This is a genomic window from Streptococcus parasanguinis, from assembly GCF_901875555.1.
Lineage (GTDB): Bacteria > Bacillota > Bacilli > Lactobacillales > Streptococcaceae > Streptococcus > Streptococcus parasanguinis_H.
In genome coordinates this window covers 1-115343 of record NZ_CABFMD010000032.1, presented here as the reverse complement: position 1 = coordinate 115343, position 115343 = coordinate 1, and the positions used below count along the sequence as shown (strand labels likewise).

Sequence of the window (115343 nt, the reverse complement as noted above, 5' to 3'; positions counted from 1 at the left end):
TCGGTATCGATATTATCGTTCATCAAGGGAACCGTTGTCCCCGTATAAATGGTAAATTTCTCCATGATTCCTCCTTTTACTCGACTTCTGGCAATTGGCGCACATCGACAAAGCGACCAGCAATTGCTGCTGCAGCGGCCATAGCGGGGCTACAGAGATGGGTTTTGGCCCCAAACCCTTGGCGATCTTCAAAGTTTCGATTGCTAGTAGAGGCACAGTGGACGCCATCCGGCACCTTGTCTGGGTTCATCCCGAGACACATCGAGCACCCTGGATCACGCCATTCAAAGCCTGCATCCATAAAGATTTGATCCAAGCCCAACTTTTCAGCGGCATGCTTGACCGGACGAGAGCCCGGTACGGCAATGGCTGTTAAGTTGGGTGCGATTTTTTTGCCTTTCACAAACTTGGCTGCCAGCTCTAAATCACTGAGACGCGCATTGGTACAGGAACCGATAAAGATATAGCCCAATTCAATGTCTGCTGGTTTTTGACCAGGTTCTAAATCCATATAATGATAAGCCCGTTCATCATTCATGTCCCGAATCTCTGGGAAGGGTGTCTCAAAATCCACTCCCATAGAAGGATTGGTCCCCCAAGTCACCATCGGAGCTAGTTCAGATACATCCATACGGATGACCTTGTCGTAGACCGCATCGTCATCACTGACCAGAGTTTTCCAGTCAGCTACTGCGGCCTCAAAATCATCTGGCACACATTCGCGTCCCCGAAGGTAGTCAAAGGTCGTCTCATCTGGATTCATGATCCCCATTTTGGATCCAAACTCGATTGACATGTTACAGATGGTCATGCGTTCTTCCATGGTCAAGCGATCAATCGCTTCTCCCCGATACTCTACGACATAGCCAACTCCGCAAGCAACACCGTAGCGCGCTATCAAAGCTAGGATGTAATCTTTTGAATAGATTCCTTTTTGTGGGGTTCCGGTGAATTCGACCAACATCTTCTTTGGTTTGACTTGCCAGATGGTTTGGGTGGCAAAGACATGCTCCACTTCACTGGTTCCAATCCCAAAGGCAATGGCACCAAAGGCTCCGTGGGTTGCGGTATGGCTGTCTCCACAGACAATAAATTTTCCTGGCTGGGTCCGACCGGTTTCAGGGCCTATCATATGAACAATCCCTTGTTTTTCTGAACCGTGAGCTGCATGATCGATCCCGAATTCTACTACATTCTCAGCTAATTTGTCAATCTGGGCCTTTGAAATGACATCTCGGATATCATAAATATTAACCGTTGGAACATTGTGATCAAAGGTTCCAAAGGTTAAATCGGGTCGGCGAACCTTGCGTCCTGCATCCCGTAATCCTTGAAAGGCTTGGGGACTCGTCACTTCATGGATATAGTGTTGGTCCACATACATGAGTTGGGGTTGCCCTTCCACTCCTGTAATCACGTGGCGGTCCCAAAGTTTATCAAAGATAGATTTTCCACTCATCGTCTTTCTCCATTTATGTTTTTGCTAGGGAATCCATCGAAGGATTAGAAAAAGAACACCTGCTAAGAGAAGGCTACTGATCCACCAGGTGGCTTGGAAATACCATTTCCGTACCTTGTGGTGAAAGAGATATCCACCTAGAAGAGCTCCAAATCCACCAAGTAGCCAGCTCTCGAGTAAGAGGACCTTTTCAGGAATCCGCCACCTGTTTTGGATGGCTTTTCGCTTATCTAAGCCATAGGTTAGAAAAACCATACCGTTCCAAATGGCCAGCACTAGTAAATAACGTTCTCTCCAAGTCATCTTAGAGATTCCTTATGATAGCTGCTGTCATCTCTGCAGTCGAAGCCTGACCACCTAGATCTCGGGTTAAAATCCCCTGATTCAAGGTTTGGTTGACCGCTTTTTCGATCATTTCTGCACCTGCTGTTTCTCCAAAACTGTCTCGGAGCATCATGGCAACGGAGAGGATCATGGAAATCGGATTCGCAATACCTTGACCAGCAATATCTGGTGCTGAACCATGAATCGGTTCGTACATACTTGGCCCTTGGTCAGAATGACTGGCAGACGGCATCACGCCTAGTGTTCCTGGAAGGACGCTCGATTCGTCCGATAAAATATCTCCAAATAGATTCTCTGTTACGACGACATCAAAGCGAGCTGGATTGGTGATCATGATCATGGCTGCACTGTCTACAAGCTGATGCTCTAAAGTCACATCTGGAAATTCTATGGCAACTTCTTCTGCCACTTTGCGCCATAATTTAGACGTTGCAAGGACATTTTGCTTATCGATACTGGTCACTTTCTTGCCACGTCCTTGTGCGATCTTGAAGGCTTGGCGCATAATCCGACGGATTTCTTCTGCGCTATAATCATTGATATCGCGCGCTGTATTTTCTTTCAAGATATGCTCTCCAAAGTAAATTCCACCTGTCAATTCACGCACAATCACGAAGTCAACACCCTCGATACGCTCTGGTTTCAAAGGAGACAGGTGTTTCAAGGCGTCAAAAATCCGTACAGGGCGAATATTTACAAAAAGATTTAATTCCTTGCGAATAGCGAGCAAACCTTGTTCAGGACGAACAGGAGCATGGTCATACTCCGGACTTCCGATGGCTGCAAGAAGAATAGCATCCGCTCCTTTCGCTGCTTCTAGAGTATCTTGGGGAAGTGGATGACCAGCGACATCAATCCCAGCACCCCCAAAAGGTTTGTCTTCTAGGCTATAATCAAAGCCAATTTTCGGAGCAACAGCTGCGAGAACCTCTAGTCCAGCTGCCATGATCTCAGGGCCAATCCCATCTCCTGCAAGTGTTACAATTTTCTTTGTCATGTTCATTTCCTCTTAGGCTTGTGGAAGATCACGGTAGGAGACAGCTCGTCCCATCTCACCCGCATTCTCTTTTTGCACTAGGGTATTGGCATTGATATAGGCAATCGCTGACGCCTTCAATACGTCAAAGTCCAAACCAGAGGCATTGAAAATCGTATCTGTATCGACATTTTCCACGGATACCAAGACACGGGCTTGGGCGTCAATCCCATCGGTCACCGCATCGATATTGTAAGATGTCAAGCGAACAGTTTGGTTGAAGAATTTATCAATGGCATTAAAGATGGCTTCGACAGATCCTTGACCAGTGGCAAGGAATTCAAGCACTTCTCCCTCTTCATTGCTGAGGCTAACTGCTGCAGAAATACTTTCATCGGCATTGGTCGACAAGCGGAGATCGTTAAATTGGAAGCCATCTGGATTTTCTACTGCTGTACCGGCAACAAGGGCGCGGATATCGGCATCGGTGATCTCGTGTTTTTTGTCTGCCAGAGATTTGAACTTGGCAAATAATGGTTGGATATCTTCCTCTGAGAAATCAAGTCCTAACTCATGGAGTTTCTCAATAAAGGCATGGCGACCAGACAATTTTCCAAGAGGAAGACTGTTGCTCTTGACGCCTACCAACTCAGGGGTGATGATTTCATAAGTAAGCGGGTTTTTAAGGACCCCATCTTGGTGAATCCCTGACTCATGTGAAAAGGCGTTGCCACCAACAACCGCTTTGTTTTTAGGAATTGGAATCCCAGAGTAACGAGAAACCAACTCAGAAGTATTGATGGTTTCATTGAGCACAATCGGACTCTCCACCTGGTAATAGTCTTCGCGAATATTAAGAGCGACCGCTACTTCTTCAAGCGCTGCATTTCCAGCCCGTTCACCGATCCCATTGATGGTCCCTTCCACACGGCGGGCCCCATTTTTGACAGCAGCAAGGCTATTCGCCACTGCCATTCCTAGATCATCATGGCAATGAGGGGAATAGATAATCTCGCGGTCCGTCTTGACATGGTCAATCAAGTATTTGAAGATCGCGCCATACTCTGCTGGTGTCGTGAAACCGACTGTATCAGGAATATTGATGTAGCTAGCCCCTGCGTCGACCGCAGTCTGGACAACTTGCAAGAGGAAATCCAATTCCGTCCGTGTCGCATCTTCTGGTGAGAACTCCACAACCTCAAACTTTGAACGCGCATATGAAACGTGCTCTTTAATGGCTTCAAGTATTTCTTCCTTGCTCTTGTTGAGTTTAAACTCCCGGTGAATGGGACTGGTTGCGATAAAGACGTGAACTTGCGGATACTTGGCATCCTTTAAGGCTTCGTAGCAGGCATCGATATCGGATTTAACAGAACGAGCTAGGCCAGTGACTGCTGTCTTGGTCAAGACTTTTGCAATTTCCTGTACAGCGGTGAAAGAGTCTGGACTGGCCGCTGGAAAGCCAGCCTCAATAGCAGAAATACCCCATTTTTCCAATTGTTTGGCAATGGAAATTTTTTCCTTGATCGAAAAATTTACACCCGGTGTTTGTTCACCATCCCGAAGACTAGTATCTAAAAATTCAACTTTACGCATAGGGTCTCCTCATTTCTATGTAGTGGATATAAAGAAAAACATCTCACTCGGTCAACCAAGCGAGATGTTTTTGCCCGCTTGGTAAGCCAAACAGGACTAATGCTTCTGCACTAGCCCTTATACCTCAACAACAAAGCAAATTGAATAAACTTAGCTGTTTTCATGTTTGACTTTCTCCTTTGTTCAATGTCTTGTTTAGTATTTTAGCATAGGGAAAAAGCAATGTCAAGAATTTTCTGTAATATTCTGAATTTTTTGAATAGAAACAAAATATCCCCTTTTGCCCTACTTCTTCTGATACAAATCAAAAACGATCTTGTCGTTATAGAGATCGACAGTATTGGCCTTGGCGAAGATTCCAAAGTCGTTATCCATCTCCGACAAGAGAATGGTGATGGTGGACTGCTTGGGTGAGATCTGAATGAATTTTGGGATGTTTTTATTTTTACTCAAGAGCTGCAAGACCATCCTTTGGGGGATTTGGAAGCTTCCCACTGAAAAGTCCTTCACCGTTAAGAGAATATTCCCGTTTTCCAACTTGGATGGTTGAAAGTAAATGTACAAAGGGTATGACTTGCCCAAAAGGCCCAACTGCCCTTCTAGCAAGATTTGTTGGTTGTCCGCATAGACCTTGTAATCGGATAAATGGTATTTTTTTAGCAGATATTTAATGGTGTCATTGAGCTGATCTCTGGTTGTCGTCATGGTCCCAACTTGGACGTCACTAGTCTTTGCAGTCTGTTGGAGCTGACGGACATCTTCTCTAGGTGTTGCCAATCGGCTTTGTACCACAAGGCCCAGAGCTACAAGGAAACTCACCAAGCCTAAAAAGAGCCATTTCCAAATATTGATTTTTTTAATCTGAGCTAGTTGGTCTTTCTTGGGGATTCCGTTAATTCCAAGTTTTCTTAGTCGCATTGATTTTCTCCAATATTGCTTGTTTCATCTTTTCATAACCTGTGTTGTTGGGGTGAAAACGATCTTCTTCATACAAGGCATCGTTAGTAATCGTCGCCTTGCCATCACTGACTTCTGACACACCCATTTTCCCGTCGATTCCTTTATACAGGGCATCATTGATCGGAACGAAATAGACCTGATCAAATTGTGCGATGGTTTCTTCCGTCGTCTCATTCCAACGATCTACAGCCGTCTGAATACTGGTTAATTCAGGAAAATTCAGGTAAAGAGGATTGTAGATCCCCACTACATAAATGGGAAGATGGGGATTGTCCTTTCTGGCCTTGGTGATCATTTCTTTGAGGTTCGCTGTATAATTCTTGAGTGGTTTTTGAATATCCGATAGGGAAAAGTCACTCAGATGATCGACAACGACTTTGCGTAGATCATTTCCCCCAACTGTCAAGGTCATCACACGCGCCTTTTTGAGATCTTTTTGAAGGTCTGCTTGTTTCTTGAGCCGATCTAAAATCTGAGCACTTGTATTTCCAGCTACACCGTAGTTGACAGGCTGGTACTGGCCGTCGTTTTCATTGGATAGGCTTTGAGCGAGTAAGGGCACAAAGCCCCCTTGATTGGTGCTATCTCCGATGCCTTTGGTCAAAGAGTCTCCCAGCGCTACATAGGTATAGGTGACCTCTTTGGTAGACGGTTTGGGCTTGGTCATACGAGGAGACGCAGTCGGGAGCAAAGAACGAAATAGAAAGACAAAGACAAGAAGGCTGGTTAAAAAGAAAACCAAGCCTTGCATCATTTTTTTAGGATTCATATGAATACGATCTCTTATCCTTGAAAAATCACTTGTCCATCACAGATGGTGTAAGCCACTTTCCCTTTTAATGTTTCACCCACAAATGGCGAATTTCCAGCTTTTGAAGCAAAATGATCCGATACTAAACGATCTGCTTCTGGATTAAAAATGGTCAAATCTGCTGGTCCATCTACTGCGATATATCCGGCATCAAAATTATAGAGACGTGCTGGATTATAGGACATCTTTTCTAGCAATTGCATGAGACTCAAATGTCCTGCATGGACCAAGTAGGTCAAACCAAGAGAAAGTGATGTTTCAAGACCGGTCATTCCAGATGGTGCCTTGGTAATATCAGGAACATTCTTCTCATCCGCATGGTGAGGCGCGTGATCCGTCGCAATCACGGATATGACGCCTGACTTCAAGCCTTCAATCACTGCTAGACGGTCTGATTCCAAGCGAAGAGGTGGATTCATCTTAGCATTGCTTCCTTTAGTCAAGAGCAGACTTTCTGTTTTCGAAAAGTGTTGAGGTGCCACTTCTGCCGTCACATGAGCTCCTAATCCTTGGGCAAATTCTACAACCTTGACACTTTCTTCCTTGGAAAGGTGTTGGATATGGAGGTGGGCACCAGTCGCATGGGCAATCATTGCATCACGCGCAGCCATCGAGTATTCAGCCACACCCGTCGCCCCACAGACATGGAAGTGTTCCTTGGCAATGTTCTCATTCAACCCAAGAATACCATTCAACTCAGGGTCTTCTTCATGCAGACTAATAAAGGTTCCTAGACGCTTAGCTTCTTCCAAGGCTTGGCGGACGACCTTGGTGCTTTGAAGGGGAATTCCATCATCTGAAAAACCAGCCGCACCCGCCTTGAGCAGGCCTTCAAAATCTGTCAGGTGTTGACCGTCAAAATTCTTGGTCACCGTCGCAACCGTATGAATGTGGAGATTTTCCTTGGCTGCAGAAGCTAAGACTTCCTCTAAGGTAGCAATATCTGAAATAGTCGGATTGGTATTGGCCATCATGACTACTCGGGTAAAACCACCCGCAGCTGCTGCTAAAGCACCAGTATGGATATCTTCTTTATGGGTTTGGCCGGGTTCACGGAAATGCACGTGCACATCGATCAAACCAGGAGCTACCACTAAACCTGAGGCATCAAGGACCTCTTGTCCATCCGTTGGGAGATTTTCAGCAATCTCTACAATTTTCTTTCCCTCAATGCGAAGGTCACAGACTTGATCCAAACCGGTCTTTGGATCCATGACACGACCATTTTTAATGACAACCATTGCATTCTCCTTTATTCATAAAAATCAACATGCGACTCTAACAAACGGTCGCCATCGTAGCGAAACATTGCTGAAAAGAAGGGTTTATCCTCTAATAACCACTCAACAAAGGTGTGGTCCCCCTCCCAGGTTGGTTTTAAGAGGACTTGATCATAAGGTACCCACTCTAGTGTCCCTTCGTTACATTCGATCAGTTCACCCTCAAAGTCCGTCACCTTAAAGACATAAGTATACCAGTCCAAATCCGGAGTAAACTCTGGAAAGGTAATGATTCCTTTTAAGACTGGCTTAGCTTTAAGTCCCGTCTCCTCAAAAATCTCACGCGCCGCACACTCCTGAGGGGTTTCCCCGCGTTCTAATTTTCCACCAACCCCGATCCATTTGCCTTCATGGACATCATTGGGCTTCTTATTGCGATGCAACATGAGAAATTCTTTCCCATTGTCGATATAACAAATCGTTGCTAATTGTGGCATTTCTTTCTCCTATCTTAACCAATCAATCGGCTCGCGTCCCGCCTCTTTCAAAAATTGATTGGTTTTTGAAAAGGGTTGGGACCCAAAGAATCCTCGGTAGGCCGATAAGGGACTTGGGTGAGCTGATTCAAGGACCAAATGTCGGTCGTGGGTAATCAGAGGCTTTTTCTTACGGGCATAAGATCCCCAGAGGATGAAGACAACTGGCTCCTCCAACTCATTGACCACCTTGATCACAGCATCTGTGAACGGCTCCCAAATTTGACCCGCATGACCATTAGCCTGACCAGCAGGAACCGTCAAGCAGGCATTGAGCAAGAGCACTCCTTGCTCTGCCCAAGAGGTCAGATCATGCGACCGCTTCTCTCCAATATCTGAGCGCAATTCTTTGAGAATATTTTGCAAAGAAGGCGGCGCTGGCACATGATCCGGAACAGAAAAACTTAATCCTTGTGCTTGATCTGGTCCATGGTAGGGATCTTGGCCTAAAATCAAGACCTTGACCTGATCCATCTCAGTTGTCTGCAAGGCCTTAAAAACCTTATCACGCGGTGGATAGACCACTCCTTTGTTATAGACCTCATTCATAAAGTCATTGATCTGATGAAAATACCCTTCAGGAAGGTGGGATTTGATGGCTTCATGCCATGGTGAATGCTCCATGAAAACTCTCCCCTGTCCAATAAATTCTTACCTTCCATTATACCACATTTGACGCAGATCCACTGGATAAAAAAAGGCTGGACATATTATCCAACCTCTTTTTCTGCCTGTCAAACAAGCGAGAGTTTTTATGTATTTTCTTTCTTACTGAATCCTGCTAGACCGATCGAAGCGACTAGTATAATTTGCGGCAGAAATTGAATGAGGTAGCGGGTCTTCCCACCTTCAAAAATGGTCAAGAAGAGCAAGCCACCAAAGACCGCTAAGGAAAGGAAATTGAAGGCATCTGTATCTCGACGTTTGAGATAAGCCCCAACCAAGCCAGCTGACAGGACAATCCAGATCACCTGCTTCACAAATTCATAATACTTGTATTGCGGACGGTCAATGCTGAGGAAGTAAGTCCGTACCCATTTTGCCAGACCATTGTTTTTCGTCAGTGGCGCATAGAGAGGATTAATATAAGGTGTCTTCTCATACTCTACATCTCGGTATAGCCAACCAAGTGTCCCTTCTGCCACTGTCAAGGACTGCTTGTAATAAATATGCCCCAGCAAGCCCCAAGGACCATACTCTTTGAGACGGCGCTTGATTTCTTTGATGACATTTTCTTTCTTAAAGAGGCCATTGTTATAATCCGACCGCTTGTCCTCATCGATATAAGCCAGCAAGCCCTCTTTCATATCCTCCTGGTTATGTCCCATATCCGTCAAGCCTAAATTGATAAACAAGAGTGGGCCCTTTGCGAGACCTTCCTTTTTCAAAATCGGCACAACCGACTGATGCTCCACCGCGGTATTCAAGCCAGCAAAGACAAAGCCCGTCGCAAGGCCTGTTACCATAGCGATCTTGCCAAAGGACTTCCAATTACCACGGAAGAAAAGCACAGCCCAAAAGGCGATCATGACAATAATCGTCGTTGGACGGATCAACATGGCAACGCCTGATAAAACACCCAGTCCTAGCAGCTCTTTCCAAGAGATGACTGCATCATCAGCCTTCAGAAGGTCAAGTACCCACCATAGCTGTAGGGTGATCAAGGGGATGGGTAGAATATCCGTGTACATGGAATAAAAATAAGGCGAATAGCAAATCAAGCTCACATAAAAGACAAAAGCCAAATCAGCTGTTTTTTGACTGAAATGCTTCTGGGACAGCTTGTACAAGAGGACGGCACCCAAATTGACATAGAGGATGTTGAGAAGCTGCATGACCCACAAACCGCTAGAGCCAAAGACCACGTAGAAAAACTTTTCGTAAAGGAAAAGTGGGATGTTATTGGGATTGCGACTGAGGTAGTTGGTAATGGAAGACTGCTTAAGAAGATCAAAAGCTCCCTTAAAAACAACTGCAGCATCCCGACGGATCAAAAGCTCCGCACAAACCATCATCACAAACTGACAAATAACAGCTCCAATCAGGAAACCTTTTTTATGCTGGGTCAGCCAAACATAGGCTTTCTTTAGCCGATCACGTAGCAACCAAGCTAGAAGAAACAAGAAGACAGCAATGAAAATGGCAATCTTTGAAATTTCTTGTAGGTACACCACACTTGTATACAACCAGTGGACCATGAGGAGCAACATGATAAGATACAGTAACCCAAATAAGGTACGTTTACTTTTCGATAACATAGGTCCATTATACCAAAAAAACAGCATTTCTGCTGTTTTGGATTGATACGAAATCATTTAGGTTGAGGAATTATCTTTGTTATTTACGATCTTCCTTGAAATCAAATTCAATTTCCCTATGCTCTGTAAATTCAAGACCTCTGTAAAATAGGATTACAATTAAACATAAAATCAAGGATTAAATACATAATCTTCCTTTTAGTTGTCTGTCAATCGAGAAAAGTTGGGCAAAACTGAAAGTCCTATACTTACTCATTTAATTCACCACCTTTTCCATTGTAAAATTGCTTGAACTCATCATAAGAGTGAATTTCATGTTCCTGACCATCCTTGGAGTATTCAGCTTTTATTTTCACTCCCGAAAGGGTTTCTTGCCCCTTGGGAGCAAACCAATGCATCAGAGTATTAAAGACTTCTTTTTCTTGAACTTGATCAAAACGAATAGATAATATTTTCTTTCCTGAAATGACATCATTTTTGATTTCTGGAAACTCACTAAATAAATTGATATCAGTATCTGCCTTTTTATCTAAAGCTTTTGCGATACCTCTATAATCTACATCATAAAAATAGCCTAAATTAGTTATTTGATCATCTAAATTCGTTAAAGAAAGCGCAATACCATCTAATTTCAGAGCGCTTGGAATTTTATTAGTGGTAGATGGAGTATAATAACTATTTGTATCTAAGTTATAGTAAATTTTTTTGATAGTATAAGTGGTTTTGTTATCTTCTAACGCTTCTATATAAACTGTGTCCATATATGCAATACCACTTATTGTAGGTAGACCAAGCCGAGTGATTTTCTTTATTTTATTTTTTTGAGGAATTGTCTCTAATACATTGACAGTTCGACTTTTTTTAGTCTCCACATCATAGTAAGTGAAACTAATATATTCAACGGTCGATGTGGAATCCTTTTTAGCTTTCCACTCCTTATAATCTCTTCCAAAAAGATAACGTCCTCCGACTAAAACCGTGTCATGGTCAGACAAAACATATTGTTGACGATCTCCTAAAATTTTGACATTTTTAGGATGTAACTCTTTAACCGTGCGAATCAATCTTGGTTTTGCCCCTTCCTTTGCAACGTGTTGCTGGTAAAGATAGAAACCACCCCACACTATACCAACTCCTAGCAAAATGACTACAAGCCACTTTTTTAATGTCATCCTTCTACTCCTTACTTTGATAAAGTTTTTTTCTATTGTCTTAGCTGAATGGAAAAAATTTAATCATTCACATGATACAATTGCTTAGCTTTATCCATATCATAGTACTGATCAAATTCTTGTTTATTTTTAGTATCATGTTCCTGACCATCTACTGAAAGTTCTTTTGGAATATACAGATACTCCCCAGGGTTATAATCTTTAGGATAAAATAGTGAATACACCGAAACAAGACGCGTACCAAAATCTATCGTATTCTTATTGTTCAATACAATGATATTTGAATTTTCTTTTTCCAGAATTGACATTGCTTTTCTATCTTTGCTGATTGGTGTATTACTCAAGTTATTTTTGTTAATTGTAAATAAATTGATATCTCTTGTTGCTTTTTTAATACCAAGTTTTTTAAAATCTTTAACACTTATTTCTGCTGTTGGTAACTGATCAGTTATCGTTTCAAGTGCCTTTACTTCTTCAATCTTTCTGGTTTGAAGATTTAAAAATACTTTCTTTTCAGTTTTCCATTCTTCTAATGGTCTCGCATAAAGCGTTACATAATCTTCCCCTTTATACGAAAAGACAGGACCAAGATCATTTGAAATATATCCTTTTTTGTACTGATCAACCGTAGAAAGTAAATCAATCTCAGGTTCTTCTTTCAAACGATTTCCCTCAACCTTATACATGGACAAGGTCCAATAAGCATCTTTTCTGACACTTTTATGAATTTTAGAAGGGTGATTTGGTAATTTCATATTCTCTCTAAGAACATAGTGTTGAGATACGGGAGTAGCCCAGCCTGTAAATAATTGCTTATTATATTTGCGCAGCTCCTTCTCCTCAGACTTTACAGGTTCCCAATGGACAATAACACCTTGACCATCTGCAATAAATTCGTAAGAGTCAATTTTCGCTTTTCCAGTGTAATATAGGAAACCAGAATATTTCTTAGATAAATATCCTTGGTACGAGTAGAAGATAATACTTAAGAATATGCCTATCCCAATACATACAAAGCCAATACGAAATAATAATTTTCTACTGATGTTCATTATTCACCTATTTCTTTTTAAAATCTCAATAAAGGAATCAAATTAACATTTATTTATCTCTTTTCAACCAATTTTGTTGCTGTGCCTTTTCTGCAAGATCTTTTGCTTTGTTGATATCCAGTGATGGTGAATCTGATGGGGTGTTTGATTCGATATCCTCTTTCAATTCTTGTAAGGTTTGAACATCCTGTGGTGTTAAATTAGAGACCGTGCTAGACTCTTTATCTGTTGAACTTTCCGGAACAGACTGAATCTCGCTATTAGTTTTTATTACCTCAGTCCCTACATCCGTTTTTGGAGCTGGTCGGTATAACATGAAGAATCCAACAATTACAATGATGAAAGCTAGGATCGATATCCCATTTCGTTTTTGAATTTCTTCCTGAGGAATTTCTACTCCCTTTGTTGATAAATTCTTCCATTCTGGATGTTCCTCCTCAGCTGCTTTTTTCTTATAAAAAACAGGTGCAATCAATGACTGATTGGTTAAGATGAGAGTTCCAATACAAATTATAAAATATGGTACTTCACGAGAGTTGCTGAGTAATATCTTAATATAAAATACACTAGCGATTATAGCTAGGACGATAGTAATTGTAAATCTAATTTTAAATTCCTTTTTCAATTGCAAATAATGTTCTTTTGTCATTTTTTTCTCCCTTACATTAGTGTTTTCCATCCTCTATTGAAAACAATTACTACTATCATACCGGATTTTACTTTGGGTTTCAAGTTAACCACCAACTAGTGAAAAGAGTATAAAAAGAGGCTGGGACAAAAGTCCTAGCCTCTCAATTGTCTTTGGATTGTCGAGCAAGACGGAGTGGTTGAGTGGGCTCTACTACGCTGATTTCATCAGCTTTTATAGCCCTACTCAACTGTGCGGAGGTGGGACGACGTAATCGAATTCTAACGAATTACCGATTTCTGTCCCACTCTCAGTTATATTATTTGTCTTGCCATGTTTCTTGGTTTTCTTTGAAACGACGCAACAGTTCCAATCCTTCAGAGGTAATGTAGCCCTGTTCTTCTGCCAAGTGGATCAATTCTGTGTAGTTTGACAAGGTTTCGAGTTGAACGCCAGCTTCCGCAAATTTCTTATCAGCTTTCTCCAATTGGTAAGTAAAGATCGCTACCACACCAAGGACGTCTGCTCCTTCACGTTTTGCAGCTGCAACAGCATCCAAGACAGATCCACCAGTAGAAATCAAATCTTCAACCACCACCATCTTTTGACCTTGCGGTACACGGCCTTCGATTTGGTTTCCAGCACCATGATCTTTTGGTTTGCTACGGATGTAAGCAAAAGGAAGGTTCATCTTGTCGGCAATAATGGCTCCATGAGGAATCCCCGCAGTTGCTGTCCCCGCAATCACTTCGACTTCAGGGAAAGCTTCCTTGATTTTATCCACGAATCCATTCTCAATCAAGGTACGAGTTTCTGGATAAGCAAGGGTCACGCGGTTATCCGTATAAATAGGGGACTTGATTCCAGAAGCCCAAGTAAAAGGTTCTTCTGGTTTCAAATAAACGGCTTCAATTTTTAAAAGATGGCTGGCAATATCTTTAGCTAATGACATTATAACTCCTTTTTACGATTTTAATCATATACGAATTAAATCAACAGATGATTTAAACAACAACAATACAGGTCAGTAAGTAAGTTATGGAAGGTCCCATCGGACTCCTGATATTCCGACGATTTAGAGGATAAAACGATTATTTTTATCCTCTAAATCTAGTGAATGCGTTAGGGAAGGTCCCATCGGACTTTCCGTAGAACGTCTTGAAGCGCAGCTTCTTAGACGTTCTTAACTATTCCACTGTCTCTTAATTTCATGGTAAGCGTCCCATGGGTTTTCTGCTTGAATAATGGGGCGTCCAACAACAATATAGTCTGATCCAATTTTATGGGCTTCTTGTGGCGTCATAACCCGTTTTTGGTCGCCGATTTCAGCTCCAGCAGGACGAATCCCTGGTGTCACACAGACAAAATCTGATGAAGTGGCATCTTTGATCAAAGCGACTTCATGCGCGGAGCAGACAACACCGTCCAAGCCTGCTTCCTGTGCCTTGCGAGCATAATTAACTACTGATTCTTGGACCGTTGTTTGAATGTTTTGGCAATCACGCATGTCTTCTTCACTGGTCGAAGTCAACTGGGTTACGGCTACCAACTTAGCTCCTTCACCAAGAGCTGCTTTGGCTTCGCGCATCATCTCTACACCACCGGCTGCGTGGACCGTCACCATATCTACTCCGAAAGTCCCCAATACAGACATGGCTGATTTGACTGTATTTGGGATATCGTGCAATTTTAAATCAAGGAAGATACTGTGTCCAAGCCCTTTTAGGTAGTGTACAATTTCAGGACCAACTGCATAGAAAAATTCCATTCCGATTTTTACAAATAATTTTTCGTCTTCTGGAAAATGCTCTAAAAAGTTTTTGACATCCTCGAAAGCTGGGAAGTCAAGGGCAATAATAGGACGTTCTTCACGCATGGATTACTCCTTTTTTGATTGATCATTTTATCTACAAAAAAACCTTGCCCGAGGCAAGGTTACACGAAAATTAGGTAGGAAAAACTACCATGATTCACCGTCTAGACCTTAGAAGCCTCTCTGGACTGCTTTAAAGGTTTTTATTTATTGTAGTACGATATTTGGGAAAAGTCAAGGATTTACAGTAGATTTTCCCGCACATGTTTTCGAAAATTCTCAAGCGTGTCAATGCCATATCGGTCCATGACCTGTGGCAGGTCTTCGATAATGGTTGGACAAGCATAAGGATCGGTGAAATTGGCAGTACCGACTCCAATCGCTGAAGCACCAGCAATCATCATTTCAATGGCTGCTTCTGCTGAATCGACACCGCCCATTCCAATGATTGGCAGGTTAGTGGATTGAGCTACTTGGCGAATTAGTTTCAAAGCAACTGGGAAGACAGCTGGTCCTGACATCCCTCCTGTACCATTGGCAATGATGGGCTTACCAGACTTGAGGTCAAAGCGCATCCCGACCAAAGTATTGATCATGGTCAAGCCAGTCGCTCCCGCATCCTCTGCTGCTTTTGCGACCTGAGTGATGTCTGCCACACTTGGCGTTAATTTGACATAGACAGGAACGGAGGAGGCTTCTACCGCAGCTTTTACCGCATTATAGGCCAACTCTGGAACCTGACCGATTAAGAGGCCGTTGTTGCCATGGTCTACGTTTGGACAAGAGATATTGAGTTCAATCGCTTTGACATTAGGTGCATGCGAGATCTTGCCAGATACTGTCGCATACTCTTCATTGGAGAATCCAGCTACGTTGGCGATAATCGGTAGATCTGGATAATGCTGGGCCAACCAAGGGAGTTTCTCTGACAGGACCACGTCTACACCTGGATTTTGGAGACCAATGGCATTGAGCATGCCTGCGGGAGTCTCAGCAACACGGGGCGTCGGATTACCAAAACGAGCCTCAGCAGTCGTCGCCTTGATCATAATGGATCCAAGCAGATCCAAATCATAATATTTAGCGTATTCCTGACCAAAGCCAAAACAGCCAGATGCTGGAATAATAGGATTTTTTAAGTCTAAACCGGGTAAGGATACGGCTAGTCGATTTGCTGTCATACAGTCCTCCTACATCACAATCGTACCGGTTTCAAAGACCGGTCCGTCTTCACACACGCGCTTATTGGCTGCTTGGCTTGCATTTTCAAGATGAACCACACAGGCATAGCAAGCTCCCATCCCACAAGCCATGCGGGATTCCATGGAAATGTAGGCGCGGGGATGATCATAGAACTTGCTGTTGACGTATTTGAGCATGCCGGGAGCCCCACAAGAATAGATGGCGTCAAACTCCTGGTCCATCTGGTCAACGATGGTGGAGACATATCCCTTTGTGCCATAAGATCCATCGTCAGTTGTAATAGTGACTAGACCATACTGTTTCAATTCTTCCTCAAGGATAACTGCTTCTTTATTTGCAAATCCCAGGACAGAATGGATTTCTACTCCTTGATCATGTAGTTGTTTAGCCACTTGGACCAAGGGAGGCACTCCAATCCCGCCACCGATGATCAAAGCACGCGCCCCTTGACCAAGATCTTTTAGGTCAAAGCCATTTCCTTGCGGGCCCATGACACTGAGAAAGCTACCGACAGGCAAGTGAGAAAAGATAGCTGTCCCCCCACCTTCGATACGGTAGATCAAGCGACAAGTCTGTGTCTTACGGTCGATCTCACAAATTGAAATCGGACGGCGAAGGAGCTTAGATCCATCAGGAACCCGAATATGAAGGAATTGACCCGGAAGCATCTGCTCCACCATTTTCCCTTTTAAGATCATGGAATAGATGCGAGGAGCAATCTCTTCTTGAGCGATCAGCTCCATCTCCTCCATCATGATGTTGCCAAAGCGTTTTTTACAACTGTCACTGACCATTGATTTCCTCTTCTTTCTTTCAGCAAAAAAGACCTCGCAAAGGCAAGGTCCTACAATTGAGCAGCTAGACTCTGTCCGCTGATCTTTTTTCTGTCTTTCCTTGCAGGCCTCTCTGGACCTCTTAAAGGTTAATTTTTCTCATTATATCGTGCTCCTTCTCGCTTGTCAAGTAGAAATCGGTGATTTAAGAAGCTTTCTTGGGATCAAAATCGTCTGGGATCGGTTGGATGTATTGCATGGCGATTCGATTCTCGGGCTTACGGTCGACGAGATAAAGAACCAGTAAAAAAATCCATTCCAAGGGTTTCATTAGGTAGTAAATCAAATCCATGGCCCATTTCTTCTTGATATGTTTGGCAAAAGGATAGCCATAGCGGTCATAATTGCGACGCAAGAAGCGATGGAATCGCGGCGTCTTTTCTTCTAGCACCTGCTCAAAAGCATTGGCAATACAGAGCTGGCGATTGACAACGACTGGATGACCGTGACGGATCCCCATCCGCTGGGGCTTGACCACCTTTTCATGACCACCAGCCGCAACTGTACAGAGATAGTGCTCATCAATAATGAGATTCTGAGGAGGGATCTTTTGTGAGAAGGACCAGTCTGCTGTATTGGTCCAGGCCTTGATCATGGAATCTGGTTGTTGCCCAAAGAGCATGAGAATGAGGACGACGAAAGCCAGTGTCGGAAGGGCAAGCAGAACCGCTAGCCAAGGCCAGTTACGTGACTTGTTTAAGAGCTGATGGAAATACTGGAGCAGACGATTTTCATAGGTGATCTCTGTTCGATCTTCCTGCCACTCCTTGATACGAACCCACAAGAGATTTATGGAATAGATCAGTAAGAAAAAGGTGTGAAAACTTGCTACCTGCAGCTGATTATCAAAAACTAAGAGGAGAACCACTCCTCCCAGAATGCCACTAATACAGAAGATATTAGCCAATGGAGAGAGGGAATTAGCATCCCGATAGGAATAAATGATCAAGGCTAGCAAGGTAAGAGCAGCAAAGGTGAAGAAGGTTGGATAGGCGCCAGACCAGATCAGGGCGTGTTTCTGCGAATTAATCAGGCGCTCACTCCAATCGTAAAAGGTCATATCTTTCACGATGAAAATGAAAATCGCTTCGAGAAAGCAACCAAAGAGACCAAACCAAAGAACGACTGTTGGCTGTCGCTTTTTCTTTCTGACAGGCTTAGGACTCGGTGCTTCAATTGTGAAGTGGGCTTCTTCTATCAATTCTTCTCCCTTGACTGGTCCTCTCTCTTCAAACAGATCCGGGTCTTTGAGGGATTCTTCCTCTGCTTCCTTAAACTGGATGCTGGACCACCGCCCAATCCCATAGATGAGGACAAAAATATTGGGGACAAAGAGGGCTAAGGTTATACCGTAGGGCAGTACCTGCATCGTAAAGGAAAATATGGCAAAAAAACTAAATTGAACAAATCGATCCGACAGGGCATAAAGCGACTGACTAATGACAAAATAGATGTAAAAGGCCAATAGAATCAAAGCATTGGTCACAAAATTGATCTGCAAGAGTCCGGATGTGAAATGAGTTTCCAATTCCTTATCCTTTTTCTTATACCAGGACACTAGTTTTTTCATAAGATCTCCTCAATCAATTTTTTACCATTCTATCAATCGGATCTTACCTTAAGCAAGGCAAAACTGTATTTTTCCATCAAAATCAGTCCCCAGATGGAGATTTTGTTTCCAATCTGCTATTTTTTTAACTATTTGATTTAGCCTACTGCTGATTACCTCCCTCGGCCGGCGTTATTCTCTGATACAGTCCTTGAAAGACCACATTTTACGGGAAAAACGTGTCTTTTTATGTTAAAATAAAAGCATGAGAATACAACAATTACAATACATTATCAAAATCGTCGAAACTGGCTCTATGAATGAAGCCGCAAAACAACTCTTTATCACGCAACCCAGTCTTTCAAATGCTGTCAAGGACTTGGAAAGTGAGATGGGAATTGAAATCTTTATTCGAAATCCCAAAGGAATCACTCTAACTCGTGATGGAATGGAGTTTCTCTCTTATGCCCGCCAGGTGGTGGAGCAAATCGACCTCTTGTCCGAGCGCTATAAAAATCCTGTGGGCTCTCGTGAACTCTTCAGCGTCTCTTCACAGCACTACGCCTTCGTGGTCGAGGCCTTCGTTTCTCTCCTCAAGAAAAGCGATATGGAAAAATACGAGCTCTTCCTAAGGGAGACGCGGACTTGGGAGATCATTGATGACGTCAAGAATTTCCGAAGCGAGGTTGGCGTGCTCTTTTTAAATAGCTACAACCGGGATGTCCTCTCCAAGATGCTGGATGATAATCATTTGATTGCTACCCACCTCTTTACAGCGCAACCCCATATCTTTGTCAGCAAGACCAATCCCCTTGCTAAGAAGGACATTGTCCACCTGTCAGATCTGGAAGATTTCCCATACCTTAGCTATGACCAAGGGACCCACAACTCCTTCTACTTCTCAGAAGAGATCCTCTCTCAAGAGCATCATAAGAAATCCATCGTCGTCAGTGACCGAGCTACTCTCTTTAATCTCTTGATCGGTCTGGATGGCTACACCATTGCGACTGGGATCCTCAACAGCAATCTCAATGGGGATAACATCGTTTCTATTCCCCTTGATATCGAAGACCCGATCGAGCTGGTCTATATCAAACATGAAAAAACAGCCCTCTCAAAAATGGGAGAAAAATTCATCGAGTACTTGCTTGAGGAAGTGAAGTTTGATAAGTAAAAAAATATCTGAGTGCTCAGGTTCACTCAGATATTTTTTTGGTCATTTCAATATTTGGAAATAAAAATGGGTCAATAACTTGTATCCACGAAATCAGTTAAGCATCTGTGATATGTGAAATCAGTTAACATTTTTACTAAGTATTTCAGTTGTATATTCATTTTTATCTGTGTATGTTTTCGATTGAGATAAAACTCTAAGACCTTTAATGTTCTTGCTACGGTCTTTCACAATATATGTATCTGTTATAGTAGTTTTAAATGAATCTCCTGTCATACGAATTCCAACTGGTTGATTAGTAAATCGATCAGAATAAAATAAAAAAACAGCAAATTTTTCTTGACCAATATTTAAACTATTTCCACCATGATCAAACCGTCTATCCCAATAATTATATTGCTTTGATTGACCATAAGCATCAAAAAACCTTTGATTCCTTTCTGCTGTATTCATAACAGCTTGCCGAAAGAATACTGGGCGGAAAAAAGTAAATTCAGGTTCCGTACCATATTGGAAGTAAGTTTGTAGTTTCCCACTCTTAGGATTTCTAACTTGAAATCTAATCTCATATGGATATTCTGGTATTTGAACCAAGGTATCCCCTTGGTAGAGCATTAAAACTAAATCAGTTCTATAAATATAGCTGTGATCCACCTTTTTTAGATTTGGAAAACGGTTAGATAGTTTCGTAAGAAGTTCATTATTTAAAATTCTCTCGCTAAATGCAGGACCAATTGAACTTACATCAAAGGGAATGTCCGCTTTGCTTTTATCTGTGAAGGTTACATGTAATATTGTATGACTACCATATTCATCTATGTCTGTTCGGATAGATTCTTTCCATTGTCCATCAGATGGTTTCTTTTTTATGTCCTCATGAATAAATTCAAAATTGATATCTTTGATAATCTTTTCCTGTGGCTTAATCTTACTGGTTTTGTAATTGTATACATCATAATAAATAGCTCCTGGCTCAAATAACTCAGGTTTTAAATAATAACGAAGAGCAATATAACCAATGAATACACTAATTAACGTCAGATAGATATGTTTCTTCTTAATTTCCAACTTTTTCATCTCCTTAAGAAAATCTATTTCATTATATCATAATCAAATACATTCTTATAGCGCTATCAAAAGGAAGACATAAAAACACCTGAAACAAGCAGCCTTCTACTTCTCTCAGGTGTTCTTTTAGTGTCTTAATTGTGAAAATACTTCCCCAATCTTTCCTTCGATAACAAGGTCTGCCTGTTTGTCCTGAAGGATACTGGTCTTATTGATGACAACCAGCTTCTTCCCTTGGAAATACTGGATCAGGCTAGCTGCTGGGTAGACCACAAGGGAGGTCCCACCGATAATGAGAAGATCGGCTGCCTGTATGGCTTGGGCCGCTTGGCTAAAGACCTTCATATCTAGAGGCTCCTCGTAAAGAGTCACATCTGGTTTGACCACCTTACCACAGTCCAAACAGTGTGGAACCGGGCCTTCCAAAGCTAGAAATGCCTCTAAATCATAGAAACGATGGCAACCCGTACAGTAATTACGATCGGCACTACCATGGAGCTTCAAGACCTTTTTAGAGCCGGCCATTTCATGGAGACTATCGATATTTTGTGTCACAACTGCCTTGAGCTTACCAGTTTCTTCAAGACGAGCCAAATAGCGATGGGCTTCATTGGGCTTGGCATCGGGATAGAGCAGGTATTTCTTATAGAAGTCGAAAAAGTCCTCTGGGTAGCGCTCGAACATGGTATGAGAAACCAATTGCTCGGCTGTCAAATGACGCCCTACCTGAACGCTATAGACTCCGTCTGAGCTCCGAAAGTCCGGAATATTCGACTCCGTAGAGACGCCGGCACCCCCGAAAAAGACGATGCTTTGACTCTGATCAATCATCTCTTGTAGTTGAGCAATCTTATCCATCTACTTCTCCTTTAGTAGCTCTTCCATCACAGCATTGACCTGATCAAAATAAAAGTGAGCTTGATCATAATGGATGCCTGTGTAGCTTGCAAGGTCAATCAAATTCTTCAAAAAATCCTGAGAAGAGAAACCGGTTGAACGATGAAGCTCTTCCTCATCAAAGGGTTTGATCAAGTGGGCCAAGGGATTGCGAACGGATCTCTCTAGCTCCCGTAATTGCTGAGACGCAACTTTGACGCGATCTGGCAAGTCCAACTGGACGATCAATTCTGTCAAACTGGATGAATTGACCACACTTTCACTATGAAATTCCTGTAAGATAGGATTGTCAGACGCATGCAAGTCCTCAAACTTCCAACGGTCATAACTGGATTCTTTGGAGTTATGGATATAGTTGGAAATGTCAGGAATTTTCAACTGAATCAATCGCATAAAGATCCGGTAGATGGCCGGACTAACAGCACGAACAAAGTCGATAATCTGTTCATTTCTCAACTTCGCCTCTAAGTCATAAAGGTAATTGGCCAACTGTTCATCTTCTGGATCTTCATGCCAAAAAAGCTGAAAACCAGTCGCTTCTAGGACTTCTGTTTTCAACTGTTGATTCATGACAGGTTGGATATTGAGCTCACGACGTTCTGCCATCACCTGCAATAAACTCACCAGCAAATCCGGTATATTCCCTTTTTGCTGAAGGGAACGAAGAGCACGGCTATAGTGATAATGATGGAGATCGTAGAGCCATTCATCATGAAGGAATTCTGCCATTAGTCTGCAATCAAGGTTTCTAGACCAACCTTCATCATATCTGTAAAGGTTGTTTGACGTTCTTCAGCGGTTGTATCCTCATCAGGATTAACCAAGCTATCAGAAATCGTCATAATAGCTAAAGCATCGACGTGGTGTTGGGCAGCAAGATAGTAAAGAGCTGCCGCTTCCATTTCCACAGCTTTCACACCCCATTTACCAAGTTCAATGTTCTTTTCACCATAGTTTGAATAGAAGACATCTGATGATAAGACGTTGCCAACGTGGGTCGTCATGCTAAGGTCTTTGGCAATATGATAAGCCTTGTCCAAAAGATCAAAGCTGGCAATTTGAGGGAAATCAAATTGAGGCCAGTCGTTGCGGATGATGTTGGAGTTGGTTGCGGCTGCTTGCGCCAATACCAATTCACGGACGTGAACATCCTCATTCAAAGAACCAGCCGTTCCGACGCGGATCAATTTCTTCACACCGTAATCGACAATCAACTCACGCGCATAGATGGAGATGGATGGCATCCCCATCCCAGTTCCCATGACAGAAACACGGTGACCCTTATAGGTACCAGTGTAACCAAACATATTCCGAACTTCGTTGAAGCATACAGCATCTTCAAGGAAATTCTCAGCGATAAATTTCGCACGAAGAGGATCCCCAGGAAGAAGAATTTTATCAGCAATTTCACCCTGCTGGGCAGCAATATGGATAGACATAATATAAGATACCAAACCCGTCAAAAAGCGAAGGGAAAATAGGAGTTGGGCGCAGTGAGCGATGCTCGCTAGACCAACTATCTTTTTCCCACTGCTTTTAGGGTGGGTTCAATTCCTTTCTTTTTTAATTTTGATGATTTAGAGGAGAGTAAGCCGTATTCAGTTCAGCGAATACGGTAAACCCATCCTTTCTTTTTTATTGAGTAATTTGGAGAGCTTTCCGCTCGTGTTCAAATTAGAACACATGCTCTACCTTTCTATAAGATACCAAGCCCGTAATAAGCAAAGTGAAAATAGGGGATTGTCGCAGCAAGTACTGGACTTGCAAGACAATCGATCTTTTTCACACAGCTTTTAGGGCAGGTTCAATTAAATATCGTTTTGAAAGTCATGGATAGCCCGGGTTCAATTCAAACCCGAACTGCCCTCCCTTTCTTGTTTTTAGTTTGTTAATGAATCCAAAAATGCATAGAGTTTGGCATTCATTTCTTGGTAATCGTAAGCACGAATGGCTTCAGGTTTTTCGACAAATGGCAATGTTTGACTTTGTTCTTCCAAAACAGCTTCACCATCTGCAGCAATCAAGAGATTGACAGCATCTGGATCAAATTCCAAGTGAGCTTGGAAGGCATAGTGTTTAGGACTGAAGCGAATAATCTGACGTGGGCAACCTTGACTGGTCGCAAGGACAACAGCATCATTCGTCAATCCCGGCATATCACCATGCCAGTGTCCTGAATCAAAGCTTGAACCAAACAAGCCGACATGCGGATCTGCCAATCCTTCAGGCGTTAAATCCACAGGATACACCCCAATCTCCCGCTCTGGGCTATGCTCATACTCTGCGCCATAAGCAACAGACATGAGCTGAGCACCCAGACAGGCCCCAACGATGTAGCGATCCGCCTTCATGGCTTTTTGAATCAATTCAATCTCAGCTTGCGGATCATAGTAAGGAAAGGTTGCGCGATCCTCATCAGGCGATTGCGGTCCTCCCATAACAATCAAAAAATCAATCTCATCCACTGTCTCAGGTAGCGCTTCTCGCTCGTAGACCTTGGTCATGGTCACATGATGACCACGATCCTGCGCCCACTTGAGATAAGCACCAGGAACTTCAAAAGTTTCGTGCAAGACAAAATGTACTCTCATCGTTTATTCTCCCATCTATTTTGAATCACATAAGACACACCAGCAGCTAATGCCAGCGGTAGAATCAAAGCCCAGCTCTGGCCTGTAAAACCAAGGCTTAGGGCAACGCCTGTCAATGGAGCCTGTAAGGTCGTCCCTAAAAAGACCGTCGCTCCAAGTAGCATTCCTAGAGCAGGATCCATTTGAATGCCAACGGCTGTCAAAAGCAAGGTAACTAGATAGCCAGATCCAATCCCCAAGGCAAATGACGGTGTCAAGGTCCCTCCGTATGCCCCATTTCGCAAGAGAAGGTAGACTAGGAACCCCTTCACGGCCAAGGTCAAGACAAGGTTGGAAAATGGCTGATCTGATAAAAGGGCTTGAGCTAGAACCTGTCCATTTCCCATAAAAATCGGATAAAAGAGCACAATCCCAGCTACCACCATAAAGGCTACAGGCAGAGCCCAAAGAATGGTCCAATCCTTCCGCCGTTTGCGACTAGCCTGATTAGCTAGATAACGGAAGGCCAGTGCCAAGGGAGTAACCAATAGAGCCGCTATGACAGCCTGGAATAAACTACTGGCTGACCAATGAACTGGCGACATATGATAAATAGCACCATGTCCAACGATTGGCTGGGCCACCCAAGTCGCCAAATAAGTACTGGACAAGACCAGTACAAAATTTTTCCAGTGATAGGACAGTCCCAAGGTCTCAAAGACAAACAAGCTACTAGCAAAGGGAACTTGATAGACTGCGGCCAACCCAGCTCCCGCCCCACAGGCAATCAAAACTCGTCGTTCTTTGATTGCTAAGGAGAAGGCTTTGCCCAAACGACCAGCTAGAAGAGCCCCAACCTCACGTGGGGCTCCTTCTTTTCCGACCGAAGCGCCGGCCCCGACAATCGCAACCTGCATACTTGCGTGAAGGATATGGGCTAATGGTGCCGGATCTCTCTCTCCAACCAGGTCGATTTGCCTACGAATGGAGAGAATTTTATAGCGCTCTTGCAGAATATACCAGAAACCTGCTACCAAGACCCCTGTCACACCTAGGACAAGAAATCGACGAAGCCCTCCTGCTTCTTGAAATTGCTGGAGCAGATCAGACCGTTCTTGGCCAAAAGCTAACACTTGCACACCTTCTAATAGATAATGACAGGCCATTCCGACCAGACCCGTTCCTATTCCCAAAGCGACAGTCGCTAACAGCAGACGCCATCCGTAAGGCAAGCTTTGGAGTCGTGCTTTCATGGTCTTACAATTCAGCAAGAATTGCTTTTAGCAAGCCTTTGAAGTCGCCTTTGACGCGCTCAGTCACTTCTACCACTTCTTCGTGGTTAAGCTCTTCTTGGAAACCAGCCGCAAAGTTGGTGATACATGAAATTCCTAGAACCTTCAAGCCAGAGTGAGCGGCCACGATGACTTCTGGCACTGTAGACATCCCAACTGCATCCGCACCAAGTGTCTTATACGCACGGATTTCAGCTGGAGTTTCATAAGTAGGACCTGTCACACCAATATAAACCCCGTCATCCAATTTGATGCCCAATTTGTCAGCGACTTTATGAGCGGTCTCACGGTATTCTGGAGTATAGGATTTTGACATATCAGGGAAACGTGGACCAAAGTCATCCAAGTTTTCACCGATTAATGGATTTTGTCCAGTCATGTTGATGTGGTCAGTGATGGCCATCAAAGTACCAGGACCAAAGCCAATACCACCAGCAGCGTTGGTGACAAGAACCCCTTCACATCCCAACACTTTCATGACCCGAACTGGGAATGTCACCACTTCCAATGGGTTTCCTTCGTAGAAGTGGAAACGTCCTTGAAGGGCTAAAACCTTACGCCCAGCAAGCTTACCGTAGACTAATTTACCAGCGTGTCCTACAACCGTCGAACGACCCCAGTTTGGAATGTCAGCGTAGTCTACTACGACTGGATTTTCGATTTCTTCAGCCAGTTCTCCAAGACCTGATCCAAGGATCAAGCCAAACTCAGGTGCTTCCATTCCTTTGCCTTTCAAAAAAGCAGCTGTTTCATTGATTTTTGCTAACAATGTCATTGCGTATCTCCTTTATGATTTCCTTAAAAATTGGCCAATTTTGTCACATGTATTGGCAGTGCGAATGGTCAAAAGACGGTCAATCGGCATCTTAGTTCAACTTATCTAAGAAACTTTCACCAATCATGGCAGTTTCAACGCCAAAGTTTTCTGCAATGGTTGCTGAAATATCAGAAAAGTGGCCAACTGGAATCACGCCATTGCCCTTGAAGGATGGGCTATAAGCCAAGAATGGGATGTATTCACGCGTATGGTCTGTACCAGCGTAGGTTGGGTCGTTACCATGGTCAGCCGTAATCATCAAGAGGTCATCTTCACGCATGGCTGCAATGATTTCTGGCAAGCGTTCGTCAAACTCATGCAAGCAATCGCGGTAACCATGGGCATTGCGACGGTGTCCGTAAAGCGCATCAAAGTCTACCAAGTTGGTAAATGAGAAGCCTTCTTGGAACTCAGGAAGTCCCATGGCCTTAATCAAGGTATCCATACCGTGGCTGTTTGATTTGTTGTGGCCCATATCGTGGTTGATACCAGCTCCGTTAAAGATATCGTTGATCTTACCAACTGCATAGGTATCGATACCCGCTTCGTTCAACTTGTCCAAAACAGTTGGCGCAAAGGGTGAAACAGCCAAATCACGACGGTTGGCAGTACGTGTAAAGTTGCCTGGTTCTCCAACATAAGGACGAGCAATGATCCGACCAAGAAGAGCTGGACGTTCCAATGTAATGGAACGAGCGTATTCACAGATACGGTAGAGTTCATCCAAAGGAATGATATCTTCGTGAGCTGCGATTTGAAGCACAGGGTCAGCGGATGTATAGATGATCAACTCACCCGTTTCCATTTGACGTGGTCCAAAGTCATCGATAACAGCTGTACCAGAATAAGGTTTGTTAGCTTCACGGATAACCTTACGGCCTGAAAAGTCTTCAATCTTCGTAATAATTTCTTCAGGGAAACCATTCCAGAAAGTGTCAAAAGGCTCTGTAATGTTGAGGCCCATGATTTCCCAGTGACCAGTCATAGTATCTTTCCCGAGGGAAACTTCTTGCAATTTTGTTGCATAACCAGTTGGATTGCTTTCAGCTGGCACGGTCTTCAAAGGCGCTTCACGAGGAATGTTTCCAAGCCCAATCTTCGCCATATTTGGTACATTCAAACCAACTGTTTTTGAAATGTGTCCAAGAGTATCAGATGCTCCATCCGGAACTCCTGCATTGACAAAGTTATTGGCATCTGGTGCAGCACCGATCCCAACTGAATCCAGCACAACTAAGTGCATACGTTTAAATTTTGACATAAACTGCCTCTTTCCTTTATAAAATTTAGACTAATATCGAATCCCTATCCGTAAAAACCTCTAGGAGACTTGGCCTTCCTTTAAAAAATTATTTTTCAATAATGACAGGACCATCCGGTGTCCCTACAATCACTTTTGAAATCATGTTCAAGAATAAACCATGCTCGACAACTCCAACCGTGTGATCCAGTTCATTTGCCAGAGCTTCTGTATCCTTGATCATCTTGAGATCCAAGTCAATGATAAAGTTTCCTTGGTCAGTGACAAAACGGTGATCATCCGCAAGACGGAAAGAAGGGTGGTAACCTTTTTGCTCAAAGTGACGGAAAAGATTTTCAGCCCCGTACTGCACAACCTCCACTGGAAGTTTGAAGGCCCCAAGAGTTTTGACTTGCTTGGATTCATCCACGATCCAAATGCAATCTTTTGAATTGGTAGCGACGATTTTTTCCATGAGGAGAGCCCCGCCACCACCTTTGATCCCGTTTAATTGAGGATCCACTTCATCGGCGCCATCCACTGTCACATCGACCACTTCGACATCGTCGATGGCCTTGAGCGGAATACCTAAACTCTCAGCCTGTTCATAGGTCACACTTGACGTCGTGACAGCTGTGATCTTCAAGCCCTCTTCTTTGATGCGACGACCTAGTTCAGCTACAAAATAATAAGCAGTTGACCCTGTACCGAGACCGACAATCATGCCGTCTTTGACAAACTCAGCCGCCTTGATTCCTACCTGTTCTTTTAGGTTTACCATCATTGACCTCCTTTTTACACTCCTCTAGTATAGCATATTTTGGAAGAGATTTCACTAGTTAAATGAAAACCTTTCCAGCTTATCGTTCAAAATCAAAACCTTGCCCGACAGCTGACTTTACGATAGAATAGAGATGAATCTACAGGAAAAGAGAAATGACATGATTACCAAAGAATTTGATACCATCGCTGCCATCTCGACACCACTCGGTGAGGGAGCGATCGGGATCGTCCGCTTAAGCGGAACAGACAGCTTTGCCATTGCACAAAAGATCTTTAAAGGTAAGAACCTCCAAGAGGTGGCTAGCCACACCCTCAACTACGGTCATATCGTTGATCCAGATAAGGATGAGATCCTCGACGAAGTCATGGTTGGCGCTATGCGCTCACCTAAGACCTTCACCCGAGAAGACATCATCGAGATCAATACCCACGGCGGGATCGCGGTGACCAATGAAATTCTGCAGCTGGTCATCCGTGAAGGAGCCCGTTTGGCCGAACCTGGTGAATTTACCAAGCGGGCCTTCCTCAACGGTCGGGTCGATTTGACCCAGGCTGAGGCTGTCATGGACATTATCCGCGCCAAGACCGACAAGGCTATGAATATCGCCGTCAAACAGTTGGATGGCTCCCTGTCTGAACTGATCAACAACACCCGCCAAGAAATCCTCAATACTCTGGCTCAAGTCGAAGTCAACATCGACTATCCTGAGTACGATGATGTCGAGGAAGCTACCACTGAGATCATTCGTGAGAAAACTACTGAGTTCCAAGCTCTTCTGACCAATCTCCTTAAGACAGCTCGCCGTGGCAAGATCTTGCGTGAAGGGATCTCTACTGCTATCATCGGTCGACCAAACGTCGGCAAGTCTAGCCTTCTGAACAACCTTCTGCGAGAGGAAAAAGCCATTGTGACCGATATCGAAGGAACCACCCGGGACGTCATCGAAGAATACGTTAACATTAACGGGGTTCCCCTCAAGTTGGTCGATACGGCTGGGATCCGGGAAACCGAAGACATCGTCGAGCAAATCGGTGTCGAACGTTCGAAAAAAGCCCTCAAGGAAGCTGATCTGGTCCTCTTGGTCCTCAATGCTAGCGAGCCTCTGACCGATCAAGATCGCCAGTTACTTGAAATTTCTCGAGATAGCAACCGCATTATTCTTCTCAACAAGGTCGATCTCCCAGAGAAGATCGAAATCGATCAACTGCCAGAAGATCACATCAAGATTTCCGTTCTAAAGAACCAAAATATCGATCAAATCGAAGATCGGATCAACGCCCTCTTCTTTGAAAATGCTGGGCTGGTTGAGCAAGACGCTACTTATCTATCTAATGCCCGCCACATCTCTCTGATCGAGAAAGCTGTTGAAAGCCTGCAAGCTGTCAACGAAGGTTTGGCCCTTGGCATGCCAGTAGACCTGCTTCAAGTCGACCTCACCCGAACTTGGGAAATCCTCGGAGAAATCACAGGGGATGCCGCTCCAGATGAGCTCATTACCCAACTCTTCAGCCAGTTCTGTCTCGGTAAATAAATCTATTTTAAGATCATATACTCTTAGAGACTTTCCTTAGGTAAGTACGGACGTCAGCGAACTTCGAAGAAGTTCCATGACTTAGTTTTGAATCTAACGTTTCAAAACTCCCGAGTGCTTGAAACAATAATGTTTCAAGCACTTTTCTCACGGCAGAAAGTCTCAAATATTTCTTTCAAAATAGAATTTAGTTTACAGCTATCGTATCAACCAGTTTATACAAAAGTAGAAAAACAATGTGCCCAAAATAAGAAAAATGCGTATGTGTGCAAACATACGCATCTTTTTTTAGTTTATTTTCCTTGTTCTAATCGCTCGACAGTTTGATAAGCTAGGTAGATCAGGAAGAGACCAGTAGCATTCAAGACTGGAATCGCAATCGGCAACTCGGTCACGATTTGTGAGAAGGGTGAATTTCCAACAAAATGGAGTCCAAACCCAGCTACTAAATAGCCCCAGCCTGCTAGAGCTAGATCCTTGCGTCCTCTGCTAGCTTGGACAATCAAGTAGAAACCGAGCATGACAAGGCCGGTGTAGACCCAGTGAGACATAGGCGCATTGGCCACACGTCCGAGAATCCCTGACACCGTGTAGGAGAAACCTCCAGGCAGATCCTGACGAATATAAGCAAAATCCTCCACAATCTGGAATCCAAGACCAGACGCGATGGCTAAGAGAAAGATCGACTTGATCCGACGGACACTAAACAAATAGAGAACAAAGAAGATCGGAAGCAACTTAAAGGGTTCCTCAAAGAGGGGCGCCGCAATGGCACTCTCATACTGGTTCCAAAAGGCGCTATTCGGCGCTACTGCTTGGACCATGTCATGAAAATAAGTATTAGCAAAGCTAGACAGCCAACCAGCCACAAAGCCTCCACCTAAAAGCGAAAAGAGGACCGGTACCCAAGACAACTTCCACTTCTTGGCAAAATGAAACAATGCCCAGACAGCCGGAAGTGCGTAGACCAAGAGGATCAGGGTCGAAAGTCCCACAATCCCATACTGGCTACCCGACATCCAACCTTCCGTCAGCGACTGGGTCTCATAAGCCAACCCAATGGTCAGTAACAATAAATAAAAAAACAAAATCGTTTTGCGTTTCATAAAAGACCTTTCTATAAGGAAATGAAAAAGGCTGGAAGACCAGTCTTTTTTCTGTGATTCTATTGTATCAGGATCAGCTTAAAAAAACAATAAACTGAGTCCTCATTTCCTACTTCTACTGCAGAACGGCTAGGATCTGCCGAATCATATCAGGATCCCCATCAGGCAATGTTACCGTCTCCGCATGGTCCAAGATTCCTTGGGTGAACTGAGTCATGTATTCTTGGCTGTTCAACTCATCCGCAGACTGTTGCCAGTGGCTCGGTACAGGATAAATGGTCACTGTTCCATCACCGTTAGACGCATAGGTCACATTTCCTTCAGCCGAATAAGAGCCATATAAATGATGGACCGTCTTCGGATAGGTCACTCCCATCCCATCTTGGTAAATATAGCTACCAGCAGCACTTTCGTTGATGTTCAATTCCTTAGGAACAGACTGAATCACATAAGCCCATACACGCGCAGCTTCAATCTGCTCAGACGAATAGCCTGTGAAGCTATCCTTATCTGATTTTTTCGAAGACTTGGTATCGGATCCTTGACTGCTAGCCCATTTTTTGGCCTTGCTTGTCTTAGTCGTACTACTGCTATCGTTTTTATCTACCTGCTCCCGATCTTTTGGTTGCTCTTTCTTGCGATAGTAGAAATTGTCATCATCGCCATATGCCGGTGACTGACCCGCCCAGATCCGATCCTTGGACTTATCCGATGCATCGTCCTTACCAGCAGTCTCCCCCTTAGGAAGGAGCAAGATACCAAAGCCACCGACACCAGATTTGGCACTAACCGTCATCTCAGCGATCCGGTCCTTTTGCTTAAAGCTCGATGCATCAAGCTCAACATCCTCGCTGACCAAGCCCTTGTCATCAAAGACCAGCTCATTCCCATGGCCGTCAATCCAAGTCCCCTCGATACTCGAGTAATCCTTGTTCTTAATAGCTTTCAAGTCCATACCTGAGTGTTTTTTATCAGCATGGCTAGACTGCTTGGTAGACGGAGTCTTCGGCGTAACCGACCGATAGGGCCGACCACACGAAGCCAAGACCAATGCAGAAAGCATAATCACAATACCTTTTTTCATATTAATCTCCCTTCACACACCTACTATTTTAGAGAAATAAGAAAGGATCGTCAATGGAAAAGTGGAGGGGGAAAATAAATTAATGACATAAAAGTCTGTAAAATTATTATTTGAATTTCTAAAGAAAAAGAAGCTCAATGTATCGAGCTCCTAGACCATCATTTTTTGTTTTTCTCGTTGTGGGATCATTCGAAAGAATACAGCTCTAAAACCAGGAAGCATTGATACTATCAACTCCACACATCCTACATAGACAGTTTCCCTTATTTTTTTAATATTCTTTAAAACTATATCTTATACAAATGATTTAATCTTTCTAACTCTAATACATTCATACATACTTCTACTCCAGTAACTCCCCACTTACTATGAATAATTCCACAAGAAAACACAATCCTCTCCTTACTCAAAATATTTGACAATACTACAAATGATTCCAAAACATAATCCTCAATAGTAATAAAACAATTATTCTCATCTTTGAAAAACTTTATAAATCCGATATCCTTACACCTATCACCAAAATAAAACCTAAGTGATTTTAAATAATAATCCAAAAACACATCACTCTCCATAGAAAATCCCTTCATTTTTAAAATATTCCTTTATAACATACAAAAAATAAGTTTTGAGAGCATTCGAAACAACACGGCTCTATAACATAGGCTCTGTGTACTCTGGGTTATACCGTTACTTAAATCTTGAGAGTACAAAAACCATTAACAAATTTATCAAAAAGTCCCATAAGTTGTACAGTTACTTAAATCTTGAGAGTACAAAAACCCTATGAGTATTCACTCGTACAGGCTATCAGTTGTACAGTTACTTAAATCTTGAGAGTACAAAAACGAACCACAATTGGTTGTTAAACGAGTGCGCGTTGTACAGTTACTTAAATCTTGAGAGTACAAAAACGGTTGTAAACCTTATCCTCTGAGACACAAAGTTGTACAGTTACTTAAATCTTGAGAGTACAAAAACCAATTCGGCTGCCGTACCATAACGAGTGTTGTTGTACAGTTACTTAAATCTTGAGAGTACAAAAACCGTAGCGTGCAGCAGCAAGGTTGTTATTTGGTTGTACAGTTACTTAAATCTTGAGAGTACAAAAACGATCTGGAATGTCGATCACAAGCTCTGGTTGTTGTACAGTTACTTAAATCTTGAGAGTACAAAAACATGCAATGGTTCCAATTGTTCAAGCGTTTCGTTGTACAGTTACTTAAATCTTGAGAGTACAAAAACATAGGTCGTTGTCAAAGTAAGCGAGTGTCAGTTGTACAGTTACTTAAATCTTGAGAGTACAAAAACTTATTCAACAGATGATCTACTACGAATCAGTTGTACAGTTACTTAAATCTTGAGAGTACAAAAACTTGTAAAGCAAAATGTTGACTACGTGTTGAGTTGTACAGTTACTTAAATCTTGAGAGTACAAAAACACTCCTTGGATAGCGGTATCCAGTTGTTGTGTTGTACAGTTACTTAAATCTTGAGAGTACAAAAACATATGAAAAATAAGAAAAATACAGTTTTATGTTGTACAGTTACTTAAATCTTGAGAGTACAAAAACAGCTGATCTTGCTTATGCACGGAAGCACTCGTTGTACAGTTACTTAAATCTTGAGAGTACAAAAACTTTGCCAAAAAATTCCTTGACCAATAACTTGTTGTACAGTTACTTAAATCTTGAGAGTACAAAAACAGATAAACATTATTTTCCATCCTTTTCTAAGTTGTACAGTTACTTAAATCTTGAGAGTACAAAAACCCCAATGAGTAACAAACTTGTCAGCATCGGGTTGTACAGTTACTTAAATCTTGAGAGTACAAAAACAACATCTCTTTGATAGTCAATTTGGATTTGGTTGTACAGTTACTTAAATCTTGAGAGTACAAAAACACAACGGCTTTGCTGTACCAACCAAACAATGTTGTACAGTTACTTAAATCTTGAGAGTACAAAAACCACCTTTCTCATTCATCGGGATAAGATAAGTTGTACAGTTACTTAAATCTTGAGAGTACAAAAACATCATGGCCATGATGGCGGCTTACGGATCTGTTGTACAGTTACTTAAATCTTGAGAGTACAAAAACGCACTTTTAGCAAGTTCGCGCATATCATATGTTGTACAGTTACTTAAATCTTGAGAGTACAAAAACAGGATTCGTCGAGACAGATCTACTCTACGAGTTGTACAGTTACTTAAATCTTGAGAGTACAAAAACACAATACCTAATTCCGATTTAGTGGCGAAAGTTGTACAGTTACTTAAATCTTGAGAGTACAAAAACTAGTGGCAATGGGAGCTATACAAAAGGTGTGTTGTACAGTTACTTAAATCTTGAGAGTACAAAAACAGCAACCCTGTCTATACAGGTATGGACATGGTTGTACAGTTACTTAAATCTTGAGAGTACAAAAACCATTAGCTGTATTGTCATGTTTGAAACCAGGTTGTACAGTTACTTAAATCTTGAGAGTACAAAAACTAGCTACTGCTATCAGTCACTTGTGAAGAAGTTGTACAGTTACTTAAATCTTGAGAGTACAAAAACCTTTCCTGTTGACGGTCAGCCAGCACAAGGTTGTACAGTTACTTAAATCTTGAGAGTACAAAAACATTAGTCATGTTATTCTCCTCTAAATTTTAGTTGTACAGTTACTTAAATCTTGAGAGTACAAAAACCACTCTGGATAAGTTACCAAAACCAGATCTGTTGTACAGTTACTTAAATCTTGAGAGTACAAAAACGCGCTCAATGTACGTTCTTCTGCGGGGCTTGTTGTACAGTTACTTAAATCTTGAGAGTACAAAAACCTCAAATTCGTCAATTTTGGTTTTTGTAGCTCAAAACCATTATAAAGTCTTAAACCTAACTCGTCAATACTATTCTTCTAAATACTTCAATAACATTGAGTTAACTGGTTCAATACGGAATTTTATTTTCATTTCATACTGGTACAAATTATTTAATATTCTCAATGCTACTTGATCCTCAATAGATAAACTCATATGGAGAATGTCAGAACTAAATAAATAAGGTCCAATCTTTCTTAAAGATGATAAAAACTCTTGTTTACTAGGTATTTGATTTATTGGATATTGATTAGTAAAACGTTCATACATAAATTCTAAAGAATAAAAATGATCAATGTAATCAGAGACAATATTAATCTCCTCTAGTACTTCTTTCGTGACATGAAGATATCCTTCATTTGAAGGAAATGAAATAGTGTATAACATGTTACATTGATTGGTTAATTGCTCTAATTGTTCACAGCACTCAACGAATTCCTTATAAGATAAATAATCATCCATATTTCGGAGCACAAGCAATACCTTTTCAGATTGATCCGTAATCACTAATACCAACATCGAAAGAAATAATAAAAATTTTGTCTTATTGTCAACAAATTCAAAGGATATATTTTTATCGTTCTGTCCAAAATAGGGCAGAAAATTTTTTTGGATCAATTGGTCTGCATTAAAATATTTCGCTTCTGTATGATAGTTAATACCATCTAGTTGTAGATTCAAATTCTGATTCAACAGCAAAGAAATCCTATCTAGATGATCATTGATATTTTCAAGTTGCTCCATCATCTCCACCGTATCTATCTTTTTCTTTATATAATCATAAGCTATCGTTCCTTTTTTATACTCCATCTGCTCAATTAGATCATTTATATTCGATAGTTGAATCACCCTGAATTCCGAACGGGAAACCACCGTATCGTCTATTAAGATTTTGGGTTCATTTTGTTCGAATAGGACTAAGTCTTCCTCACTATATTTTTTTCCTCCAAAATACCATAACAGGATTTGCCAAATATAGTACTTTAATTGTTGATCTTGGCCAACAACTTGGGTAAATTGTCCAAAACTCAATGTAATATTATCCTTGTATGGATGACTGACGTTCATTTTCATATAACTACCAACTTATTATCACTGACTACTTCTTCTTGTTTTGTTTTTCCACCAATGATCAAAACCATTTCAGAAAACTGTTTCTCCGTAACTGCTAGTAAACGGACATTGCCACTAGGTAAATTACTCTGGCTTAATTTTTTATAGAATTTACTAGCAAAACTGCGATTTGGACACGTTCTATAATAAACTGAAAACTGTAACATTTCAAAACCATTAGCAATTAGATCTTTCCGAAAATTACGATAGATTCTTTTTTCTTGATTCGTATCCATAGGAAGATCAAAAAAACACAATAACCTCAATGCTTCATACCTCATTTCTTCAGCTCCATTCTACACTAGAAACGATCGGACAGTAGAATTTACTCGTATCCTTATCCGAAATACATTTTAGGAAACCTTTGACATATTTATCCATTGCTACCGTTACAGAACACGTTTCTTTTCCGTATCGAATTTTTGCATTCAGTGTGTCTGTTAAGGCTAAACGAAACTCATATTTCAAGTATTCTTCATCCCGTAGATTTTGGTAAACCCAAACATCAATAATCTGCCTAAAAGGTTCCATTAAATCGTCTACCAAATTAAATTGATTGTATTCGTTTTTATGAAAAATTCCGATCAAGGGATTTAGCCCATACCCAGCAATAATACGCGCCATCTGTGCTCTCATAATCGCATAGCCATAATTTAGGCCTGCATTAATAACATCAGTTTCCTGTTGGGTAAGACGAACGAATTTCTTTCCAAATAATTCATTAAAATAAACTTTGGCAGCATGACCCTCACGATTAGTTTTATCCCCAAATTCAATATGATCTTTATAATCCGCTAATAACTGGATGCAATCGATATTCTTCTCAAACATTGAAAGAACATCTTGCTGATTATTTATTTTGAAGTAGGTCACTATTTGCCATAATTTATCCTTTTGCTCCTGCGTCCACAACAATTGTTCCTGTAACTTTTTATAGGCTCTAAAATGGCCATTTTGTGAATGGTAAATACCTGTTGGCAAATGCTCATTATCACAGACAATTAAGGCAATATTATACTTACTTAATGCACTTAATAATCTTAGGGTTACAACCGTTTCTCCTCCTTCTGCGACAATGATAGAAATATCACTCAAGGGGATAACATAATCTTCACCCATCTTCTTAATCAAAAGATTATCCAATTTTAATTGCATCTTTTCACTCTGACAAACATGTACAATTCTCCAAGTCATTATTTTTATCCTCTTTACAAAACGAAAACACCCCGCCATAAATGACAGGGTGTTGAATTCGGCATGAAGCCTTATCTTTGTAGCTTCTGCAAGATTTAAGTAACTGTGTAAGGCGTCCCTTACAGTTAATATTATAATACATTGTAAAAGCGTTTGCAACTCTTTTTTAAAAATATTTTTTAAAATTTGAGTTTTGGTTCTTCACCCTCTTTTTTGATGAAATGTTTATTACCCAAAAGATCCGTCTTAACTTTATATATAGAAATATTTGGTTTATTTAACCCCTTTACACATTGTGTGGTACTGTTCGGAACGGTATCAAAAATATCAATCAATTTTTCTCCTTTTTCAAAATCTGATTTATCAATAGGTTTTAATTGAACTTGATGCTTTCCTTTATTGTTTCTTGATAAAAATCTGAACAACTGTTCTTGCCCTGTCTCAATATCCTTTATTAAAATCAAATCATTTTTACACAAAGTGAACTTAAACTCAGATTTTTCATCAACACCCTCTAATTTTTTAATAACATCATATTTATTTTTTGAAATCTTATATTTACCAGTACCTTTTTCAAAATATAAATCAGAGTATTTTAATCCAAGAAACTCATATTTTTTTGTCTTATTATTATAATATACATCTGTCCTCCAAGGATTAATAGACTGAAGTACAACTTGATTCATACTTTCATCAGGTGTTATATCAATGTGATTACCTAACTTATTATCGTAGTATTTCAGACTTTTAATTTCTGGACCATTACCTTTTCTGCTATATTTTCTGATTGGTCCATTTTCTTGTCTATATTTCTCAAAAGGATTGCAAGGAACTTCTTTATTCTTATCGTTAAATTCTTTAGAAGGATAGGTTCTTAAAATCTCTTCAATTACCTTCTCAAATGTTGGTGGATCTTTGTGATACATTAAGAATCTACTTTTATCTTTATTGTAAATTTTAATGAATGCATCATATCCCGCTTGACTATAAATATCTTTAATCTTACCTAGAACATAAGTTTCTTCAGATTTATCCTTATCTAATTTCGCCTTTCTTGTTGCGTAAATTGTTGCATCAGAAATCTTTCGGTTATATTTTGAATCCACTTGATAAGAAAATAGAATGCTGTCTTCAAATTCCTTAGACTTCAATGTATCAACAAAATGATCATATGGAGCTTTGAATACTAACTCTTTGTATTCATCGTCACTCAATGAAATAATTTCACCAGTTTCTGAATTCACGAATTGGTCTTCTTTATAAGAGATCAGAGGATTATTATGTTTTTTCCATAATCTTAATTGACTAGATGCAGCAATGATCAAAGCATCTACAGCATGATGGTGATAGGTCTCACGAGATTTTTCAAGTCCCCATTTTCTTCTCAACTGTGAAGTAAATTGTCCACGGACCACTGAAATAGTTGTATCGAATTGATGCTCCTTATAAAAATCTTGTAGAGCATTTAAAACAACTCGAGAAGAATAGCGAGTATCTACTAAATTTCGTTCGATAAACTTCTGTTTCACCTCAATTTTACTAATGTCTTCTTCCGTTAAAAGATACTCTTTCTTTTTATTGCCTAGTAATTTCGAATCTTTTACATATGATTTGAACTCACGGTAAGACCAAGCATCATCCATACTGTCTAAAGCCTGAAACGGTGTACGTTGTCCTTTCTCTTGGTTCGCTGTAGCAAGAACTAATACTTTATTAGATAAACTATCATCAAAAGAAAGAGATAAAGGTAAAATATGATCAATTTCGTACTTGTATTGATTTTGAATCAAATCTGAAATTGGAATGTTCTTCCCAGTGTAAAGACACTTTTCTCCTTGTTGATGCCACAAACGAATCTTAGTTGCTAATTCTTTATGTCCATGAAAAACGTTATCCGGTAATTCTTTTTTCCCATTGTATTGGAAAGCAGCTTTTTCCATGGCAGCATTTTTCTCGTCTAGATTTGCTTTTTGACGTTTAACATAGTCCTTCTTTGCCTCTTCCTCATTATTTTCACGCGCCATTTCGATAACGATATTATCAAAGATCCCATATCTTTTTGTTGCTTCATTGATAATCTTTATAGCTTGTCTGACAGATTTTGCCACGACAGGATTATAGATTTCTTCTGTTAATTCTTTTTCATCAATGTACTTGGTTCGTTTTGATGTTTCTTTAGATTTTTGTTTTCCCAATCGTGTGAGAATTGTCATTTGTTCTTCTGAAGTCTCATACAATTCTGGAATCAACTCCATCATAAGTTTTAGAGAAAAATTATGCCATCCCTTACTAAATAGACTGCTGTTATTTTTTCTAAATTGAACCAATTCAAGTACTTGATCCTGACTAAATGTATCATTTAGCGTCGCGTTAATCGCTTCTTCTATCCCCTCCCTCTCCGTATTTAAAGTTAGAATATGAGCAAGCTCATCTATGACTTTTCTCGGTAACTCTTCCACTCTGATTGTTTCTAATGATTGCATTTTTCGATAAACTTCAAAGGTGTGCATCTCAGGTTTTTTATTGGGATCAATGCGGTATCCATGTATCTGATCAACTGAAGCACCAATCAATTTAGCAATGTACTTCAATAGCGTTGAAGCTCCTAATGTTTTTGCTGTCTTCGCATACTCGACAATTATCTTCTTTTGTTCCTCACTCAATTTCTTGGTTTCTGTTGGAACAGTTAAATTATTTAAATCATTTAGTAAGTTAAATTCTTGTGCAGTATAGGAAGCTTTTGAAGCACGATATTCATCAGGATAAAATGTACATTTACCAATTAAAATACCAAAAATATTATCTAGGGTAGTTCCGTCAGTTCTAAAGCGTCCATAATCGGTCCGTGACTTTTCATTTCCTGGCCCATGATAGTATTTTCTTTTACCCGTTAGGATTGTTAAATAGTCTTCTATAAACTCATCTGTAATCTTATTATTGAATTCTTGCTGTTTCCTAAGAATTCGTTCAGCTTCTTTTCTATAAGCAGATGTTGAAAAAACATTGATCAATCGGCGTTTTTCACCATTTTCTACTACAGTGAAATCCCCTCTAAGCTGACCATATTTTTCGAAACGATCTAGTTGAATTTGACCAGGGGTTTGTTCAGCTAGTAATTTTCTATTTTCTTCAACCGCCTTACCGTAATCAGACGATACTGTACCGCCATCCTCAGAAGCATCATCCAAATAGCTAATGCCACGTCTCTTAACAATATTCTTTAAAGCGATAAACAACTCTTCATTAGTTAATTGATTATCCAACCCTTGTACACGAAGTTGATAAGGATTTAGATTAATGGACACCTTAGAAAAATCAGTTAACAAACCAAAATCTTCAAATAAATCATGGAGCCGAACACTACGATGTTTCTTCCGGCGATTTAAGCGTCTAGCCTGTCTACTAGTCCTTCTCTCAACATTATTGTCAGCTGTTGCAGCTGGAAATAGACGAGAGTTCGCATGGATAATCTCACCAGTATCTTTATTAAGAATACCTACTCCAACTGAAGCAATACCAATATCCAAACCCAAAACTAAACCATTCATAATAAAACTCCTAATTAGTCATTATATTAACTACATTTTACTCCTTCCCTCCTAAAAAATCAATTCATTCTATGTGATTATTAGGGAGACCAATTAATTTTTAATTAGTCAGAGTTCTTTCCTACTCCCATAAATTTCTTTTCACTACAATAATCTAAAAATTCTCCGTGTAGAAAGAAAAACAATTTAAAATATAAAAAACAATTTTAGGGGCAAGTCAGTAACGAAAATATTTAGAAAAACTTTAAGAAAGCTCTTGACTTTGTATGGCTTTATTTGTATCGTAGGTACATAAGGTTTAGGAGGAAACCTTAGAGAAGAGAACTAGTAGAACTGAATACTAAATGTTTACGTTCAAAAATAAATCAGTCAAAGTCAATACAAAAAGATAGTAGTTAGTATAAGCTTATTTATAATTAGCTTTGAATGTCACATCGAATTTTGATAGTGATTAATCACTATTGCCCCCTTCAAGAATGTTATTAAATTAAGAAGGAAAACTATGAAAATAAATCTAAAAATTAGAAAAACAACAAAGCGTGAAAAAGTTGATTTTATTGTTGGACTTCTTCTACTTCTATTCATGTTTTGGTATTTTATGAGGTAATATATGTCAGTAGATATTGAAGCAATCCGCTGGCTCTTAGACAATGCCACAGCCTATGCTATTAGCAAAAACTGTGGCGTATCTACTCAAGCCGTGGATAAATATAAAAATGGTGTATCGGATATAATGAATATGCGATTAAAGCATGCTATCAATATGACCAATTACGCCTATACATTAAAAGAAAAACAGTGATCATGCTCACTGTTTTTTGCTACGTTATAAGAAAATAGATAGATAGATCATATGTCCCCTGCCGGAATCGAACCAGCAACTACTCCTTAGGAGGGAGTTGTTATATCCATTGAACTAAGGGGACAGATAAAAAAGAAGCGAGATCACTCCCGCCTCCTTGTTCGTCTTAACGACGGATTTCTTTAATACGAGCTGCTTTACCTTGCAATGCACGAAGGTAGTACAATTTCGCACGACGTACTTTACCGTAACGTACAACTTCGATCTTTTCTACACGTGGAGTGTGTACTGGGAATGTACGTTCAACACCGACACCGTTAGAGATTTTACGAACAGTGTACATTTCAGTGTGTCCTTGACCTTTACGAGCGATCACAACGCCTTCAAAGATCTGGATACGTTCGCGAGTTCCTTCGACAACTTTCGCGTGAACACGAACAGTGTCACCAGGACGGAATGCAGGGATATCAGTACGAAGTTGACCTTCTGTCAAACTTTGGATTAATGGATTCATTATTTTCTCCTATCTTCGTCAATCTTGAGGGACCTCCCTCAGCGGATAAACTGTATTTTTGTGCTTCCATTACGCACAAAAACTATCATATCAGATATTTTCAGGTTTGTAAAGCTATTTCCCTACTTTTTTGCAACTTTTTGACCGGAATAAATGCTCCACTCTTTTGGTAGGCAATACGCAATGGCGCAGGCAATGACAAAGAATGGTAGATTAGCATAGCCAAAGACTTCCCCTCCGATCAAGATCGGTGCGAGCAAGGTCGTCGTCGCACTGCCAAAAACACAGGCATAGCCAATAGCAGCCACGACCAAGACGGGTAAGCCCAGCAGAGGAGCAAGAAAGACGCCAAGTGTAGCTCCGATCGCAAAGAGCGGTGTCACTTCTCCTCCTTGGTATCCAGCAGAGATGGTCACCACGGTAAAGAGGAGCTTGAGGATCCAGTCATAACTCTGCGCACTACCCTGATGAAAAGCCACATCAATCAGATTGGTTCCGAGTCCGCTATAAGAGCCAACCTTGGTCAGCTGGAGGGTCAAGAGGACCAAGCTGAGTCCAGCCCCAATGACCACGATTCGAATATACGGATTAGGCAGTACTTTCGCGACTGTTTTTTTCAACCAAGAAAGGCTAACTGCAAAGAGCTTCCCAGCGAGGCCAAAAGCCAAGCCAAGAAGGGCGACTTTGATCAAGGTCTCTGGTGTCCAGCTCAGCGTTTCTCTTAGTGGCACAGCAAATTTCTCCAAGCCCAGGGCATGAGAGGTAAAGCTCGCCACGATCGAGGCGATAAGGGCTGGATAGAGAGCAATCAGTTGCAACTCCCCAACGGTCAGGACTTCAAGGGCAAAGAATGTCGCTGCTAGCGGCGTCTGAAAGAGCCCGGCAAAACCGGCTGCCATCCCTGTCATGAGAAAGATACGCGAAGCATCGGCTATCTTGATATGACGAGCAAAACGGTGCGAAAGGGTTGCACCGATCTGGACCGCTACGCCTTCCCGACCGACCGAACCACCGAAGAGGTGGCTCATCCAGGTCGTCAGCATGATCAAAGGCACTAAGACCAAGGGGATTTCCTCCTCACGCGCATGCCCGACATCAAAGATCAATCCCATCCCTTTTGAAGCCTTGCCACCAAAACGTTTATAAAGATAAACGATGACAAGCCCTGCTAAAGCCAGGAAAAGAATCAAGGGCCAATGCTGGCTTCGAACATCTCCGATCAGGAGCAATCCTTGACCAAAAATCATGTCAATGGCACCGACCAAGAGACCGATGAAGAGGGCCATCCCTGTTAGGACCACATATTGTTGTGCTTTTTGCTTGATAGATAGACTAGTCACGCGCCCTCACCTCCTCTTGGTAGTCTCTGGAACGCTTCATCATATCTTGAAACTGGGATTGAATGGTCGCACGATACTGCTCATCATCCACGAGAGAAGCCACCTTCTCTAGCACCTCTCTTTCCCTTCCCTGGTCGAGCACAGGTAGACCCTGCTGCTCCTTATATTCTACAATCTGACCGACACAAACCATCCGTTTTTCCAGCAAGGCTACAAGCTCTTGATCAATCTGGTCAATGTCCTTACGAATCTGATCTAAATCCATGTGTCTCCTCTTTATTTTGGATATAAATCAAGGCTGTAATCCATCGATCCAGCCTCTTTATCATTAATTTGCTTTGGCTACGAGTTCTTCTGCAAAGGCTTCTAATTTTTCAATGTCTTCGTCTTCTGCAGACAAATCAACTTTGACACACTCAGAACCTTTTTCAGCCCCCGTCGCAGCGAAGCAACGGTCAAAATCATCAACAGCTTTACAAAATTCATCGTAGAAGGTATCCCCTGATCCTACAACACCGTAAAGTTTGCCTTTGAGATCAAGGCCAGCCAAATCTTCGTAGAAATCTTGGATCTCATCTGGAAGCTCTCCATCGCCGTAAGTATAGGTCGCAACCACTGCAATATCGGCTTCAAGGAAGTCTTCCGCATCCACAGTTGTGCACTCATCCACGTCTACTTCTACACCAAGATCACGGAATTTGTCCGCTACGATATCTGCAATTTCTTCAGTATTTCCAGTCATACTAGCAAAAACAATTTTCGCTACAGTCATAATTTCCTCCCAAAATCTATTTTCCGTATTATACCATTTTTTCAAGCATTTTGCACGAAACCTTTCCTGAGAAGATGAAAGAAGGGACTTGTTTCAAGAAATTGGACCGATTGACTCTAATCACCCTCGTTTTCTTCTTGAATTTCTTTAATAGTTTTGATTTCTTCATCCAACTTCTTATCAAAATCAGCCTTATTTTTTAATGGGTATGAGTATGTGCGCCAAGTGTACCATTTGAGGCCTTCTGGTCCCTTATAGTACCACTCGATTTTGGTTGGTAAGAATTCTTTGTTGTAGGTGATACGGACTTTGGAAAACTGACTATCCTTGATAGAATATCTTCCTTCAAATTCTGGGGGATGCTTTTCTTCTAATAGTTTTTTATCGATGAAAAAATTAGTTGAACGGGTGATTTGATAGTTGGAATCTTTTATATCTTTAATACTAATCTGCTGATCTAAAAGTGCTGAAGTGAGCTCAATATCCAATGCTCTTTTATAATACTCAGCAGCACTATAATCCTGACTACCACCATATAATTTATTATTTTTTATTGCAGCACCATGGTAATAAAAAAATTCTTGTTCTTTTAAATCAAAACCCGCACTGATTGATATTTTTTTATTATCATCTGAAATGCTTTGAGTTTCAATAAAACGCTTATTTATTAATATTGAATGAGTATTAGTTATGTTCTTTGATGTACTCTGCGCTACGAGTATACTTATTATACCTGCGATCGCTAGGCTTAATGCCACTAGCATAACTTTTATATTTATTATACTCTTCCACTTTTTCTTTTTCTGACATCCCTTTTGTATTTCGTTGCCATACTTCATAATCTTCAGTCCTTCTCCTTTTACAATATCTGCAAATTAACCTACATGACCAGTGCTTTCATCTACATCATAAATTCATTGTTGAATGATTTCATTCAAGCAAAATATCTATCTAAAGGAAGGACATATCCTATTCAAAAAGCCAAGCATTTAATAAGCTCAGCTTTATTTCAAAAGCATGTTAATCACCCTTGTTTTCCTCTCGAATTTCTTTAATAGTTTCAATTTCTTCATCTAGCTTTTTATTAAAATCGGTCTCGTTTTTGAATGGATATGAATAAAACTGCCAAGTATACCATTTAAGTCCTTCTTGCCCTTTGTAATACCACTCTATTTTTGTTGGTAAAAACTCTTTGTTGTAGGTAATTCGGACTTTGGAAAATTGATTCTTCTCCCGATATTTATACTGCAACTCAAATTCTGGTGGATACTTCTCCTTTAGAAATTTTTTATTAACTAAAGATTCTGGATCCCTTTCAATCTGAAAATGATGCTTTTCAATCTCCTCGGGCGTAACCTTTAAATTCAATAATATGGATGATATTCCACCATTTAGTGCACGTTTATAAAATCCTTTAGTCGTATAGACTCCACTTTTACCATATAATTTATTATTTTTAATTACAGTGCTATTAGACACAAATAGGTTCTCTGCTTGCAGATCAAATCCTGCTCCCGTATTGTTTCCTTGATCTAAATCATCTTGATTTTGGACAAAAACAAATCGCTGTTTCTGTAAAATATCATAAGTATCCGTTGGTTGCTGTTGAATATGATTGACTATTTGGAAACTTAAAACAGCCGCTATTATTATGACTACCACGATTAAGAGAAGATGGTTCTTCGATAGAGCTTTTAACTTTAATGAATTATTTAATACTTTCATATCGCTCTATAGACTAATCTTCTTTTTCGCTTTCAAACTCTTTGATCAGCTGGATTTGCTCATCTAATTTCTTATCGAAGTCAGATTTGTTTTTGAATGGGTATAAATAAGTGCGAATCGTATTCCAACTCATTTCACCATTTTTTTCATAATATCCTTCCAGTTTTATGGGAAGAAACTCTTTGTTATAGGTAACACGAACTTTACTCATCTTATCATAAACGTAATAATTTTCTATATAACCTTTTTTTATATCAGAAAGATTATTTTGATTGATAAATTTACTTGCTTTAAATTCCAACGTATACTGATGATCCAAAATATCCCTTTTTGTAATTGGAATATTCATAATTCCATATGTTACCATGTCCTCCAGTTTACTTTTATACAGAACAGTTGGCGTGTATACGCTATTCACATAAATCTTCCCATTTTTTATAGCATTAGTAGAACTATAAAGCTCATGAGTTTTTAAGTTAAAACTAACCTCATCTTCGGGATATCTACTATCCTGAACTGTAACAAATTGACGGGCTTGCATTCTTTCATAGCCGGTTTGACTAATATCCAAAGAGATGTTTTTCTTTAAAATAATCCAAGATACCGTTATAATCGTCACCAGCCCAATTAATATAATCGTTATAAACTTTTTGTTTATCTTCATCTGGAACTTTTTGCCATGCTTCATAATCCTCATGTCCTCCTCCTCTCACAATATCCGCAAATTGACCAACATTTCCTGTCTTTTCATCCTTTTTACCCAAATCTTTTTCATAACGGAAGAACTCTTTAGCTCTAACTCGAGTGGCTGGCTCTGGCGTACCATCCACATCGAGCGTTCCATGTTTTCCTATATAAAATTTTGTAACATCGGAATTTTGACCTGTTGAAGGGCCATAGTTAAAAGACTCCGTGTTGGCGATTTCCCTCAATTCATCTTCAGAATAATGATCTGGGTTGGAATCATAGTGACCATTTGGAAGTTTGTGCTTGTCATAAGCATCCCATTGACTTTCAAACTCGCCGGTATCCAAATTAACTATAAATTCCACCATTCGTGCATTGTTTAAATCTTTGTCTTTAGATGAATTCCCCTTAGGGACTTGAACCTTCATATTATAAGGACGTTGGAAACTATCTGATTTCTTAAAGCGGTTATGGAAGTTAGAGCCCGTTGTATAATCAAATTCAATATCGTTTTCTTTACCATATGCTAACAGTTTCTCATAATCATTTGCTCCTTCGTAATGACTGCGAATATAGTAAATTGCTTGGCGATCCAGATAATAGCGGAAGAAGAACATAGTTTAATAATTTTATTCTACCAAAATATCTAAACCATGTAAAACCGCTTCCACAGTCCCTAGATAGTGATAAATGCTTGCTGGATGGGCCTTTCTTATGTTAAAATTGACTAAGAAAACGAGGTATTGTATGAACGTAATGAATGACATTCTTGAAAAGATTCAAGCTTATGACACGATTATTATCCACCGTCACCAGAATCCGGATCCGGATGCGATTGGTAGCCAAGTGGGCTTGCGGGATCTCCTGCGTGCGCACTTCCCTCAAAAGCAGGTATTGGCAACTGGCTATGATGAGCCGACCTTGACTTGGCTTGCTGAAATGGATGAGGTTAAGGATGAAGATTATGATGGGGCTTTGGTGATTGTCTGTGACACGGCCAATACTCCCCGCATCGATGACAAGCGCTATACGACGGGTGATTTCCTGATCAAGATCGACCACCATCCAAATGATGATGCATATGGTGATCTGCTCTGGGTCGATACCGAGTCTAGCTCTACCAGCGAGTTGATTGCACTTTTTGCTAAGGAATTAGATCTCGAACTTCCAGTTAGTGCTGCGCGTCTCCTCTATGCTGGGATTGTCGGCGATACTGGGCGCTTCCTTTATCCTGCCACTTCGACTCGGACTTTTGAGCTTGCTGCCTTCCTTCGAAGCATTCCCTTTGATTTTACAGCACTTGCTCGTCAGATGGATACGATCAATCTCAAGACAGCTAAGCTTCAAGGCTATGTTTACGACCATCTCGAGATCGATAAACATGGCGCTGCGCGTGTGACCTTGACACAAGAGCTCTTAAAGAAATTTGATCTACGTGATTCTGAGACTGCTGCCATTGTCGGTGCTCCTGGACGCATCGATACCGTATCTGTTTGGGCTATCTTTGTCGAGCAGCCTGACGGTCACTTCCGTGTCCGGATGCGTAGCAAACGAAAAGTGATTAACGAAATTGCCAAACGACATAATGGTGGTGGTCATCCACTAGCTAGTGGAGCTAACTCCTACTCTTTTGAAGAAAATGACCAAATCTACCAAGAGCTACAAGAAGTGGCTCGACAAAACGAAGGCTGAGAACGGTTTCTCAGCCTTTTTATCTTGACATGGGGTTTTCATATACGTTCACTTGTGGTAAAATAAAGCTAATAAAATTTTAAGGAGACTTATTATGGAAAAAAATCGTTTGTTTATCATTATCTCTGCTGCGGTAGCGATTCTTAGCTCTTTCTTGCCATGGGCAAGCCTGAATGCTGGAAATTTTGGTTCATACAGCTGGAATGGCCTTCGCGGAGATGGATGGTTTGTTATTATCTTCGCAGTCGTTGCGATTGTCCTTGCTTGCTTGAACGATGTAAAATCTTCACTACCAAAAGGTCTTGCAATTGGTGTTATCGTAGCAGGAGCTCTCTCAACTATTGTAACATTGATCGATGTCTTCGGTGTGAACAAGTACGCTGTTGACTTCAATGGTTATGGCGTTTCAATTGGTTTTGGTTTGATCCTTGCTTTGATCGCATCTATCGCTATTGTTGTGACTGGTCTCTTGGCGATGTCAGGTGGTAAAATCACTAAAGGAACCTTCGAAGAACTTGCTGAATCAGGTAAAGGATTTGCCCAATCTGTTGGACGTGTGACAACTTCTACTGTAAAAACTGCTGTAGATGAAATCAAAAAAGAAACTCACGAACATACTGAGGGACAAGCTGATCAACCGGTTGAAGCACCAAAAGATCCAAATCAATCTGAACAATAATAATATCAGAATCACCTTGGCTTAGCCAAGGTGATTTTTTGACCATTATTTTAAATAAAATTAGTGAAAATACTTGTCAAGATCCTAGAAATTTGGTACACTAGCTAAGTAACAATCTATGGCTCGGAAAGAGACCATGGCAGAAAGGAAATATTGCAAAATGAAAAAAGATATCCATCCAGAATATCGCCCTGTTGTCTTCATGGACACTACTACTGGTTACAAGTTCGTCAGCGGTTCAACTAAGTACTCTAGCGAAACAGTTGAATTCGAAGGTGAAACTTACCCATTGATCCGTGTTGAAATTTCATCAGACTCACACCCATTCTACACTGGACGTCAAAAGTTCACTCAAGCAGATGGACGTGTGGATCGTTTCAACAAAAAATACGGTCTCAAATAAGAAACCGCATAACGAACTTAAAAACGTTGAAAATAAAGCCTTTTCCAAGAAATTGGAATTGGCTTTTTTCTTTTTAGTACCGTTTTTGGTACCGTCTTGGAAAATTAGTCTTTCCACCCGTTCATATAATTTGCAAACTTATTAATAGCTTTTACTTCACCTACTGCTGTTGTATGACTATATGTATCTAAAGTCATTTGGCTACTTGCATGCCCTAATCTTTTCGCTGTATTAACTGGATCAATACCGATTTCAATCATTAGTGTAGCATGAGTATGCCTGAAACCATGAGGTGTGATTTTCTTTAAACCATGTTTATCAATAATTCTTTTTAAAATACTATTGATATAATCCTGATAAAGCGGTTCTTCCTCACCGTTTCGATTAATAAAAGTAAACATATACGATTCACCAAGATTTAAAAGAGTGACAGTTAATTTCCCTTTTTCTCTTAATGATTGTCGTTTCCATTCAGAAAGTATATCTACTGTATCTTGATCTAACCTTATCTGACGCACCGAGAATTTGTTCTTGGTGCTTTTTTCTAGTGCTTTTCCATTAATTCTACCTAGGTTCTTACTCACTGATAGTATCTGATTATCAAAATCTAAATCAGACCACCTCAATGAATACAATTCCCCTTTTCGTAACCCACTATAAGCTAATAATCTGAATAAAGCATAATTTTTGTAAGTCTCTTCTTCTTTTACAATTTTTAAAAATTGATGTAGCTCTTGAACTGTAAAATAATTCTGTGATTCAATCTTCTCCCTTTTTGGAAGAACCACTCCTTTTACTGGATTATCACTAATTAATTTCATTTTAATAGCAAACTCAAATATCTGGCTAATGTATGACTTAATCTGCTTAATATTCCTAAAAGTCTTACCTTTTTCAGTAATTAGCTCTTGACATTGCCATGGTGTAATTTTAGAAATTTTAAATTCACCTAAACTAGGAAGAATATGAAGCCTAAATAAATCATCCGTACGAACACTTGTAGTCAATTCAACTGTATCTTGATATGTTTTAAACCATTCCTCAAAAACATCCATAAAGGACTTATTTGAAGCACTCAGGAGCTCCGTGAGCTCCCCAGAGTATTTCTTTTGCATCATCAACGTTTCGTACTGCTTCGCTTCTCTAAGCGTCTTAAACCCGCTTTTAAAGAAGTCATGACGCTTTCCATCTATCACTCTATAAATTCTAACTTTATAAAGGTAGCCTGTCTTTGATTTTTTAGCCTTATATTTAATAATTGACATCTAAATTTCTCCTTTATTTTATATGGTTTCGGAGCTTATAAAATAAAGAAATATCAGTCAATTATTTTTTCTTAATTGATTGCTTGTATTCGTCAGAATTGATCCATGCTTCCCAAACATAATGATATTTAGACTTTTTATCACTACTCTGATTAATGGTATAAGGAAATTCTTCAGCAACTTCTTTAATTCTTTGTTTAAGAGCTTGAATAATACAAGGTTCTATACCTTCAAAGATTTCATCGATTTTCTTCTCTAGTGTTGGAGTAGATAAAAGCATTGTCTTTACAAAACTAACATCGTCTTTAAAAGGTGTCCATTCTGTTACCTTATCTAAATTTGAACTTCCTTTAGCAATTCTTGAAAAAGATTTTATCAAGGATTCATCTCCTGGATTTATTAAATTTGGATCTTCTTCATCACCAAGTAAATACCCGACAGAAACGCCAAAATACTTTGCAAGAATAACCGCATTATTCTTTTTAGGATTTCTCACACCTTGATTATAGCTTGACAATGTTGGGTATGCTATACCAGTTTCTTCACTAATCTTTTTTAGTGTTTTACCACTTAAAGCTACTAAATATGGAATTTTTGTATTCATAATTTCTCCTTTTGTAACTAAAATAACACAAATAATACAAAATTTCAATCAGAAATACAAAAAACGTTTGACAAATATACAAAAGTGTTTTAAAATGTATTTTGTATTAAAGTTATACAAAAGTCAATACTTTCGGAGCTTATAAAATATAGAAAGGAGTCAGAAATGGCTTACGCAATAGAAGATCAAGAAACATTTATTAAATATGATGCACGAGATAAACAATGGAGCATTGAAACCAGTTATTATCCTCACATCCAAAAGGTAATGAAGCTTTCAAAGGCATATGAAGTATTAGAATCTGAGAAAGAAAACAACAGAATCATTTGGCTCAAAGCAAATATGAAGATTGGCAATGATTTTTCAATTAATGTATTTCCGAAGAAAAAACGTAGGATTACCATTGAACAACGTAATACAATCGCTGAACGTTTAAAACACTCAAGAGAGAAACCTAAAGAATAAAAATGTGCAAAGTCATAATAAACGATTTATAGAAAAGGAGAACTTAAAAATGTCAGAAGCTTTTACAATTCAACTCCCAAAAGTAACAGAAAAAAAATTACTTGCTCGATATGACAACATGCTACAAAGTGCAATAGAAAAAGCTCTAGAAGATAAAGAACTCTATAAACCTATGGTGCGTATGGCGGGTTTATGTCGCTGGTTAGATGTCTCTACCACCACTATTATTAAATGGCAACGTGAAGGAATGCCCCACATTGTTATTGACGGAGTTACTTTATATGATAAGCGTAAAGTGACTGAATGGCTACATAGATTTGAAAGATGAGGTTGCTGTATGTCTGATTCGAAAAAATATTATTACATGAGGTTGAAAGAAGATTTTTTTGATACTGAAGAACTACTTCTCTTGGAAAATCAACCTGATGGCGAAAAGTACTCAAATATCCTTCTGAAGTTATATTTAAAAAGTTTAAAGAATGAGGGTAAATTGATGTATAGAGATAGGATTCCTTACAATCCATGGTTAATAGCTTCTATGACAAGGCAACCCGTTGCTGTTGTCGAAAAAGCATTACATTTGTTCCAGGAGCTTGAGTTAATTGAGGTGTTGGACAATGGTGCAATCTATATGATGGATATTCAAAACTTTATAGGGAAAACAACAACAGAAGCCGATCGCAAAAGAGAATATAGAAATAGAATTGCTAACGAAAAACAAAATATTTTATTATCTGGACAAATGTCCGACAAAAGTCCGACAAATCTCCACCAGAGTCTAGAGATTAGAGATAAGAGATTAGAGAATAGATATTTAGTTCTAGAAGAGCCTAAAAATAATACTTCAAAAAAGAAAAATTTTATAGGTGAAAATTACTATAACTTAGTTCAAGTCATTGCTGATAAATATAACGATCGTTTTATGTATCCCCAAGGTTTTGTTTTAAAACACTCTCAAAAAATGAAGATTGGAAAGTACCTGGAATCAAATTATATACAAAGTAATGAGATCATGGATTTAATTGACAGGATTCCTTCAACCACAGAAAGTCCATTAGCTTATTTGTTTAAGATGATAGAAAATCTCATTCAAGAGAGACGACAAGAAGAAAAACTAAGAGCCCATAAGGTAGCTTCTGATCATTACAAAGAAAGATCATAACATCATGAATATAAAATGTAATGAACTAATAAAATTCTTAATTAATAAGTCTTTACAGGTTTCTCAAAATGATACCATTTGCATTGATTTACGAGAAATTAAAGATATATTATTTTGTTCAAATGAATCTATTTATGATTCAGTATCTCAAATTAGACAGGAGAAATTTTATTATCCCGTTCAATTTGGAAACAAATTAATTATCTCAGAAAGAAACATTTTCGATTATATCGACATCTATGATAAAGATTATTTAAGTTATAGGATATCTACTGATTTTGAATCTCTTAGTAAAGGAGTTACAAATATGCCCCGACAGTCCGATGCATGTTCAGCTAATGAAAACAACTATCATAAAACGGAAAAGAAAAAACAATACCAGTTTATTATAAAACCATCAAATAGAGATAAGTTAGAAAAATTGGTAAAAGAAAACAATTATAAATCTGCTTCATCTTTCCTGGATAGTCTAATAGAATCTATGTGATTCTCGACATGCTTGCATGTGTAACGCACTTTTACCATTTGGTAAAGTATAGTGCGTTATACTTCACTTGGAAGTATGCTTGATCTTAAATAGATTCCTGAACTTTAATAGCTGTTTATTTTAATTTATATAATCTATTTAAATACTTATAAGATATTTAAAAAGGAGCAAAAAATGAGCCAAATTGTAGCACGAATGCAAAAGCTAAAGAGTTCTAACTTAGGTGGGATCTACTATCACAATGAGCGTATATTTAAAAATCATAGCAATAAAAAGATTGATCCTTCAAAAACTCATCTAAATTATGAATTAACTGATCGTAACAAAGAACTAACGTATAAAAAGCAAATCACTGATTTCATTGATGAAAATAAAGTAGGCAGTCGATCTATTCGAAAGGATGCGGTATTGTGCAATGAATGGATCATAACATCTGACAGTTCTTTTTTCAAAAAATTAGATAATGAAGAAATTAAATGCTTTTTTGAAACTTCTAAAGATTTTTTTGAAAAGAGATATGGTAAAGAAAATATTGCATTTGCCAGTGTACATATGGATGAAAGTACTCCTCATATGCACTTAGGTATAGTTCCAATGGTAGAGGGTAAATTATCTTCAAAACAGATGTTTAACAGAGAAGAACTTCTCAAAATTCAAAATGATTTGCCAAAATATTTAAATGAAAATGGATATGATATTCATAGGGGGAAAGAAGGTAGCACTGCTAAACACCTTACAGTAAAAGAATATAAAGATTTACAAAATCAGTTAGAAGAAAAAACAGAAAAAGTGAATGATGCTAAACATGAATTAGCAAACATACAACATGAACTCATAAAAAATAAAAGAGAACTTGGTGAACTTACCAAAGTAATAGAATCAAATGATAAAATTCAGCAAAATTGGGATAATGAATTAGCTATAAAAAAGAAAAAACTCCCCTTTGGTAAAGAGCAGATTGTAATGGATCCTGAATCCTATAATAAGATTAAATCAAGTTATTTGGACAAGGAAATGAAAGTAGCCAAACTTGAACAAGATATATTTAAATTAAGGAATGAGATGATAATAGAGAAATCAAAGGGAGAAAAATATAGAAATATAGTAATCTCAAAGGATCGGCACATTTCTGAACTTACCAAAAAGCAACTAGCTTTACAGAATAAGTATAAAAAGCTTCTGGAAAGATTCAGAATAATGTGTGTCAAATCAAAACGGTGGCGGGAATTCGCAAAAAAACATACTTCTACTCCTCTTTTCAAAAGCCAGTTACTCATAGTTAATTCACTAAATCCAATTAAATTAATAGTTTCAGTTGTTCAACAAATAAATAAGGTTATGGATAAAAATATGTAAGGAGAAAAAAATGACAGAAAATAAAGGTTTTAAACTAACTTACTCCGGAGAACTCACTGGTAAATACATTTCCGCACTACTCATCTCAATTGCAAAACAACTAAGAGTTGAGAATGCTAATGAACTTCCACAAATTTTATTAAATAATTCAATTTATAGACAGTTCCTAACAAAACAAATCTATATAAAAAACCTAAAAGATCACCTTTTCAATCAACTAGGGGTAAAAATTGCAATCAAAAATATTGATAATAATACTAAGGTTCTATACTTAATTGTAACTGATGTTACTAGATTTCGTGAGAATATCTCATTCTATCTACTTGATACATTTACTACAAAAGAACTAGTTGATCATTTAGAATTAACTGAAAAAAGATTAAGCCTTAAAGAAAGAATAGAAAAACACAAAATAGCTATAAGGGCAGAAATCGAAGAACTAAGAACTAAAAACTAAGAGCAAATAGAAAATGATTATGAATTGAAAAACCTTTCTAATAAATTTTTACTTATTCTATGAGTTTTTTCTAATTTTTTCGATTTTTTGTGGCATACTAATAATATATAAAAAAAAGGAGGTTTATAGGATGACTAAAACTCATACATACGCAACTGTAAGACTCTGCAAAGATGGTAAAATCGCTGATTTTGAAGAATTCATACTTCCAGGGAAACTCACTCGACAAGAAGTTAAAGCGATCCTAAAAGATCAATACGGTTATGAAGTAGCCAGTTTTCCTCATTGTGTTAGTCAAACATCAAAATAGATGTTATTGCTTTTAAGGATGCAAATAGCATCCTTTTTCTTTATTTTATAAACTCCGAAACCACAATTTTAGTACCTTTTTGGTACCTAATTACTTATATATAACGTAATATAAATTACAATTATGATAAAACTTCCTTTTAAAATACGCTATATAATAGGCATTTAATCATATAATAAATGCTCCTTGTAAAATACGGTCTCAAATAAGAACCAACATAGAACCACTTCCCTTTCGGGAGTGGTTTTTTTGAGTTCTTCCTTTCTTATGTTACAATAGAAAAATGCACTCTATCACAGAAACTGTAGGGACCTTTCTTGCCTTAAAACCCTACCACCATTATTCTTCTATTCCCCTGGTTCGCTTTGAAAAGGAAGCAGCGGACACTTTTATTCTCAGCTTTAAAAGAGAGATACAACTAGTTGTCATTGATCTAGAACAAGATTCTGGTCAGAGCCTTTTATTTGCCCATGCTAGTCTTATCGAACGTCTGCAACTGTTAGAGGGCATCGCTACTGTTCCTTTAGAAGCTTTGAAGACTCTCTACGTTTTAGTTTTTCCTCGGGATCTTTACGAATTTTCTGAGGAAACACGGTTAAAGAATATCGTTACTCTCTATCAGGCCCACGAGGACGTCCTTCCTTTTCTAAAGAGGTCACGTAATATTGTGGATCAGGTCACGGCTTATGAACTCGAGTGGAAAGGTACAGCAAAAAGCCTGGCAGATTTTGATCCTTTTCGCCATACGAGCCGTTCTGAACTAGGACATCCTGATGAACTATCGGTTGTCTCCAGTAAAGATTATGACTTTATTCCTGATTTTCATCCCTTCTTATATAGTAAACGTGGGGTCCAGGTTTTCAGCATCCCTGCTGACTACCTGGACCCTAAAACTGGACAAAGGGCCAGCCTTGAGATCATGGGCTGGTACTTGCAAGATCAGCAACTAAAACTTCGATGGAAACCTAAGCATACGCGCAAGAGGCGCTGGCGTTCTTCGCAACTTTCTATCGATATTGTCAGCAAGCACTCCTTCTTTCAAGGACAAATTTTTAAAGGAGCCAGTGCTATTGTCTTTCTGGATCAGCTGGAATTCAAGGGCCCACAAGGCTACCAAGCTGACCTAGAAAAAGCCTACCACCATTTTCTAAGCATGGTAGACGAACGAAAACGCAAGGCCCTTCTTCGAATGGTAGCGCTTGGAAAGCAAAAAGGCTAAGGTTTTCCCTAGCCTTTTTCTTCTATTCTTCATTTTCTCTGATTTTCTTGATGATGCTTCCCATTTGAACGCCACCATCTTTATAGTTTCTATAATAACGGCCAGATCCATCTCCAATATAGCTGATCGGTGAGAAAGTATCGCTCTTGAAGGTACCATCTTGGTCAATCAAGTCTTCTTCCACTTCACGACGGGTTACACGAGCGATAATATTGGTCAATGCTCCGCATTCTACGAATTCAACAACTTGGCATTCAATGGAAACTGGACAAGCCGTTACCATTGGAGCGTCTACTGTTTCTCCAATTGTATAGTCTAGACCTGTAAGAGCAAACTTGTCCTTGCGGCTATTGAAACCAGCAATTTCAACCTCTGTTAAGAGCTCTTCTGTAGGGATATTCACGGTGAAGGATCCGTGTTTTTTAATTTCTGTGACGGCATTTCCTTTGGTTCTCATAGCGACCACCATCATACTACCGAGAGTATAGGCTGAACTAGAGGTCGAAATATTATAGCCATGCGCATCATCCTTGTATCCTAAGAAAAATACAGGAAATCCAAAATATAATTTACGTGTTTCAAATGTTTGTTTCAAACTTTTCTCCTTTTTATTGCTTCTTGTTTCTTTAGAAGATCAGGTCGCTTCCGCTAGATCCTGAATTTCACGGGTAAATTGGCCATTTTCTAAGATCAGAATGCGATCACAAATGGCCCGGCACAATTGCTCATCGTGGGCGATGAAGATAAAGGTATTCTGATATTTACCATGAATCTTATAAAGCAATTGTAAAATCTGAACCTGGGTTTTGGGATCCAAACCACTGAGAGATTCATCAAAAATAATGACATCTGGGTTTAGGAGCAAGGTTCTGGCAATGCAAACTCTTTGCAACTGGCCACCACTTAATTCTCTTGCTCTTTTTTCTAGTACTTCTGATGGTAAACCTACCTCTTTTAAAACAGTGTCGACCTGCTCCATCGGAAAATCTTTGGGAAGAGCTTCTAGCAAGATTTCTCTCACAGTAAATCGTGGATTGACTGCGTGAAAGGAATCTTGGAAAACGACTAAGATGCGAACGCCATCCTCTTTGATGGAATAGGGTTTGCCATCTAAGAGAACCTGTCCTTGAGTTGGCTTTTCAATTCCTAAGATGACTCTTGCCAGCGTGGACTTGCCACTCCCACTTTCTCCCATAATTCCGACAATTTCACCTTTTTTGATGGATAGATTGCAATGGTTTAATACAGTTTTTCCTTGATAGTTGACCGTAATATCTTTACATTCCAGCATTATTTCTGATCACCTGCTTCAAATCTTGTTCTAAAAATAATTCCTTAGTATAGCTTTCTTTTGGAGCTGTCAAAAGATCCTCGGTTTTTCCAAATTCAACGACTTTGCCCTTCTCCAAGACCAACATATTGCCACCGAGTTCCCTGGCTAAATAATAGTCATGGGTAACGGTAATAACCGTCTTGTGCTGAGCGAGTAAGTCTTTGATCAAGCTTAGGATCATCTCACGATTCACCCGATCGACTGCTGAGGTTGGTTCGTCTAGTATAATCGTTTCGGGATCTAGACACAAGATCATACCTAACATAATCCGTTGGAGCATGCCTCCGCTCAGTTCAAAGGAGTATTGCTGGAGAACTGATTCTGGATTTGCGATCCGAACCTTTTCTAAAACGTCAAGAACTTTCTTGCGGCATTCACTTTTGGAAAGAGTTGAATGACTTTTTATGGTTTCATAGAAGTGCGTCCAGATCGTTTGAAAGGGATTAAACATAGACATGGGATTTTGAACCAAGTAAGCGATCTTCTGCCCTCTAAAGGCGTTCCAATCTTTGTCTGAAAAAGAATCTAGATGGAGATCTCCATAATGAATCGATCCAGTCTGTTTCATGTTCCGAGGAATAATCCCTATTAAAGCCTTAGTTAAGAGCGTTTTTCCAGATCCACTTTCTCCCACCACTAGCAGGGATTCTCCCAAGGGATGGGTGAAAGAAACCCGATCCAGACGAGCCTCCTCCTGATCGACAAGAGAAAGATCTTTAATGATGAATGATGCCATTCTTCTCTCCTTTCTCTTCGATATATTCACCAAATAGGTTAAAGGAAATGACGGTTAAAAAGATAGCTAAGCCGGGTGCGATCATCATCCAAGGTGCCACTCGGAAGTAAGCCCGCGCATCATGCAGCATTAAGCCCCACTCCGAAACATTGGGTTGGACTCCAATTCCTAAAAAAGAAAAACCAGAAATCATCAGAATGATATTCCCGATATTCATGAGAAGGATCACCAGTACTGGCTTGTAGATAAAAGGCAAAATATGCTTTTTGAGAATATGAAATGATCCCATTCCCATGATCTGAGAACTAATCACATAGGGCTCTTGCTTGGTAGAAATAACAAGATTTGTCACAATCCTTGCATAGTAGATCCATTCGATAATGACTATGGCAATGATCATATTGCTCATCCCTTGTCCCAAGATTCCAACGGTAGCTAGGGAGAGAAGAAAACTTGGAAAAGCCATCAAGACATTGGTAAACCAAAGAAAGGCTCCTTCTATTTTTCCCTGATACCAGCCTACAACCAAGCCTACGATAAAGCCAGTCACGACTTCTAAGATACTTATCGCTACAGCTAAGAATAGGGAATAGCGTGCACCATATAAGAGTCTCGAAAAAACATCTCTTCCCAATTGGTCTGTCCCTAAAAGATGTTGGGGACTTGGACTTAAGAGCTTATTAGAAACATCTACATATTGCGGATCATAAGGCGCTATAAAGGAGGCAAACAAAGCAAGGAAAACCAAGAGACCTAATATGAAAATAGAAAACATCACACTTTTTTTCATGAACTCTTTCCTCTCTTCCTTACTCGTGGGTCAATCCAGTGGTTGACAGCTTGTGTCATGCCATTATTCAATAAGAATAGCAAGCCAAATAACATCATACATCCCTGAATTAGGGGAGTGTCAATCGATCGAATCGCCTCTACAAACAAACTGCCTAATCCATTCCAAGAAAATACTTCCTCAACAATCAAGGAACCCGTCATCAAATAGACAAAGGTTAGACTTAAACCAGTCGCAATGGATGGCAAAGCATTTCGAAGAATATGATTGGGTAAAAGATAGCGTAGTTTAACCCCTCTCATGCGCGCATTTTCAACATGTGGACTCTCCAACTGGGTCGATACAGCCTTTCTTACCAAGGCAATATATTGGCCAATCAGCGAAAAGCTTAAGGTGATACTTGGTAAGACGATGCTGAGAGGTTCATTTTTACCAGATACAGGCAATAAGCCTAATTTCACAGAAAAAATAAAAATCAACATGTAACCGAGCCAAAAGGCAGGCATGGATACCGAGCTAAAGCCAATGAAACGCATGCATTTGTCAAAGAAGGAATTGGTCTTCAAGCCACTGATAACCCCAATGGGAATAGAAACGACAATAATCAGAATAAAGGAAGTCAGTCCTAAATAAAAAGTGGATAGGAAACGACCAGCAATTAAACTGACAACGGATTCCTTCAGTAAATAAGAGGTTCCAAAGTCCAGGTGAAGAACTTTTACGAACCAAGATAGATATTGTTCAATCCAGGATTTATCCAAACCCAAATAGGTTCTCGCATTTTCAAGAGCTGCTGGAGTGATTGGCAAATGCCGAATTCGCAGATAATTCTCTGCTGGATCCTGCGATGTAAATTTGGTCAGGATAAAGGTAATAATAGAGATAACTAGTAAACCACTTATAAAACTAATAATTTTTTTAAAAACAGCTTTCATATCATATAAAACGTAGATCATAAAACAATGTAATCCGCTTTAAAAGATCAACATTGATCCTCTAAAGCGGAGTCCCATATCAAAATAAAAGGATTGTCACTTTGATGGAGGCCACATTGTCTACTTCATTCAAGACCTTGTCCTTATTTGTTCACTTTTTCAATGTAGCGAACTGGAAGGGCATTTTCTTCTGGAGCAAAACGAACATTTTTCAACTCACCTGTGCGATAAACAGAGATCACTGACTGATAAGTCAATGGGATATAAACTGCTTCTTCATGGAGCAAGGTCAAAGCTTTTTTATAGCCAGCATCTACTTTATCTTCATCTGGTTCTGTCAAAGTTTGTTTGATGGTCTCATCCAATTCTTTCTTAATTGGAAGGGCTTCAAGAGAAACATTTTCTGGGTGACCATTTGCAGACTCTGCTGTCAAAGCTGTCATCCATGCATGAGGGTCCCATGGAGCTCCCCAAGAGAAAGTGAGCATCATATCAAAGTTTCCTGTTTTTGCATTTTCCCAATAATCGTCTTCTTCCATGGCCGTCAATTTCACTTCGACACCAATTTTCTTCAATTCACCTTGGAAATATTCAGCTAGGTCTTTATCAGTTGCTTTTGTAGAAATGTAAGGGAAATTCAATTCCATCTTCTTGCCGTCTTTGGCACGGATTCCATCAGATCCCTTCTTCCAACCAGCAGCATCCAACATTTTTTCTGCTTCTTTGTTATCAAATTTATATGGTGTTAAGCCAGCATCTGAGTGAGGAGTTGATTTAGAGAAGATGGTATCCGCAGGAGTTTCTGCACCCATGAACAATTTCTCTGCGATTTCTTTTTTGTTAATGGCATGGTTAATAGCCTTACGAACATTCTTATCTTGGAATACTTCTTGTTTGGCGTTCAAGAGCAACAAACGAGTTGACATTGGTTGCGAAACATCTGTTGTATATTTCTTGTCTTTCTTGTATTGTGCGAATGTATTTAAACTAATGATACCATTTCCATACAGCAAATCTACTTTACCAGATTCAAATTCTAAAGCCCGTGTTTGAGGGTCAGGAATAATCTTGATGGTAACTTCTTTTAGTTTTGGTTTTTCCCCCCAGTAGTTTTCATTACGTTCAAAAGTGATATATTCGTTAGATTTCTTATCTTTCACCACCCATTGACCCGTACCGATAGAGGATTTAATTTTATTTTTAGTCGTATCGTCACCATCTGGGAAGCTTGCATCTGCTAAGAAACGAATTGGACGAATCATAGAAAGATCATAAAGGGTAGCACTGTATGGTTCTTTGAGGGTAATTTCAAAAGTGTGATCATCGATAACTTTGTAACTATCTAAAACATTGGTAAAGTTAAACCATTCATGGTTTCCTTTGTTTTCTTTTGAGAAGATCGTATCGAAATTCCGCTTCACATTGGCTGCATTGAAATCAGAGCCATCTGAGAATTTGGCTTTTCTCAAGTTAAATGTATAGGTTTTCCCATCTTCACTTACTTTCCAACTCTCAGCTAAGGCTGGCTCAATTTTTCCATTGTCTCCGTAACGAACAAGCCCTTCATAAACTAAATCTTGAATAATAAATTGATCTGGATTATATACGTGGGGATTGACATCTCCAAAGTCTTCTCCCCAGGCGAGAGTAATCTTGTCTTTCTCAGCATTGCTGTCTGAAGACTTACCATTCTGCTGGCAGGCAGCTAGACACAAAACTGCTAAACTCGTAACAGCTAATTTCCAAAATTTCTTCATTATAAAAACCTCATGATTGATTATTTTTATTAACACTAGTATGTAACGCATCTCCAAATTTTGTAATCAATAAAATGACTCCGATTAAAAAGATGCAAGGAAAAGCGACGATCCAGGGAGCCTCCTGGATATAGGTGCGACCATCATTCATCATAGCTCCCCATTCTGGAGACGGTGCTTGTGCGCCTAGTCCAACAAAACTGAGACCGGCAATCTCCATGATGATCGATGAAACATTAAAGATCATAGTGGTGACAATTTGTGGAAATAGACTGGGAACATAGTAATGTTTGATGGTCTTCCAAAAACTATTTCCATACATTTTTGCTGACTGAATATAGAATTCATTTTTTAAACGCAGGGTCAGCGACCGTGTGATATAGGCATACTTGGTCCAAGCCGTTAAGCCAATGGCAATGACCGTTTGTTGCAATCCCACTCCTAATAGGCTCACAATAGCAATCACTAAGACTATGGATGGTAAGGACTGAAAAGCAGTAATGAACAAGAAAATAGCTCGATCAAACTTCCCACCTATCAAGGCACTGGTTACTCCAATCAAGGAACCAACAAGGGTAACCAAGAGGAGGATCCCGACTGCAGGCACAATGGTTTGTACTCCACCACTCAGAGTTCGAGCAAATACAGACCGGCCCACAGCATCTGTACCAAACCATTCTTGACTATTGGGTGCTTGGAGGGCATTTTCTAAATGAACCTTGGTAGTGCTGTCTCCTAAAAAGAAGGGAGACAGACAAGAAACCACTAGAACCAAGAGAAGGCATCCAGCCAAGAGATAGAGGTTGCGGTGACTAACTTTTTTCATCACTTATCCCCTCCATTTCCTTTAGGACTGACCTCTTTCTTAAAAAGAAGGAAGGGGGTTGGTTTTGATAGACGGGTCTTCGGATTTAGCCATGTGATCAAGGCTTGGGTGGTAAAATTGACAAGTAATACTCCAAGTGTAATCATCAGAACAGCTCCTTGGACCAGAGGATAATCTCGATTGACCACAACTGCAATCAGCATTTTTCCAATTCCTGGCCAAGAGAATAAATACTCTATGATAGCAACACCTCCTAACAGAGAACCCAGTGACAAACTCACCAATGTCAACAAAAAGGGAAGGGTATTATACAAGACATCCTTAAATAGAATGCGGCCTTCCGGTATGCCACGTCCTCTAGCACCTTCTACTGCTGGTGACTGTAGTTCATCTATGATGGCCGTTCTTAATTGAGGAATATAGCGCGTAGACATGGTCAGGGCCATGGTAGAAATCGGTAAAATTAAGCCCCATTCATTTGCAGTTGACTGAATAGGAAACCAGCCAAGCTTGACCGAAAAGACAAGCATTAAGAGAATTCCAATGACAAAACTAGGAATGGCATTTAAAAATGCGCAAACTGTCATTATAAATCGATCCAGTCTACTACCGATATGATAGGCTGCATACATCGAAAGAGGAAGGGAAATGGCAAGCGTTGCCAGCAAGATATGGATCCCTAAATAGATCGTATTTGGAAAGTAAAAGACCATTTGATCCCAAACTGGGGCTCCTGTACGATAGCTGATCCCAAAATTCCCTTGGAGGATGTTTCCTAACCATCTCAGATATTGCAAAATGAAACTATCATTTAAGCCCATCTCAGCTCGTTTTACCTCTAGTAGCGATTTGGTATAAGGAATTCCTTGCGCATTTAAGATACTTTCTGCAGGGTCCCCTTTGGCTAGATACACTAACAAGAAAGAAAGAAAGCTAACACAGAGCAGAATCAAAACCATTTGAAACAGTAATTTGATGAAATATCTTATCATAGCTCCCTTCCTTCTTCTTGATATGGTTTCATCAACATTTTGGTGTAGTCCGATTGAGGATTTCGCAAAACGTCTGACATCACCCCTTTCTCTTGAATTTTTCCATCTTTTAGTACCATGATTTCATCACAAAATTGGCTGACCAGCGCAATATCGTGTGAAATAAAGAGAAAAGATGTTTGGGAGCTATTCTGAATCTCTTGTAGAAGGTCCATCACTCCATCTTGGACAGTCACGTCTAAGGCACTGGTGATCTCATCACAAATCAATAGGTCAGGCTGGACCAAGAGAGCTCTGGCTATAGCCATCCGTTGACATTCTCCACCACTTAATTGGTGGGGAAACTGCTGCGCCAGATCCGGATGCAAGCCAACCCTTTCCAAGAGTTGGTGAATCTGCTCTACCATCTCCTTCTTAGTCTTACAAATATTAAAATTCTTACAAACCTCTTCTAAACTTTCTTGTAAAGTCCTTTTGGGATGAAAGGCTTCTTGGGGCTGTTGATAAATATATTGCACCTTTTTGTAAAACTCAAGGTCTGTATAAGTCGTCAGTGATTGCCCCAAGAACTGAATACTTCCCTCTTGCACGTTCAGGAGTCGACTCAGAATTTTGGCAATGGTGCTTTTACCCGAACCGGATTCTCCAACCAAACCAAGCCGATGTCCTTTTTCTAGCGTAAAGGAGACATCAAAAACGCCAGCCTGATGATGAAGCGAATCATTATAATGATGAGTGAGATCTTTACATTCGAGTAAATAGGTCATTTGGTGACTCCTGCTACAATTTTAATTTTGGAATAGCCATTAGTAACTTCTGGGTGTAGGGATGTTGCGGATTTTGGAAAATTTGGTCGCGACTTCCTTCTTCCACAATCTTCCCCTCCTTCATAACCAAGATCCTATCTGCCAACTTTTTGGCGACACTCATATCATGAGTGACAAATAAGAGGCTAGATTCTTCGCTCCTTAGCATTTCAATCAAGGTTTGAAGAAATGATTCCTTGGAGAGAACATCAAGAGCACTGGTCGGCTCATCTGCCAAGAGCAATTTAGGATGAGTGGCAAGGGCCAAAGCAATCGCCACTCGTTGCATCATACCTCCACTAAGTTCAAAAGGGTACTTGGATGAGACCTGAGCCGGATCCAACCCAACCATCTGGAGGCATTCCTCTAACGATCTCATCTTTCTTACTTGAGAGGCATGACTCTTGACGAGATCCTCGTAATGGTGCTTGATTTTACGGTTATTGTTAAAACCTAGACTGGACTGTTGGGTAATCCAGGCTAGTTCTGTCCCCACAAATGGATAAGAAACCCGCTTCTTTTGTGGGCTGATGGCCTGATCCCTATAAGAAATACTTCCTTTGTTAAAGACTAAATCGTTCAAGGGAAGACCCAAAAGCAGTTTTAAAATCGTTGTTTTGCCACTTCCGCTTTCTCCGACGATTCCGACTGCTTCACCTGCCGAAACGGTTAGAGAAAGTTGATCTAAAATAACCTTTGACGGGGAAGAAACCGTGACATTCGTCAGTTGTAACATGGCATTATTCCTTCGAGAGTTTGTTGGTTACATGATAATAATCTGTTGGATGTGATTCCAAATGAGAGATGGATTTGTTCATGACGATGGCAACTTTATAAAATCCAATGATCGTATACCCATGATCCTTATCTATAAGGGCTTGAATGTCCTTGCTTAATTGTATCCGTTTTTTCTGATCGGTTTCAGTTGCTAACTCTTTGATTTTCTGATCAGCTTCCGCATTGCTATAATGACCGATATTTCCTACTCCATCTGTCTTAACAGCTGAGTTAAAGTAAGCATATGGATCGCCAATCGGAGCAGCTACGACGGCATAAGGCGTAAAGGCATAATTTTTCTCCGTAGCGACAGCACTTACTTCAACCTTACGAATCTTCGCTTCAATTCCAACTTCTTTTAATTGTTGTTGAGAAGCTTCAATGGCTAAAGGCATTTCTGGTAAACGAGTAAAGGAGAGCAATTCAATCGTGACTTTCTTTCCATCTTTTTCACGATAGCCATCCCCATCTGTATCCTTGTATCCAGCCTCATCTAACAGCTTCTTAGCTTTTTCTACATTAAACTCATGAATACTTTTATCTAAGGCAAAATCAGAGCTAGAAGGGAGCGGTCCAGTAGCTGGAACGGCCGCACCTTTAAAGAGAGATTTTGTATAAGTTTTCTTGTCGATCAAGGTATCCAAAGCTTGACGGAACTGATCATCAGCTACATAAGGATCTTCAAAGTTATAGACATAGCTTAAGTAACGGCCACCTTCTTTTTCAGAAATTTTATACTGACTGTCCTTCTTAAAGCTTGCTAAATTAGCATAGGGAAGCCCATAAACAGCATCGACTTCTTTGGATTGAAGGGCAACAGAAATGGCTGTCGGATCAGAGAAATATTTAATCTGAACCTGTGCCACCTTCGCTTTACCACCCCAATAGTTTTCATAGGCCTCTAAAGTAGCTCCTGTTTCTGGAGTATAGGTCTTGATAAGAAACGGGCCTGTCCCTACTGGAGATTTGTCAGAGGCAGCCTTCCCATCTACATCTACAATAACAGAATAAGGCTCTGCTAATAGATTCTTCATGATCGGCTGTTCTAATTTTGTTTCAATGGTGACGGTTTGACCATCTGAATGAATGCTCTCAATTCCAAGGTCATCCGCTGCACGTTTACTCTTTTCAATGAGTCGTTTTAAAGAGGTCTCTACCTTAGCACCTGTCATTTTTTCCCCATTTTGGAAAGTGACATCATTGCGAAGGGTAATTTTCCACTCCAACTGAGAGGATTGCTCTATTTTTTTAGCTAGCCAAGGTTGTGGTTCTAACTGATCATCCATTTTAAATAAGGTTTCTCCCACTCCATAACGGACAGTGAACCAGCCATTGTACTCGTCTGCAGGATCAATATTGGTTGGAAACTGAGTATACCCAATGGTTACCGTTTGAGCGTTTTTGGCATCTTCAGGTGAGGAAGGTTGATTCGTTTTTGCACAACCAAGAAGAGCGAGGCTCACTAAAGCTGTTCCTAAAAGTAATTTCCATTTTTTCATTTGTATTCTCATCCTGTTAATATAGTTTAATTGACAAGAAAGTAAAACGAAGAGATAACCAATCCCAAAAACTACCGTCTTACTTTCTATATCATTTTGTGTTTTGATCACTTGTCCTGTGAATGATTCAAGTCAGCTTCTTGTTTGATAAGTCTTTCTTCCCAAGGATCATTGTCCTCTAATAACAAGGCAATTCCTTGTGGGATATCGATCGACCAAAAATCAGCTTCTCTATCAACTAAAAACTGATAAATCAGGCGTAAGACTCCTAAATGCCCAACAATCACGATTTCGGGATCTTCTGTTTCTCGAATCTCCTTGACAATCGACCAGACCCGTTCTTTAAATTTTTCAAAAGGTTCAGCCTTAGACGGCGTCACCTCAAAGGGGCTTTCCAGCCACTCTTCCCAAACCAAGGGAAAGGCTGCTTGAATTTCATTGGCTGTCCTTCCCTCCCATAAGCCGAAATCTCTTTCGTTCAATGCTTTATAAGCCGTGGGGGTCTGATCTGGGAAAATGATGGCCGCTGTTTCTTGCGTTCTTTTGAGCTGACTGGTATAAACCCGAGAAATATTTCTTCCTTTCATCAATTGATGAAGGAGGGCTGCTTGTTCTTTTCCCGTCTCATTGATGGACACATCCGCTTTCCCATAGAAGAATCGTTTTTTATTAAAGTCTGTTTCTCCATGGCGAATCAGATACCACTTTTTTACTGTCATATGATCATTCCTATTAAAAATAATATCTGAGCTACTTCTACTGATGCTCCTAGGGTATCCCCTGTCTCCCCATCGATCTTTTGATAAACGAACCAGCGAAAGGCGAGAGTCCCAAGAATGACCAAGCTATATGCAAGAAGCCCTTTTAGCCAAAAACCAGCAATAAGAACGGCTAGTGGGACAATCTGAGCTAAGAGGATCGAACTGGTCTTGGTTCCGGAAAAGAAATTTCCAGAGCCACCAGATTCTCTTGCATAGCGCATCTTGTAGAGCTGAATGGTCAAACCAACCTTCCCAATCATCGATAAAGAAGCGACAATCAGCCACTTGGGCTGAGGAAGATAAGGTCCCATCGCGATCATCAATCCGTAATAGAAAATTAAGGCCAAGACACCGTTGCTACCGATACGGCTGTCTTTCATGATTTCCAACATCCGTTCTTTGGAACGAGAAGAGAATAAGCCATCTGCTGTATCAGCAAGGCCATCTAAATGGAAGCCACCCGTTAAAAGGACATCAAAGAACAAGGTCAAAATCCAAGCAATGGTATCAGGAAGTACCAAAGAGGTCAAAACAAAAAATAAGGAGGAAATGAGTCCTAATAAGAGACCAAAGAGAGTTAAAATCGGAACTCCCTTTCGAACATAGGAGAGATCAACTGCTTTTGGAATCACAATCCGACTAAAAAATTGTGTATAGATAATCAGTGCTGAAATCATTTTAACTGCTGTGCCAGTCCACAAATAACTAAGTAGACTTCACTTGCCTCCTTTGCAATCAATTGATTGACTCGCCCTTGAAGATCTCTAAAGTAACGTCCTAGACGAGTATCTGGAACGATACCGAGACCAACTTCATTGGTGACAATCCAAAAAGTAGCTTGGCGTTTCTTCATGGCCGAAAGTATCTGAGACCACTCTGCTTCCATGGCGTCCAAAATACGGGCTTGTTCGGCTTTACTTAAAAACTGTTCGTCCGATAAGAAGCCTTTTTCGGGATACCACTCATTGACCAAATCAAAGAGCTGATTGGTAGTTAACATGGTCGCACAGTCCAATAAATAATCGCCATGATGGTCTTGTTCAATCCAGGTAGCTAAGTCCCGGTACTGCTCAAGCGTATCCCAGCTTTGTGGTCGTCTTTCTTGATGGAGCTTGACCCGCTCCTGCCATTCTGGATCCTCTTTCATCACGAGACCAGTGGCTATGTAACAAACCCCTTCCTTCTGCAAGAGTTTGGATTCAGCGAAGGAGGATTTGCCACTACGAGCACCGCCCGTGACTAAAACAATCTTCCCCATAATCTTCCTTTCATGACAACTGACTAAAGGCTTTGTCAAAAGCAGCTAACGTACGGTCCAGATCTTCAAAGGAATGGGCACTGGATAAGAAGTTGCTCTCATACTGAGATGGTGCAATATAGACACCTTCTTCTAAAAGCAAGCCATGAACCTTGGCAAAAAGTTGGTGATCTGATTGTTTGGAATCCTCAAAATTCAAAACTGGTTTTTCTGAGAAGAAAAATCCGAACATGGTTCCAACAGAGACTACTTGGAGGGCTAGTCCATGTTTTTCTGCTAACTGTCGGATCCCCTGACAGAGATAGTCTGTTTTTTCGACAGTTTGATCAAAGATTTCCTTGGTCAATAGGCGTAAGTTTTCATAACCTGCTGCCATGGCGATTGGATTCCCTGATAGAGTTCCAGCTTGATAAATATCGCCCAGTGGAGCAATTTGATTCATGTATTGAGCGTTCCCACCAAAAGCAGCGACTGGGAAACCACCACCGATGACTTTTCCTAGACAGATTAAATCTGGATCGACTTGGTACAAGCCCACTGCCCCTTGGTAATGAGCACGAAAACCAGTCATGACTTCATCCATGATGAAGAGAGAACCGCTTTCTGTCGTGAGACGGCGGATCTCCTCAATAAATTCTTTGTGACCTGGAATCAAGCCCATATTACCGGCAACAGCTTCTACAATGACACAGGCAATTTCTGCACCATGTTCTTCAAAGCAGGTCCGTAAAGCTTCCAGATCATTATAAGGAAGGGCAATGGTTTCACGCGCCACCTCAGGTATCACACCTGCCGAATCTGCAATGCCAAAACTTGCTACACCAGATCCAGCTTGTACCAAGAAAGAATCACTATGTCCATGGTAGCAACCAATAAATTTCACTACCTTTGGTCGTTTGGTAATCCCACGCGCTAAACGAATGGCACTCATGGTTGCCTCTGTTCCTGAATTCACCATGCGGATTCTCTCTACGAAAGGCAAACGTTCTTTAATAAGTTTGCCTAATTTGATTTCACGTGGACTTGGAGCGCCGTAACTGGTCCCTTCCCATAGAGCTTCTTGCACTTCCTCAAGTACTTCTTTCCGAGCATGTCCTAAAATCATTGGTCCCCAAGAGAGCACGTAATCCACAAATTGATTGCCATCCACATCATAGAGGTAAGCTCCTTGCGAATGGTCAATGAAAAGAGGATTGCCACCTACTGCCTTAAACGCTCGTACAGGACTATTGACACCACCTGGGAAAATGGATTCTGCTTCTGTGAAGTACTCATTTGATTGTGTTCGTTTCATCTTTCATCCTAGCCTTTCAAATAACCTGCTACATCTTTAGCGAAATAGGTAATAATCAAATCCGCTCCTGCCCGCTTCATCCCGATGAGACTTTCCATCACAATGGCGCGCTCATCAATCCAACCTTGGGCAGCAGCAGCCTTCACCATACTGTATTCCCCACTGACATTGTATGCCACAAGTGGGAGATCGCTTTGATTTCGTAAATCTCTTAAGACATCTAAGAAGGCAAGAGCTGGTTTTACCATTAGGAAATCTGCTCCTTCTTCTTCATCACTTTGAGCCTCCCGCAGAGCTTCTAAACGGTTTGCTGGATCCATCTGATAGGTTTTTCTATCACCAAATGCCGGAGCACTCTCACCAGCATCACGAAATGGTCCATAAAAACTAGAAGCAAATTTAACCGAATAAGACATAATCGGTACCATGTCAAAGCCAGACTTGTCTAAGCCTTCTCGAATCGCTGCAACATATCCATCCATGGCATTGGACGGTGCAATGATATCTGCTCCCGCTTCAGCTTGACTAATCGCTACTTGGACTAAGCGTTCCAAAGAAAGATCGTTCACAACCGTTTCACCATCTAGAATGCCACAATGGCCATGATTCGTAAATTCACAGAGACAGGTATCTGCTACAAGAATGAGATCTGGATAGTGTTGCTTGATCAAGCGTAGGGCTTTTTGAACGATCCCGTCTGGGTTAGAGGCCTGTGAACCAACTTCGTCTTTTTCCGCAGGGATTCCAAAGATAATAAAGGCTTTGATCCCAAGTTGAACACAAGATTCAACTTCTTCTAACAGATCCGTTAATGCAAATTGAAAGACACCTGGCATGGAAGCCACTTCTTCTTTTTGCTCTATATTTTCTTTTACAAAAAGCGGTTGAATAAAGTCATTAACGCTTACAGTTGTTTCTCTAACCAAATCTCTCATGAGAGAATTTTTTCTAAGTCTACGATGTCTTTTAAAATTCATGATATTTTATCTCCTTTATAATCACCTCTACCAATTGTAGCATGGATGGACTAGAAGGCATATAGTTTACCGAGACACCACAATCTAAAACAGCTTTTGCTGTGGTCTCTCCAATCACCCCAATTTGGTGATACTCTGGTAAAGAAAGCCCCTCTTGATAATAAACATCCCAGGCTGACGGACTGGCAAAGGTCCAAACGCATGTTTCCTCTATGGACAAGATGTCTCTTATTTTAGCGATTCCCTCTTGATTGGCGACCGTTTGATAAAGAGGCCAAGCGTAAACGTCATGTCCCAATTCCTGTAACATCTTTGGATAGGTCGGATTGGCCAAATCACTATGAGGGAAAAGAATGTTTTGCGGTTCCCCATATTGACTAGCCCACTCCTTGATAAAATCCACTCCATACTGACTACTGGACTCAAAGGTGACATCTACTTGATGCTCTTTCAATAACTTACTGGTCTGACTTCCGATTGAGGCAATCTTTAAATCAGGTCTCAAATAGGGAAGAAATAACTGAACTGTATTGGCACTCGTAAAGAAGACCCAATCAGCTTTGGCCAGTTTTTCTTCAAAAATGAGTGGAAGGGGATTGCCTTGTGTGCAAATGAGGGGCGCATGCAACCATTTGACTTGGTTCCGGTCTAGTAAAGTCTGTAATTCGACAGAGGGTTTTTGTTCTCTTGTAAAAATAATTAAGCTTCCCACCATTTGTCTGTTAAGGCTCCTTTTTCCATTAGTTGCTCTAAAGCCAGTTTGGGAAGATCGCTTCCATCCTCAGAAGTGAGAGACACATACAAGCATCGATCCTTACCATCTGCCAACATGGTCTTCAACTGGTATTGCCCCTCAATATATTGAGCGTGAGCTCCTACCGGGAAGGTACAATCCGCATTCATCAAGCTTAGGAAGCTTCTTTCCAATTGGATGCAGTTTTCTACTTCCTGATCATGAATTGCTGCCAATAGATGCCGGACTTCCTCATCGTTCTCCCGGCATTCGACGGCTAAGGCCCCTTGTGAAACAGCAGGAATAAATGTATGAGGATCTAAAAATTCTAAGTTGAGAGAGGGCGACTGATCTAAATATCCAATCCGTTTTAAACCAGCAGCAGCTAGTACGATGGCATCACATTCTCCTTCTTGTAACTTGCGGATGCGCGAATCAATATTTCCCCGTATGGGTTTGAATTGGAGATCACTTCTCAGACTCTGAAGTTGGACCTGACGACGAATACTACTGGTCCCTACAACTGCCCCTTGCGGAAGGGTTTCAAGAGTCATGCCTTCTTCTCTATAGATCAGACAGTCTCTAACATCTTCTCGCTCTGGAATGGCCCCAATGGTACATCCGTCCACAAGGATAGAAGGAACATCTTTTAAACTATGGATGGCGATATCGATGTCTTGATTTAAGAGCGCCTGCTCTATTTCCTTGACAAAGACCCCTTTTCCACCAATGGTTTGCAGAGAAACATGAACCAACCGATCTCCTTGGGTTTTATAAGGGACCAATTCAAACTCCACATCAGGATGGCATTCTTTTAAGCGCTCTACCACCATTTTGGTCTGGGTCATGGCCAACTGACTTTTTCTGGTTCCGACTTTAATGCTTCTCATGGTTCACTCCCTTTCCGCTATGAAGATCGAAAATTTTAGCAATTAAGGCAATATCATATTCCGAATTTTCACCCACAGACATTTCTTTTAATTGTAACAAAGGCTCCTTTAAGATCTGATTGATGATGCTCTTCATATGCTTCGAAATTTGTTTCTTTTCTCGATCAGTAAGATCTGGAAGTTTGCGTAATAAGCTTTCCATAGCTGACTGCTGAGCCTGAATGGCTTTTTCTCGAATCTCTTGAATCAGGGGAATAATGCCTAACTGCTGCTTCCACTCTTCAAAACTCACCAGTTCACTTGAAATCTCTGCTTCGATACTCTTAGCAATCTCATTTCTTTCCTCAAAAAAGGCTTGCAATTCTCTGGTGATATTTTCGATATTGTGAATGGTAATGGACGAATTTGGATGACAGGTCCGTGGTAAACATAAGTCGAAAACAATTGCCCCTGCTTTCACCATATGCGGATAGAGAATATAGCCTTCAGACTTGATAGCAGTGAAAATTATATCCGCATCTTTCACGGCTTCTTCTAAATCATCCCAAGAATAAGCCTGAATACGATCTTCTGTTAAATAAGGGTTGGCCTTGGAAAGGGTGCGATTGACCAAGCGGATAGACTGAAAAGGACGTTGTAGAACATACTTGGTCACCAATTGGCCAATTTCCCCTAATCCGATGACCACGATTTTTGTATTCTCATAATCAAGATCTTCCTTATCCAACATTTGTAAAGAGGTCAAACCGATGGACATGGGCCGGGCATTGATCCGGTAAACATCGTGCATTCTTTTAGCAAAGGTAACTGCTTGCCTAAAAGCTTGATTCAGGACGATTCCTGTCGTACCAGTTTCTTGGGCGCTCAAAAAGGCTTGCTTTAATTGACCGAGAACTTGTGTTTCACCTACAATCTTGGAATCTAAACCAATGGATACTCTAAATAAATGTTCTAAAGCGTCATTGCCTTCTTTAAAGGCAAGATAAGGCTCTAGTTCCTCGATGTCAATCTGAAACCAATCTGCCAAAAAATGCTTGGAATAATAGCGACCGGTATGCAGCTGGTCAACGACCAGATACAACTCTGTCCGGTTACAGGTTGAAAGGATGACATCCTCTAGAATACTTTTTTCCTCTTTTAATTTGAGTAGAGCTTCTTTTTTTTCTTCATCAGAAAAATGAACCCGCTCTAAAATGGATAATGGTGCTACACGATGAGTGACACCAACATATAATAAATACATTCTGTCCGCCCCGTTCTTACAATTGATCTAAAAGTTGTTCGATCTTTTTTCTGACTTCTTTTGAGCGCGATGGCGATAAGCCGTTTGTGGAGATCATGACGGAAAGTTCCTTATTTGAAGCAATAGCCACATTATAAAAATCGGAATTTTTCTTATCCCCAGTATTATTGACGAACTGACTAGGGTGCGCATCTTCCATCACTTTTTTATTGACTTCCTGGTTATCTGTGCAGGCAAATACCAATTTTGCCCCTTCCAAATCCCCAGTTTGGTAGCTTCTTTGAATCCATTCAACCTGCCATTTAGGAATCGCTTCATTGATTTCAGGACTAATGACTATAACCTTGGCCCCTTCTGACAACAAAGTCTTAATCTTGCGGGCTGCTACTTTTCCCCCACCAATAATGACGACTGGTTTATTTTGGATATTCATCATGACAGGATACATGACTATTCTCCCTCTTTTCTTTCTCTAAAAATCTTAGCACTTCGTTTATAGACTGTATCTTTGACTTCTAGGCGATGGTTGACCAAGCGAGCTATGACAAAGAAGTAATCTGACAAGCGATTGATATAGATCAAGCCGACTTCATTGACCGTTTCATCTGCTTCAATGACAGCGACCATTTTTCGCTCCAATCGACGGGTCATAGTACGAGCTACATGACAGAGACTGGCGATCCGATGGCCGCCAGGAATAATAAAGCGATCAATCTTTTCTGGAATGTGCATATAAGCATCCATTTTTTCTTCTAGGAAGGTAATATCTGATTCCTTTTGTTTGTATGGTCTCAATTCTCTAGGAGTAGCAAGATCGCTTCCACAGTCAAATAAATGTTGCTGAATTTCTTCACATTCTTCTCTGATATCATCTAATTCTTTGTATTCCTTTATTTCAGATACCAGGTAGCCAACTTGAGAACACAATTCATCCATTGTCCCATATGCTTCCACACGAATATGTGTTTTAGACACACGATCCCCACCATATAGTCGGGTAAACCCTTTATCCCCATACTTTGTGTAAATTCTCATTAAAGCTCTTCTCCGTTCATAATCTGGTAAATCTTTTTCATATCGACTGCATCACGAATAACTGCTGCCAGTTTATCATATTGCAAATCCTTGAATTCTTTGAGATCAATCGCCTGATCTGTGATAGGTTCCAAGCCCTTTTCCAGGCGAATTTGGTTCAAATAATCGCGCGTCCATTGAGAATTATCAAAAACTCCGTGAAGATAGGTTCCTTGGATTTGTTTATCCGGTGAAACGGCACCATCATACCTACTAGTCTCTTGGCCGTTCTGAAGAACAATGCGAGAAAAAGGTGATACCTGATCAGAAATTTCAGTTTCTCCCATATGGATTTCGTAACCTTCCAAGAGTTGCCCCTCATGTTCTGCTTGAACCTGAGTGGTGCGTTTGGTTCCTTGCATCTGGGTCTCAACATCAAGAAGTCCCAATCCTTCAATTTCATCCAATTCTGATTCGACATGGTTTGGATCTGAAATTTTCTTTCCTAAAAGTTGGAAGCCCCCACAAATTCCAAAAATGCGAATGCCCTGATCAGCGCACTGACGGATTTCATCAACAATCCCTGAATCTTGGAGAACTTGCATATCTTCGATAGTATTTTTACTTCCAGGTAGAATCAAGAGATCCGGATTTCCAATAGCATCCCCTGGCATGACATAACGAACCGAAACGTCCGGTTGAATTTCCAAACTATGAAAATCTGTGAAGTTGGAGATGCGTTTTAGGGTGATAATGGCCACATCCAGATCTTTTTCTTGATTAAAGCTGCGTCCTTTACTGCCTAAAGCGACACTATCCTCACTATCAATATCGATATCTGCATAAGGGACCACTCCTAGAACAGGGACGTTCGTCAGCTCTTCGATCATATCAATTCCAGATTGAAGGAGGGCGACATCTCCCCTAAATTTATTGATCAGAATCCCTTTGATACGCTTGCGGTCTTCTTCTGGCATTAATTCGATTGTACCATAAATAGAGGCAAATACTCCTCCCTTGTCAATATCCGCAACTAAGATGACCGGAGCATCAACCAGACGAGCCATCCCCATATTGACGATATCGCGTTCATTTAAGTTGATTTCGGCTGGACTACCCGCTCCTTCCAAGATTATGGCATCATACTCCTGGTCCAATTCTTGGTAGACTTCTTTGATTTTAGGCAGTAACTCCTGCTTAAATTCATGGTAATCCACCGCATCCATATCTTTAAGGACTTTGCCCATAAAAACAACTTGGGATTTACGATCCGAAGTTGGTTTCAGTAGGACAGGATTCATGCGAACATCTGGATCGATACCTGCGGCTTCTGCTTGCACGACCTGAGCTCTCCCCATCTCAAATCCTTTTTTGGTGATAAAAGAATTTAAAGCCATATTTTGGGATTTAAAGGGAACAACCGTGTAACCATCTTGTTTTAAAATACGACACAAACCCGCGGCAATTAAGCTCTTTCCTGCATCGGAAGCTGTCCCCTGAATCATTAATGATTTTGCCATAGATATCCTTCTTTCAACTGTTCAAACAGAATTTCTTCATTTTCGACTAAAGGTGTTTGGATGGCCTGATGGAGTTTGACAATCCATGGGACCGAAAGGCCTGCATCCAGTAGAATCTCTTCTTGTTGAAATACTTCGTATTTCGTCCCTTGGGTCATGATTTTTCCTTTTTTAATCAGGTAGGCATAGTCACAACAGTCATACATGAGATCCATGTCGTGGCTGGAAACAATAATACTGGTTCCATTGGAAACAAGTTTTTTCATAATCATGGCCATTTGGTCTCGCCCTTTAGGATCAAGACCAGCTGTCGGCTCATCTAAGAGCAAAAATCGTGGTTTGAGGGCCAACATTCCTGCAATAGCAACTTTTTTCTTTTGGCCATAACTCAAGTATTGTACCGGACGGTCCTGCAACTCTTTGATATCCATTAACTCAATGGCTTCTTGCACTCGTTTTTCGCACTCTTCTTCCGGATACCCCAAATTCTCTAAAGCCATGCCGATGTCATCTTTGGCAATGGTATAAAACAGTTGTTGTTCCGGATTTTGAAACACCATATTGACTTCTTGTCGATAGGAAAATAAATCTTTCTTTTTGTCTTGAATGAGCTGCTGATCCAAATAAACACTACCTTCTTGGGGTTTAAGCAGTTTGGTCATCACCTTCATCAGGGTAGATTTTCCAGAACCATTGGTTCCAATAATCCCGGTGATCTTTCCTTCCATGAATTCCATATTCACATGGTCTAAGGCTTTTAAATCATCAAACAAAACCGTAATATTCTCTAATTTCAACATATTTCTATTCCTCCTCATCGAGTTCTTTAGCTTGAGCAAATTTCAAGCTTAAGACCTCATTTAACCGTTGATTGTCAGCCAATAATTTCACAAACAAGGTATTGGCTAATCTTCCCCAGCCAAGATAACTTTTTTTCTTATTGACAAATGAAAACTTCAAATCTAAGGTATCGCGAATGGTTAAAAATTCGATTAATACTAGAAAAATAAAGCGATACATAAGAACGATTAATTCCATTAAGATAGCCGGCAAATGAAGGGTTTTACAAAGCTTCATCATCTGGTTAAAGGGAATGGTTAAAGCCATAAAATAGGTTGAAATTAAAGAACAGTAAATTCTCATAACAATCGGTCCAACTTGTTTGGCAGAAGAATGAAAAACTCCTAAATAGCCATGACTTCCAACTGGAATGGCCATTAAAAACTGATGACTATTTTCACCATAGCTAATGACAAAGGTCGCCATACTTAATAAAATGAAAATAGACGGATAGCGAAACCAGCTCAAGTATTTTAAAATAGGAAGTCTAGCAATATAACACGTCAAGGGGACCATGATAGTAATTAGTAGAATTTGTAAAGGGAGGAAACCAGAGAAAGAAATGACCATTAACAAAATATACAAACTGAACTTATGCAGTTCTGGAACTGCAGTCCAACGGTTATTATACGCATAGCGATCAATTACAAACATAGTTTCCTCCCCTACAAATACTTACTAAACTAAATTATTTTTCTTGATGTTTTTTTCCTCTTTGGTAACCGATGACATAGAAGATAATCCCCGCACCGATACTACCTTGGAGCGTAAAGAGTAGGCTTTCAACTTCTGATCCTGGTGGTTCAAACAAAGGTGAAAACCAAGGTTTATAGTCCTTTTGAATAGTCGAAATAGCATTTTCTGCAGCATCATCCGTACCACTATATTCTACTCCTTTAGGAGCAAATAAGAAAGCACCGACAATAATCACAACAATGGCAGCTAATAACAAAAGATTCTTGTGTTTTTTCATAGGAAGAGCCCCTCTCTTTCACTAGCATTTTCAGAAATCAAGTTGTAGAAGATAACAGTAAGCAATCCTTCTACAATCGCAATTGGAATTTGCGTAATCAGAAAGACACCCAAGAATTTAAAGGTTGACCCTACAAATCCAGTGGTTGGATCCGGGAAGACCAATCCAAGTTGAAGGGAAGTTGTTGCATAAGTCGCTAAATCTGCAATCATCGCACACAAGAAGAGCGAGACTGGTTTAGATAGTTTCAAAGAACGACTGAATTTATAAACTGCAAATCCGACAAAAGGACCAACTACAGCCATTGAAAAAGCATTGGCACCAAGTGTTGTCAAACCACCATGGGCTAAAAGAAGAGCTTGGAACAACAAACAAATGGTTCCTAACACACTAATAACAGATGGTCCAAACATAGCAGTTCCCAAACCAACACCTGTTGGGTGAGAGCTTGAGCCTGTTACAGAAGGGATTTTCAATGAGGATAAGATAAAGATAAAGGCACCTGACAAGGCCAACATAGTTTTAGAATTTGGATCTTTTGAAACAATCTTCTTAATCTTGATCAAACCGAAGATGAAGAATGGTAAAAATAGCAAGAACCAAACAATACACCATACTAATGGGAGATAGCCTTCCATAATGTGCATAGCAGATACTGGTTGAGGTCTAAAGATGATCAGCAATACTAAAAGAGCAATTGCTATCATTTTTTTACGTTGTTTCATAATATCACTCCTTTTTCATTATCCCAATGGATGTTTCTTAACCAATAGGGTTGTAAAATAATCCAATTTATCATCGACTGTTAAGTCCGATACTCCGTACAAAATTCTTTGCTTTTCAGTAGAGGCATGACTGACTAAAAATGTTTTTTCAATCAGGTTGTGTTTTTCCAACAAAGGAAGAACGACATCCAAATGTCTAGCCACCTTCATAATGACGACAGTATCATGAATTGCCAAGGCTTGGTCAATCTTATCAGCTTCTGCTGTAGCAGGTACCACTGCAAAGGACTCCTCATCCATGGTTAAAGGTTGTCCCAAGACAGAAGCCATACTACCAAATGAGGTAATTCCAGGAATTGTTTGGGTATCAATGCTATCTCCAATTAATCTCAACAGGTAACTATAGGTACTGTAGACCATTGGATCTCCAAGCGTGATAAAACCAACATTTTTTCCAGCCTTCACATCTTCCACCACTTCAGTAGCAATTTGTTCCCACTGAGGTTCTTTCTTTTCTAGCGAACGAACCATTGGAAAGTGGCGTTGTTTAATTTCTAGATGATCACTGACATAAGGACTTGCAATCGTCAATGCCACACTCTTGGAACCGCGTTTGGCTTCAGGAGTGTACAAAATATCCAATGTTTCCAGAATATTTTTGGCCTTAACGGTTACGAGCTCACTGTCTCCTGGACCAATCCCAATACCGTAAAATGTTGCCATTTTTGACCTCCTATAGAATAATCTTTTCTAGGTGTTGAACATAGAGTTCTTGAACACTTGGGTATTCCCCAAGTCCAATCAAGTGTGTCTCCACTTGGTATCCTTTTTCTGTAAAGAAGTGTTTCCATGATCCTTCTTCATCCGAGCACAAATCATTGGTAGCATGATCCCCAGCCACTAACATAAAGGGAGCAAGATGAACTTTTTGAACACCTTTAGCTTCCAGACGTTTTTCAAGTAACTCTACTGGAGGGTAAGACTCGACACAGCCGATATAGACCGCTTCATCCGTTAGCATATGATCCAAAGCAGCATAAGCAGTAAAGGCATAATGCTTACTACCATGTCCCATAAGGATGGTCGCTTCATCTACATTATTATTGTATTCTTTTACAAGGATATTTGTAACATTTTCATAATCTTCTTCACTAAAAAGAAGAGGTTTCCCGATTTTTAGAAGTTCAAAATCTTCTTTAAACTGGTTAGCTTGGTGAACCACTTTTTCATACTCACTCCCCAAGATAATGTGGAGTGGTTGAATATAAACTTCCTTAACACCATCCTTTTTCAATTGTTCCAATAATTGGTTCACAGTTGGAACTGAGATTCCTTCATTTTCTTTAATGCGCTTAATGACAACATTCGAAGTGAAGGCACGGTGGACCTGAAAATCTGGGAACCGCTGTTGGATCGTCTCTTCACAGGCTTGAATGGTTTTCTTTCGTGTTTCAGGATAGGTGGTTCCGAAACTGACGACAATAATCGCTTTAGACATTTTCACTTTCCCTTCTAAAAAAAGTTTGGCAAGCTTCACAAACCGATTTTAAGGTTCTTTCTTCTGTTTCGATCAACTGATGATAGCCAGCTTTTTCCAATACAGATCTAGTATTGTCTCCCATAATGACAATCGGTTTCTCTTTCCAATTCTCTTGGGTTTTCTCTGCCATCAACACAAAGTGGTAAGCTGCAGCAGAGTTTGGCAAACAAATTAGCTGGATATCCTCTGCATGATAAGAGAATGATTCACTTTCAAAGTCAACAGAATGTGTGGTGTGGATCGGGAAGTTCAAAACTTCTGCTACTGCTTTTTCCTTAATATCAGAAGTGAGAATGATCCAGTTTCCTTCTTGCTCACTCATCCGCTTTACAAAATTCTCTTCTGCAACATCATTGATTTGATCATAGAGGCGAATTCCTGCTTCTTTAATAGTCTTGATGGTATGATGTCCACTTGCTACAATCTTCAGATGACTGAGACTCCGAATATCCAGATTTTCTTGTTGCAAATAGGCAACAAAGAAGTTCCAAGAGCTTGGGTCTGTTACTACCAAACCGTCAATGTCAGAAAGTTGAGGAAGTTTCAGTTCTTTTGCAAGCAATTTACTTGGTGACTGAAAAGCATATACTGTCGCCCCAGCATCCTTCAACAATTTAGGAAGCTTGGCATTAGGAGTTTCTTGCACCAAAACGGTTCGACCAAACAAAGGCAATTTTTCATGGTAGTTTAATTCCTCACGGAAAGCAACAACGTCCCCAATCACAATTAAACTTGGTGCTTTCATCTGGTGTTTTTCAGCCAGTTCAACAATGGTCTCTAATTTTCCATCAATGGAACGTTGTTGAGGGTGAGTAGCCCATTCGATAATCGCTACTGAAGTTTCCTTATCGTAACCACGAACCATCAATTCCTCACAAATGGTCTGCAAGTTTTTCATTCCCATAAGGAAGACTAGAGTTCCTTTTAAGTGGGATATCGCATCCCAATTCAATGCTTCACTGGCATCTTGTAGATGGCCAGTAAAGACATGAAAGCTAGTCGCGACATTTCTAAAGGTCATGGGAATGCCTGCATAGGCAAGGCCGGCTATAGCTGAGGTAATTCCTGGTACAACTTCAAAGGGGATCCCTTCTTGAATAAGAGTTTGAGCTTCTTCTCCTCCTCGACCAAAGATATAGGGGTCGCCACTTTTTAAACGAACAACTTTTTTCCCTGCCTTGGCTTTTTCAACTAGGACTTCCTCAATTTCTTCTTGGGAGACACAGGGTTGATTAGGAATCTTACCAACATAGATCTTTTCACAGTCCGATTTTGTGTAGGACAGAAGCATGGGATTCACTAAACGATCATAGATCAGAACATCTGCCTCCTCTAGTCTGCGAGCTCCTTTTACAGAGATTAATTCCTCATCACCTGGACCTGCACCAACTAGACTAACAAAGCCACTCATTCTGCCACCTCTTTCTTCAAATAGGCTTCCAATTCTTCAATAGTTGAAACCACTTTAGGATAATGAACAATCGGCCGTGAAATAATCACACAATCCATTCCTAGTTCTTGGCAACCTTCAATCTTTTCTCGAATACCACCAATATTTCCACTTTCTTTAGAAACAAATACTTCTGCTTTCGAGCGTGCTAATAATTCTTTATTGCATTCTTTAGAGAAAGGAGCTTTGATGGCATCAATTTGATCCGGAACAAGTCCTAACTCTTCACAGCCCTTAAGGACTTCTGAAGTCGGAAGAACTCGGACTACAATGCGAGAGTCAGGCAAACCATGTACGAATAAGGGCAAAGTTTTACTTCCTGTCCCTAAGTAGACAGTTTTGTACTGCTTCTCTTTCATGTATTCAATGGCTTCTTCTGTCGAATGAACAACCGTTGCTCCAGATAAATCATTTGTAGCTTGTCTCTCGAAGCGTACATAAGGGATGCCAGCCAGATTTGCTGCTTTCATTGCTTCCCGAGAAACAATGTCAGCAAAAGGATGGGAAGCATCAATAATTTCGTCAACTTCATTTTTTTTGATGAAATCAACCATATCTTGAGCAGTCATTCTCCCTTGAACTACATCTTGTCCAAATTTAGATGCTAAATGACGTCCATAATCCGAAACAACAGAGGTCGTGACAGGAATGTTTTTTTGTGAAAGAAATTCAAGTACTTCCGTACTCTCAGCAGTTCCACCGAAAAGCAGTTTCATCATAGTGTGTATCCTCGAGGTGTGATCATGCGTCCATTTTTCACATAAGTTTCTTTGTTTCCGACAATGACAATCGTTGTCATATCTACAAGAGTTTCATCTAAGTCTTCAATCGTCGTCAAAATAATTTCTTCGTCCTTACGTCCAATATCTTTTCCGATTCCGACAATCGTATCTTTGGCTTTGTATTCAGACATAATTTCGAGTGCTCTTGACAAGTGCTCTGGACGACCTTTACTTCTTGGGTTGTAGAGACAAACGACAAAGTCCCCTTGTGCTGCTGCATGAAGACGTTTTTCAATCATTTCCCAAGGTGTCATCAAGTCACTGAGTGAAATATGGCAGAAGTCATTCATCAAAGGTGCTCCCATCACTGCAGCGGCTCCCAAACTTGCTGTAATTCCAGGTACAACTTTTACTTCAAGAGTATCGTTCTCTTCCAACAATTCAAGAATCAAACCAGCCATTCCGTACACACCTGCGTCACCACTAGAAACAACACCGACATTTTTTCCAGTTTCATGAGCAAGGTCAATGGCTTTTTGACAACGTTCAATCTCATGACGCATACCAGTCGCAACCATTTCTTTATCTTTTACAAGATCTTTGATCAAACGCATGTAGGTAGAATAACCAACAATAATTTCACAATCTTTAATAGCTTCCAATGCTTCTTGAGACATCAATTCTTCTTTACCTGGGCCAAGTCCAATAACGTATAACATATGTATTTCTCCTTAAATTTAATATTTAATAATTGTTACCTAATTTACCAAGTGCAAATGTTGCACCATTTTGTGCGAACCGTTGGGTCAGCACATTTCCTTTACTTGCAAGGTCCGCACTAGCAAGCGCCACACTTCCCACACCTACAGTTTTCTTCACAAATTCCGATTGCGGATATTTATCAGCCACAACTTGTAATTCTTCCTTAGAATATGTGACAAACGGACAATCTAGGTGTTGGGCTAATGCTAGTATAGCTTGTTCATTTTTTTTGACATCAATACTAGCTATTTTAGCGATTTCTGAACTGGAGATTCCCTCTTGTTCACAAAACGCTCGGAATGATTCCATAAAAGTTGAAGTTGGAAGATCCTTCTTTGCCCCAACTCCTAAAACATAGGGTTTTGGATGAATCAGGGCTACCACTTCTTCGTCAACCTCAACTGTTTGAGAGGTCAACCAAATAAATGGGCTCTTATTAGCAAGTACTTCCTGTATCTGATTTTCCTTAATGACTGTTAGCCCTCTCAGGTCAGAAACCCAAGGCTTTTCTTGATAAAAATACACACAGTCTTTATTCGCTAAATAAGAATTAAATACTTTCACTAAGTGGCGCAATTCTTCCCGCCACCCATTTACTTCTTTAGCAATATTATCCAAGGCTACAACATTTTGTGTATCTGTTGCGGTCGTGATCACTGGATTTGAATCTAATAATTCAGCAATTTTAAGTGTAACCTGATTGGCCCCACCTAAGTGACCACTCAATAAACTAATCACATGATTGGCTTTCTCATCCATAACGATCACAGCAGGATCAGTTGTTTTGTCTTTAATAACAGGGGCAATGCCTCTGACAACCGCACCAATCGCCATGATACAAATCAACACATCCACCTCTTGGAATACTTTCCGAAGTCCTTCAATGACACGTCCTTCAATCGGTACCGTTCGAGAGTCAGCGATTTTCACAGTAGTATAGACTGGACAATCAATCCCAAGTTTTTCCTTGAGCTCTAGGCCTAAATTTTTTGCATTGTTAGTAACCGCCACAATGGCGTAACGAGGGGAATCATTTAGCATGCGAACTCAATCCTTTACGGAATTCATGGTGGAAATCTTTGTGATAGAGTTTAGAGTAGTAAAATTCTTCACCCAAGAAATCTCCAACTAAAATCAAGGCAGTTTTTCTAATTTTAGCTTCTTTAACCTTCTCAGCAATGGTCTCCAATGTCCCAAAGACCTTGCGTTCATCTGGCCAAGTTGCCTTATAGATTACTGCGACAGGTGTTTCTATTGGATAACCACCCTCAACCAATTCAGCCACCACTTTTTCAATACCTTGTACAGATAAGAAAATGGCCATAGAGGTTCTGTGCTGAGCATAGCTTCGGAGGGATTCTCGTTCAGGAACTGGAGTCCGTCCGGCCATGCGAGTGATAATCACACTTTGAGAGACTTCAGGGACCGTATATTCTGTTCCAATACTTGAAGCTGCACCTAAGAAAGAGCTCACTCCAGGAATACAGTCAAATTCAATGCCTCTCTTCTTCATCTCTTCTGTTTGCTCACGAATAGAACCGTAGATAGAGAAATCCCCTGTCTGCAAGCGGACGACGTCTTTTCCAGCTTTAACAGCTTCTTCCATCACATCAATAATTTCCATCAAATGCATAGAAGCACTGTCATGAATCTCCGCACCTTCTTTACAGTATTGAAGGAGATCTGGATTTACAAGAGAACCCGCGTAGATAACTACATCTGCTTGGGATAATTTGCGGTAACCTTTTAGAGTAATGAGATCCACATCACCAGGTCCTGCACCGACAAAATGTACAATTGACATATATTTAATTCCTTTCTGGTTTTACAGCTGAGACAATGATCGTTGGGTTTTGCTGTTTAAAATAGTGGCCCTTGCCCAAAGCAGACCATCTACTAGCTTGAATAGATACAACATCTAAGTCTTGCCATTCCAACTTTTCAGCAAGTTGAATAGCTTCCATAGCATTTTCCAAGAGGATAAAGTTTAGAACAAATCGTCCTCCAGGTACCAACAAACTTTCACACCACTCAAAGATTTCTGCCATATTGCCACCGGTTCCACCCACAAAAATAGCATCAAACTGTCCATCTAGGTCAACAGGGGCTTTTCCTTTTATCAGATTAATATTTTGACAGCCAAAGTAATCAATATTTTCCTGTGTCAATGCAACTGCGTCTTCATTTTGCTCAATTGCAACGACTTCTAAGTTCGGAAAAGATACAGCTGCTTGAATGGTTACACTGCCTGTACCAGAGCCAACATCCAGCATTCTCTTTGCCTTGTGTAAGTCCAATTTATCAATACTGATAGCCCTGACCTCTTCTTTTGTCATTGGGACCTTTGCCCTAATAAATGCCGAATCCTTCATCTAAAATCACCACCACATTCATTTCATATTGTCGATTGACAACTTGATCCTCTGCTAAAATTTCGATGTTTTCATCTTCATAACTAAGATTTTCACCGATGACTAAGACTTTTTTCAAGCCTCGTTTTTTAACTTCTTGAGCAATTTCATATGGACCAATTTTTTTATCGGTTACCATAAATACTTTTGGTAAAGAAAGAATGAAATCAAAATTAGGAATTTTTGCATGACTACTTGTCAAGTAGGCTTCATTCATAGGCAACGATACCTTGCTAGCCAAATACTGGAAAGACGAAATTCCCGGCTGAATAAGCACGCGCCCTTTAAATTTCTCAGACAACCATTTTCCCAAACCATAAATCAAGGGGTCCCCTGAAGCCAAATAAAGTATGGTCGATTCTTCCGGATAAGACTCTATTAATTGAGCTAATTCTGAAAGTTTTTTTGGAGGTACGACACCTTTTGACTGATAGGCAGTTGGAAGGATTTCCAAATGACGCTCACTTCCAAGAATATAGTCTGCCTTTTCATAAATCTCTTCACTTCCCAAAAGTCCATAGGAAGGGGCTCCTGGCCCTATTCCAATTACATAGATCACGTCCATTCCTCCGCTATTTCTTCTAATGTTTGGGTTGAAGCTAGATACCCAGTTTCTGTCCCAAAGGTTACTACATCAATGCTCACTTCCGGCTTCCGGTTTCTAAGCAAGCGTTCCGAACGGAACTTCATTTTGTCAACCAAGACCTGATAAACTTCCTCATAATGATATTCCTCAATCAGAGTTCCGGCTGCATCTGTTGTAATGCATTGATCCACTTTTTCAAGAAGTTCAACTGGGGCACCTAACAAGGCTAGGTTAGCCATGATGATCTCCATTCGCGCATCTGAGTCTTTACTGTGAGTTGAGAAAATCCCACCAGCGACCTTTACAAATTTCCCCATATGTCCAACCATCAGGACGCGAGTAAAGCCAATCCGCTGGACTTCTTTAAGGACATGCCCAACAAAGTTACTCATGTTCACAATTCGATGAGGTGGAATCCCCAGCACATTGGTCGCAAAATCCTCGCCGTAATTCCCCGGAGCTAAAACAACTGAACGATAGCCTTGATTGTACAACATGGTTAACTCAATCGTAATCGAAGCTTTCCAACTATCCTCAGACATTGGGTTAACAATTCCTGTCGTCCCTAAAATAGAGATCCCTCCTACAATTCCTAACCGAGAATTATAGGTTAACTTGGCTGTTTCTTCGCCCCCAGGAACTGAAATGATAATTTCGGCTCCGCAGTCTGGCCCCAACAATTGACGGGCTGTTTTTTCAATCATCGCTCGAGGGGTTGGGTTGATTGCTGCCATTCCGACATCACATTTCAGCCCTTTTTGAGTTACTCGGCCAACTCCTTCCCCACCATCAATGATAATTTCAGTTGAGTCAGGTAAGAGAGTTACAGTCGAATAAATAAGGAGACCGTGCGTTGCATCGGCATCATCACCACCATCCTTTTCGACAGCGGCACTAGCAGTCAGTTCACCAAAAGAAGGATTTTTGATATCCATCGTTACTTCGACTCCATTTGCTGTAGAAACGGTAACTTTTTCTTCGATATCTTGATTTAAAATCATACTAATAGCCGCTGCAGTTGCTGCAGTTGCACAAGTACCTGTAGTAAACCCTTTTCTTAATTTCTTTCCATTAACATATGAGTACTCATCCATATTGTTCCCCCTCCTTACATTATTTATTTGGGACTACAAAACGTTGGTAATCTTCCATTTCTTGTTTGTATTGGTAGAGGATCGCATTCACTACTGCTGCTGCAATCGTACTTCCACCTTTACTTCCCAATGCAACGATGGAAGGAATGGAACTCTCATGTAATTTTTGTTTTGATTCTGCAGCTCCTACAAAGCCAACTGGAACGCCAATAACAGCATCAGGGACTAATGTCCCTTCTTCTACCATATCTAAGACTTTAAAGATAGAAGTTGGTGCATTTCCAAACACAAATAATTTTGGTCCTAATTCATTAGCTGCATGCTCTACTGCAGCCATAGAACGAGTAATCCCTTTTGCCTTGGCTTCTTCAAAGATCGCTGGTTCATTAACCAAGCATCTGTAGGCTACACCAAGCTCATCAAGGATTCTTTTATTGAAACCACCTAGAACCATGGTCGTATCGGTGAAAATAGTTCCTTTATTTTTAATAACATCTAAAATATGGTCGATAGCATCATTTGAAAATTTGATATTGTAAAGGTAATCAAAGTCCGCACTCGCAAAAACAACTCGTTTCCAAACTGCTTCATGAAATGGATTATCAAACACAATATCTGGGTGCTCCTGATCAATGATTTCTTGAATTTTTTTAAAACTAGCTTCTTCAATCTGATTTGATACTTTTATATAACTCATAAATACCTTATCCTTTTTTATCATTTAAAGCTGTAGAATAACGAACATAGTCATCGGTCACAATTGTTTGCATTTGATAAATAATCGCATTAATAATCGCTACGACAAGGGTGCTTCCCCCCTTACGCCCTTCATTTACCATAACAGGAAAGTCAGTCGCTAATAATGCTTCCTTAGATTCTAGGACATTGATAAACCCAACAGGAACACCGATAATTGCATCTACTTTAACATTTTTCTCTTTGATTAAATCAAGGAGGTGGAACAAAGCTGTAGGTGCTCCTCCAAAAGCAAATACTTTAGGTCCTTCTATCTCAGTTGCTTTTTCAACAGCTGCCATAGCTCTAGTAATATTTTTTTCCTTAGCAAGTTGGATGACATCTTCATCGTTAATTAAGCAACGGTAGGAAACGCCCATTTGATCAAGAACTCGTTTATTGATCCCATTTAAGGAAATGCTGGAATCAACAATGATTGTCCCTTTTTTTTGAATCACATCAACGATTCGTTCATTAACATGGTTGATAAACCTCATGGTATAGAGATAGTCAAAATCACCCGTGGTATGAATGGCGCGTTTAATAATGGCTTCTTCCATATCTTCATGGAATTCATAATCTGGATGATCCTGATCGATTACCGATTGAATGATCTGGAAACTTTTTTCCTCGATTGAGGAAGGGTTTTTAATATAGGACATATATACTCCTCTTTTAATAATTTACAACGATGAGATAAATAATTGACAAAACGAAAGCTGAAATCGTCGTTGTCATATAGAGCATAGAAATGGATGTTAAAATATCATCTGGCTCTACACTTCTTGTAGGATCACCAATAGTTGGTTTTGTAATCAACTCACCATGATAGATATGAGCTCCACCTAATTGAATCCCCAGGGCACCTGCCACGACCGACTCAGGGAAAGCACTATTTGGACTCGCATGTTGGTAGCGATCTCTCCAGCCAATTTTTATGGCATTTCTGAAATCCAATTGCAGGACTCTGGCACTTGCCATCATAAACAACCAAGTTAAACGGGCAGGAATGAGATTGACCAAATCATCTATTTTAGCCGAAACATATCCAATCTTTCGGTATTTGGCTGTTTTATAACCGACCATTGAATCTAGCGTATTAACAGCTTTGTATCCCATTGCAAATACGGGACCGCCAATAAATAAGCACAATAAGGGGCCGATCACTCCATCACTTGCATTTTCTGCGACGGTTTCAATGGTCGCATTACAAATTTCAGGTATGGTAAGCTGATCTGTTTCTCTCCCTACGATCATTCCCACTTGATACCTAGCCTTCTCAATGGAACCAGACTGAATAGCTTTGTATACTTTAAGAGCTTCAAAAGCCAGAGAGCGAGTTGCTAAACAGGTATAGGCTAAATAAATCCACAAAATCCAATAAAGAATTGGGTGAAGCTGACTAGCCCCCCACAAGATTCCATACGTGATGGAAACTGTCAAAGAAACGGTGCATATCCAAAGGAATATTCCGAACAGAACAGGATATCTCGTTTTTAACTTTTCCATCCGTAAACAATCATAAATAAAATTTCCAATTAGTTTGACCGGGTGTGGCCACGAATAGGGATCTCCAATTAACCAATCAAGAAGAAGAGCAATAAAGAGTGCAATAACTATCATTTTTTAGACTCCAGTATATAATCGATCCAACTCTTTAGGAGATGCTCATTCTGATATAAATGAACATGGAGGTAACTGGCAAAGGTTTTCCCTTTCTGATATCCCCCTGTCCAATTCGAAACCACTTCTCCATCTCTTTCTTTTCTCAGATCTAAAACTGTTTTTTCAGAAGTATTGAAAACTGAATGATGGAACTCATGGCCTCGAATTTCCGTACCAGACGGACCAAATAAAGAATCTTCATTGGTAGTTGCAAAACAATAGCCAAAACGTTTTAGCCCATTCGTCATCACACTAGTCCCATCAAAGATACCAACCATTTCGTAGACCTGATCTTCTATCTCAAGATTTTTTCCAAGATACATCAAGCCACCACATTCAGCGTAGATTGGGATTCCCTTTTGATGAGCATCTAACACAGATTGTTTAAAGGATAGATTTTCCGATAATTCTTTGGCAAATAGTTCCGGATAGCCCCCACCAAAATAATAAGCATCGGCTTCAGGTAACTGTTGATCCTTCAAGGGGCTAAATGGAATGAGGGTGACTTCAGCATTTTTCAATAAATCCAAATTATCTTCATAATAGAAATGGAAAGCATCATCAAGAGCATAAGCAATCGTTAATGGAATGGTATGTTGAAATTTGAATGGAGAAGACAATTCTAGTGATGCTCCGTCAACTTTTTCCAATAAACGATCAAACTGGATCGTTTTTTTAGCCTGCTCTCCAAGAATAGCAAATTTTTCTTCAAGATCATCCATCTCTACATCAGGAATCAATCCCAAATGTCTAGATGGGAGTTCAACCTGAACATTTTTTGGAAAATAGCCTAAAACTTCTATATCTGTATAGCGTTCAATTGCTCCCTTAATCAACTGGTAATGCGTTTCTGAAGCAACACGGTTCACAATAACCCCAACGATGTTGACACCAGGATCAAATGAAGAAAAGCCATGGACAATTGCTGCTGCTGAAGTTGAAGTCGATTTCCCATCAATAATCAATACAACAGGTAGATTGAGCTGTTTTGCAACAGATGCCGAAGAAGCACAATCTTTATCTGTTCCTAATCCATCATAAAGTCCCATTACTCCTTCTACAACTGCTACATCACTATTTTGATGCCAACGATAATAGGACCACTTTAGATAATTGGAATCAGGGATTAAAAAATTATCCAAATTTCGGGATGAAATTTTTGTAATACGACTATGATATGATGTGTCAATATAATCCGGGCCTATTTTATACGGCTGAACCTTATACCCCATATCTGTTAAAGCTTTTAATACAGCTAGTGTTACGGTTGTTTTTCCTACACCACTTGACACACCAGCCAACATAAACTGCTTCATGCTAACACACCCCTAACTTTGAAAAAAATAGAGCTACAAAAAATACACTATTTTTTGTAGCTCCGTTGCTCTATTTTATTACTTAGCACCTCGTTGTGCTCTTCTATATCCTTAAACACTAAAGATGCTTTTATTCTAATATAAATTATAGTATTTGTCAATAAAAAATTGAAAACGCAATCAAAAAAAGAGCACACATACGGTGCTCCTTATAAAACATTCTATATAAAGTTGATCAACCTTGCCAATCTGCTGGATAAGTCACATAAATAAATCGAGCCTTATCTTTAACAGAGAATTGAATATCGCTACCTTTTGGAATAAAGATGACTTCACCTGGACCAGCACTCATGACTTCATCACCAGAGATAACATCCAATCGACCTTCAATAACGTAGTCTACTTCATCATAATCTAAATGCCAAGGGAAGGTTGTCTTGTCCATGGTCATCAACCCTAAGCCAAGACGAGGACTTTCTTCTAATGTTAAGAGGTCTCGTGTGTATACTTGGTGTTCTGGATTTCCTGTATCCAAACGATCTTCAGGACGAACATCTAGACTTGGTAGTGAAATAGAGGTTACACCAGATTTACTTACACGTTTAGCAGAACCTTTACTCGCTAATTCTTCTAAAAGAATTTTACGAACCAAAGATTCAATATCTGTACGATTATAATCCATTTATTTTTACCCCCAATTAGGCTTCTTTCTTAGTTAAGAAGTAGGCAAGTAATACAGCAGTCACCCCACCAACAAACTTACCAATCATCATTGGAACAATCATTTTAGCATTTTGTCCGGCAGTGAACCCTAAGTGGTCCCCGATTACAAATGATGCAGATACAGCAAAGGCAATGTTCAAGATTTTACCACGTTTGTCCATATCTTTTAACATTTGGAACATGGCAATGTTGTTTGCTAAAGAAGCAACCAAACCAGCAGCCCCTACTTCATTCATACCTAATGATTTACCAATAGCTGAAAGAGGTTTGTTGGCAACCTTTGTAAATACAGCAACTAAACCAAAAGCTCCCGCCAAGGTTACTGCAATCGAACCAACAACGACAAAGGCTTCTTGAAGTGTTTCTGCACCTTTTGGATACAAATTGATCAACCATTCATTTCCGGTCAAGAGTTGTGCAGCACCAAATGCTAAACCTAATGTTGCAATCACAACAATAATTTGACCAAAGATTTCAAATCCTTTAATCATTCCATTTGGAATAAGAAGTAACCCTAGGAAAATAAGAGCAGAAACGATTACGATAGGGATCAAGTTGATTAACAAAGTACCAAATGATAAACCTGGAACTAGAAGTCCACCAACTAAACATCCGACAGGTACGGTTACCAATCCGTACAAGATACCACGGGCTAAGAATGGACGATCTGATTTTTCAATAATTCCTAAAGCAACAGGTATCGTAAACACAATTGTTGGTCCCATCATAGAACCTAAAACATAGGCTGCAAAATCACCAACAGCTTTATCTTGTGCCAAGCTTAAGGCTAAAGGAGCTCCCCCCATATCATTCGCAATAAAGGTAGTCGCAAAAATAGAAGGATCCGCACCAACCATTCCATAAAGTGGAACAATTACAGGTTTCAATAAATCTGCAAGCAAAGGAGCTACAACCATGATCCCAGCCATTGACAAAGCCAAGGCTCCCATAGCCATAATACCTTCTTCAAACTTTTCACTTAATCCTAGTTTCCCACCGATACATTTATCAACTGCACCGACAAGCATAAACAGAACCATAATGTAAATGATAATTTCATTTATACTCATAAATTAATCCCTACTTTCAATAATCATCCAGTTGATACTCAACTTTATCAATGATACCTACTATGACCATATCTACTGGGACATCCTGTCTATTCAAACTCACACGAGCTGAACTTCCTGTAGTGACCAACACTTGATCACCTTCACCAGCACCAATACAATCAGCAGCAATGACTAAGGCAGGATCTGTTTGATGGTCATCCAGTTGTCGTTCGACCACTAAAAACTTTAATCCATTAAGTTTTTCATCTTTTCTCGTAGCCCATAGACTTCCTTTCACTTTCCCAACAAACATCTCGCTACTCCTTATTCTTCTATTATAATATTGTGACGTTTCAAATAGTCTTTTGCAAGAGCGGTCACAATCATTCCTTTTCTAATCCGAATCCTATCATGATCAGATAGGTTCATTTCAATTAACTTTTTTTCAGTTAATAAGCCAACCTTTTCAACAGATTTCGGTTGAGTTTCATTCTTTGTCACATCATTTAAAGGTTTATTGTTTTCTCCACAAGTAGATTCTTCTAGCAATGATAGCAATTCTTCTTTTTTATAGAATTGAACACCATATCGAAGAAGTTTTTCGTACTGTTCTTGAAGATCTTGAAACAATAATGCTTTTGAAGTTTGTTTAAACTGATGGAAGTCAAATGATTCTACTGGAACCAAAACTTTCTTTCCTTTCAACAAACTTTTAATGACAACAGCTTCATCAGCATTTAGCGGACACAAAGAAGCGATTCGCATCATTGCATCAAAACCAATTGATTCTACTAGAATGATGTCAGCACTACTTGATTGTTTCACAACTTGATAACCTTCTTTCGTTACGATTTCAGGAATATCAAATGCTCCGATAACAAATACTGAGGCCTTATGCGTTTCAACCTGTATTTTATCCATTAAACGGTCTGTAATCAAATCTACGATCTTATCTAGATTCTCCATTTTTGACCTACCTCCAACAACCAATACTAGTCTTTAATAATCCGACCACGGATTCCTTTGCTAAAACCACAAGCATTGGCTTCATCGTAATCGATATGCATATAAGTTGCAAACTTTGGACTCACACGAATCACAACGTCGTCAAAGATTAAAGGTCTTGCTCCTTCAACTTTTACTTTTACAATATCATGATTTTTTACGCCCAATTTTTCAGCATCTTCAGGTGTCATATGAACATGGCGTTTAGCAACAATCAAACCTTTGTCCAAAGAGACAGACTTATCACCATTTACTAAGACAATACCTGGAGTACCTTCGATATCACCACTTTCTCGAATAGGAGCTTTAACACCTAATTGCAAGCAGTCCGTAAGTGATACTTCAACTTGTGATTCTTTTCTAACAGGACCTAAAATAACTACATTATGATAGGCTCCTTTTGGTCCCACTACCGTTAATCGTTCCTTTGAAGCATACTGACCAGGTTGAGATAAGTCTTTCGCCTTTGTCAATTCATATCCTGTTCCAAACAGTGCATCTAATTCCTTACGACTTAAATGGACATGTCTACCACTAGCTTCTACTTCAAACGAACCATCAAGTTCATTTTGAATCCTATCAATAACTTTATCAATTAAATTTTCTAATGACATTGTTATTCTCCACATTCTATTCTAAAGTAAGCCATACTAATACTTCAATCGATTTCAATAATGCGATCAGTTTCTCAGCATAAATATCCTGAATACCGGATACTACAAGAGCTAATTCCTTTCGAATATTAGCAATCTCAATATATAACTCATAACACGAAAGTTTCCAACTCTCACATTTGAAATCAACTTGTACACTTCCTTGATCCAACTGTTTAATCACCCGAACAGATTGTAACTCTTCATTCGTACCAAGATTCTGATTATAGTATGATATATCATTTTCAATATAACAACCTACAATTTTTTCTATAATATGAATAAGATTTCCTAATTGTTCTACTTTGTCATCAAGAAAAGCAAGGTGGAGTTCTTTTTGGCATCTTAGAAAATACGTATATAGTTTCGTTAGCTTGAAAAGTAGTGGATACACAGCAGACTCTTCTAGAGACGAAACAGTCTTATGAAATGTTTTGCTAATCTCTGTTTGAGTTTTTATTTTCGAATCAGTATAAGCTATCTGAATATGGCGATCATGCAAGAAACCTCTTGCTGCTGGAGTCAATTTATCCTCACTCGAGAGTTTTAGAACGTTTTGCTCACTAACCTGTCCATCTTTCATTAGCTTTCTAATTCGAGATTCAGTATAAACTGTCATGCATTCACATCCTTCTACCACAAATTAACTACAGGGATACAACGAGGTTGAGATTTAACTTCCCAACCTCGCTCAGCTATTAACATGAATGAATATTCTTTACATCAAAATGCTTATTCCTATCAAAACATTAATTGCTGATTACCTGCATGAGAAATTTTGAAAATCTACTCTTTATGAGGTAGGATTACTTCTACTTCTGAATGTGGACGTGGGATGACATGTACTGAAATCAATTCACCTACATTTTCAGCTGCTGCTGCACCTGCATCTGTTGCAGCTTTAACCGCACCTACGTCACCGCGAACCATTACAGTTACCAAACCAGCTCCGACTTGTTGTTTACCAATCAATGTAACGTTCGCTGCTTTTACCATAGCATCTGCTGCTTCGATAGCACCTACTAAACCTTTTGTTTCAACCATTCCTAATGCGTTTGCGTTTGACATATTCTTTTCCTCCTATTATAAAATCTAATTATTCAGCTGATGGATGTGGTAGAATGACTTCTACTTCTGAATGTGGACGTGGGATCACGTGAACTGAAATTAATTCACCTACGTTTTCAGCTGCTGATGCACCTGCATCTGTTGCAGCTTTAACCGCACCTACGTCACCACGAACCATTACAGTTACCAATCCAGCACCAACTTGTTGTTTACCAATCAATGTAACGTTTGCTGCTTTCACCATAGCATCTGCTGCTTCGATAGCACCTACTAAACCTTTTGTTTCAACCATTCCTAATGCATTTGCGTTTGCCATTTTAATTTCCTCCAATTATGAAATGAATAAGTTATTTAGTTAATTTTGATAACACACGTTGAACAAGCAGATCAACTAATTGTTCTTCATCTACTTGCTTATCAACTTCACAGCGTTGACAGTCAAGATTTTCTTGATTTTCAGCCTTTCTCAGATCTGACAATTCTGCAGTACCATAAGCGACACGGCGAATATTAATCAAATTCAACGGGCTGACATTATCAGATGTTGCGCTTCCACCTACAGCTCCACAACCTAAAGTAAAGGATGGGAACAAACCTGTTGTAGCACCAACTCCTCCTAAAGCAGCAGGAGTATTGATCAAAAGTCTTGAAACAGGTTTTCTTAAGGCAAATTCTCGAACGATACTTTCGTCTTGGGTGTGGATAGCTAATGTGTGTCCAGCTCCTTCATGATGAAGAATTCGAATACTCAACTCACAAGCTTCTTCCCAATTTTTAACAGTGTAGAAACCAAGGACAGGAGCAAGTTTTTCCATAGAATATGGATATTGTTTTCCAACTCCTTCACCGTCAGCAATCAAGACGCGAGCATCATCTGGAACAGAGATTCCTGCCAGTTTAGCGATCACTTGAGGTGTTTTACCTACCATTTTTGGATTCATTGCTCCACTAGGTAGAATAATGAAGGAACCAAGTTTCTTAGCATCTTCTTTTGGAACGAAGTAAGCACCTTGACGTTTGAACTCTTCAACAACCTTTTCTTTTGTTTCTTCTTCGACAATGATTGATTGTTCAGAAGCGCAGATCACACCATTATCAAACGTTTTTGAATCTAGGATTTGACGAACTGCTTTAGGAATATCTGCAGTTTTTTCGATAAAGGCTGGACCATTACCAGGTCCTACCCCAATAGCAGGTGTTCCTGATGAATACGCAGCTTTTACCATCGCATTCCCACCGGTTGCCAAAATTAGGTTTGTATCTTTGTGTTTCATCAATTCATTGGTTGCTTCAATAGAAACACGTTGAATCACACCGATAGCACCTTCTGGACAGCCTGCAGAAACTGCTGCTTTTTTAATAATATCTACAGTTTCATTGATACATTTTGCTGCGTGTGGGTGTGGAGAGAAAACAATACTGTTTCCACCTTTTAAAGCGATAAGAGCTTTATACATGACTGTCGAAGTCGGATTGGTTGAAGGGATTAGCCCTGCAACGACCCCAACTGGAACTCCAACTTCAATAACTTTATTTTCCTTATCTTCGCTCAAAATTCCTACTGTACGCATATCCTTGATTTCTTCAAGAATACCTTTTGAAGCAAGGGCATTTTTTAAAACCTTATCTTGCCACTTACCAAATCCAGTTTCTTCAGCAGCCATTTTGGCTAAACGTTCTCTTTGATCATAACAAGCTTTAGCTACAACTTTTACGATCGTATCAATTTGTTCTTGACTCATCAATGCGAGTTTTTGTTGAGCTACTTTTGCTCGTTGAATCAAATGGCGAACTTCTTGAATAGATAAGAGATCTTTATCTTCAATATACATTCAACTTTCTCCTATGATTTCAATTTTAGTAAAGCTTGAATTAGTAATTGTTTGTTCGCAAATTTAATTTCTTTCTTAGATAGATCGATTTTATTTTCCCGATAAGCAATACTTCTTAATTCAACAACTTTGAATTTATTTAATTCTTCCTCAGAATATTTTTGCTTTCCTTCTGTCGAAATTTCTTCTTCCGTCACAATATCAGAAGCAATCCCTTCAACGATGGCTTCTTCAACATCAGAAACTATGTCTTCAACAACGACTTCCTCAATAGCTGATTGCAATGGCTCTGTAATAACCTCAGCTTCTTCAACTGGGTCAAGTGATTCCAAAACACTTTCTTCTTCTAATGAGACACTTTCAACTTTAGGAACTTCTTTATTCTCTTCCTTACGGATTGGGTTGAGGATTAAATCAGTTTGTGAGTCTAACCGTGCAATCACGTGACTATGAAGATAGTAAGGTTGATCCTGTGCAATTTCAACTGCGGCTTCTACAGCTGATCTTACTGCACTAACGTCGCCTACTAACTGAACTGTGTTCAAACCTGACTTAACAGTTTCTACATTTAATAGTGAGACATTTGCAGCTTTCAAAGCAGCATCTGCTACAACAACTGCTCCAAGAAAACCTCGCACTTCAATTAATCCAAGTGCTTTTTCTACCATGAGCATACCTCATCTTAATAATTCTTTGGATTGTCTGCAATACTTAGAACAGTTCGCGCAAATGCATCGCAAGCAGCACGACAAGCAGATTGAGATCCAGTTAATAGACCACCCGCAAAGTTTGTTTCACTTGGTGGACCATAAAAGGCTCCAACCGATACATCTGCAGCTTTCAAAGCAGCATCTAGCGCAACCATAGCTTCAGCAGGAGGTGCAATTAAATAGGCAATTGCTGTACCTTCTTCTGCATTGGCACCTTCTGAAAGATAGCTACCTGCTCTAGAAATACAATGAGCAAAATATGGGATGCTATCATCATCATTTGCACTGTAGAAACTTGCCCCATTTTCAATTTCATATACAACGACGTCTAGGCCACTGCGAACTTCTTCTGGATTAGGTCCGGCAAGGATACCAATAACTTCACCTGCTAATTTTGTTGAGGCATTACCAGCTCCGGCATACATACTACGAGCATAAACAACTTCAACATCAGCTGCTTTTGTTGCTTCATCTAAAGCAACATAGGTTACATCATCGCAGTCAGAAGTAACAATTCCTAAACTTCTATGATGTGGTTTCAATTCCAATGATGCTGCTAACCCTGCATCTACATTAGAAATTAATAATGCACTTAATACGTTAGCGCCAAGTCTATCATTTCTCAAAATCTAAACCCCATTTCTATTTTAATTCTACACCTGACTTCTTATTATCAAGAATCTTCTTGATAATTTCAGCCACGTAGGCACCAGCTTCAACCGCTGGAGTTCCACCCTTATGGATATTGGATACAACTGTACGACGAGATTCAGGCATACCAACTGTTGGTTTGTAAGCCATATAAGCACTCATTGATTCAGCTGTTACCAAACCAGGCCGTTCACCCACTAGCATACAGATGACCTCAGCTCCTGTAAGTTCAGCAATCTGGTCCATAGCCGCTACCCGAGCATGTTTGATGAAAAGAACTTCATTATAGTCAAGACCAAACATTTTCAACCCTTGTTTCAAAGCTGGTAAGAAATCTCTTACGTTCGCTTCAATGGCTGATGAACTCAATCCATCTCCTACAACAATTTGTACTTTTGGATTTGGTTTGCAAGATTCTTTGATAATTTTTTGTTGATCTTCTGGGAAGAATCTACCGTAATCTGGTCGAGTTAAGTATTCATCTTTTGTTGAAGCTTTTGTTTGAACTGGAATGAATCCCATTTCTTTAACAAAATCATCAGATACATAAGAGAATACCGCATCTTGTGCCGCTGCGTGGTCAGCACGGAAGCGAAGGACTGTTTCAGTCTTGTAACGATTTCCTGCTCTCCACAAGCCCAAACGAGCTGGTGTGAATTTTTTAATTTTACGATAAGCTTCTTCGTTAATGGCATTTGGAATCAAAAATTGTTCCTGAATATCCACTTCTGTAATATCTGGGATAATTCCATCTTCAATAGTAGTTTCTTCCTTATCTGGTTGAACACTTGGACTTTCTTTCGTCTTCAAATTGGAATCTACTTTTTGCTCCTCTTTTGTTGACTCTGCAATGGCATCTGTATCCAACTCACTTAACAAAGAACGAATCATTTCTTTTAAATCTTGTTCATTCACTGTTAATACCTCCTTACTAATTTTGTTTCATAAAGATAGATCCGTCTCCACCGATTTCAGTAAGATGACCATCTTTCATCAATCCCATTTTTTCCATCCATTCTTCAAATTCTTTGATTGGACGTTTGTTCAAGAGATCACGCATCGTAGCAGTTTCATGGTAACCGGTAGTTTGGTAGTTCAACATGATATCATCCCCATGAGGAATTGCCATGATGTAGTTTACATTCGCTGCTCCAAGAAGAACCAATAGGTTTTCAGCGTCATTTTGATCAGCTTTCATATGGTTAGTGTAGCAAATGTCACAACCCATAGAAATACCAGTCAATTTACCCATGAAATGGTCTTCCAAACCAGCACGAATAACTTGTTTTGAATCGTACAAATATTCTGGACCGATGAAACCAACTACTGTATTTACCAAGAATGGATCGAAGCGTTTTGCAAAACCATAACAGCGAGCTTCCATTGTTACCTGGTCGGCACCATGGTGAGCATCTGATGATAATTCAGACCCTTGACCAGTTTCAAAGTACATTACGTTTGGACCAGCTGAAGTACCAACTTTTTGAGCAGTATCTTTAGCTTCCTGAATAATCTTTGCGTCAAAACCAAATGCAGCATTTCCTTTTTCAGAACCTGCGATAGATTGGAAGACCAATCCAGTTGGTGCACCTTGGTTCATTGCTTCAATTTGAGTAGTAACGTGAGCAAGCACACAGTGTTGAGTTGGAATCTTATACTCTTCGATAAAGTCATTAAATTTATGAAGAATTCGTTTTGTACTTTCAACAGAATCATCAACCGGGTTGAGCCCTAGAAGGGCATCTCCACATCCATAAGCAAAACCTTCCATTGTAGAAGCCATGATACCATCAAGATCATCTGTCGTATGGTTTGGCTGCAAACGAGAAGAGAATGTTCCAGGTTCACCAATTGTTGTATTAGCACGTTTGGTAATGATAATCTTATTAGCAGCGACGATCAAGTCGAGGTTTGTCATCAACTTCGCAACCGCTGCGACCATTTCTGAAGTTAATCCACGAGATAGCCATTGGATATCCACATTTTGGTGATTGTTATCCAAAATCCACTCACGAAGTTCAGATACTGTCCAATTTTTAATCTTTTCGTATGTACGAAGATTTACATCATCGATGATAATGCGTGTTACTTCGTCCTCTTCGTATGGTACAACTGGATTGTTAAACAAATCCGAAAGTTTCAATTGAGATAAAACAACCTTAGCTGCCACGCGCTCTTCAGAAGATTCAGCAGCTACGCCTGCAAGTTGGTCACCCGACTTGTATTCATTGGCTTTGGCTAGAACTTCTTTTACTGATTTGAATTCATAGACTCTTCCAAATAATTTTGTCTTTAAAATCATTTAAAGTCTCCTCCTTTAATAATTTCTTAATTAAAAACTAACGTTTTAACAACGACCGGTAAGACCGATCCCTCAACCACAGGATTTCCGATATCAATGTAATCGCCGTTTTGAACATCAACAGAGTCAATACATACAAACGGATAATCTTTAGGTAATGAAGCAAACAAACATTGCCCCAATACCTTGGCCATATCTTCTCTAACAACTACTATTAATGGAATATTCTTTCGAATACTTTCCCCCATTCCTACGGTGATAGCGCTTGCAAATTCTTGTACTCTAACAAAACTTGGACTTTTTTCTCCATTAATCGCTAAAGCAACCTGTTGAACTTCATTTTCCAAGGTAAACCATTCTAATTTATCGCGAATAATTTCAGTTAATTTTTCGCAACTTTCTAGCTCGTCGTCTTTGGCTAATTTCAATACAGGTATATTTCTAATCGGTAACGTCTTAGAAATATAAGTGATCGTACTACCACTGACCTCTGTTGTATGACTTCCAGCTCCAACCACAGTAGCCCGAATTGTCTCAGCAGATTCAATCACTTTCTTTTGTTCAAAAATTTTCGAATGATAAATGGCTCGTCCTAGTATGATTCCAATATCGCCATAGGCAAAATCACTTTTATCGGAATTTTCACAAATAGCATCCGCTACTCCACCGGAGAACGAAACACATTTTAATTCATAATCGAGTCGCAATCCATGGTTAGTTTCTAAGAACTCATAGTAGGGAGCATCTACTTCGAGTCCCACTGCCTTCTCCAAAACTCTCACCAAAATCTGGATCAATTTATTCAATTCATCCCTATTGACAATTTCATCTAAAAACAGTCGTAAATTTTCTTGTTTTATAATCTCTTGTAGTTTCGGTGATATATATTTAATTTTCAGAGTACTAGGATCAACCTTTATTAAACGACCGCCAATATCAAAGCAACCTGTGTCAATAACATCTCCTTCGCGAAAAGCCGCAAAGTTTGAAGTTCCACCTCCAATATCTATATTTACAACTGAAGTATGGTGTTCCTGAGAATACTGGTGTGCACAAGCTCCCTTGCCTGCAATAATACTCTCTAGGTCAGGACCTGCTGTCGCAACAACGAAATCTCCAGCGTATCCGCTTAAAGCCTGTAAGACTTGACTAGCATTTTCCTTTCTAGCAGTTTCACCAGTAATGATAACTGCTCCCATTTGAATATCTTGTTTTTCAATTCCAGCTTTTTTATACTCTTGGATAACAAAGTCTTTTATTTGATCCACTTCTATCAAAGACTGATGTGAAATGGGAGTAAAAATGATATTACTCTTATAAAGGACTTTCTTATCCGTTATATATACCCGCGGGATTGTAAATACAGACGCAATATTCTCAATGGTAAGTTCTGACAGGACTAGTTGAGTGGTCGCAGTACCGAGGTCTAACCCAACACTCAAAATTTTTTCCGACATAGGAAACCTCCAAAAAAGACGCTTAAAGAATGCACTGAAACATAGGTTTCCTGCATTCTTTAAGCGTCATTGCTTTTCGACTGACTTCATTGTTAGTCTTAAATTATTTACATTTTAAAAATTATCTTCACTTGCGTCCCCTCATGATTTGAGTTGATGACCAGCCTTCCAGATAATTTACTCTCTACAAATCTTTGAACTAGGATTAAGCCAAGATGCTCTTGACCTACGGTTTCGACATTGTAACCGCTACCATTATCAACTACTTGTATACGTATTATATCATCATTCTTTGTGATTTGCAAACGAATACATTGATTTTTTTGATTTTTTTTATATTTTTTTGAAACAAAAGCATGCTCATATGAATTTTGCAACAATTCATTTACTACTAATGCTAGCGATGATGCTCTATTATGATCCAAATAGATATCCCCACATACATTCAATCGTAATTGAACATCTGTTCTTTCAGCAAAACATCGTTGAATGTTAGAAGATACTGTTTCTATCAAGGATTTCAATGAAATTTTTTCATGATCTTGATTAGAAAGAAGTTCATAGGTAGCTGCAATAGAGAAAATTCTATTAATACAATCTTCAAAAGCAACCTTGGTTCCCGAATCTTTGACCTGTGCTCCTTGCAAACGTAACAAAGAAATAATAGTCTGAAGATGATTTTTAACTCGGTGATTAATTTCTCGTGAAGCAATCAGATTTTCTTGAATTTCTTTTTCTTTACTTTGGAGCTCAGTGACATCCCTTATCGTAAGAATCGTTTGATGGTTTCGAGCATTGGGATAGCACTTGACTTGAAAATAATGTTTCCCATATTTGATAGTTTTATTCCTATCAGAAAAATGATCTCCTATTAATTCAGAAAAAATCGTCCCATCTAAAGAAAGATTATCATAGTGCATTCCTTGGATGCTCTCCAAGTAGCCCAATTTACTTCTATATAAAAGAACTGCTGATTGATTACAGTGAAGCAAAAATCCTCCCTGATCAAATACTAATACTGCGTCTTCTACATAATCCAATAAGGATACTTCATCTTCTCTGACTGATTCTTTTGGTGCCTGAAAAATATAAGAATGATCACCCTTAGATTGTTGGAGAGAAAAACTGGATGAGAAACTATTTGAAAAGTCACTTTCAACAATTAAAGTAGCAATTACTTTTTTTCCTCTGATAATTGGAAAAACCGTCTGTTCAATTGCAACTCCTTCTTGCGATTGGCCTCGAAGACCCACTGAAGGAACACCTGTTTGAAGAGTACGAAGAACTCCAGGTTCATTTTCTAAAAAGGCAGATTGCCCAACAACTGTTTTTTCATACAAACTCTCTTTTGTATGAGGTTTTCTATGAAAGACGACAATTGCATGATCAGAATAAATATTTTTTACATCAATGAAGACGTCCTTATCCATAAACTCTTTACTGGATAAAACGGCCTCTGATTGTCGAATCAAATAATCAATATCTGCTTCATTAAGATCTGTTTTATCCTCGCAAAATTTCTTTATCTGATTATTGTACTTCATTATTCAATAACAGCAACTTTGCAATTTCAATCATTGGAACACGTTTTTGCATACTAATTGTTCGAATCTGTTTAAATGCTTCAGGCTCAGAAAGATGATCTCTTGTCATCAAGAGTCCTTTTGCTTTTTCTAAAACAATTCGATCGTCGAGCTTCTTACTAATTTTAATTAATTCCTTCGAAAGTAATTGCTGTTGCCGTCCTTTCTCTATACAAACTGCTATTGTGGGAATTAAAGACTTTGCATCCAACGGTTTTACCAAGTAAGCACTAGCACCAGTTAAACTCGCCTTTTTGATATAATGGTCATCATTATAAGCAGAAAGAATTATCACACCGTATGCTAATTCATCATCTAATATTTTTTTACCTGCTGACAAACCATCTAATAACGGTAATTTAATATCCATTATTACAAGATCGAAAAAGTGTTTTTGACAAAGTTCAATAGCTTCAAAACCATCACTTGCTTCTGCAGCCACTTCATAATCTGACTGTTCCAAAATTTGTTTGATATCTAAGCGAATAATCGGATCATCATCACAAATTAGTATTCTGCCTTTCATAAACTCCATCCCTCATATGAAATTATGTTCTTGTTACAACCGTACTTGAAAAACCTAGAATCTCTTCTAAACCATTTAATACTGCGTGGAGTGATGCATCTACTGACGCAACATCCCCTGTCATTACAACAGATCCGCTAAATCGATCTACAAAACCAATCTGTACCCCTGCTGCTTTAGTAGCTATATCCACAGCAATAATTGCAGCCTCACTTGGAGTGATGGTCAATATCCCAATAGCATCACGAAAATCTGTCTGTAATCCTAATTTTTCAAAAATAACAGGATCAGGACTAGCAATTAAATGTGCTAATGTGACTTGTTTCCCAGGAACGTATTCCTGAATCATTCTTTGTTTTTCTGACATTCATTACCACCTCTGGATTGGTTTTACAATAAATATAATTCTAAATAATTTGATTATACTATATTTAGTATTCGCTTTCAATAAAAATTTTTAAATAAATTATTACATAACAGTGTCAAATTAAAGATCTTAAATTTGAGGGAAATTCTTTTTAATCTTTAATTTTTTGTATGTTAATTTTACTATTTGAAATAATTGATTATAAAATATAGAACCATTGACTTTTAATTATGTACTATGCAAAACCAATACAAGACAATTTATTAGTGCTTTAAAAACTTATAAAAGTAAGCCTCTATTAAACAAGTTAAATTTAAAAATTCCAATTAATCATGTGAACTTTTATTATATAGATATTCCTAAAAAACTGAACTCTCATGTCTTTTTTAATTTTCACTAGCAGATTTACTTCTACTATATTAATTAGACTTTATAAATTCTTTTTGTTAATTTAAAATGACTTTTTTAGAAAGCTTGTTCTATAACCTTCAATAATTCTTCAACTGTAGGGACTCTCGGATTTGTAATCGTACACTTATCCAATAATGCAGCTTCCGCAATCTCACGTTTGTGAGCATTAAAATCATCCAGTCCTACTCCGTAAGATCTTAAAGAAGTCGGATGATCTAATTTCTTCTGAAGTTTTCGAACAGCATCCACTAATTGTCTTACACCTAGAATAGGTGTAGAAGCACTCAATCCTAATAAACGAGCAATCTGTTGATATCTTTCAGCGGTTTCTTTATTCAAATTACCAGCACGAACACCATTCGTTGCCACATTCGCATTATACTGGATAATATGTGGCATTAAGATGCTATTAAGTCGTCCATGAGGAATATGGAATTTTGCTCCTGCTGCATGGGCGATACTATGATTAATCCCCAATGAAGCTGAGTTGAAGGCCATTCCCGCCAAAGTAGAGGCTACATGCATTTTTTCACGTGCTTCTAAATCATATCCATTTTTGTATGCACGAGGCAAGTATTCAAATACTAATTTGATAGCTTTTTCAGCTAAAGCATCAGAAAAATCAGTTGCTTTATTTGAAACATATGCCTCAATCGCGTGTGTCAATACATCCATTCCAGTATCTGCAGTAATATTTGCTGGACATGTCGCTACCAAATTCGAATCCAAAATTGCGACGTCTGGCAAAATATCCCAATCTACGATCGGGTACTTCTGTTCTTTCTCAGCATCTGTAATAACAGCAAAGCTTGTAACTTCAGATCCAGTACCGCTAGTAGTAGGGATAGAAATTAGTTCAACATCGCTAAATATTCCTTGTTTCTTAGCAAAGTAATACATCGCCTTAGAGGCATCAATTGCAGATCCTCCTCCAACAGATAAAACGATATCGATAGATTTTCCTTCCGTAGCATGAATTCCTGCTACAATAACATCAATCGGAGGATCCGGAACGATATCTGTAAAGGTGATAATCTCATTGCTAGAATCGAAGTGAGTGAGAATATGATCTAATTGTCCTGATTCTTTAAGAAACGGATCAGCAACAACTAAGAAGGTTTTATTATGATAGTCTTCCAACTTAGCTAGAGCACCTTCTCCAACATAAAGTTTAGTTTTGTAGTATATGTTATACATTCTTTCTCCTTTCTTTTTGAGTTTCATATTTTACCTCCTTTACTAGTCGAAACTCTTAAAACTGCATAAAAAGAAGCCACATGAAATACTGCCAAAGTGAATTGAATTTTGGCATATTTCATATAGCTTCATTGCTTAAATTTGTACCTCTTTGTACTTTACCAAGAGTATAACATAAAAACGTTTTCAACGCAAATAAATAAGCATATATTTTTGTATTTTTTAATTTATTTAAGTCATTTCACTTGCAGATTCCTTCAGAACATGATATCATTAAAACATAGAAATGATTTTGGTACTTTTAAGGGTATGGAAGCTTGGTGAAAATCCAACACGGTCCCGCCACTGTGATAAGCTTTGCTTTAAGTCAGGTCTTTATTCTTAAATTTTAGTAGATTTCACGCCTCGATGTAAGGTGGTGATGTCAGATAGGAAATACACCAAAATAGTGCTTTCCCCTATTGACTCTACGTATGAGTACGTATCATTTTCTAAAGATGGATTTTCCATCATCTGCAAAGGAGCAGAGTCAATATTTGGAAAGCTAATGTTAACCAATGAAGCTTAACATTAGAATTGTACGCTGTTGTACATCCAGCTTTCGAATTTGGACCTTGTCCTTCCCTTTATGGGAGACAAGGTTTTTTTATTTTCTCTATTTAAAATGATTAGACTTGAAAAAGCACTACCCCTATCTTTGGTAAGGGTAGTGCTTTTATTCTAGTTATTGTTTTGTTTTGCCCAACGCTCCACATCTGCTTTGGTAATATTATGGAACACCTTAGCTCCTCTTTCATAAGGAATATCCTCACGATGTTTTCGATAATTAATAACCCGTGCAAGTGCGAAGAAATAGTCAGACAAACGATTAATAAAAATCAAGACTTGGTTATTGATTTCATTTGTCCACATGGTTGCAACCACCAGACGTTCTGCACGGCGAGCAATGGTTCTTGCCACGTGAATCATCGAAGCAATCTCATCACCACCAGGTAAAATAAATTTTTCTAGAGCAGGCGGGATATCCGCATACGTATCAATACGTTCTTCAATCCATTTGACGAGGTTTTCATCCACCTTATATGGATATACACCATGTGGAGTAGATAAATCTGAGCCGCAATCAAATAAATAATTTTGTAACTGATACAATTCGTCTCTCAATTCATCCTCAGGATCCATTTTACTAATGGTATAACCAACCCAAGTATTTAGTTCATCAATGGTCCCATAAGCATTGACTCGATCTGAATCTTTTGCAACGCTTTGACCACCTACCAATTTCGTAAGACCTTTGTCTCCGGTTTTTGTATATAATTGCATATTTTTCTCCTTTATTCCTATTATCTAATATCTACATAGTCTTCCCGGTGTAGTTTTCCTTCTTCAAAAGTAGGCATATGCTCTATAGTATATACCGAACTTTCCATTAAAAAGAAAGCTAATGGACATCCGGAACCTTCACCTAAGCGCATATCCATTTGAAGCATGGGGGATAATCCTAAGTAGTCAGAAACAATCCGATATCCTGGTTCTGTTGAACAATGTGATGGGAAACAATAATCTAAAACCTCTTTCTTTAATTGAGAAGCAATCAAGAGTCCCGTTAAAGAAATCAGTCCATCGATGACACAAGGCAGTTGGTATTGGGCACAGGCTAAATAAGTACCAACCATCCCCAACATATCCAGGCCACCAACTTTGGAGGCTAGATCAATGATATCACTATAAGGCGCATGACTAGTTACTGCCTTTTGAATGACCGTTGTTTTATGAGCCTTCATCTTTTCCGTAACTCCCGCTCCATATCCCGTCACCTCTTGTGCAGGAAGCCCCAAAGTTGCGGCAATAACTGCTGCGGAAGTCGTGGTATTGCCAACCCCCATCTCACCAGTTCCAAACAAGGTATAGCCCTGATTAATCAATTCAACTGTTCTTCTATACCCAACCAAAATCGCTTCTAGGGCCTCCTGCCGAGTCATGGCAGGTTCCTTTAGCATATTTCGTGTTCCATTTAGAATATGGTCTGGATTATCAGGATCGATTGGGCTTTTACAACCAATATCAATGACGCAGATATCTGAACCTGCATGTTCAGCAATATTAGCCACCCCTGCTTTCCCATTTCTAATATTATTAGCTACAATAAATGTTGTTTCGATAGGGTTTGAGGAGATTCCTTCATCGCAAACTCCATTATCCGCTACATAAATCATGACCATTTTCTTCGTCAGCTGGATATTGTCAGGGAACATCGCATGTAATCTAGCATACATTTTTTCCATTTTCCCTAATGCACCCAAAGGTTTTGCTAATCGATCACAATAGCTTTTTCCTTCTTCTAATGCTTTAGCGTCAATTGGGACAATATTTTTTAGGATGTGATTTAATTCTTCTTGTCTATCCAAAGATCTCCTCCACCTTCTTCACTTCTAGCCCATCATATATAATTCTGCTTAGATTCCTTATAGAATAATAGCTTGCCAAAGGATGTTGGGACAGTCGTTCTTCTAACTTATACAAGTGACGGAGCTGATCTTGGGTCAGCAGAATACCAACAATGCTACCACTATGAGCAACATTAACTCCTAGTAAACCTAATTCAGTTGTAATTTCTATAATATCTTCTAAATAGGGTTTGGGCAGCCGTTTGTTATTCAATAAAGAACTTCTAGTCGCGACGGCGCCTAATAGCTCTACATTTTGCTTGTCACAGGCTATTTTAAAATCAGTCAACAATGTTTTTGATTGCTCTGCAGGATACAAGGGACTTTCCGTCATTCTTATGAAACTCGTCGTATCAACCATTTGATCTGGCTCTAGAATGTACACATAAAGCTTTGGTTTCCACCTGGTCTGCCATTTAATCTCACCATTAAGCGGATTCATCACAGTCCAGTCCGAAAATCCTACGGAATCACTTGGTTCAATCTTTGAACAGAGACTCGTTAGTAGAGACACTGACACTTCTTTATGCTTATAGGCAGAATAAGCTCCTAAGATCGAGAGCATATCCGCTGTACTACTAGAATATCCCTTTCCAATAGAAATATCTGTTTGAAATGAGAAGTCGAAATCTATCTGATCCGTTAGTTCATTCATAACTTGCAGCATTTTAGGCCGCAACACTTCTCCTACTTGACCTGCTTGAGGGCCAATCACTACTTGACTTTTCTTTTCAATGCCATAAGACATCAAAAATTCACGACCATCTACAACACATTGGAATAATTCTCCACAAGATCCTGGACAAGATGCTATCATTGTCCCTTTCACTACTCATGTCCTCCAAGAATCGCTTCCAGAACAGTTAATAAACAGCTATTCTCTTCTCTGCTACGAATTGCAACGCGGTAGTAATCACTACTTAAATTACGGTAGTTGGAACAGGAGCGGATAAAAATGTTATAGCCCCATAATTCTTCACGTAAATCCTTGGAACCCGTATACTTAAAAAAAATATAATTAACACTTGGTTTTAAAACAGTTAATGCAGAAAAAGTTCCCAAAGAACGATACAGGAAGTCTTTTTCCTCCTGTAACCATTTTAGAGTCTGAGCTTGATAATCCTGATCCTTCAAAATCACAGGTAAAGCTTGAAGAGCCAGTGCATTAATTGTCCACGGAGCCCTACGTTCATTAATATTTGTTAAGCATGGATGTTTCCCGAGGGCGTATCCTAATCGTAATCCTGGAATGGCATAAAACTTGGTTAGAGAGCGAACCACAATTGTATTTGTAAACTCACTCAAATACGGAACAAAAGTATACTTTTCTTCGTCTTCTAAAAAGTCAATAAAAGCTTCATCTAGAATAAAATGAATATTCCGTTCCAGCAATTTTTTCGCGATTTCTAGCAAGTGACCAACTGGAGCAAGGGTTCCTGTCGGATTGTTAGGATTGCATAATAAGACAACATCACCTGCTTCCAGATCTTCTATAGCTGCTTGAAGCTCTTCCACCGTCCAATCAAAATGAGGAGCCGTTAAACGATGATATAGAATCTCGGTCCCTTCTTGATAAAAAGCCTTTTCATATTCCATGAAGGTGGGACTTAAAATCAGTAATCTCTTGGGTTTTAAAGTCTGAGCTAGTTCATAAAATAATCCAACTGCACCATTTGATAAAAGGATTTCTAGATCATGATTGCCATGATGATCCCTAAGCAAATCCTTTTCATATTGGTTTGTTATATCCGGATACTCTGTAATTCTATCAATACTGTCCACTAAGACTTGGCGGAGGTTTTTAGAAACTCCAAGCGGATTGATATTCGCACTAAAATCAATCCACTTTTCAGAAGAGTTTCCATTCTTTTCAGCTAATAGACGTCCATTCCCTCCATGTTCAACAATCATACACATCTCCTTCTTGAAAGCTAAAGTAGTCCACTTAGATTATATCATGTTTACTCAGTCTCAAGAAAGTCTTTTAAAGCATCGATTCCAGTATTCTCAGTAGAAGAAATCTCAAAAATCCTTGTTACACCCGCATCTAACAATTGTTTGCGTGCAAATTCTAATTGCTCCTCTGAGTCGACTAAATCAATCTTGCTAATGATTCCAATCACATCTTGGGTAAATAATGAAGAAAATCCTTGAGGAAAAGTTTGCATGGTTGAATTCCCTGCAATTAAGAGTCCAATGATTTCAGCTTCTGCTGCAGTCACTGTTAAAGCATTGTAATAGCGTCTGTGTTGTAAAAATTCTCCTGGCGTATCAATAATACTATCGTGGAATTGAACAGCCTGCGTTTTAAAATACTCAATATCTAATCCTTTTAATCGTTGGGTCAGAGTTGTTTTCCCTACTCCCACTGAACCAACAAACATGATTTTCTTCATAAATCTCCCCTATTTTTTAATTAACTGCGCCTCATCAGTTCCTAACTTGATTGTTTCTCTACTCTTAACTAAAACACCTTTGTTTTCATCACGACCTTGTAGGAAGTATTTGGCATCTTTGCTATCATATGTATCTACTGCAGTCTGTGAAAGTAAGCCAATTCCTTTGGATGGATCCCGTAATAGGTTAAAGATGATTCCCATCTGTAATCCTCCAAAATCTTTCAACATTGCATAGTCCCCATTACTATCTCCAGCAATTAGAATAGGATCTTGGTTCCCATGTTTATCTGCAATGAACTTCTTGATTGTTTTTGTTTTTCCTTCACCTTGTGTTTGGAAGTAGTCGTTATTGTATTCTGATTGAATGACACCAGAATCATTTTTTACAAGTTCCATTCCATAGACATGGTCTTCAGTAATATTATATCCAAATTTTTCCTTAGTAGCAAAAGGAACAACAACATCTCGAAATGAAGCAGAAACAACATAAACATCTATGCCATTATCTTGTAGTGTTTTATAAAGATTTTGCATCTCTTTTACTGCGCGAACACCACGTTTAAATTTGATTTCTACTTGACCAGCTTCACCCTTCAAGTTTTCTGGGCTCACCCAAGTTTCATAAACTAAATCTTCTTTTAAGGCACGTTCAATTGATTTTTCCGATACGGCTTGAACTTCTTCAGATGTCATACCTGTAAACAAGTAAGTCACCCATGGATAAGAAATGTCTGAGCTGAAGGTTCCACCGATAGCTTCATATAGATAACGTAGCTTAGCACTGAAATCTTTATATTCGTTTAATTGTTTTACTTCTTCGAGGCTCTTAGATCCTTTAAAACCTTTGTATTCATTATAAATCACAGTATAATCAGATACGATATCCTTGGCGATCTTATCTATATTAACTGGATTTCCTTCTTTATTGTTATGATCTTCTTTGAAGTTGTCTTCTGGAATATTGGTCCGAATGGCCTTATCCAACTCTTCTGGGGTCATCTTAAATTCTAAGTTTTCGATTTGATAGGTGAAAGTTGCTTCACCAATATCATTGATGACAGTTGTGTTATCCCAGTCAAATACAGCATATGGTTTTGCTGATTCATCATATTTAGAGCTAGATTTACCATTATCTTTAATGACATTGCTTAATTTCTTATATAGCTTATCCTCCCACTGACCACGATTGAGTATTTGATCTTCCTTAGAAACACTTGTTTCTTGTTTAGCTTTACTAGGCTCTGTTGTTTTGGATGACTGAGAAGGCTGGCACCCAACCATAAATAAAGCTAAACCACAAACGAAAAAGAGACGATGTTTCTTCATAAGAAAACCTCCAAAATAAAATTTAATTAGAAAAAAGGCAATAAAGGACCTATGATTTGAAACAGTTGCTCCATTGCAATCATAGGCCTCATTGCCTTTTATATTATTCCACACCTATTATACTAATTAGCTGATAGAATGTCAATCGAAAACGGTTACATTTTTTCGCCATTCTTATTCTAATCGTGTCAGAAACTACATCTTCTAATGTTTTCATGCTAACTGAGGGATTAATTCTCTTTCTGAAAAATCATTTTCATTGTCTTCTCCTCTATCCTCTGCTATATTTGGATTATCAAAGAAAGAAGACAAGCCTATGACATTGTCCAATAAATCCACACTTTCTATTGCCTCACTGGCAGTTCTTGGTCTTTTAGCAGCCTCCTCGAACCAGACAGCTCAAACACCTGCAAACTTTGCTAGTTCACAACAGGTTTCTTCGAGCACTTCAAGCTCTAAAGGTTCACAAACGGCTAGCCAAGCTGAAAATCTAGACGGTACATACAAAGGGACTGATGAAACTGATCAGATCACTCTAACCCTCTCTGGTATAACGGGCACATGGGAAGTGGTTGAAAGGGATGACGAGAAAGAAAGCAAGCCTGTAACCATTCACGCCGACAATCATACTCTCACTGCGGGGGATGATCTCAAATATTACAAACTAGAAGGTAACCAACTCACTATTGAAGATGACGATCTCGATCCTTCTGATACCATTGTATTAACGAAATAGCATAAAAAATAAGAGGTTAGGATGTTGATCCCAACCTCTTTTTTCATCTTAATGGAATTGCATTCCACCATCCACGATGATGGTTTGACCCGTGATGTAGTTTGAATCTGGTCCAGCAAGGAAGCTGACTGCAGCAGCCACATCTTCTGGTTCTGAAAGACGTTTCAAAGTGATATCTTTAGCGAATGTTTGCATACCCCATTCGTCGTCTTTGCCCGCGTTCTTACCTACTTCATGAGCAATGTCAAACATCATTGGAGTCTTAACGATACCTGGTGCATAAGCATTGACAGTGATTCCTGAATCAGCCAAGTCACGTGCCAAAGTTTGAGTGATACCACGAACTGCAAATTTAGTACCACCATAGACAGTCAAGTTAGGGTTACCTACAACACCTGCTTGTGAAGTTGCATTAATGATTTTTCCGCCATGACCTAGTGCTTTGAACTGTGCTTGAGCTGCTTGTGAACCCCAAATCACACCACCAACATTAATAGCAAATGTACGTGTAAACTGTTCTTCTGTAATCGTATCAAGTGGTGTAGTTGGCGCAACACCTGCATTGTTTACAACAACATTCAAATCACCGAAGTGATCGACAACTTTTTGGAAGGCAGCAGCAACTTCTGATTGTTTGGATACATCAGCAACAACCGCAAAAGCATTTTCAGCTGACAACTCAGCAACTGCTTTTTCAGCTGTTTCAGCATTGTAGTCCAATACTCCGACCTTGAAGCCATCTTGCACCAAACGTTTTGCGATTGCAAAACCGATTCCTTGACCAGCACCTGTGACAATAGCTACTTTAGACATATGATTCCTCCTTGGTATCAACGATACCAGCAAACGTTCATAGAAGAACAGCAAGGGTTGACAACTAGTTTTGATGGGTTCTATCATAAGTTCCTTCCAAAACTATGCTAATAGTATACTCCTTTGTGAAAGATTTTTCAAACTCTAGCCTATTTTTTGAAAAAAATTGTTTATTTATATGATATTTTTATTTAGTGATAAATGAACTAAAGTGTGAAATAGAATATGTCTTTTACCCACAACGGATCACTATCCTATTCTGTAATAGCTACATAAAAAGAGATTGGGACAAAATGTACTGACCCCAAAAAGTTAGACAATTAATTTATCCAAAGGATTTAGTTCTGTATTGCACAGGACTGAGTCCTTTTAGTTTTACCTTAATTCGTTTGTTGTTGTAATAATCAATATAGTTTACAATAGCTTGTTCCAATTGCTCAAGTGAGTGAAACGTCTTCTCATAACCATAAAACATTTCGGATTTCAAAATAC

General features: G+C 39.5%; 125 protein-coding genes, 1 tRNA gene, 1 pseudogene, 1 CRISPR repeat array and 1 riboswitch (1 of these 129 running past the window's edge). Of the genes and pseudogenes, 15 read left to right on the top strand and 112 right to left on the bottom strand.

The window, feature by feature from the left end; genetic code table 11:
* The 19 genes from leuD to JX304_RS07585 all read right to left on the bottom strand — a co-directional run.
* On the bottom strand, window positions 1-65 hold the 5' portion of the coding sequence (gene leuD, locus JX304_RS07675; protein WP_205011963.1) for a 3-isopropylmalate dehydratase small subunit. 526 nt of this gene lie to the left of the window's left edge; the window shows 65 of its 591 coding nt (coding positions 1-65); its start codon is at window positions 63-65; its stop codon lies off the left edge, out of view.
* Window positions 66-76: 11 nt separating this feature from the next.
* Window positions 77-1459 carry a 3-isopropylmalate dehydratase large subunit gene (gene leuC, locus JX304_RS07670; protein WP_205011962.1) on the bottom strand — a complete coding sequence of 461 codons (1383 nt, stop codon included), beginning with the start codon at window positions 1457-1459 and terminating at the stop codon, window positions 77-79.
* 24 nt (window positions 1460-1483) lie between these two features.
* Window positions 1484-1762: a DUF1294 domain-containing protein gene (locus JX304_RS07665; RefSeq protein WP_205011961.1), complete on the bottom strand. Its 279-nt coding sequence runs from the start codon at window positions 1760-1762 to the stop codon at window positions 1484-1486.
* 1 nt (window position 1763) lies between these two features.
* On the bottom strand, window positions 1764-2801 hold the full coding sequence (leuB, locus tag JX304_RS07660) for a 3-isopropylmalate dehydrogenase (protein ID WP_205011960.1): 1038 nt from the start codon (window positions 2799-2801) through the stop codon (window positions 1764-1766).
* A 12-nt stretch (window positions 2802-2813) separates the two neighbouring features.
* Window positions 2814-4376, bottom strand: coding sequence for a 2-isopropylmalate synthase (locus tag JX304_RS07655; protein ID WP_205011959.1), 1563 nt, complete (start codon window positions 4374-4376; stop codon window positions 2814-2816).
* Window positions 4377-4661: 285 nt separating this feature from the next.
* Window positions 4662-5294, bottom strand: coding sequence for a YpmS family protein (locus JX304_RS07650; RefSeq protein ID WP_205011958.1), 633 nt, complete (start codon window positions 5292-5294; stop codon window positions 4662-4664).
* Window positions 5269-6105, bottom strand: coding sequence for an SGNH/GDSL hydrolase family protein (locus JX304_RS07645; protein ID WP_205011957.1), 837 nt, complete (start codon window positions 6103-6105; stop codon window positions 5269-5271). Before JX304_RS07645 ends, JX304_RS07650 begins: the two co-directional genes overlap by 26 nt.
* A gap of 14 nt (window positions 6106-6119) precedes the next feature.
* Window positions 6120-7388 carry a dihydroorotase gene (locus JX304_RS07640; protein WP_205011956.1) on the bottom strand — a complete coding sequence of 423 codons (1269 nt, stop codon included), beginning with the start codon at window positions 7386-7388 and terminating at the stop codon, window positions 6120-6122.
* An 11-nt stretch (window positions 7389-7399) separates the two neighbouring features.
* Window positions 7400-7864: an NUDIX hydrolase gene (locus JX304_RS07635; RefSeq protein WP_205011955.1), complete on the bottom strand. Its 465-nt coding sequence runs from the start codon at window positions 7862-7864 to the stop codon at window positions 7400-7402.
* Between the two features lie 9 nt (window positions 7865-7873).
* Window positions 7874-8527, bottom strand: a complete 654-nt coding sequence (locus tag JX304_RS07630) for a uracil-DNA glycosylase (protein WP_205011954.1) — start codon at window positions 8525-8527, stop codon at window positions 7874-7876.
* Window positions 8528-8655: 128 nt separating this feature from the next.
* A complete protein-coding gene (locus tag JX304_RS07625; protein WP_205011953.1) occupies window positions 8656-10161 on the bottom strand; it encodes a glycosyltransferase family 39 protein in 1506 nt (501 codons plus the stop codon).
* 248 nt (window positions 10162-10409) lie between these two features.
* Window positions 10410-11333 carry a hypothetical protein gene (locus JX304_RS07620; RefSeq protein ID WP_205011952.1) on the bottom strand — a complete coding sequence of 308 codons (924 nt, stop codon included), beginning with the start codon at window positions 11331-11333 and terminating at the stop codon, window positions 10410-10412.
* A 59-nt stretch (window positions 11334-11392) separates the two neighbouring features.
* Window positions 11393-12385 carry a hypothetical protein gene (locus JX304_RS07615; RefSeq protein WP_239649423.1) on the bottom strand — a complete coding sequence of 331 codons (993 nt, stop codon included), beginning with the start codon at window positions 12383-12385 and terminating at the stop codon, window positions 11393-11395.
* Between the two features lie 49 nt (window positions 12386-12434).
* Window positions 12435-13034: a hypothetical protein gene (locus JX304_RS07610; protein WP_205011951.1), complete on the bottom strand. Its 600-nt coding sequence runs from the start codon at window positions 13032-13034 to the stop codon at window positions 12435-12437.
* A gap of 298 nt (window positions 13035-13332) precedes the next feature.
* Window positions 13333-13965, bottom strand: coding sequence for an orotate phosphoribosyltransferase (gene pyrE, locus JX304_RS07605; protein WP_003014772.1), 633 nt, complete (start codon window positions 13963-13965; stop codon window positions 13333-13335).
* A gap of 231 nt (window positions 13966-14196) precedes the next feature.
* Window positions 14197-14889, bottom strand: coding sequence for an orotidine-5'-phosphate decarboxylase (pyrF, locus tag JX304_RS07600; protein ID WP_013903499.1), 693 nt, complete (start codon window positions 14887-14889; stop codon window positions 14197-14199).
* 179 nt (window positions 14890-15068) lie between these two features.
* A complete protein-coding gene (locus JX304_RS07595; protein WP_205011950.1) occupies window positions 15069-16007 on the bottom strand; it encodes a dihydroorotate dehydrogenase in 939 nt (312 codons plus the stop codon).
* A gap of 9 nt (window positions 16008-16016) precedes the next feature.
* Window positions 16017-16823 carry a dihydroorotate dehydrogenase electron transfer subunit gene (locus JX304_RS07590; RefSeq protein WP_205011949.1) on the bottom strand — a complete coding sequence of 269 codons (807 nt, stop codon included), beginning with the start codon at window positions 16821-16823 and terminating at the stop codon, window positions 16017-16019.
* A gap of 184 nt (window positions 16824-17007) precedes the next feature.
* The gene (locus tag JX304_RS07585) at window positions 17008-18432 is read right to left on the bottom strand and encodes a DUF6688 domain-containing protein (protein WP_205011948.1); all 1425 of its coding nucleotides are present in this window, start codon (window positions 18430-18432) and stop codon (window positions 17008-17010) included.
* A 244-nt stretch (window positions 18433-18676) separates the two neighbouring features.
* On the opposite strand from JX304_RS07585, the gene JX304_RS07580 reads away from it, so the two are divergent.
* Complete coding sequence (locus JX304_RS07580; RefSeq protein WP_187538992.1) at window positions 18677-19585, top strand: LysR family transcriptional regulator; 909 nt, start codon at window positions 18677-18679, stop codon at window positions 19583-19585.
* A 120-nt stretch (window positions 19586-19705) separates the two neighbouring features.
* On the opposite strand, the gene JX304_RS07575 is transcribed toward JX304_RS07580, so the two are convergent.
* The 9 genes from JX304_RS07575 to rpiA form a co-directional block, all read right to left on the bottom strand.
* Entirely contained in the window at window positions 19706-20653 is a 948-nt protein-coding gene (locus JX304_RS07575) for a hypothetical protein (protein ID WP_205011947.1), read from the bottom strand.
* Between the two features lie 126 nt (window positions 20654-20779).
* A complete protein-coding gene (locus JX304_RS07570; RefSeq protein WP_205011946.1) occupies window positions 20780-21511 on the bottom strand; it encodes an NAD-dependent protein deacylase in 732 nt (243 codons plus the stop codon).
* Window positions 21512-22279 carry a hypothetical protein gene (locus JX304_RS07565; protein WP_205011945.1) on the bottom strand — a complete coding sequence of 256 codons (768 nt, stop codon included), beginning with the start codon at window positions 22277-22279 and terminating at the stop codon, window positions 21512-21514.
* The gene (gene deoD, locus JX304_RS07560) at window positions 22279-22989 is read right to left on the bottom strand and encodes a purine-nucleoside phosphorylase (protein WP_205011944.1); all 711 of its coding nucleotides are present in this window, start codon (window positions 22987-22989) and stop codon (window positions 22279-22281) included. Before deoD ends, JX304_RS07565 begins: the two co-directional genes overlap by 1 nt.
* Before the next feature lie 441 nt (window positions 22990-23430).
* Window positions 23431-24141, bottom strand: a complete 711-nt coding sequence (locus JX304_RS07555; protein ID WP_205011943.1) for a glutamine amidotransferase-related protein — start codon at window positions 24139-24141, stop codon at window positions 23431-23433.
* Window positions 24138-25373: a chloride channel protein gene (locus JX304_RS07550; protein WP_205011942.1), complete on the bottom strand. Its 1236-nt coding sequence runs from the start codon at window positions 25371-25373 to the stop codon at window positions 24138-24140. The genes JX304_RS07555 and JX304_RS07550 overlap by 4 nt, the downstream gene beginning before the upstream one ends.
* Before the next feature lie 4 nt (window positions 25374-25377).
* A complete protein-coding gene (locus JX304_RS07545) occupies window positions 25378-26187 on the bottom strand; it encodes a purine-nucleoside phosphorylase (RefSeq protein ID WP_205011941.1) in 810 nt (269 codons plus the stop codon).
* Window positions 26188-26278: 91 nt separating this feature from the next.
* The gene (locus tag JX304_RS07540) at window positions 26279-27490 is read right to left on the bottom strand and encodes a phosphopentomutase (protein WP_205011940.1); all 1212 of its coding nucleotides are present in this window, start codon (window positions 27488-27490) and stop codon (window positions 26279-26281) included.
* An 88-nt stretch (window positions 27491-27578) separates the two neighbouring features.
* Window positions 27579-28250, bottom strand: coding sequence for a ribose-5-phosphate isomerase RpiA (gene rpiA, locus JX304_RS07535; protein ID WP_205011939.1), 672 nt, complete (start codon window positions 28248-28250; stop codon window positions 27579-27581).
* A gap of 160 nt (window positions 28251-28410) precedes the next feature.
* On the opposite strand from rpiA, the gene mnmE reads away from it, so the two are divergent.
* On the top strand, window positions 28411-29784 hold the full coding sequence (mnmE, locus tag JX304_RS07530) for a tRNA uridine-5-carboxymethylaminomethyl(34) synthesis GTPase MnmE (protein WP_205011938.1): 1374 nt from the start codon (window positions 28411-28413) through the stop codon (window positions 29782-29784).
* Window positions 29785-30077: 293 nt separating this feature from the next.
* Here the strand turns inward: mnmE and JX304_RS07525 are convergent, their stop codons facing one another.
* The 7 genes from JX304_RS07525 to cas9 form a co-directional block, all read right to left on the bottom strand.
* Entirely contained in the window at window positions 30078-30890 is an 813-nt protein-coding gene (locus JX304_RS07525) for a PrsW family glutamic-type intramembrane protease (protein ID WP_205011937.1), read from the bottom strand.
* Between the two features lie 115 nt (window positions 30891-31005).
* The gene (locus JX304_RS07520) at window positions 31006-31974 is read right to left on the bottom strand and encodes a DUF6287 domain-containing protein (protein ID WP_205011936.1); all 969 of its coding nucleotides are present in this window, start codon (window positions 31972-31974) and stop codon (window positions 31006-31008) included.
* A 287-nt stretch (window positions 31975-32261) separates the two neighbouring features.
* A complete protein-coding gene (locus JX304_RS07515) occupies window positions 32262-32564 on the bottom strand; it encodes a hypothetical protein (protein WP_200771839.1) in 303 nt (100 codons plus the stop codon).
* Between the two features lie 91 nt (window positions 32565-32655).
* Window positions 32656-34800: direct repeats of the CRISPR family, unit length 36 nt; unit sequence GTTGTACAGTTACTTAAATCTTGAGAGTACAAAAAC.
* Window positions 34801-34869: 69 nt separating this feature from the next.
* Complete coding sequence (gene csn2-St / locus JX304_RS07510) at window positions 34870-35913, bottom strand: CRISPR-associated protein Csn2-St (protein WP_205011935.1); 1044 nt, start codon at window positions 35911-35913, stop codon at window positions 34870-34872.
* Entirely contained in the window at window positions 35910-36233 is a 324-nt protein-coding gene (gene cas2 / locus JX304_RS07505; protein ID WP_003016415.1) for a CRISPR-associated endonuclease Cas2, read from the bottom strand. Before cas2 ends, csn2-St begins: the two co-directional genes overlap by 4 nt.
* Before the next feature lie 4 nt (window positions 36234-36237).
* Entirely contained in the window at window positions 36238-37146 is a 909-nt protein-coding gene (cas1, locus tag JX304_RS07500) for a type II CRISPR-associated endonuclease Cas1 (protein ID WP_205011934.1), read from the bottom strand.
* Window positions 37147-37325: 179 nt separating this feature from the next.
* Complete coding sequence (gene cas9 / locus JX304_RS07495; RefSeq protein WP_205011933.1) at window positions 37326-40694, bottom strand: type II CRISPR RNA-guided endonuclease Cas9; 3369 nt, start codon at window positions 40692-40694, stop codon at window positions 37326-37328.
* Window positions 40695-41304: 610 nt separating this feature from the next.
* Between cas9 and JX304_RS07490 the strand changes: the two genes are divergently transcribed.
* The gene (locus JX304_RS07490) at window positions 41305-41496 is read left to right on the top strand and encodes a hypothetical protein (protein WP_014713231.1); all 192 of its coding nucleotides are present in this window, start codon (window positions 41305-41307) and stop codon (window positions 41494-41496) included.
* A gap of 52 nt (window positions 41497-41548) precedes the next feature.
* Here the strand turns inward: JX304_RS07490 and JX304_RS07485 are convergent.
* The 9 genes and pseudogenes from JX304_RS07485 to JX304_RS07445 form a co-directional block, all read right to left on the bottom strand.
* Window positions 41549-41620 (bottom strand) — tRNA-Arg (locus JX304_RS07485).
* Between the two features lie 42 nt (window positions 41621-41662).
* Window positions 41663-42010 carry a 50S ribosomal protein L19 gene (gene rplS, locus JX304_RS07480; protein WP_003016418.1) on the bottom strand — a complete coding sequence of 116 codons (348 nt, stop codon included), beginning with the start codon at window positions 42008-42010 and terminating at the stop codon, window positions 41663-41665.
* A 122-nt stretch (window positions 42011-42132) separates the two neighbouring features.
* Window positions 42133-43296, bottom strand: a complete 1164-nt coding sequence (locus JX304_RS07475) for a chloride channel protein (protein ID WP_205011992.1) — start codon at window positions 43294-43296, stop codon at window positions 42133-42135.
* Between the two features lie 46 nt (window positions 43297-43342).
* The gene (locus JX304_RS07470; RefSeq protein WP_205011932.1) at window positions 43343-43615 is read right to left on the bottom strand and encodes a chorismate mutase; all 273 of its coding nucleotides are present in this window, start codon (window positions 43613-43615) and stop codon (window positions 43343-43345) included.
* 63 nt (window positions 43616-43678) lie between these two features.
* Complete coding sequence (locus JX304_RS07465) at window positions 43679-44122, bottom strand: flavodoxin (protein ID WP_009730912.1); 444 nt, start codon at window positions 44120-44122, stop codon at window positions 43679-43681.
* A gap of 116 nt (window positions 44123-44238) precedes the next feature.
* Entirely contained in the window at window positions 44239-44961 is a 723-nt protein-coding gene (locus JX304_RS07460; protein ID WP_275576587.1) for a hypothetical protein, read from the bottom strand.
* Between the two features lie 181 nt (window positions 44962-45142).
* The gene (locus tag JX304_RS07455; RefSeq protein WP_239649422.1) at window positions 45143-45847 is read right to left on the bottom strand and encodes a hypothetical protein; all 705 of its coding nucleotides are present in this window, start codon (window positions 45845-45847) and stop codon (window positions 45143-45145) included.
* A gap of 13 nt (window positions 45848-45860) precedes the next feature.
* A complete protein-coding gene (locus JX304_RS07450) occupies window positions 45861-46418 on the bottom strand; it encodes a hypothetical protein (RefSeq protein ID WP_205011931.1) in 558 nt (185 codons plus the stop codon).
* A pseudogene (locus JX304_RS07445) lies at window positions 46408-47145 on the bottom strand (DUF3114 domain-containing protein); the annotation flags it as partial. The gene JX304_RS07450 and the pseudogene JX304_RS07445, both read right to left, overlap by 11 nt.
* 136 nt (window positions 47146-47281) lie before the next feature.
* Between JX304_RS07445 and JX304_RS07440 the strand changes: the two are divergent.
* The 3 genes from JX304_RS07440 (at window position 47282) to JX304_RS07430 (ending at window position 49308) form a co-directional block, all read left to right on the top strand.
* The gene (locus tag JX304_RS07440; protein ID WP_205011930.1) at window positions 47282-48226 is read left to right on the top strand and encodes a DHH family phosphoesterase; all 945 of its coding nucleotides are present in this window, start codon (window positions 47282-47284) and stop codon (window positions 48224-48226) included.
* A gap of 94 nt (window positions 48227-48320) precedes the next feature.
* Window positions 48321-48905: a lantibiotic ABC transporter permease gene (locus tag JX304_RS07435; RefSeq protein WP_205011929.1), complete on the top strand. Its 585-nt coding sequence runs from the start codon at window positions 48321-48323 to the stop codon at window positions 48903-48905.
* A 160-nt stretch (window positions 48906-49065) separates the two neighbouring features.
* Window positions 49066-49308, top strand: a complete 243-nt coding sequence (locus JX304_RS07430) for a type B 50S ribosomal protein L31 (protein ID WP_021153079.1) — start codon at window positions 49066-49068, stop codon at window positions 49306-49308.
* Between the two features lie 104 nt (window positions 49309-49412).
* Here the strand turns inward: JX304_RS07430 and JX304_RS07425 are convergent, their stop codons facing one another.
* Window positions 49413-50573 carry a tyrosine-type recombinase/integrase gene (locus JX304_RS07425; RefSeq protein ID WP_205011928.1) on the bottom strand — a complete coding sequence of 387 codons (1161 nt, stop codon included), beginning with the start codon at window positions 50571-50573 and terminating at the stop codon, window positions 49413-49415.
* A 61-nt stretch (window positions 50574-50634) separates the two neighbouring features.
* Window positions 50635-51177: a helix-turn-helix domain-containing protein gene (locus tag JX304_RS07420; RefSeq protein WP_205011927.1), complete on the bottom strand. Its 543-nt coding sequence runs from the start codon at window positions 51175-51177 to the stop codon at window positions 50635-50637.
* 165 nt (window positions 51178-51342) lie between these two features.
* Between JX304_RS07420 and JX304_RS07415 the strand changes: the two genes are divergently transcribed.
* The 8 genes from JX304_RS07415 (at window position 51343) to JX304_RS07380 (ending at window position 56633) form a co-directional block, all read left to right on the top strand.
* Window positions 51343-51642 carry a hypothetical protein gene (locus tag JX304_RS07415; RefSeq protein ID WP_205011926.1) on the top strand — a complete coding sequence of 100 codons (300 nt, stop codon included), beginning with the start codon at window positions 51343-51345 and terminating at the stop codon, window positions 51640-51642.
* Between the two features lie 49 nt (window positions 51643-51691).
* Window positions 51692-51970, top strand: coding sequence for a DNA-binding protein (locus JX304_RS07410; protein WP_205011925.1), 279 nt, complete (start codon window positions 51692-51694; stop codon window positions 51968-51970).
* A 9-nt stretch (window positions 51971-51979) separates the two neighbouring features.
* Entirely contained in the window at window positions 51980-52804 is an 825-nt protein-coding gene (locus tag JX304_RS07405; protein WP_205011924.1) for a phage replisome organizer N-terminal domain-containing protein, read from the top strand.
* A gap of 4 nt (window positions 52805-52808) precedes the next feature.
* Complete coding sequence (locus JX304_RS07400; RefSeq protein ID WP_205011923.1) at window positions 52809-53291, top strand: hypothetical protein; 483 nt, start codon at window positions 52809-52811, stop codon at window positions 53289-53291.
* Between the two features lie 174 nt (window positions 53292-53465).
* Complete coding sequence (gene mobV, locus JX304_RS07395; RefSeq protein WP_205011922.1) at window positions 53466-54647, top strand: MobV family relaxase; 1182 nt, start codon at window positions 53466-53468, stop codon at window positions 54645-54647.
* 10 nt (window positions 54648-54657) lie between these two features.
* Window positions 54658-55104, top strand: a complete 447-nt coding sequence (locus JX304_RS07390; protein ID WP_205011921.1) for a hypothetical protein — start codon at window positions 54658-54660, stop codon at window positions 55102-55104.
* A gap of 130 nt (window positions 55105-55234) precedes the next feature.
* Complete coding sequence (locus JX304_RS07385) at window positions 55235-55414, top strand: hypothetical protein (RefSeq protein WP_205011920.1); 180 nt, start codon at window positions 55235-55237, stop codon at window positions 55412-55414.
* Window positions 55415-55697: 283 nt separating this feature from the next.
* Entirely contained in the window at window positions 55698-56633 is a 936-nt protein-coding gene (locus JX304_RS07380) for a hypothetical protein (protein WP_205011919.1), read from the top strand.
* A gap of 22 nt (window positions 56634-56655) precedes the next feature.
* Here the strand turns inward: JX304_RS07380 and JX304_RS07375 are convergent, their stop codons facing one another.
* From JX304_RS07375 to JX304_RS07060, 64 genes are all read right to left on the bottom strand, one after another.
* The gene (locus JX304_RS07375; protein WP_205011918.1) at window positions 56656-57228 is read right to left on the bottom strand and encodes a flavin reductase family protein; all 573 of its coding nucleotides are present in this window, start codon (window positions 57226-57228) and stop codon (window positions 56656-56658) included.
* Window positions 57229-57267: 39 nt separating this feature from the next.
* Window positions 57268-57924, bottom strand: coding sequence for an ABC transporter ATP-binding protein (locus JX304_RS07370; protein WP_205011917.1), 657 nt, complete (start codon window positions 57922-57924; stop codon window positions 57268-57270).
* On the bottom strand, window positions 57911-58702 hold the full coding sequence (locus tag JX304_RS07365) for an ATP-binding cassette domain-containing protein (RefSeq protein WP_205011916.1): 792 nt from the start codon (window positions 58700-58702) through the stop codon (window positions 57911-57913). The genes JX304_RS07370 and JX304_RS07365 overlap by 14 nt, the downstream gene beginning before the upstream one ends.
* Window positions 58683-59492, bottom strand: coding sequence for an ABC transporter permease (locus JX304_RS07360; protein WP_205011915.1), 810 nt, complete (start codon window positions 59490-59492; stop codon window positions 58683-58685). Before JX304_RS07360 ends, JX304_RS07365 begins: the two co-directional genes overlap by 20 nt.
* Window positions 59489-60427 (bottom strand): ABC transporter permease, encoded by a 939-nt coding sequence (locus JX304_RS07355; protein WP_205011989.1) that lies wholly within the window; start codon window positions 60425-60427, stop codon window positions 59489-59491. Before JX304_RS07355 ends, JX304_RS07360 begins: the two co-directional genes overlap by 4 nt.
* A gap of 143 nt (window positions 60428-60570) precedes the next feature.
* A complete protein-coding gene (nikA, locus tag JX304_RS07350; protein WP_205011914.1) occupies window positions 60571-62184 on the bottom strand; it encodes a nickel ABC transporter substrate-binding protein in 1614 nt (537 codons plus the stop codon).
* Window positions 62185-62194: 10 nt separating this feature from the next.
* Window positions 62195-63010 (bottom strand): ABC transporter permease, encoded by an 816-nt coding sequence (locus JX304_RS07345; protein WP_205011913.1) that lies wholly within the window; start codon window positions 63008-63010, stop codon window positions 62195-62197.
* Window positions 63010-64002, bottom strand: a complete 993-nt coding sequence (locus JX304_RS07340; protein ID WP_205011912.1) for an ABC transporter permease — start codon at window positions 64000-64002, stop codon at window positions 63010-63012. Before JX304_RS07340 ends, JX304_RS07345 begins: the two co-directional genes overlap by 1 nt.
* Window positions 63999-64769, bottom strand: coding sequence for an ABC transporter ATP-binding protein (locus JX304_RS07335; RefSeq protein WP_205011911.1), 771 nt, complete (start codon window positions 64767-64769; stop codon window positions 63999-64001). The genes JX304_RS07340 and JX304_RS07335 overlap by 4 nt, the downstream gene beginning before the upstream one ends.
* Before the next feature lie 13 nt (window positions 64770-64782).
* Window positions 64783-65544, bottom strand: a complete 762-nt coding sequence (locus JX304_RS07330) for an ATP-binding cassette domain-containing protein (RefSeq protein WP_205011910.1) — start codon at window positions 65542-65544, stop codon at window positions 64783-64785.
* Between the two features lie 4 nt (window positions 65545-65548).
* Window positions 65549-67084 carry an ABC transporter substrate-binding protein gene (locus JX304_RS07325; protein WP_205011909.1) on the bottom strand — a complete coding sequence of 512 codons (1536 nt, stop codon included), beginning with the start codon at window positions 67082-67084 and terminating at the stop codon, window positions 65549-65551.
* A gap of 107 nt (window positions 67085-67191) precedes the next feature.
* Complete coding sequence (locus JX304_RS07320) at window positions 67192-67803, bottom strand: histidine phosphatase family protein (protein WP_205011908.1); 612 nt, start codon at window positions 67801-67803, stop codon at window positions 67192-67194.
* Window positions 67800-68522: an adenosylcobinamide-GDP ribazoletransferase gene (cobS, locus tag JX304_RS07315; protein WP_123160512.1), complete on the bottom strand. Its 723-nt coding sequence runs from the start codon at window positions 68520-68522 to the stop codon at window positions 67800-67802. Before cobS ends, JX304_RS07320 begins: the two co-directional genes overlap by 4 nt.
* On the bottom strand, window positions 68519-69103 hold the full coding sequence (gene cobU / locus JX304_RS07310; RefSeq protein ID WP_205011907.1) for a bifunctional adenosylcobinamide kinase/adenosylcobinamide-phosphate guanylyltransferase: 585 nt from the start codon (window positions 69101-69103) through the stop codon (window positions 68519-68521). Before cobU ends, cobS begins: the two co-directional genes overlap by 4 nt.
* Window positions 69104-69113: 10 nt before the next feature.
* The gene (gene hemL / locus JX304_RS07305) at window positions 69114-70397 is read right to left on the bottom strand and encodes a glutamate-1-semialdehyde 2,1-aminomutase (protein WP_205011906.1); all 1284 of its coding nucleotides are present in this window, start codon (window positions 70395-70397) and stop codon (window positions 69114-69116) included.
* Between the two features lie 8 nt (window positions 70398-70405).
* Window positions 70406-71374, bottom strand: coding sequence for a porphobilinogen synthase (gene hemB / locus JX304_RS07300; RefSeq protein WP_205011905.1), 969 nt, complete (start codon window positions 71372-71374; stop codon window positions 70406-70408).
* A complete protein-coding gene (locus tag JX304_RS07295) occupies window positions 71364-72089 on the bottom strand; it encodes a uroporphyrinogen-III synthase (RefSeq protein ID WP_205011904.1) in 726 nt (241 codons plus the stop codon). Before JX304_RS07295 ends, hemB begins: the two co-directional genes overlap by 11 nt.
* Window positions 72074-72997, bottom strand: coding sequence for a hydroxymethylbilane synthase (gene hemC / locus JX304_RS07290; protein WP_205011903.1), 924 nt, complete (start codon window positions 72995-72997; stop codon window positions 72074-72076). The genes JX304_RS07295 and hemC overlap by 16 nt, the downstream gene beginning before the upstream one ends.
* Entirely contained in the window at window positions 72984-74240 is a 1257-nt protein-coding gene (gene hemA, locus JX304_RS07285) for a glutamyl-tRNA reductase (RefSeq protein WP_205011902.1), read from the bottom strand. The genes hemC and hemA overlap by 14 nt, the downstream gene beginning before the upstream one ends.
* 16 nt (window positions 74241-74256) lie before the next feature.
* Window positions 74257-74688 carry a precorrin-2 dehydrogenase/sirohydrochlorin ferrochelatase family protein gene (locus JX304_RS07280; protein WP_205011901.1) on the bottom strand — a complete coding sequence of 144 codons (432 nt, stop codon included), beginning with the start codon at window positions 74686-74688 and terminating at the stop codon, window positions 74257-74259.
* Between the two features lie 2 nt (window positions 74689-74690).
* Window positions 74691-75275, bottom strand: a complete 585-nt coding sequence (locus JX304_RS07275; RefSeq protein WP_205011900.1) for a cob(I)yrinic acid a,c-diamide adenosyltransferase — start codon at window positions 75273-75275, stop codon at window positions 74691-74693.
* A complete protein-coding gene (locus tag JX304_RS07270) occupies window positions 75275-76774 on the bottom strand; it encodes a cobyric acid synthase (protein ID WP_205011899.1) in 1500 nt (499 codons plus the stop codon). Before JX304_RS07270 ends, JX304_RS07275 begins: the two co-directional genes overlap by 1 nt.
* Window positions 76759-77574 carry an energy-coupling factor ABC transporter ATP-binding protein gene (locus tag JX304_RS07265; RefSeq protein WP_205011898.1) on the bottom strand — a complete coding sequence of 272 codons (816 nt, stop codon included), beginning with the start codon at window positions 77572-77574 and terminating at the stop codon, window positions 76759-76761. Before JX304_RS07265 ends, JX304_RS07270 begins: the two co-directional genes overlap by 16 nt.
* 4 nt (window positions 77575-77578) lie before the next feature.
* Entirely contained in the window at window positions 77579-78268 is a 690-nt protein-coding gene (locus JX304_RS07260) for a CbiQ family ECF transporter T component (protein WP_205011897.1), read from the bottom strand.
* Between the two features lie 34 nt (window positions 78269-78302).
* A complete protein-coding gene (locus tag JX304_RS07255; RefSeq protein ID WP_205011896.1) occupies window positions 78303-78587 on the bottom strand; it encodes an energy-coupling factor ABC transporter substrate-binding protein in 285 nt (94 codons plus the stop codon).
* Window positions 78584-79312, bottom strand: a complete 729-nt coding sequence (locus tag JX304_RS07250) for an energy-coupling factor ABC transporter permease (protein ID WP_205011895.1) — start codon at window positions 79310-79312, stop codon at window positions 78584-78586. Before JX304_RS07250 ends, JX304_RS07255 begins: the two co-directional genes overlap by 4 nt.
* 18 nt (window positions 79313-79330) lie before the next feature.
* Window positions 79331-80035 (bottom strand): cobalt-factor II C(20)-methyltransferase, encoded by a 705-nt coding sequence (locus JX304_RS07245; RefSeq protein ID WP_205011894.1) that lies wholly within the window; start codon window positions 80033-80035, stop codon window positions 79331-79333.
* A gap of 10 nt (window positions 80036-80045) precedes the next feature.
* On the bottom strand, window positions 80046-80810 hold the full coding sequence (locus JX304_RS07240) for a sirohydrochlorin cobaltochelatase (RefSeq protein WP_205011893.1): 765 nt from the start codon (window positions 80808-80810) through the stop codon (window positions 80046-80048).
* Complete coding sequence (gene cobA, locus JX304_RS07235) at window positions 80803-82263, bottom strand: uroporphyrinogen-III C-methyltransferase (RefSeq protein WP_205011892.1); 1461 nt, start codon at window positions 82261-82263, stop codon at window positions 80803-80805. The genes JX304_RS07240 and cobA overlap by 8 nt, the downstream gene beginning before the upstream one ends.
* Window positions 82260-83021 (bottom strand): precorrin-6A reductase, encoded by a 762-nt coding sequence (gene cobK, locus JX304_RS07230; RefSeq protein ID WP_205011891.1) that lies wholly within the window; start codon window positions 83019-83021, stop codon window positions 82260-82262. The genes cobA and cobK overlap by 4 nt, the downstream gene beginning before the upstream one ends.
* Entirely contained in the window at window positions 83018-83743 is a 726-nt protein-coding gene (gene cobJ / locus JX304_RS07225; RefSeq protein ID WP_118094983.1) for a precorrin-3B C(17)-methyltransferase, read from the bottom strand. The genes cobK and cobJ overlap by 4 nt, the downstream gene beginning before the upstream one ends.
* Before the next feature lie 25 nt (window positions 83744-83768).
* Window positions 83769-84827 carry a cobalt-precorrin 5A hydrolase gene (locus tag JX304_RS07220; protein ID WP_205011890.1) on the bottom strand — a complete coding sequence of 353 codons (1059 nt, stop codon included), beginning with the start codon at window positions 84825-84827 and terminating at the stop codon, window positions 83769-83771.
* Window positions 84817-85590: a cobalt-precorrin-4 methyltransferase gene (locus JX304_RS07215; protein ID WP_049472811.1), complete on the bottom strand. Its 774-nt coding sequence runs from the start codon at window positions 85588-85590 to the stop codon at window positions 84817-84819. The genes JX304_RS07220 and JX304_RS07215 overlap by 11 nt, the downstream gene beginning before the upstream one ends.
* Window positions 85591-85594: 4 nt before the next feature.
* The gene (locus JX304_RS07210; RefSeq protein WP_205011889.1) at window positions 85595-86158 is read right to left on the bottom strand and encodes a decarboxylating cobalt-precorrin-6B (C(15))-methyltransferase; all 564 of its coding nucleotides are present in this window, start codon (window positions 86156-86158) and stop codon (window positions 85595-85597) included.
* Window positions 86136-86762, bottom strand: a complete 627-nt coding sequence (locus JX304_RS07205) for a cobalt-precorrin-7 (C(5))-methyltransferase (protein WP_205011888.1) — start codon at window positions 86760-86762, stop codon at window positions 86136-86138. The genes JX304_RS07210 and JX304_RS07205 overlap by 23 nt, the downstream gene beginning before the upstream one ends.
* Window positions 86753-87877: a cobalt-precorrin-5B (C(1))-methyltransferase CbiD gene (cbiD, locus tag JX304_RS07200; protein WP_205011887.1), complete on the bottom strand. Its 1125-nt coding sequence runs from the start codon at window positions 87875-87877 to the stop codon at window positions 86753-86755. Before cbiD ends, JX304_RS07205 begins: the two co-directional genes overlap by 10 nt.
* 19 nt (window positions 87878-87896) lie before the next feature.
* The gene (locus tag JX304_RS07195) at window positions 87897-88574 is read right to left on the bottom strand and encodes a cobalt-precorrin-8 methylmutase (protein ID WP_205011886.1); all 678 of its coding nucleotides are present in this window, start codon (window positions 88572-88574) and stop codon (window positions 87897-87899) included.
* A 7-nt stretch (window positions 88575-88581) separates the two neighbouring features.
* The gene (locus tag JX304_RS07190; RefSeq protein WP_205011885.1) at window positions 88582-89274 is read right to left on the bottom strand and encodes a cobalt-precorrin-8 methylmutase; all 693 of its coding nucleotides are present in this window, start codon (window positions 89272-89274) and stop codon (window positions 88582-88584) included.
* A 13-nt stretch (window positions 89275-89287) separates the two neighbouring features.
* A complete protein-coding gene (cbiB, locus tag JX304_RS07185) occupies window positions 89288-90235 on the bottom strand; it encodes an adenosylcobinamide-phosphate synthase CbiB (RefSeq protein WP_205011884.1) in 948 nt (315 codons plus the stop codon).
* Window positions 90232-91593 (bottom strand): cobyrinate a,c-diamide synthase, encoded by a 1362-nt coding sequence (locus tag JX304_RS07180; RefSeq protein ID WP_205011883.1) that lies wholly within the window; start codon window positions 91591-91593, stop codon window positions 90232-90234. Before JX304_RS07180 ends, cbiB begins: the two co-directional genes overlap by 4 nt.
* A gap of 235 nt (window positions 91594-91828) precedes the next feature.
* Window positions 91829-92275: a cupin domain-containing protein gene (locus JX304_RS07175; RefSeq protein ID WP_205011882.1), complete on the bottom strand. Its 447-nt coding sequence runs from the start codon at window positions 92273-92275 to the stop codon at window positions 91829-91831.
* A 16-nt stretch (window positions 92276-92291) separates the two neighbouring features.
* Entirely contained in the window at window positions 92292-93386 is a 1095-nt protein-coding gene (locus tag JX304_RS07170) for an ethanolamine utilization protein EutH (RefSeq protein ID WP_205011881.1), read from the bottom strand.
* Between the two features lie 16 nt (window positions 93387-93402).
* A complete protein-coding gene (locus tag JX304_RS07165) occupies window positions 93403-93681 on the bottom strand; it encodes a EutN/CcmL family microcompartment protein (protein ID WP_003006905.1) in 279 nt (92 codons plus the stop codon).
* An 11-nt stretch (window positions 93682-93692) separates the two neighbouring features.
* The gene (locus tag JX304_RS07160; RefSeq protein ID WP_205011880.1) at window positions 93693-94334 is read right to left on the bottom strand and encodes an ethanolamine utilization protein; all 642 of its coding nucleotides are present in this window, start codon (window positions 94332-94334) and stop codon (window positions 93693-93695) included.
* 26 nt (window positions 94335-94360) lie between these two features.
* The gene (eutD, locus tag JX304_RS07155) at window positions 94361-94987 is read right to left on the bottom strand and encodes an ethanolamine utilization phosphate acetyltransferase EutD (RefSeq protein ID WP_023023508.1); all 627 of its coding nucleotides are present in this window, start codon (window positions 94985-94987) and stop codon (window positions 94361-94363) included.
* A 16-nt stretch (window positions 94988-95003) separates the two neighbouring features.
* Window positions 95004-95645, bottom strand: coding sequence for a hypothetical protein (locus JX304_RS07150; RefSeq protein WP_205011879.1), 642 nt, complete (start codon window positions 95643-95645; stop codon window positions 95004-95006).
* 167 nt (window positions 95646-95812) lie between these two features.
* Window positions 95813-96094 (bottom strand): BMC domain-containing protein, encoded by a 282-nt coding sequence (locus tag JX304_RS07145; RefSeq protein WP_006596190.1) that lies wholly within the window; start codon window positions 96092-96094, stop codon window positions 95813-95815.
* Between the two features lie 28 nt (window positions 96095-96122).
* The gene (locus JX304_RS07140; RefSeq protein WP_205011878.1) at window positions 96123-96410 is read right to left on the bottom strand and encodes a BMC domain-containing protein; all 288 of its coding nucleotides are present in this window, start codon (window positions 96408-96410) and stop codon (window positions 96123-96125) included.
* A gap of 31 nt (window positions 96411-96441) precedes the next feature.
* A complete protein-coding gene (locus JX304_RS07135) occupies window positions 96442-97926 on the bottom strand; it encodes an acetaldehyde dehydrogenase (acetylating) (protein ID WP_205011877.1) in 1485 nt (494 codons plus the stop codon).
* Between the two features lie 11 nt (window positions 97927-97937).
* On the bottom strand, window positions 97938-98594 hold the full coding sequence (locus JX304_RS07130; protein WP_205011876.1) for a BMC domain-containing protein: 657 nt from the start codon (window positions 98592-98594) through the stop codon (window positions 97938-97940).
* Window positions 98595-98608: 14 nt separating this feature from the next.
* Entirely contained in the window at window positions 98609-99262 is a 654-nt protein-coding gene (gene eutL, locus JX304_RS07125) for an ethanolamine utilization microcompartment protein EutL (protein WP_205011875.1), read from the bottom strand.
* Between the two features lie 16 nt (window positions 99263-99278).
* Complete coding sequence (gene eutC / locus JX304_RS07120; RefSeq protein ID WP_049515131.1) at window positions 99279-100202, bottom strand: ethanolamine ammonia-lyase subunit EutC; 924 nt, start codon at window positions 100200-100202, stop codon at window positions 99279-99281.
* Window positions 100203-100218: 16 nt separating this feature from the next.
* Window positions 100219-101589 (bottom strand): ethanolamine ammonia-lyase subunit EutB, encoded by a 1371-nt coding sequence (locus JX304_RS07115; protein WP_205011874.1) that lies wholly within the window; start codon window positions 101587-101589, stop codon window positions 100219-100221.
* Window positions 101590-101615: 26 nt separating this feature from the next.
* Window positions 101616-103046, bottom strand: coding sequence for an ethanolamine ammonia-lyase reactivating factor EutA (gene eutA, locus JX304_RS07110; protein ID WP_205011873.1), 1431 nt, complete (start codon window positions 103044-103046; stop codon window positions 101616-101618).
* 107 nt (window positions 103047-103153) lie between these two features.
* Entirely contained in the window at window positions 103154-104590 is a 1437-nt protein-coding gene (locus tag JX304_RS07105; protein WP_205011872.1) for a sensor histidine kinase, read from the bottom strand.
* Window positions 104577-105155, bottom strand: coding sequence for an ANTAR domain-containing response regulator (locus JX304_RS07100; protein ID WP_205011988.1), 579 nt, complete (start codon window positions 105153-105155; stop codon window positions 104577-104579). Before JX304_RS07100 ends, JX304_RS07105 begins: the two co-directional genes overlap by 14 nt.
* A 22-nt stretch (window positions 105156-105177) precedes the next feature.
* Window positions 105178-105522: a BMC domain-containing protein gene (locus JX304_RS07095; RefSeq protein ID WP_003006878.1), complete on the bottom strand. Its 345-nt coding sequence runs from the start codon at window positions 105520-105522 to the stop codon at window positions 105178-105180.
* A gap of 465 nt (window positions 105523-105987) precedes the next feature.
* On the bottom strand, window positions 105988-107130 hold the full coding sequence (locus JX304_RS07090; RefSeq protein WP_205011987.1) for a 1-propanol dehydrogenase PduQ: 1143 nt from the start codon (window positions 107128-107130) through the stop codon (window positions 105988-105990).
* 284 nt (window positions 107131-107414) lie between these two features.
* Window positions 107415-107560, top strand: a riboswitch (adenosylcobalamin (AdoCbl) riboswitch).
* 290 nt (window positions 107561-107850) lie between these two features.
* Window positions 107851-108453 (bottom strand): cob(I)yrinic acid a,c-diamide adenosyltransferase, encoded by a 603-nt coding sequence (locus JX304_RS07085; RefSeq protein WP_205011871.1) that lies wholly within the window; start codon window positions 108451-108453, stop codon window positions 107851-107853.
* A 20-nt stretch (window positions 108454-108473) separates the two neighbouring features.
* Window positions 108474-109538 (bottom strand): nicotinate-nucleotide--dimethylbenzimidazole phosphoribosyltransferase, encoded by a 1065-nt coding sequence (cobT, locus tag JX304_RS07080; RefSeq protein WP_205011870.1) that lies wholly within the window; start codon window positions 109536-109538, stop codon window positions 108474-108476.
* Window positions 109531-110406 (bottom strand): kinase, encoded by an 876-nt coding sequence (locus JX304_RS07075; protein WP_205011869.1) that lies wholly within the window; start codon window positions 110404-110406, stop codon window positions 109531-109533. Before JX304_RS07075 ends, cobT begins: the two co-directional genes overlap by 8 nt.
* Complete coding sequence (gene cobD, locus JX304_RS07070) at window positions 110406-111488, bottom strand: threonine-phosphate decarboxylase CobD (protein ID WP_205011868.1); 1083 nt, start codon at window positions 111486-111488, stop codon at window positions 110406-110408. Before cobD ends, JX304_RS07075 begins: the two co-directional genes overlap by 1 nt.
* Window positions 111489-111538: 50 nt before the next feature.
* Window positions 111539-111973, bottom strand: coding sequence for a EutP/PduV family microcompartment system protein (locus tag JX304_RS07065; protein WP_023023536.1), 435 nt, complete (start codon window positions 111971-111973; stop codon window positions 111539-111541).
* 9 nt (window positions 111974-111982) lie between these two features.
* Complete coding sequence (locus JX304_RS07060; RefSeq protein WP_205011867.1) at window positions 111983-113302, bottom strand: haloacid dehalogenase-like hydrolase; 1320 nt, start codon at window positions 113300-113302, stop codon at window positions 111983-111985.
* 316 nt (window positions 113303-113618) lie between these two features.
* Here JX304_RS07060 and JX304_RS07055 point away from each other — a divergent pair, with 316 nt between their 5' ends.
* A complete protein-coding gene (locus JX304_RS07055) occupies window positions 113619-114038 on the top strand; it encodes an SP_0198 family lipoprotein (RefSeq protein ID WP_205011866.1) in 420 nt (139 codons plus the stop codon).
* A gap of 48 nt (window positions 114039-114086) precedes the next feature.
* Here JX304_RS07055 and JX304_RS07050 read toward each other — a convergent pair whose 3' ends face one another.
* Complete coding sequence (locus JX304_RS07050; protein ID WP_205011865.1) at window positions 114087-114851, bottom strand: (S)-acetoin forming diacetyl reductase; 765 nt, start codon at window positions 114849-114851, stop codon at window positions 114087-114089.
* Between the two features lie 325 nt (window positions 114852-115176).
* The coding region (locus tag JX304_RS07045) for an IS3 family transposase (protein ID WP_205011986.1) at window positions 115177-115343 on the bottom strand (167 nt) is incomplete at its 5' end.

What these genes read in the sequence shown, in the direction of transcription:
- leuC (WP_205011962.1), bottom strand. Translation starts at nt 1,459, where the DNA reads ATGAGTGGAAAATCTATCTTTGATAAACTTTGGGACCGCCACGTGATT.
- JX304_RS07665 (WP_205011961.1), bottom strand. Translation starts at nt 1,762, where the DNA reads ATGACTTGGAGAGAACGTTATTTACTAGTGCTGGCCATTTGGAACGGT.
- leuB (WP_205011960.1), bottom strand. Translation starts at nt 2,801, where the DNA reads ATGACAAAGAAAATTGTAACACTTGCAGGAGATGGGATTGGCCCTGAG.
- JX304_RS07655 (WP_205011959.1), bottom strand. Translation starts at nt 4,376, where the DNA reads ATGCGTAAAGTTGAATTTTTAGATACTAGTCTTCGGGATGGTGAACAA.
- JX304_RS07650 (WP_205011958.1), bottom strand. Translation starts at nt 5,294, where the DNA reads ATGCGACTAAGAAAACTTGGAATTAACGGAATCCCCAAGAAAGACCAA.
- JX304_RS07645 (WP_205011957.1), bottom strand. Translation starts at nt 6,105, where the DNA reads ATGAATCCTAAAAAAATGATGCAAGGCTTGGTTTTCTTTTTAACCAGC.
- JX304_RS07640 (WP_205011956.1), bottom strand. Translation starts at nt 7,388, where the DNA reads ATGGTTGTCATTAAAAATGGTCGTGTCATGGATCCAAAGACCGGTTTG.
- JX304_RS07635 (WP_205011955.1), bottom strand. Translation starts at nt 7,864, where the DNA reads ATGCCACAATTAGCAACGATTTGTTATATCGACAATGGGAAAGAATTT.
- JX304_RS07630 (WP_205011954.1), bottom strand. Translation starts at nt 8,527, where the DNA reads ATGGAGCATTCACCATGGCATGAAGCCATCAAATCCCACCTTCCTGAA.
- JX304_RS07625 (WP_205011953.1), bottom strand. Translation starts at nt 10,161, where the DNA reads ATGTTATCGAAAAGTAAACGTACCTTATTTGGGTTACTGTATCTTATC.
- JX304_RS07620 (WP_205011952.1), bottom strand. Translation starts at nt 11,333, where the DNA reads ATGACATTAAAAAAGTGGCTTGTAGTCATTTTGCTAGGAGTTGGTATA.
- JX304_RS07615 (WP_239649423.1), bottom strand. Translation starts at nt 12,385, where the DNA reads ATGAACATCAGTAGAAAATTATTATTTCGTATTGGCTTTGTATGTATT.
- JX304_RS07610 (WP_205011951.1), bottom strand. Translation starts at nt 13,034, where the DNA reads ATGACAAAAGAACATTATTTGCAATTGAAAAAGGAATTTAAAATTAGA.
- pyrE (WP_003014772.1), bottom strand. Translation starts at nt 13,965, where the DNA reads ATGTCATTAGCTAAAGATATTGCCAGCCATCTTTTAAAAATTGAAGCC.
- pyrF (WP_013903499.1), bottom strand. Translation starts at nt 14,889, where the DNA reads ATGCGTGAAGAACGTCCTATTATTGCCCTTGACTTCCCAGCTTTCGAG.
- JX304_RS07595 (WP_205011950.1), bottom strand. Translation starts at nt 16,007, where the DNA reads ATGACAGCAAATCGACTAGCCGTATCCTTACCCGGTTTAGACTTAAAA.
- JX304_RS07590 (WP_205011949.1), bottom strand. Translation starts at nt 16,823, where the DNA reads ATGGTCAGTGACAGTTGTAAAAAACGCTTTGGCAACATCATGATGGAG.
- JX304_RS07585 (WP_205011948.1), bottom strand. Translation starts at nt 18,432, where the DNA reads ATGAAAAAACTAGTGTCCTGGTATAAGAAAAAGGATAAGGAATTGGAA.
- JX304_RS07580 (WP_187538992.1), top strand. Translation starts at nt 18,677, where the DNA reads ATGAGAATACAACAATTACAATACATTATCAAAATCGTCGAAACTGGC.
- JX304_RS07570 (WP_205011946.1), bottom strand. Translation starts at nt 21,511, where the DNA reads ATGGATAAGATTGCTCAACTACAAGAGATGATTGATCAGAGTCAAAGC.
- JX304_RS07565 (WP_205011945.1), bottom strand. Translation starts at nt 22,279, where the DNA reads ATGGCAGAATTCCTTCATGATGAATGGCTCTACGATCTCCATCATTAT.
- deoD (WP_205011944.1), bottom strand. Translation starts at nt 22,989, where the DNA reads ATGTCTATCCATATTGCTGCCCAGCAGGGTGAAATTGCTGATAAAATT.
- JX304_RS07555 (WP_205011943.1), bottom strand. Translation starts at nt 24,141, where the DNA reads ATGAGAGTACATTTTGTCTTGCACGAAACTTTTGAAGTTCCTGGTGCT.
- JX304_RS07550 (WP_205011942.1), bottom strand. Translation starts at nt 25,373, where the DNA reads ATGAAAGCACGACTCCAAAGCTTGCCTTACGGATGGCGTCTGCTGTTA.
- JX304_RS07545 (WP_205011941.1), bottom strand. Translation starts at nt 26,187, where the DNA reads ATGACATTGTTAGCAAAAATCAATGAAACAGCTGCTTTTTTGAAAGGC.
- JX304_RS07540 (WP_205011940.1), bottom strand. Translation starts at nt 27,490, where the DNA reads ATGTCAAAATTTAAACGTATGCACTTAGTTGTGCTGGATTCAGTTGGG.
- rpiA (WP_205011939.1), bottom strand. Translation starts at nt 28,250, where the DNA reads ATGGTAAACCTAAAAGAACAGGTAGGAATCAAGGCGGCTGAGTTTGTC.
- mnmE (WP_205011938.1), top strand. Translation starts at nt 28,411, where the DNA reads ATGATTACCAAAGAATTTGATACCATCGCTGCCATCTCGACACCACTC.
- JX304_RS07525 (WP_205011937.1), bottom strand. Translation starts at nt 30,890, where the DNA reads ATGAAACGCAAAACGATTTTGTTTTTTTATTTATTGTTACTGACCATT.
- JX304_RS07520 (WP_205011936.1), bottom strand. Translation starts at nt 31,974, where the DNA reads ATGAAAAAAGGTATTGTGATTATGCTTTCTGCATTGGTCTTGGCTTCG.
- JX304_RS07515 (WP_200771839.1), bottom strand. Translation starts at nt 32,564, where the DNA reads ATGAAGGGATTTTCTATGGAGAGTGATGTGTTTTTGGATTATTATTTA.
- csn2-St (WP_205011935.1), bottom strand. Translation starts at nt 35,913, where the DNA reads ATGAAAATGAACGTCAGTCATCCATACAAGGATAATATTACATTGAGT.
- cas2 (WP_003016415.1), bottom strand. Translation starts at nt 36,233, where the DNA reads ATGAGGTATGAAGCATTGAGGTTATTGTGTTTTTTTGATCTTCCTATG.
- cas1 (WP_205011934.1), bottom strand. Translation starts at nt 37,146, where the DNA reads ATGACTTGGAGAATTGTACATGTTTGTCAGAGTGAAAAGATGCAATTA.
- cas9 (WP_205011933.1), bottom strand. Translation starts at nt 40,694, where the DNA reads ATGAATGGTTTAGTTTTGGGTTTGGATATTGGTATTGCTTCAGTTGGA.
- JX304_RS07490 (WP_014713231.1), top strand. Translation starts at nt 41,305, where the DNA reads ATGTCAGTAGATATTGAAGCAATCCGCTGGCTCTTAGACAATGCCACA.
- rplS (WP_003016418.1), bottom strand. Translation starts at nt 42,010, where the DNA reads ATGAATCCATTAATCCAAAGTTTGACAGAAGGTCAACTTCGTACTGAT.
- JX304_RS07475 (WP_205011992.1), bottom strand. Translation starts at nt 43,296, where the DNA reads ATGGCCCTCTTCATCGGTCTCTTGGTCGGTGCCATTGACATGATTTTT.
- JX304_RS07470 (WP_205011932.1), bottom strand. Translation starts at nt 43,615, where the DNA reads ATGGATTTAGATCAGATTCGTAAGGACATTGACCAGATTGATCAAGAG.
- JX304_RS07465 (WP_009730912.1), bottom strand. Translation starts at nt 44,122, where the DNA reads ATGACTGTAGCGAAAATTGTTTTTGCTAGTATGACTGGAAATACTGAA.
- JX304_RS07460 (WP_275576587.1), bottom strand. Translation starts at nt 44,961, where the DNA reads ATGAAGTATGGCAACGAAATACAAAAGGGATGTCAGAAAAAGAAAAAG.
- JX304_RS07455 (WP_239649422.1), bottom strand. Translation starts at nt 45,847, where the DNA reads ATGAAAGTATTAAATAATTCATTAAAGTTAAAAGCTCTATCGAAGAAC.
- JX304_RS07440 (WP_205011930.1), top strand. Translation starts at nt 47,282, where the DNA reads ATGAACGTAATGAATGACATTCTTGAAAAGATTCAAGCTTATGACACG.
- JX304_RS07435 (WP_205011929.1), top strand. Translation starts at nt 48,321, where the DNA reads ATGGAAAAAAATCGTTTGTTTATCATTATCTCTGCTGCGGTAGCGATT.
- JX304_RS07430 (WP_021153079.1), top strand. Translation starts at nt 49,066, where the DNA reads ATGAAAAAAGATATCCATCCAGAATATCGCCCTGTTGTCTTCATGGAC.
- JX304_RS07425 (WP_205011928.1), bottom strand. Translation starts at nt 50,573, where the DNA reads ATGTCAATTATTAAATATAAGGCTAAAAAATCAAAGACAGGCTACCTT.
- JX304_RS07420 (WP_205011927.1), bottom strand. Translation starts at nt 51,177, where the DNA reads ATGAATACAAAAATTCCATATTTAGTAGCTTTAAGTGGTAAAACACTA.
- JX304_RS07415 (WP_205011926.1), top strand. Translation starts at nt 51,343, where the DNA reads ATGGCTTACGCAATAGAAGATCAAGAAACATTTATTAAATATGATGCA.
- JX304_RS07410 (WP_205011925.1), top strand. Translation starts at nt 51,692, where the DNA reads ATGTCAGAAGCTTTTACAATTCAACTCCCAAAAGTAACAGAAAAAAAA.
- JX304_RS07405 (WP_205011924.1), top strand. Translation starts at nt 51,980, where the DNA reads ATGTCTGATTCGAAAAAATATTATTACATGAGGTTGAAAGAAGATTTT.
- JX304_RS07400 (WP_205011923.1), top strand. Translation starts at nt 52,809, where the DNA reads ATGAATATAAAATGTAATGAACTAATAAAATTCTTAATTAATAAGTCT.
- mobV (WP_205011922.1), top strand. Translation starts at nt 53,466, where the DNA reads ATGAGCCAAATTGTAGCACGAATGCAAAAGCTAAAGAGTTCTAACTTA.
- JX304_RS07390 (WP_205011921.1), top strand. Translation starts at nt 54,658, where the DNA reads ATGACAGAAAATAAAGGTTTTAAACTAACTTACTCCGGAGAACTCACT.
- JX304_RS07385 (WP_205011920.1), top strand. Translation starts at nt 55,235, where the DNA reads ATGACTAAAACTCATACATACGCAACTGTAAGACTCTGCAAAGATGGT.
- JX304_RS07380 (WP_205011919.1), top strand. Translation starts at nt 55,698, where the DNA reads ATGCACTCTATCACAGAAACTGTAGGGACCTTTCTTGCCTTAAAACCC.
- JX304_RS07370 (WP_205011917.1), bottom strand. Translation starts at nt 57,924, where the DNA reads ATGCTGGAATGTAAAGATATTACGGTCAACTATCAAGGAAAAACTGTA.
- JX304_RS07365 (WP_205011916.1), bottom strand. Translation starts at nt 58,702, where the DNA reads ATGGCATCATTCATCATTAAAGATCTTTCTCTTGTCGATCAGGAGGAG.
- JX304_RS07360 (WP_205011915.1), bottom strand. Translation starts at nt 59,492, where the DNA reads ATGAAAAAAAGTGTGATGTTTTCTATTTTCATATTAGGTCTCTTGGTT.
- JX304_RS07355 (WP_205011989.1), bottom strand. Translation starts at nt 60,427, where the DNA reads ATGAAAGCTGTTTTTAAAAAAATTATTAGTTTTATAAGTGGTTTACTA.
- nikA (WP_205011914.1), bottom strand. Translation starts at nt 62,184, where the DNA reads ATGAAGAAATTTTGGAAATTAGCTGTTACGAGTTTAGCAGTTTTGTGT.
- JX304_RS07345 (WP_205011913.1), bottom strand. Translation starts at nt 63,010, where the DNA reads ATGAAAAAAGTTAGTCACCGCAACCTCTATCTCTTGGCTGGATGCCTT.
- JX304_RS07340 (WP_205011912.1), bottom strand. Translation starts at nt 64,002, where the DNA reads ATGATAAGATATTTCATCAAATTACTGTTTCAAATGGTTTTGATTCTG.
- JX304_RS07335 (WP_205011911.1), bottom strand. Translation starts at nt 64,769, where the DNA reads ATGACCTATTTACTCGAATGTAAAGATCTCACTCATCATTATAATGAT.
- JX304_RS07330 (WP_205011910.1), bottom strand. Translation starts at nt 65,544, where the DNA reads ATGTTACAACTGACGAATGTCACGGTTTCTTCCCCGTCAAAGGTTATT.
- JX304_RS07325 (WP_205011909.1), bottom strand. Translation starts at nt 67,084, where the DNA reads ATGAAAAAATGGAAATTACTTTTAGGAACAGCTTTAGTGAGCCTCGCT.
- JX304_RS07320 (WP_205011908.1), bottom strand. Translation starts at nt 67,803, where the DNA reads ATGACAGTAAAAAAGTGGTATCTGATTCGCCATGGAGAAACAGACTTT.
- cobS (WP_123160512.1), bottom strand. Translation starts at nt 68,522, where the DNA reads ATGATTTCAGCACTGATTATCTATACACAATTTTTTAGTCGGATTGTG.
- cobU (WP_205011907.1), bottom strand. Translation starts at nt 69,103, where the DNA reads ATGGGGAAGATTGTTTTAGTCACGGGCGGTGCTCGTAGTGGCAAATCC.
- hemL (WP_205011906.1), bottom strand. Translation starts at nt 70,397, where the DNA reads ATGAAACGAACACAATCAAATGAGTACTTCACAGAAGCAGAATCCATT.
- hemB (WP_205011905.1), bottom strand. Translation starts at nt 71,374, where the DNA reads ATGAATTTTAAAAGACATCGTAGACTTAGAAAAAATTCTCTCATGAGA.
- JX304_RS07295 (WP_205011904.1), bottom strand. Translation starts at nt 72,089, where the DNA reads ATGGTGGGAAGCTTAATTATTTTTACAAGAGAACAAAAACCCTCTGTC.
- hemC (WP_205011903.1), bottom strand. Translation starts at nt 72,997, where the DNA reads ATGAGAAGCATTAAAGTCGGAACCAGAAAAAGTCAGTTGGCCATGACC.
- hemA (WP_205011902.1), bottom strand. Translation starts at nt 74,240, where the DNA reads ATGTATTTATTATATGTTGGTGTCACTCATCGTGTAGCACCATTATCC.
- JX304_RS07280 (WP_205011901.1), bottom strand. Translation starts at nt 74,688, where the DNA reads ATGTATCCTGTCATGATGAATATCCAAAATAAACCAGTCGTCATTATT.
- JX304_RS07275 (WP_205011900.1), bottom strand. Translation starts at nt 75,275, where the DNA reads ATGAGAATTTACACAAAGTATGGGGATAAAGGGTTTACCCGACTATAT.
- JX304_RS07270 (WP_205011899.1), bottom strand. Translation starts at nt 76,774, where the DNA reads ATGGCAAAATCATTAATGATTCAGGGGACAGCTTCCGATGCAGGAAAG.
- JX304_RS07265 (WP_205011898.1), bottom strand. Translation starts at nt 77,574, where the DNA reads ATGTTGAAATTAGAGAATATTACGGTTTTGTTTGATGATTTAAAAGCC.
- JX304_RS07260 (WP_205011897.1), bottom strand. Translation starts at nt 78,268, where the DNA reads ATGTTTGTAATTGATCGCTATGCGTATAATAACCGTTGGACTGCAGTT.
- JX304_RS07255 (WP_205011896.1), bottom strand. Translation starts at nt 78,587, where the DNA reads ATGAAAAAACACAAGAATCTTTTGTTATTAGCTGCCATTGTTGTGATT.
- JX304_RS07250 (WP_205011895.1), bottom strand. Translation starts at nt 79,312, where the DNA reads ATGAAACAACGTAAAAAAATGATAGCAATTGCTCTTTTAGTATTGCTG.
- JX304_RS07245 (WP_205011894.1), bottom strand. Translation starts at nt 80,035, where the DNA reads ATGGCAACATTTTACGGTATTGGGATTGGTCCAGGAGACAGTGAGCTC.
- JX304_RS07240 (WP_205011893.1), bottom strand. Translation starts at nt 80,810, where the DNA reads ATGTCTAAAGCGATTATTGTCGTCAGTTTCGGAACCACCTATCCTGAA.
- cobA (WP_205011892.1), bottom strand. Translation starts at nt 82,263, where the DNA reads ATGAGTGGCTTTGTTAGTCTAGTTGGTGCAGGTCCAGGTGATGAGGAA.
- cobK (WP_205011891.1), bottom strand. Translation starts at nt 83,021, where the DNA reads ATGATGAAACTGCTTTTCGGTGGAACTGCTGAGAGTACGGAAGTACTT.
- cobJ (WP_118094983.1), bottom strand. Translation starts at nt 83,743, where the DNA reads ATGTTATACGTTATTGGACTTGGCCCAGGTAAAGAAGAATTGATGTCT.
- JX304_RS07220 (WP_205011890.1), bottom strand. Translation starts at nt 84,827, where the DNA reads ATGCTAAATGATTCCCCTCGTTACGCCATTGTGGCGGTTACTAACAAT.
- JX304_RS07215 (WP_049472811.1), bottom strand. Translation starts at nt 85,590, where the DNA reads ATGTCAATTGTACATTTTGTCGGTGCAGGACCTGGTGATGTGGATCTC.
- JX304_RS07210 (WP_205011889.1), bottom strand. Translation starts at nt 86,158, where the DNA reads ATGAAGGATTCGGCATTTATTAGGGCAAAGGTCCCAATGACAAAAGAA.
- JX304_RS07205 (WP_205011888.1), bottom strand. Translation starts at nt 86,762, where the DNA reads ATGGACGTGATCTATGTAATTGGAATAGGGCCAGGAGCCCCTTCCTAT.
- cbiD (WP_205011887.1), bottom strand. Translation starts at nt 87,877, where the DNA reads ATGGATGAGTACTCATATGTTAATGGAAAGAAATTAAGAAAAGGGTTT.
- JX304_RS07195 (WP_205011886.1), bottom strand. Translation starts at nt 88,574, where the DNA reads ATGAGTTATATAAAAGTATCAAATCAGATTGAAGAAGCTAGTTTTAAA.
- JX304_RS07190 (WP_205011885.1), bottom strand. Translation starts at nt 89,274, where the DNA reads ATGTCCTATATTAAAAACCCTTCCTCAATCGAGGAAAAAAGTTTCCAG.
- cbiB (WP_205011884.1), bottom strand. Translation starts at nt 90,235, where the DNA reads ATGATAGTTATTGCACTCTTTATTGCTCTTCTTCTTGATTGGTTAATT.
- JX304_RS07180 (WP_205011883.1), bottom strand. Translation starts at nt 91,593, where the DNA reads ATGAAGCAGTTTATGTTGGCTGGTGTGTCAAGTGGTGTAGGAAAAACA.
- JX304_RS07175 (WP_205011882.1), bottom strand. Translation starts at nt 92,275, where the DNA reads ATGGATTATAATCGTACAGATATTGAATCTTTGGTTCGTAAAATTCTT.
- JX304_RS07170 (WP_205011881.1), bottom strand. Translation starts at nt 93,386, where the DNA reads ATGAGTATAAATGAAATTATCATTTACATTATGGTTCTGTTTATGCTT.
- JX304_RS07165 (WP_003006905.1), bottom strand. Translation starts at nt 93,681, where the DNA reads ATGTTTGTTGGGAAAGTGAAAGGAAGTCTATGGGCTACGAGAAAAGAT.
- JX304_RS07160 (WP_205011880.1), bottom strand. Translation starts at nt 94,334, where the DNA reads ATGGAGAATCTAGATAAGATCGTAGATTTGATTACAGACCGTTTAATG.
- eutD (WP_023023508.1), bottom strand. Translation starts at nt 94,987, where the DNA reads ATGTCATTAGAAAATTTAATTGATAAAGTTATTGATAGGATTCAAAAT.
- JX304_RS07150 (WP_205011879.1), bottom strand. Translation starts at nt 95,645, where the DNA reads ATGACAGTTTATACTGAATCTCGAATTAGAAAGCTAATGAAAGATGGA.
- JX304_RS07145 (WP_006596190.1), bottom strand. Translation starts at nt 96,094, where the DNA reads ATGTCAAACGCAAACGCATTAGGAATGGTTGAAACAAAAGGTTTAGTA.
- JX304_RS07140 (WP_205011878.1), bottom strand. Translation starts at nt 96,410, where the DNA reads ATGGCAAACGCAAATGCATTAGGAATGGTTGAAACAAAAGGTTTAGTA.
- JX304_RS07135 (WP_205011877.1), bottom strand. Translation starts at nt 97,926, where the DNA reads ATGTATATTGAAGATAAAGATCTCTTATCTATTCAAGAAGTTCGCCAT.
- JX304_RS07130 (WP_205011876.1), bottom strand. Translation starts at nt 98,594, where the DNA reads ATGGTAGAAAAAGCACTTGGATTAATTGAAGTGCGAGGTTTTCTTGGA.
- JX304_RS07115 (WP_205011874.1), bottom strand. Translation starts at nt 101,589, where the DNA reads ATGATTTTAAAGACAAAATTATTTGGAAGAGTCTATGAATTCAAATCA.
- eutA (WP_205011873.1), bottom strand. Translation starts at nt 103,046, where the DNA reads ATGTCGGAAAAAATTTTGAGTGTTGGGTTAGACCTCGGTACTGCGACC.
- JX304_RS07105 (WP_205011872.1), bottom strand. Translation starts at nt 104,590, where the DNA reads ATGAAGTACAATAATCAGATAAAGAAATTTTGCGAGGATAAAACAGAT.
- JX304_RS07100 (WP_205011988.1), bottom strand. Translation starts at nt 105,155, where the DNA reads ATGAAAGGCAGAATACTAATTTGTGATGATGATCCGATTATTCGCTTA.
- JX304_RS07095 (WP_003006878.1), bottom strand. Translation starts at nt 105,522, where the DNA reads ATGTCAGAAAAACAAAGAATGATTCAGGAATACGTTCCTGGGAAACAA.
- JX304_RS07090 (WP_205011987.1), bottom strand. Translation starts at nt 107,130, where the DNA reads ATGTATAACATATACTACAAAACTAAACTTTATGTTGGAGAAGGTGCT.
- JX304_RS07085 (WP_205011871.1), bottom strand. Translation starts at nt 108,453, where the DNA reads ATGCAATTATATACAAAAACCGGAGACAAAGGTCTTACGAAATTGGTA.
- cobD (WP_205011868.1), bottom strand. Translation starts at nt 111,488, where the DNA reads ATGATTGTTGAACATGGAGGGAATGGACGTCTATTAGCTGAAAAGAAT.
- JX304_RS07065 (WP_023023536.1), bottom strand. Translation starts at nt 111,973, where the DNA reads ATGAAGAAAATCATGTTTGTTGGTTCAGTGGGAGTAGGGAAAACAACT.
- JX304_RS07060 (WP_205011867.1), bottom strand. Translation starts at nt 113,302, where the DNA reads ATGAAGAAACATCGTCTCTTTTTCGTTTGTGGTTTAGCTTTATTTATG.
- JX304_RS07055 (WP_205011866.1), top strand. Translation starts at nt 113,619, where the DNA reads ATGACATTGTCCAATAAATCCACACTTTCTATTGCCTCACTGGCAGTT.
- JX304_RS07050 (WP_205011865.1), bottom strand. Translation starts at nt 114,851, where the DNA reads ATGTCTAAAGTAGCTATTGTCACAGGTGCTGGTCAAGGAATCGGTTTT.